This is a genomic window from Arthrobacter sp. Soil_C_60 (genome assembly GCF_057656375.1).
In genome coordinates, this window is record NZ_JBDGKM010000012.1 from 50,464 (window position 1) to 141,094 (window position 90,631).

A 90,631-nucleotide genomic window follows, 5' to 3' on the forward strand; every position below is an offset into this window, starting at 1 on the left:
GGCTGGACCGGTTATACGACCGCGCTGGCCGATGCTTACATCGGTTCGGGCCCGGTCTTCATCCGCCCCAACGGCTAAGAGTTTCAACAGGGTACCGCGTTACCCGAACCCGTTTCCCAGGTCATAGCAGTACCGCATCCCGGGCGTTCCGCCGTACGGAGGCCTGCCGGCATCTGCCAGCGGCCCCAGTTGCAAACGCCGGTCCGCTCATGGCGGAACTGGATCAGACCTGGATCAACGTTTTTGTCTGCAGGGCCGTCCTCCGACGAGGGCGGCCCTGCAGTAGTTAACGGATAGGTGCGCCTTGGCCCTGATTGGCATTGTTTTGGTCTGAGGAAGGCCGCAAACAACGTTTCATCAATGCCGCGGGGACCTCGTCCGAATTTCGATGGGCGAATAATTAGCGCAGCGGGCGTGATTCCGCTTACTCTAACTCTTGTCAGTGTCGAATCACCATGGCCGGGATGCAGCCGATCCCGCAGCCCCGGGCGTGGCCGGACGGACAGGAACGTGCATGCGCACACTCGTTCTGAACGCTGGATACGAACCGCTGGCGGTAGTGACCTTCCGCCGGGCGCTGCTTCTTGTGCTCACTGGAAAGGCGAGCATCATCGCTGAGGACGGCGAACCCGTCGTCGGGCCCAACGATATATTCGGCAGGCCATCGGTCATCCTGCTCAACCGTTACATCAAGATCCCCTATCCTCAGGACATGACAGTGACACGGCGGGGTGTGCTGCGCCGGGACAACTACGAGTGCGCCTACTGCGGAAAGACCGCCAACACCGTTGACCATGTGAAACCACGTTCGCGCGGCGGAATCGACAGTTGGGAGAACCTCGTCGCCTGTTGCCTGCGCTGCAACAATGCCAAGGGGGATCGGACACTGAAGCAGATGGGCTGGCATTTGCGCATTACCCCGCGCGCTCCCCGCGGCAGCCACTGGCGGATCCGTGAACTGGAGCGCCCGGCTCCGGCGTGGAGCGAGTTCCTCGACTCCAACCCGGCGGCTTGATGGGTCTGTCCGGATTCGACGCCGTCATCCTGGCCGGCGGCCGTTCCTCGCGCCTGGCCGGCGAGCCCAAAGCTCTGCTCCGCTACAACGGCCAATCGCTGCTGCGCCGCACCCTGAATAGCGTTAGAGCGGCCCGGCGCATCGCCGTCGTTGGTCCCGATGAGCTGCGCGTGGAACTGGAGGCCTTCATCGATGCCGAGCCCGAAGCCGCGGTGGTTCTGACGCGTGAAGATCCGCCTTTTTCGGGCCCCGCCGCAGGAATCGGTGCAGCAATCAACGTGCTGCGCAGGGGCATTGCCAAGGACGACGACGGCGGTGCCGCCTTCAGGGCGCCCCTCACCTTGATCTTCGCGTGCGACATGCCTGCACTGGGCACACTGCCGCAGCTGCTGCTTGATGCGGCAGAACGAAATCCGGCCGTGCAGCTGGTGCTGCCTGTGGACGCCGATGGCCGCACCCAACCCTTGGCCTCTTGCATCGACAGCGTGGCACTGGATGCAGCAGTGGCCGGATATGGCCCAGGCGGGCTGGTCGGAATGCCGGTACGGAAGTTACTCGAGGGGCTGGAATCGCTGAAGCTTCCGCTGGCGTCGACCGCGACCGCCGACGTGGATACCTGGGATGACGCGCAACGCTTTGGCATAGCACCGCCGGCACCGTAGCCTGAACTCATTATTGAGCTGTTCCTGCACGCGCTTTACGCCCGGCGCAGGGCGAAAAGAACATCGGAGGACCAGGTGGCCGGAGCCGAAGAAATGCTTGAACCTTTCGTCACAGAGCTGCTCGCAGCCCTGGAGATCGAGGACACGCCGGTAGACCTTGAGGCGGTTCTCGGGCTGGCCGGAGTAGCGGCCCACAGCGTGATCCGTCCGGCAGCGCCTGTCACCACGTTTATTGTCGGTTACGCCGCAGGGTTGGCCGCCGCAACCGGACAGGCAGCGCCGGCCGTGGCAATGCGTGCCGCCAGCCGAGTGGCGGATGAAGTCGCCCGTCGCCACGCTGCCGACGGAGCAACCGGAGCAACCGGAACAGCCGGAGCGGCAGGGGACGGAAGCGCTGGAAACGGAACTGGCGAGACCGGACAAGCGTGAGGCACCAGGAACCCTCCGTGAGATGGGACGCGGCGCGGGAACTGGCTTATAAGACGGGGCAAGACAACCGCGCACGCCCCGCGTCCGTGGACTTGGCGCGTTGCACCGGGCTGACGTTGGCGCACGATGTCGCGGCCGAGTTTGCCGTGCCGCATTATGCTTCCTCGGCGATGGACGGTTGGGCCATTGCCGGCGCCCCTCCGTGGGAGCTGGCCCTGCCCGGAACGACGCTCTCTCCGGGGCAGGCGACCCCCGTGGTCACCGGTGGGTTGATACCGGCCGGTACCGAAGCGGTACTCCGGAGCGAATACGGCGAGATGGAAAGCGTTGCGGAGCACACCCTGCTCCACCGCCTCCGTGATGTTCCGGCTACGGAGCCACCTCCCGGGCGGCACATTCGTCCGGCCGGCGAAGAAGCTGCTGCGGGGGAGCCGATCATCTCGGCCGGAACAAAGCTCACCCCCGCGCACGTCGCCATTGCCGCAGTCTGCGGCCACGACCAGCTCCCGGTTTACCCGAGGCCGTCGGCCGCGCTCTTGCTGACCGGGGACGAAGTCGTTACCTCCGGTGTTCCGGCGCCCGGGCAGGTCCGGGATACTTTCGGACCGACCTTGCCCTCGATCATCCATGTCCTTGGGGGCGAAGCTTCCACCTCCCGCCGCTTGCCGGATGACTTTGAGGCCACCCGCCGGGCCATCCTTGAGTGTGGAGGGGACGTTGTGGTCACGACCGGCGGAACCGGGCATTCACGGGCAGACCACCTGCGCCGCGTACTGGCCGAACTGCAGGCCGAGGTCCTGGCACCATCCATCCGCATGCGCCCCGGCCATCCCGCTCTGATGGCCCGCCTCTCCGACGGGCGGACGCTGATAGGCCTCCCCGGGAATCCGCTCGCCGCCATGATGGCACTCCTGACCCTCGGCGGCCCCCTGCTCGCCGGTATGACCGGCAGACAGCTTCCGGACACGGGCCGTGTTGCAGCCGGAACCAGGTTCGCCCCGCTGGATGGGAAAGACCGGCTGATCCCGTATGCGATGACCGGGGTGGGCGCTGTTCCCGCCGGCCATGTCGGTTCGGCGATGATGCGCGGGTTGGCCAACGCGGACGGCGTCATCGTGGTGCCTCCGGAAGGTGCCGCTGTTGGGCAGGAACTGCGTACCCTGCCGCTGCCTTGGTGAATTAAGCTGGCATCAATTAGCAAGGAGATTTTTATGGGACGCGTAACCCAGCGCCGCAAGGTGCTCAGACTCAGCCTCGACGGCCAGGCCAATCGCCGGATGGATACCCTCGCCGCGGAAGAGCCGTTGGAAATCAGGCTCGGCGGCAAAGCCTTCAGCATCACCATGCGCACCCCCGGGGACGATTTCGATCTAGTCGCCGGCTTCTTGGTTTCGGAAGGCGTGGTCTGGGAAGCCGCCCAGCTTGGCGCCATGCGGTTTTGCGCGGGCGAAGACGAACAGGGCCGCCAGACCTATAACGTCATCGAGGCCCAGCTGGCTCCCGGCGTCGCGCTTCCGGACACCTCGCTGGAGCGCCATGTTTATACCTCGAGTTCGTGCGGGATCTGCGGAACGGCATCGATCGATGCGGTCACCAAGAGCTCGCATTTTCCGATCTTGGGGGCGGACACGGCGGAGGCTGATCAGGACACAGAGAACGACGACGGCGCGCTGGCCGGCAACGCTTCGCGGCAATTGCCGTTGGCGACGCTGCTTTCCTTGCCCGATAAGCTACGTGAGCGCCAACAGGTCTTTGACCGGACGGGCGGTGTCCATGCGGCCGGACTATTCAGCTTCGACGGCGAGCTTCTCTGCCTGCGGGAAGACGTCGGCCGGCACAACGCCGTCGACAAGGTAGTGGGTTGGGCCTTGCGGGAAGGCCGGTTGCCGCTGAGCGACACAGTCCTGCAGGTTTCAGGCCGTGCTTCCTTTGAACTCGTGCAGAAGGCCTACCTAGCCGGAATCCCCGTATTGGCCGCCGTCAGCGCGCCGTCATCACTCGCCGTCGAACTCGCGGAGGAGTCGGGACTGACGCTGGCGGGCTTCAGCCGAGGTAACACTGTGAATATTTATGCTCATCCAGGACGAATTATCGGAGCGAAGGTCGAGATTCCCCTGTGACACGGGATACATTGGGGTCATGGCTCGCCGTGCACCTATTGATGACATAAATGAAGACTCTCTGGAAGTCCAGGATCCGAAGACAGCCGCTGCCGGCGTCAAAGCGGTCATGGTCTCCATGGAACGAGGACTGGCCCAAGCTGGCGTAACCCGGACCGTGCGCTCGATGCTCCGGGTTAACCAGCATGGCGGCTTTGACTGTCCAGGCTGCGCCTGGCCCGAATCGATCACCGGGAAGCGCAAGCCCGCCGAATTCTGCGAGAACGGCGCCAAGGCCATTGCAGAGGAAAACACCCTCCGGACCGTAGGCCCGGAGTTCTGGGCCGAGCATTCCATCAAGGACCTGGAAGAGAAGACCGAGTATTGGCTCGGCAACCAGGGGCGGATCACCCAGCCGGTTGTCATCCGGGAAGGCGACACGCATTATTCCCCGATCAGCTGGCCTGAAGCATTCGACCTCATCGGCGAACATGTCCGGGCGACGACGCCGGACCGCTGCGTTTTCTACACCTCGGGACGCACCGCGAACGAGACAGCGTTCATGTACCAGTTGTTCGCGCGGTCGCTGGGCACAAACAACCTTCCGGACTGCTCGAACATGTGCCATGAATCCTCAGGTTCGGCGTTGAACCCCACCATCGGCATCGGTAAGGGCACCGTTTCGCTGGAAGACCTGCATGAAGCCGAGCTGATTTTCGTCGTCGGACAGAACCCGGGTACCAACCATCCGCGTATGCTCTCCGCGCTCAGGGAATGCAGGGAGAACGGCGGAAAGGTCGTGTCCGTCAATCCGCTGCCCGAGGCCGGACTGATGAAGTTCAAGGACCCGCAGAGCGTTGAGGGGCTGGTCAAGGGCGGTAGCCAGATTTCCGATGAATTCCTGCAGATCAAGGTCGGCGGGGACCTCGCCCTGTTCCAAGCATTCGGCCATCTATTGCTGGAAGCGGAAGAACGCGTTCCCGGTTCAGTGGTGGACAAGGCTTTCATCGAGCAGCAGACCGAAGGCTTCGAAGCCTACCGCGAGGCACGCAAGTCCATTGACTGGGACGAAACCGAGAAGGCCACAGGGCTCTCGCGGATGGAAATCTCGAAGATTGCCGACCTGCTGGCCAAGTCCAAGGCGACCATCATTTGCTGGGCGCTGGGCCTGACCCAGCAGCCTCACTCGGTGGACACGCTGAAGGAAATCATTAACCTGCTCCTGCTGCAGGGCAACTTCGGCAAGCCCGGCGCAGGTGCTTGCCCGGTCCGTGGGCACTCCAATGTCCAGGGCGACCGGACCATGGGCATCTGGGAGAAGCCCAAGGAATGGCTCCTCGAAGCTCTGGACAAGGAGTTCGGCATCGAGTCGCCGCGCGAACACGGCTTTGACTCCACGGAAGCATTGCATGCCTTCGAGTTGGGTGACGTTGATGTTTTCGTGTCCTTGGGCGGGAACTTCGCGCTGGCCAACTCGGATACAGCGGCGCTTGAGGCAGGCATGAAGCGGGCCGGGTTGACCGTCCATATTTCCACCAAGCCCAACCGCTCGCACGTTGTCCATGGCAAGACCTCTCTTATCCTGCCCACCTTGGGACGGACCGATACGGATGATAAACACCCGAAGGGGCCGCAGTTCCTGTCCGTGGAAGACTCGATGTCTGTTGTCCACTCCACCCGTGGACGTCTTACACCTGTCTCGGAGCACCTGTTGGCAGAGCCGGTAATCATTGCCCGCATGGCGCAGGCCGTGTTGGGCGACGATCATGTTGTGGATTGGCGAACCATGGCCGAGGACTACGACGTCATCCGCGACCATATTTCCCGTGTACTGCCGGGCTTTGAAGACTTCAACCAGCGAATCCGCAACAAGAATGGGTTTGTGCTGCCCAATCCGCCGCGGGACTCACGCTCATTCGCCACGGACATCGGCCGTGCAAGGTTCACCGTGAGCCCGCTGGAATACCTGTCGGCCCCCGAAGGGCACCTGATTCTGCAGACCATGCGCAGTCACGATCAGTACAACACCACGTTCTACGGCTTGGACGACAGATACCGTGGCATCTCCAATGGCCGCCGGGTCATCCTCGTGCATCCTGACGATCTGAAGGAGTTGGGTTTCGAAGATCGCGAACTGGTGGATGTCATCAGCACCTTCCAAGGCACGGAACGCCGAGCGGACAGCTTCAGGCTTGTTTCCTATCCGACGGCACGTGGCTGCGCGGCTGCTTACTTCCCTGAGGCAAACGTCTTGGTCCATAGGGAATTGGTTGCACGTGAATCGAACACTCCCGGCTTCAAAGCGATCACCGTCCGGTTCGTCCCGGTCAAGGAAAGCGATACCGAGACTCTTGCCGCTGGGCAGGCTGAGCAGACGGATAGTGTTAGCGAGCTGATGCCGAGCTAACGGCCGCTGCACCATACGTCAGAATGGTGGTTCTTTTTCGTCGTCGGGTGGTTCCGGTGGTGGTGGTTTTTTGCGTTTGAGGCGGCGGCGGAAGTCGTCGGGCAGCGCGTCGAGGACCCGGTCGGTGAAGGAGGGCGGTCCGGCGCCGGTATCGCCGGGTCTGGTGGTGTAGGTCTGGTTCCCCGGCGTGGTGGTAGTGAATTCGCCGGGCCTGGTCTGGGTGACTTTCCAGCCGGCGAGGGATTTGAGCCGGTGGTCCGACCCGCAGCGCGGGCCGAGGTTGCCGAAATCCGTCCGGCCATGGTCCCCGTTGGCATGGTAATCGACCGTGTGGTCCAGGTCGCAGTCCTTCGCCGGGACATGGCAGCCCGGCGCCGTGCACGTCGTGTCGCGGTGCCGGACCGCGCGGGCCAGATCCGCCGGTGGCCGGTACACCGTTTTGCCGTAGGAGAGGATGGTCCCGGTCTCGGGATGCGTCAGGATCCGGTAGAACGACGTGGCGCCCTCGCAGAGTTTCCGGGCGGCGCCGGCGGGAATCGGCCCGTACCCGTCGAGGGTGGCCGGTTCCTCGTCCAGGCCCATCAGCGTGAACACCGGCACGGTCAGCGCGACCTCGGGCCGGATCCCGGCCGCCGGCCCGGACTCCATCCCCGCGTGCAGCAGGAGCTCGATAAAAACGTCCGCGCGCAGCTGCCCCACCGTGCGGTTCTCCGCCCCGGTCTGCAGGCCCCGCGCGGCCTGGGTGAGCCGGTCGTACGCGGCATAGGCTTCCTCGGCGGGCAGGTACGCGCCCAGGAACGCCATCCCGTCATCCGCCGGCTCCAGATACACGCTCCGGCACTTTTCCTGCCGTTCGCGGCGCACCTCGATGGTTTCCGGATTCAGTTTCTCGCGCTGCTTCCGCGCCGCGTACTGCAGCTCGCCCGGCGTTTTATCCGGCGCCTCGCCCAGCAGCGCCTGCTCGAAGCCGGGTTTCGCGCCGTCGGGGAGGGTGTCGCCCTGCCGGGTGATCACGCCCGCGTGTTCCAGGTCCAGCTCCCCGGCGGTGAGCGCGGCCAGCGTGCCCGGGTAATGTTCGCACAGCTCCTGCGCGGTCTCGTACCGGCCGCGGGCCTGCTTCTCCGTGATCCGGTACAGGCAGGCCAGTTCCCTGATCACGGACTGCCCGGCCAGCTCCTCCAGCCCGGCCCGGCTGGCCGGCGGCGTGCCCGGTTCCCGCGGCGGCAGCTCCTCGACGGCTGTCTGCCCGATCCGGTGGGTCAGGCGCACCAGGCCCGCGTCCAGCCAGGCCGTCAGCCGCCGCCCCGCGGCCAGCTGCTCCACCGCCGACCGGTAATCCAGCTCCGCAAACCCCCGCACCCCGGCGCCGGCTGCATCACCGCCGTCGGCAGCATCAACGGCATCACCGGGGTTGGTGGTGCTGGCGTTGGCGGTGGCGTGGAAGAGTTTGAACCAGTCGGAGGGGGTGCCGGCGGTGATCCGGCGCAGGCGTTCGGCGTAGTACTCCGCGTGGGTTTCGGTGAACAGGTCTCCGGGCAGCCCTTCGAGGTCCTCGGCGGGGCCCCAGCTGGCGGGGAACGGGCCGGACGGCGGCCAACTGGCCCAGGTTTCCTCGCGTTCCCAGGCGGCGAAGTCATCGAGGCCGGCGCTGGCACCCAGATGCTCCGGCTCCCCGACCCGGCCGGGGACGTCCTGTCCGGCCAGCGGGTCCTCGCCGTAGGACTCCAGCGTCGGCGGGTCCAGGACCGGGCCGCGGGCCTCTGCGTAGATCTCCTCCATGTAACCGGCCATCGTGGCATGCTTCGGGGGTTTGCCGGCCGCAATGTATTCGCGGGCGTGTGCCAGGCCGCGTTTGCGGTCCTGCGCAGCATGGACGTCCAGGCGCTCCAGGGCCTTGCGCAGCGCTTCCTGCCGCTGCGCGGCGGTCGTGGGCCGGCCCTCCTGAATGCAGCGCACCGTGAACCCGTGCTCCGTGAGCCCCTGCGCCCCGGACTCCTGCCCCGCGGACTCCTGTCCGGGGGCCGGGGAACCGGAAACCGGTGCAGACTGCTCTTCCGCTGCCATAACCTCAGTCCATCATCCGGCTGTGACAACCAAGAGGGATAAACACCACGTCTTCCGGCTTCGACGAAAGTTCTTCAAAAATCTTTTCCGCAACAGTTTTCCCCAGCCCGGCAGGAAGCACACAGAGGCGGGCCACACCGGGGCGGAGCGCGCCGGCGGAGACCGCGCGGCGAGTCTGTAGCCAGCCCGCGCGTATCCCGGGAAGCGATGACGAACACTTCTGCGTTGCCATGACACCAGTCCATCACCCGCCTCCGACAACCAGACCCGAATTCAGCACCGTCCACACGAACGGCCGAAGCTTTCTTGATCTGTTCGAATTCTGCCCTTGGAATCGAGCAGTTGCCCGAACCCTCAACGTCAGTGATGTGCGCGTCGTCGCCGTCGTAAAGGGAATAGGCGCCCGTGATTAGAGGTTGCGGCAGGTATGGAACTCGGCATCTATAGCTTCGGCGACATCCACCCGGATCCGCAGACGGGGGAGCGGACATCGCCGCAACAACGGATGGCGGATCTACTGGAGCGGGCCCGGCTGGCTGATGAAGTGGGCCTCCATTATTTCGGGATAGGGGAGCACCACCGCCCGGACTATGCAGTCTCTGCTCCGGTTCCCGTGCTGGCCGCGGCGGCTGCACAGACCAAGAACATCAAAGTTGGCTCCGCGGTCACGGTGTTGAGTACTGAGGACCCCGTCCGCGTCTACCAGCAGTTTGCAACGCTGGATCTGCTGTCCGGCGGCCGCGCCGAGCTGACCGCCGGTCGCGGTTCCTTCATTGAGTCCTACGCGCTCTTCGGTGCCGCTTTGGCCGACTACGACGAGCTGTACGAGGAGAAAATCGGTCTGCTGCTTCAGTTGGACGAGCAGGAAGTGGTCAGTTGGAGCGGAAAGTTCCGGCCCGCGCTCGACAACGTCAAAATCCTGCCCAGACCGGCCGGCAAACCAGGCGCGGACCATCTGGATATCTGGATCGCCACCGGCGGCACGCCCGCGTCGACCGTCCGGGCGGCGGCGCTGGGCAAGAACGTCATCTATGCGCTGCTCGGCGGCACCGTTCACAGCTTCGCACAGCACGCACAGCTCTACCGCACCGGAGCCGCAAAGGCGGGGCACGACGTCGGACGCCTGAAAGTGGGCGTCAGCAGCACCGGCCTGGTGTCGCGGGAGGACGCGGCGGATAAGTTCTATCCCCATTGGCTGGACTCGCTCACCCGGATTGCGGCCGAGCGCGGGTTTTCGAAGCCCAGCCGCGTCAGCTACAACATGCAGGCCGCGCGGTCCGGCGGCATTTACGTGGGCAACCCGGAGGAGGTGGCCGAGAAGCTGGTGCTGACCCACCATTACATGAAGCACGACCGGCATATCCTGCAGATGGACCTCTCCTCGGTGCCGCAGAAAACCGTCCTGGAATCCATTGAGCTGCTTGGAACCGAGGTGCTGCCGCTGGTGCAACGCGAGCTCTCGTCCGAATAAGACCTAGGCTGTATTAGTACATTCGTTCCCAGTTTCAAAGGAGTCAGCATGTCCATGGAAGGGGCGGCGTGGAGTTCGCTGTACCGACTCTCCATGTCGGACAAGGCCAAGCACGGGTTCTCCAAGAAGACCGTGAAACGTACCCTGGCGTTCGCAGCGCCCTACAAGGGCAAGCTGATCTTCTTTGTCATCGTGTCCATCATTTCGGCCGCTTTGGCGGTTGCGACGCCGGTCCTCGCCGGCCAGGTAATCGACGCGATTGTCGCGAAGACAAGTATTGAGACGATCGTCTGGCTGGCCGTCGTCATCGCCATCGTCGCCATCGCCGACGCGGCGCTGAGCATGGTCACCCGCTGGGTTTCCTCCGGTCTGGGCGAGGATGTCATCCTGGACCTGCGCACGGCGGTGTTCGATCATGTGCAGAAGATGCCGATTGCGTTCTTCACCCGCACGCGCACAGGAGCGCTGGTCAGCCGGCTGAACAATGACGTGATCGGTGCCCAGCGTGCCTTCGCCGGTACGCTTTCCGGCGTCGTCAGTAATTTTGTGGCTCTGGTGCTGACACTGATTGTCATGCTCAATACGTCCTGGCAAGTGACGCTGCTGGCGCTCGTTATGCTGCCCATTTTCCTGCTGCCGGCCAGGCAGATGGGGTCGCGGTTGGCGGAGATGCGCCGCGAGGCAGCCAACCACAACTCCGCCATGAGCACGCAGATGACGGAGCGTTTTTCCGCCCCCGGCGCCACGCTGGTCAAGCTTTTCGGCCGGCCCGAGGAAGAGTCCCGGGAGTTCAAGGTCCGGGCGGAGCGCGTGCGCAACATCGGTATCAAATCCGCGGTTCTGCAGTGGACCTTCGTCACCGCGCTGACCCTGGTCTCTGCGCTGGCGCTGGCACTGGTATACGGCCTGGGCGGGTTCTACGCCATCATCGGCCGGCTCGATCCGGGCGACGTGGTGGTGCTGGCGCTGCTGCTGACCCGGCTGTATGCGCCGTTGACCGCTTTGGCCAACGCGCGCGTGGAGATCGCCAGTGCCCTGGTCAGCTTTGAGCGCGTCTTCGAGGTGCTGGACCTGGATCCGCTGATCAAGGAAAAGCCCGACGCCGGTTCCGTCCCGCCGGGGCCGGTCACCGTTGAGTTCAAGGACGTCCGGTTTGCCTACCCTTCAGCCGACAAGGTTTCGCTGGCCTCGCTGGAAGAAGTTGCCACACTGGACACCCGCGGCGGCGAGGAAGTGCTGCACGGCATCAACTTCAAGGTGGAGCCCGGGCAGACCCTGGCGCTTGTCGGGTCTTCCGGTGCAGGCAAATCCACCATCGCCTCCCTGCTGGCAAGGTTGTACGACGTCGACTCCGGCTCCGTGGAACTCTCCGGCGTCGATCTTCGTGACCTGAGCTTCGATTCGATCCGTTCCACCATCGGCCTGGTAACCCAGGACGGGCACCTGTTCCACGACACCATCCGGGGCAACCTCACATTGGCCCGTCCGGAGGCTTCGGACGAGGAGATCTGGGACGTGCTGCGCCGGGCCAGGCTGGAGCCGATGGTCCGGTCCCTGCCGGACGGGCTGGAGACCATGGTGGGGGAGCGCGGCTACCGGCTGTCCGGCGGCGAACGCCAGCGGATGACCATCGCGCGGCTGCTGATCGCCCATCCGCAGGTGGTCATCCTGGATGAGGCAACCGCTGCACTGGATTCGACCAACGAAGCAGCGGTGCAGGCAGCCTTGACCGAGGCGCTCGAGGGGCGCACCGCCGTCGTTATTGCGCACCGGCTGTCCACCATCCGTTCCGCGGACCAGATCCTTGTGGTCGAGGGCGGCGAAATCGTGGAGCGGGGCACCCATCTTGAACTGCTGGCCCGCAGCGGACGTTATGCCGAGCTGTACCGGACGCAGTTCCGCACAGAAACGACTGAAACGCCTGCCGTGCCCTGAGGCAAAGCCCGCGTGCCCTGAACGGCGCGCGGTATTTTTTATCAGTGCTATCCGGTCCGTCATTCGTTACAGTGTCATAGGTTGCCTAAGTCACAGCAGAGTTTTGGGGAGCAGGGCTCATTAATGCAGCGCGGTAGTAATCTCGGCCGTCTTGGCGGCTACAACCAGGCGGTGATCCTGGATGCGATCCGCCGCGCCCCCGAAGGCATTGCACGGGTCGAGCTGGTGGAGCGCACGGGCCTGTCGCCGCAGACCATTTCCAACGTAGTCCGGCGCCTTGTCGACGACGGTCTGGTGCGGGAAGACCGCAAAACGGTTTCCGGGCCGGGCAAACCCCGGACGGTGCTGGAGCTGGAGGTGGCCAGCCGCATTGCCATCGGCATCCACCTGGATCCTGCCGTCATGACCGTGGTCGCCCTGAACCTGCACGGCGAGGTGGTGGCCAGTACCGACCACCGGATGCCGGGGGTGGGTGAACCTGACGGCATAGTGTCCCAGATGGCTGACGCCGTCGAGACCCTGATTGCCACCGCAGGGCTGGACCGCAGCCGAATCCTGGGCGTAGGCCTTGCCGCGCCGGGGCCCATCGACGGGATCGAGGGCATGATGGTTTCGCCGCCGATGCTGCCGGGCTGGGACCGGGTGCCGCTGCGCGAGCCGTTGGAGGAACTGATCGACCTGCCGGTGTGGCTGGACAAGGACGTGACTGCGGCCGCAGTGGCCGAGCTCTGGGCGAGCGACAGGGATGCGCCGTCCAGCTTTGCCTTCATTTATCTGGGGACCGGGCTTGGTGCCGGCGTGGTGCTGCAGAACGAGGTGCAGCACGGTTCCTCCGGAAACATCGGCGAGATCGGGCATTTCCCGGTGCCGGACGAAGTGCCTTTGTGCGAATGCGGCCGGCGGAACTGCGTCGGCATGAGCCTGAATTTCGTGACCCTCATCCGGCAGGGCATCGAAGCCGGGATCTTCCCCAAGAACCACGACGAGCAGGGACTGGACGGGACAACTGCGGCTATTTTCGAACTGACCAGCATGGCCGGAGCGGGCAACGCCGAGGCTCAGGCCATTGTGCACCGGGCGGCGCGGAACCTTGCGTTCGTCGTGGCGCAGGTGGCCAACGTGCTCGACGTCCAGCGGATCATCTTCGGCGGGCCGCTCTGGGACGGCCTTGCCGGTGTGGGCCTGCCGCTGCTGCGCGAGGAGATCCAAAAGCACTTTGTGGCGAAGGACATTCACCAGCTCGAAGTGGTTGGATCCAACCTCGGCGAGCAGGTGGGCGCCATCGGCGGAGCATGCCTGGTACTGGACCAGGCCTTCTCGCCCAAGACCCGGGGACTCCTGCTGGAGACGTAAAGAAACGTCACAAAGTGTATTTGAAGTCACATATGGCCGAATTTCTTCAGGTTAATCACTTGTTCACCTGTTGGGCTTGATTTAGTCCATCGTATGGATAAACATGGTTAGGGACGGCAGGCGTTCGTATGATCACGCCAACTCTTGAAATGAACGGTTCAAGAGCGGGTGCGGCCCTGGGGAGGGGCGCGTGCCGTCAACCAAGTAGGACAACAGCGATCGCGAGTAGTTCCGGCGAACGGGAAGAAGCCCGGGACTGCAACTTCTCTTTTGAAGTTCTCGCAGTTGAAATGCTTTGGGATGCACCAAATGCGGTAGCCGCCGGCTGCGCATCCGTGGGGGGATGCGCAGACGGCGGCTTTCCTGCTTAACAGCGGCACCAGCGGCGGTGTTGCGGGAGTGCCCCTGGCCGGAATCGAACCGACGGCCTACCCTTTAGGAGAGGGTCGCTCTATCCAACTGAGCTACAGAGGCGCGGACCTATCCAGCTTACCCTTTTGCCGCCGTCGTTGTTTCATTCTGTTTCCGGCGTGGTCCGCGGAAAACCGCGTAGAGAGCGGCCAGGATGCTCAGGCCGAACAGCACGGATTTCGCGACCGTGAGGAAGCTGGCCAGCGATGCGTCGCCCACCGGATCGGTACTCATAATCGAGTCCAGCACCCAGTTCTCGGCCAGATCGGCAATGACGTACAGCAGTACGGGCGCCCAGCAGAGCCAGCGGAGCAGCCCGCGTTTGAGCTGCTGGCCGATCAGCAGCAGCCAGGTGAAGCCGAACAGCAGCGGGAAGATCGTGTCGGCGGTTTTGTGCCAGTAGTTGTATTGGCCGGCGCCGTCCTCGCCGAAGGCGGTGCGCACGTCCTGCACGTACTCGGTGCTGTAACCGGTGACCAACGTATCCGGCATGGCCAGGCCGCCGCTCAGCTGCTGGAACTGCGGCATGATCAGGATGAACGAGTACCCGAACAGGAACGCCGAGGCCACCGCGCCGGCGATCACAATCATGTTGGCATTGCCTGCCGCCTTGGCCGGCGTGCGGCCGGTGCTCGGATTAACGACGCCGGATCCTGGCTTTGTGGAGGAAGGGTCACCAGTGCGGGCGTCGGCTGCTGCGGGACCGTGCTTGCGGAGGCGCTGCGCGCGGGACTTGGACATATCTCCATTATGGCCCCGGGCAGCGACGCGCCTCGGAAGGGCCGGAACGGGCGGGATGGGCTAGGCCGTGGGCGAATCCGGCACCGAGTGTCAGTGGTGGCTAATAGACTGATAGGACCATGGATTTTCTGACTGACCCTGCCTATGATGCTCCTGCCCCCGCCTTGCCTGATGCGCGGGAACTGCTGGCTGGGCTGAACCCGCAGCAGGAAGAGGCAGTCAAGCATGCCGGCTCGCCGCTGCTGATCATTGCCGGCGCCGGGTCCGGAAAGACCCGCGTCCTCAGCCACCGGATCGCCCACCTGCTGGCCACCAAGCGTGCGCGCCCGGGAGAGATTCTCGCCATCACCTTTACCAACAAGGCCGCCGCGGAGATGCGTGAGCGGATCGAGTCGCTGGTGGGGGACCGGGCAAAGAACATGTGGATTTCCACGTTCCACTCCTCCTGCGTGCGGATTCTGCGCCGGGAGGCCAAGAACGTTGGGCTCAATTCGAACTTCTCCATTTATGATTCGGCGGACACGCTGCGCCTGATCACCCTGGTGGCGAAGGGCCTGGACCTGGATCCGAAGCGCTTTTCGCCGAAGTCCATCCAACACAAGATCTCCGCGCTGAAGAACGAGCTGATCGACGACGAAGCCTACGCCGGGACGGCAAACTACTCCGACCCGTTCGAGCAGGCCGTGGCTGAGGTCTATAAGGGCTACACGCAGCGGATGCGCCAGGCGAATGCCATGGACTTCGATGACCTGATTGCCCAGGTGGTCTTCATCTTCCAGGCCTTCCCGGCGGTTGCCGATTCCTACCGGCGGCGCTTCCGGCACGTCCTGGTGGACGAGTACCAGGACACCAACCACGCCCAGTATGTATTGGTCCGCGAACTTACCGGCGGGACGGGCGAATCGGAGCAGGACTTCCCGCCCGGTGAACTGACCGTGGTGGGGGACTCGGACCAGTCCATCTACGCCTTCCGCGGTGCCGACGTGCGCAACATCGTGGAGTTCGAAAAGGATTACGCCAACGCGCGGACCATCTTGCTGGAGCAGAACTACCGCTCCACCCAGACCATTCTGACGGCTGCCAACGCTGTGATCTCCCGCAACCCGAACCGTCCGGCCAAGAGGCTCTGGACCGCGGAAGGGGACGGTGAGCGGATCATCGGCTACGTCGGCGAAAACGAGCACGACGAGGCCCGGTTCATCGCCAACGAGATCGACCGGCTGCAGGACGCCGAGAACCTGCGCCCGGGGGACGTGGCCATCTTCTACCGGACCAACGCGCAGTCCCGTTCCATCGAAGACCTGCTGATCCGGGTGGGCCTGCCGTACAAGGTAGTGGGCGGAACGCGCTTCTACGAGCGCAAGGAAATCAAGGACGCCCTGGCCTACCTGCGGGTGCTGGTGAACCCGGACGACGTGGTCAACCTGCGGCGGATCCTGAACGAGCCCAAACGCGGCATCGGGGACCGGGCCGAGTACGCGGTGGCCGCGCTCGCCGAGCGGGACCGGCTGTCCTTCATGGAAGCCCTGCGCAAAGCCGATGATGCGCCGGGTATGGCCACCCGCTCCGTCAATGCGGTTGCCGGTTTCGTGAAGCTCATCGATGACCTCACCGAAGTGGCCAACGGATCCGGGGCCTCGGCTGCACTGGAAGCGGTACTGGAACAGACCGGTTACCTGGCGGCGCTGCGGCAGAGCAATGACCCGCAGGATGAGTCCCGGGTGGAAAACCTGGCGGAACTGGTCGCCGTCGTGCGTGAATACGAACGGGACAACCCGGAAGGAACGCTCGGCAGCTTCCTGGAGCAGGTGGCCCTGGTGGCGGACGCGGACCAGATCCCGGATGCACCGGATGAGGAAAGCGCACAGCTGGCCAAGGATCAGGGCGTGGTTACGCTGATGACGCTGCACACGGCCAAGGGGCTGGAATTCCCGGTGGTGTTCCTGACCGGCATGGAGCATGGCGTGTTCCCGCACCAACGGTCCATGACGGATCCGAAGGAGCTGGCCGAAGAACGGCGGCTGGCCTATGTGGGGCTGACCCGTGCCCGCAAGCGGCTCTATTTGACCCGCTCGGAATCGCGGAGCATGTGGGGCCAGAGCCAGTACAATCCGGCAAGCCAGTTCATCGAGGAAGTCCCGCCGGAACTCATCGACTGGAAGCGTGAGGGCAGCAAGCGGCCGGCCTTCACCTCTGCCGGCAGCTTCGGCTCCAGCCGGTACAGCGGTTCCCACTGGGGCGCCGGCGCCGGCGGCAACCAGGATGTTTCCTCGCTGCCAGGTTCGGCGCGGTCCATGGCGCCTGCCGCCGTGCGGGCAGGCCGCGTCCAGCCGCAGAAGGAAGTCATCGCGCTGACCGTGGGCGACAAGGTCAACCACACCAGCTTCGGAAACGGGACAGTGCTCTCGCTTGAAGGCGCCGGGGACAAGACTGTGGCGAAGGTCAAGTTCGACATCGGCGAGAAGCGCCTGCTGCTGCGTTATGCACCGCTGACCAAGTCGGACTAGGGACGATGTGCCGCCGGCGCGGGAAGGCTCCCGCGCCACCACCCGGCGGCATGGCGCAGAAGACCGACGCGACGGCCATCCGCATTTGGTCACGCTGGCATAACAACATAGCGTTTTTCCTATGGATTTGAATGTGGCGGATGTGGATGTAGCCCAGCTGGGCACCCTGGGATTTTGGATGGACAAACCGCTGCGCGTCGCGGTGATTCTGATCGGCGGGTTCCTGCTGAACCTGCTGGTGCGGATTGTGATCCGGCGGATGTCGACGAAGATCGCCAACGGTGAGACGGCGAAGCTGGAGAAACTCGACGCCGACGCCATCGGCAAAAACATCAAGGATCCGCGCTACTGGCTGATGCAGGACTCGCCGATCGCAGCCGTGCGCCGGGCCCAGCGGGCACAAACCATTGGCTCGGTGCTGCGCTCCATCGCCACGGTGGTCATTGGTGTCATGACGATCCTGATGGTCATGACCGAACTCGGGTTCGACCTTGGGCCGCTGCTGGCCAGTGCCGGTATCGCCGGTGTCGCGATTGGTTTCGGTGCCCAGACTCTGGTGAAGGACTACCTCTCCGGGCTGTTCATGGTGGCCGAGGACCAGTACGGCATCGGCGACGTGGTGGACCTGGGCGAAGCCTCCGGAACGGTGGAATCGGTTGGATTGCGCGTCACTCAGGTGCGTGCGGTGGACGGCACGCTTTGGCACGTGCGCAACGGCGAAATCCTGCGCGTGGGCAACTCATCGCAGGGCTGGGCGCGCGCCGTGCTGGATATCCCGGTTCCCTATGATGCCGACGTCGAAAAGGTCAGCGACCTGATCCTGAACTCGGCCAAGGACCTGCGCGCGGACCCCGACTACCGGCGGCTTATCCTGGACGATCCGGAAATCTGGGGCGTCGAGGCGCTCACCGGCGAATCCGTGGTCATCCGCCTCGCCATCCGGACCAAGCCTCTGGAGCAGTGGGGCGTGGCGCGCGCCATGCGCGCACGCCTGAAGGGCGATCTGGACCGTGCCGGACTGCGCATTCCGCTGCTGAACCAGACCGTCATCAAGGACGGGAGCCCCGTGCTGGTACCGGCTGGCTCGGAAAGCCATGCCGACGCCTCCGCTGATACCTCCGCCAGCACCCCGGATGAAAGCCGCCAGGCCAAGCAGTAGCGCAAGAAAGGGCCCGCACACAGGGCCGTGAGCGACGCGTCACAAAGTACCGCAAAGGGTTACTTTTCTACAAACCATAGAACTGTGCCCTTGATCACGAAAGCGGTACTCTAGGACAGGCGTCGCACGCCAAGGGACTAAAGTTCCCCTTGGAGCGCGAACGGATTTGCACCCAAAAAATGTCCGCCTACGCAGGCACGAAGTGACGCAGATCCGCGCTCCGAGTCAGAAACGACTTCGACGTAGAAGGACACAACCCGTGGACCTGTATGAATACCAGGCGCGCGATCTCTTTGAGGCACATGCTGTACCCGTGCTTGCAGGAATCGTTGCCTACACTCCAGAAGAAGCCAAAGCAGCAGCCGAAAAGATTGGCGGCGTTGTTGTCGTCAAGGCTCAGGTAAAGGTTGGCGGCCGCGGTAAAGCCGGCGGCGTCAAGGTCGCAAAGACTCCGGACGAAGCGTTCGAATATGCCACCAACATCCTCGGCATGGATATCAAGGGCCACACGGTCAACAAGGTCATGATCGCCCAGGGTGCGGACATCGCCGAGGAGTACTACTTCTCCGTCCTGCTGGACCGGGCCAACCGCAACTACCTGGCCATGTGCTCGGTGGAAGGCGGCATGGAGATCGAGCAGCTGGCTGTCGAGCGCCCCGATGCTCTGGCCAAGATCGCCGTTGACCCCGCCGTCGGCATTGACCAGGCCAAGGCTGACGAAATCGTCGCTGCAGCCGGCTTCGCCGAGGAACTGCGCGGCAAGGTCGCCGAAACCATCATCAAGCTCTGGGATGTCTTCATCAAGGAAGACGCCACCCTGGTCGAGGTCAACCCGCTGGTCAAGACCGGCGCCGGCGACATCGTCGCCCTGGACGGCAAGGTCTCGATCGACGAGAACGCCGCCTTCCGCCACCCCGAGCACGCTGAGCTCGAGGACAAGGACGCCGCGGATCCGCTCGAGGCCAAGGCCAAGGAACTGGACCTGAACTACGTCAAGCTCGATGGCCAGGTCGGCATCATCGGCAACGGCGCCGGACTGGTTATGTCCACGCTGGACGTCGTCGCCTACGCAGGCGAAAACCACGGCAACGTCAAGCCCGCCAACTTCCTGGATATCGGCGGCGGCGCTTCGGCCGAGGTTATGGCCAACGGTCTGGACATCATCCTGAACGACGCACAGGTCAAGAGCGTGTTCGTCAACGTCTTCGGTGGCATCACCGCGTGTGACGCCGTCGCAAATGGCATCGTCAAGGCCCTGGAAATCCTGGGCGACAAGGCCACCAAGCCACTGGTTGTCCGTTTGGACGGCAACAGTGTCGAGGAAGGCCGCCGTATCCTCCGGGACGCGAACCACCCGCTGGTCACCCTGGCAGTCGGTATGGACGAAGGCGCCGACAAGGCCGCCGAACTGGCGAACGCCTGAGGATCGAGGAAAAAGAACATGTCTATCTTCATTAACAAGGACTCCAAGGTCATCGTCCAGGGCATCACCGGCGGCGAGGGCTCCAAGCACACCGCACGTATGCTCCACGCCGGCACCAACGTGGTCGGTGGCGTGAACGCCCGCAAGGCCGGCACCACCGTGACCCACGGCGAGAAGACCCTGCCCGTTTACGGCACGGTCAAGGAAGCCATCGCCGAGACCGGCGCTGACGTCTCGATCGTCTTCGTTCCGCCGGCCTTCACCAAGGACGCCGTGGTCGAGGCCATCGAAGCCGAAATCGGCCTCGTCGTCGTCATCACTGAGGGCGTTCCGGTCCAGGACTCCGCAGAGTTCTGGGCGCTGGCACAGTCCAAGAAGGACGCCGACGGCAACCAGGTCACCCGCATCATCGGCCCGAACTGCCCCGGCATCATCACTCCGGGCGAGTCTCTCGTGGGCATCACCCCGGCGAACATCACCGGCAAGGGCGGCGTGGGCCTGGTCTCCAAGTCCGGCACCCTGACCTACCAGATGATGTACGAACTGCGCGATCTGGGCTTCTCCACCGCCATCGGCATCGGCGGCGACCCGGTCATCGGCACCACGCACATCGACGCCCTGGCTGCGTTCGAGGCTGACCCCGACACCAAGGCGATCGTGATGATCGGCGAGATCGGTGGCGACGCTGAAGAGCGTGCGGCCGAGTTCATCAAGAACAACGTCACCAAGCCGGTTGTCGGCTACGTGGCAGGTTTCACCGCGCCCGAGGGCAAGACCATGGGCCACGCCGGCGCCATCGTTTCCGGTTCCGCCGGTACCGCCCAGGCTAAGAAGGAGGCACTCGAGGCCGCAGGCGTCAAGGTCGGCAAGACGCCGTCCGAGACCGCCCACCTGCTGCGCGAGGTCTACCCCGAGCACGAGGAACCCTCGAACCTCTAAGGGTTCGTCCGCGCAAGCGGGAAGTTCCAAGCTAACGACGGCGGCGCTGTCACCTTCATCGCGAAGATGACAGCGCCGCCGTCGTACTTTTGGTGCTGTTGCTTGGGGCGGACGCGTAGAAAACGCCGGCCGTTACGCAGGATGACTTTCTACGGTCCGGGGGCTGGCTAGGCTGGCAACAGCCGTTCCCGAAGCAAGGAGAGCACATGCGCGCCACCATCATCCACGGACCCCGCGATATCCGGGTGGAAGAGCGGCCCTATCCCACGGTGCAGCTTCCCACGGACGTGGTGGTCAAAGTGACCGCGTCTTGTGTCTGCGGCTCGGATCTCTGGCCCTATCGGGGCGTCCGCGAGACGGAGGAGCCGCGCGCCATCGGCCACGAATTCGTCGGTGTGATCGAGAGCGTCGGGGAGGCCGTGACGGCCCTGGTCCCGGGTGATTTCGTGGTCGCGCCGTGGGTGGGCAACTGCGGCGAGTGCCCGCAGTGCCGCAACGGCGTCACGGTGGCGTGTGACCACCGGGCCTCCTGGGGTAGCACCGACGAGCACGGCTTCCACGTCGACGGCGGCCAGGGCGAGGCGGTGCGCGTGCCACGGGCCGAGGCAACGCTGGTGAAGGTGCCCGGGGTTGACCGGCCGGATGCAGAGCTGACCGCCAACCTGCTGGCGCTCTCCGATGTCATGGGAACGGGGCACCACGCGGCGTTGAGTGCAGCGGTGGGGCCGGGCCGTTCCGTCGTCGTTGTTGGAGATGGGGCGGTGGGCCTCTGCGGCGTGCTGGCAGCGAAACGACTCGGTGCGGAGCGGATCATCATGATGTCCCGGCATGTCGACCGGCAGGCGCTGGCCAAGGAGTTCGGTGCCACCGACATCGTCGAGGAGCGCGGAAAGGCCGGAGCGGCAGCGGTGCGTTCGGTGCTGGGCGGTGTGTCCGCGGATTCGGTGCTCGAATGCGTGGGGACCAAGGAGTCGATGGACCAGGCGCTGCGGTCCACGCGCCCCGGCGGCAGCGTGGGCTTTGTCGGCGTTCCGGCAGGCGGAGCGGAACTGCCCATCGGCGTGCTGTTTGCCAAGAACATCTCGGTGGCAGGAGGGGCCGCGTCCACCCGGGTCTACCTGCCCGAGCTGCTGGCGGACGTGCTTGCCGGCAAGATCAACCCAGGCAAGGTTTTCGACGTCGAAATGCCTCTCGATGACGCGGCCGACGCCTACAAGGCCATGGACGAACGCCGCGCGATCAAGGTGCTGCTCAAGCCGTAAAGGGAGACCGTCCGACTCATTTGCGTCGGCATGGGACAATGGTGTAGATGTCTGTTTTGAATTCTTCCCCCACTGCCACGTCTTCCCGGCCACAGGTCCGTCCTGCCGTAGAAGGTGCCGAGCCCGCTGTCACCAGCGACGGCCGACCGCTGCTGCAGTTCAAGTCGCCGCGCGTGAAGCAGCCGCCGGTACACCTGGCCGATCTGACCCTCGCCGAGCGGCAGGCCAAGCTCAAGGAAATGGGCCTGCCCGCGTTCCGCGCCAAGCAGCTCTCCACGCACTACTTCCAGCACTTCACCACGGACCCGGACGCCATGAGCGACCTCCCCAAGGACGGCCGCGCAGAACTGGTCGCCGAAATGTTCCCGACGTTGCTGACCAAGGTTAAGCAGCTCAAAACGGACAACGGTGACACCATCAAGTTCCTGTGGCGGCTGTTCGACGGCTCGCTGGTCGAGTCGGTGCTGATGCGCTACCCGGGCCGGATCACGCTGTGCGTCTCCAGCCAGTGCGGCTGCGGCATGAACTGCCCGTTCTGCGCCACCGGCCAGGCCGGGCTGACGCGCAATATGTCTACCGCGGAGATCCTGGACCAGATTGTCCAGGCCAACCGGGTGATCGCAGAAGGCGCGCTGGGCGGCAAGCGCAAGGACGGCGGGCACGACGCCGAGCGCGTCACCAACATCGTCTTCATGGGCATGGGCGAGCCCTTGGCCAACTACAAGCGCGTGATGGCAGCGGTGCACCGCATGGCAGCCGAGGCCCCCGAAGGCCTGGGCATGTCCGCCCGCAACATCACCGTCTCCACCGTGGGCCTGGTGCCGGCGATCAACAAGCTCGCGGCCGAGGACATCCCGGTGACCTTCGCGCTGAGCCTGCACGCGCCGGACGACGAACTGCGCGACGAGCTGATCCCGGTCAACAGCCGGTGGAAGGTCGACGAGGCGCTGGATGCGGCCTACAATTACTACGCTGTGACGGGCCGGCGGGTCAGCATCGAGTACGCGCTGATCAAGGACATGAACGACCACGCGTGGCGCGCGGATCTGCTGGCTAAGAAGCTGAACAAGCGCGGCCGCGGCTGGGTGCATGTGAATCCGATCCCGCTGAACCCGACCCCCGGTTCCATCTGGACCTCGTCGGAGAAGGCGGTGGAGACCGAGTTCATCAACCGGTTGATCGCCGCCGGCATCCCGACGACGCTGCGCGACACCCGCGGCAAGGAGATCGACGGCGCCTGCGGGCAGCTGGCCGCCGCCGACGACGAAAACGTCGCAGACTAAACGCAACTAAGTGCAGCAAAGCACTAAGCACAAGGCAGCGGCCCCGCTCCTTCCAACTGGAGCGGGGCCGCTGCTGTCTGTCCGGCGCTAGCCGGCCACTAATCCGTCAGGTGCTACCCGCGCAGCCGTTCCATCTTCGGATCCACCAGCGGCTCGGCAGCGATGGTTGCGGCGACCTTCCGGCCGAAGTAACCGATCTCCACCGAATCGCCCTCCGCCAGGCCGGCCGGCAGCCATGCGTAGGCGATCGGGCGGCCAACGGTGTAGCCGTAGGCCGCACTGGTGACGTAACCCGCGGCCTCGCCGTTGACGAACACCGGTTCCTTGCCCAGCACTACGGACGTGCCGTCGTCGATCGTCAGGCACTTCAATTCCTTGGAGGCAGGCTCGGCCCGGCGGGCGGCCAACGCCTCGTAGCCCACGAAGTCCGTCTTGTCCTTGAAGACCGAGAACCCGAGTCCGGCTTCATACGGGCTGTGCTCGGGAGTGACATCGGTGCCCCAGAGCCTGTAGCCCTTTTCCAACCGGAGGCTATTGAAGGCACCGCGGCCGGCTGCGATGATGCCGTGCTCCTGGCCGGCTTCGAAGAGCAGATCCCATAGCTTCAACCCGTACTCCGCCGAGGTGTACAGCTCCCAGCCGAGCTCCCCGACATAGGACAGCCGCCAGGCCGTGACGGGGATGCCGCCGATATTGACCTCCTTGGCCCGGAAATAGCGCAGCGAGTCATTGGTGTAGTCGTCCTCGCTGACCTTGCCGATGACCTCGCGGGCGAGCGGCCCCCACAGCCCGATGCAGCAGGTGCCCCCGGTGATATCGGAGACATGGACCCACTGTGCCGGATCCGCCGCGGACTGCTTGCGGGCCTCGACCCGGAAGTAGTCGAAGTCGATGTTGCCGTTGACACCGAGCTGGAAAGTCTCCTCAGCAAGACGTGCGATGGTGACATCGCTGCGGACGCCGCCGTCGTCCGCCAACAGCAGGCAGTAGGTGACAGCCCCCGGCTTTTTGGCGATGTTGCCGGTGCTCAGCCGCTGCAACAGCGCCAGCGCACCCGGGCCGGTCACCTCAAGGCGCTTCAGCGGAGTCATGTCATAAAGCGCGACGGCGGTGCGCGTCTTCCATGCTTCGGCGGCGGAGATGGGGGAGTGGAACATGTTGGACCAGCTGTCCCGCTCCGGTGCCTGCCACTCTTCCGGCAGCTCCTGCAGCAGCGCGCTGTTGGCCTCGTACCAATGCGGACGCTCCCAGCCGGCCGACTCCAGGAAGAACGCGCCGAGTTCATGCTGGCGGACGTTGAACGGGCTGACGCGGAGGTCGCGCGGAGATTCCCGTGGCTGCAGCGGGTGCAGCACATCGTAGATCTCCACGAAGTTCTGCTGCGAGGTTTCGCTGACGTACTCCTTGCTGACCTGGATCTTCTCGAAGCGGGTCGCCTCGCACTCATGCAGGGGCGTGCGGGACTGGCCTTCCACAAGCAGTTCGGCGACGGCCTTGGCGACGCCGGCCGAGTGCGTGACCCAGACGGCCTCCGCGAGGTAGAAGCCCTCGACCTCGGGCGACTCGCCGATCAGCGGGCCGCCGTCCGGCGTAAAGGAGAAAATGCCGTTGAAGCCGTCCTCAATCTCAGCGCCGCGCAGGGCGGGCAGCAGCTCCTGGCTGTCCTGCCACGACGGCAGGAAGTCCGCCTCGGTGAACTCCAGCCGCGAGGGCATGCGGTGCTCGGACATCTGGTCTGCCCGTACCTGCGGCAGTTCATCCAGATCCACCGGCATGGGGCGGTGGGCGTAGGAGCCGATGCCGATCCGCTCACCGTGCTCGCGGTAGTACAGGTCCTTGTCTTGGTGGCGCAGGATGGGCAGGCGGGCGCCGTTGGGCAGTTCGTTCTGGCCCGCCAGTTCCGCCACCGCAGTGGTCTTGACGTACTGGTGTGCCAGCGGGAGCAGCGGCACCGGCATGCCGACCATGGCACCGATTTTGGGGCCCCAGAAGCCTGCGCAGGAAACCACAATGTCCGCAGGCACCACGCCATCGGGCGTTTCAACGCCGGTGACCTTGCCGCCGGCCTGCTCGATGCCCGTTACGGGGGTGGAGCCGATGAACTTTACGCCCGCTTCGCTGGCCTTTTCGATCAGCAGCTGCACCGCGCGCGCGGCGGACGCCAGGCCGTCGGAGGGCACATACAGTCCGCCCAGGACCATGTCCCGGTTGATCATCGGATAGCGCTTCTCGCACTCATCGGGGTCGATCAGCCGGCCCTCGAGACCCCAGGAGGTAGCGAAGCCCAGCCGGCGCTTCAGCTCTTGAAGGCGCGCCTCGGTGGTGGCGATCTCAAGCCCGCCGACCTGGTTGAAACAGGAGCGTCCGTCCGCACTGAGCGAGAGCAACTTCTCCACCGTGTAGCCAGCGAGCTCGGTCATCGTCTTGGACGGGTTGGTCTGGAACACCAGACCGGGTGCATGCGAGGTGGAACCACCGGCCAGATGCAGCGGTCCTTGCTCGATGACGGTGACGTTGTTCCAGCCGCGAGTGGCGAGCTCGTCGGCCAGATTGGCGCCGACAATGCCGGCCCCGATGATGACTACGCGGGGTGTGTGGCTCATAAGTATTCTCCTTGGATCGCGGTTAGCGGAAGACGACGGTGCGGGTGTTGTTGAGCAGGACGCGGTGCTGGCTATGCCACTTCACGGCGCGGGACAGGGCCTGGGCCTCGGCATCGCGGCCCACCGTGACCAAGGATGCAGGATCCAGGCTGTGGTCAACCCGGAACACCTCCTGCTCGATAATCGGGCCCTCGTCCAAGTCGGCGGTGACGTAGTGGGCGGTGGCCCCGACCAGCTTCACGCCGCGGTCGTAGGCCTGGTGGTACGGTTTTGCGCCCTTGAAGCCGGGCAGGAACGAGTGGTGGATATTGATCGCGCGTCCGCGCAAGGCCTCGCAAAGGCCGTCCGAGAGCACCTGCATGTAGCGTGCCAGCACCACTAGGTCGGCGTCGTGTTCTGCAACGAGGTCCAGAAGCCGCTGCTCTGCCTCGGCCTTAGTGGTGGCAGTGACCGGCACATGCACGAACGGCAGGCCCGCGGCCTCGGCCATCGGTCGGAGGTCCTCATGATTGGAAACAACGACAGCGATTTCGGCACCAAGGCTCCCGGCCTGCCACCGGAAGATCAGGTCGTTGAGGCAATGGCCGAATTTCGACACCATGACCAGCAGCCGCTTGGGGCTGCCATCATGGATTTCGAAGTTCATTCCGAACCGGTCCGCCACATCTACGAATTCCTTCGTCAAGACCGCGGCCATCGCCGGGCGATCCGCGTCGCTGCCCTTGCCCTCGACGGATCCAGTTGTTAGGTCCGCCGGTGCAAAAGCTGTCCGCAGGAACAGCGTGCCACTGACATGGTCGTCGAATTGCTGGTGCTCCGCGATGTCGAAGCCGCGCTCGGCCAGGAAGCTGGTCACAGCGTGGACAATGCCGGGACGTTCCGGACACGAGAGCGTCAGGACAAACGGGGCCGTGTGTTTTCCAGCGTACGCGTGAACACGGCCAGCCGGAAGGTCATCGTTGAGTAATTCAGTGGTGGCCAGAGCCGTCATAGTCATATACCTCGCAAGTTCGGTAGGAAAAATTAGGAGCCGGAGCTCTGGGTTGGGCATTTAGCGCTGGAAGCGCACTGCTCGTCGCATTCGTGCCTCGTGACGAGGTCGAAATGGACGCCGCCGTGCTGATCTACACCGGACCGAATAGCCCGTTCCACCACTGACGTTGCCAGCCGCCGCCTCAAGGAGAGCGGGTCCCGGCGCAGGTCCTTGGCCAATGCGAAGCACATCAGGAGCATGACCAGGACGAAGGGCAAGGCTGCCACAATGGTTATTCGCTGGAGCCCGGAGAGAGCCTCAGCGGGTTGATCGCCACCAGCCAGAAGCATGACCGCCGCAACTCCACCAGTCAGCACGCCCCAGAAGATCACGACGCCTCTGGAGGGCTCCTCGGCACCGTTGGAGCTCAACGAGCCCATGACCAGCGACGCAGAATCCGCGCCGGTAACGAAGAAGATACCCACCAGGACCATGGCCAGAATGGCCACCCCGCCCGCGATAATGTTCGGCAGCGGGAGGTTCTGCAGCAGATCGAAAAGAGCGCCGTCGAAGGAGATGGAGGGCTCGCCGTCGACCATATCGACCAGCCCGTCGCTGGTGTCCGGTGTTTCATTAGCCTTCTCCTGAACACCGAACGCAGCACCGCCGAAGATCGCGAACCAGATCACGCTGACGACGCTGGGAACAAGGAGCACCCCGGTGACAAACTGACGGATGGTTCGGCCCCGGCTGATGCGGGCAATAAACATGCCTACGAACGGCGTCCAGGAGACCCACCAGGCCCAGTAGAAGATTGTCCAACCGGACATCCAGGTACGCAGGGCCTCGTCGCCGACGGCTTCGGTGCGTGAAGACATTTCAGCTAAGTCACGGGCGTAGTCGCCAACGGCGGCGGGCACCAGATTGAGAATGAAGAGCGTGGGACCAGCTACGAAAACGATCAGCGCGAGGATAACGGCGAGGACCATATTAATGTTCGCCAGCCACTGGATGCCGCGGCGGATGCCGGAAATTGCGGAGGCGACGAAGCAGACAGTAAGCACGGCGACGATGGCCACCAGGATCGGGGTGGCTAGCTCGCCAACCCAACCGTTGAAGGCCATGCCGCTGCCGATCTGCAAGGCGCCGAGGCCCAGCGAGGCTGCCGTGCCGAAGAGCGTGGCAAAGATAGCCAGAATGTTGATGAACTTCCCGACCGGGCCCTCCACGGTCTTGTGGCCGAACAGCGATGTGAAGGTGGCGGAGATCAACTGCTTGCGACCCAGACGGTACGTCCCATAGGCCATGGCAACACCGACGACGGCGTACATCGCCCAAGGGTGCAAAGTCCAATGGAAGAGGGATGTAGCCATGGCGGTCTGGATAGCTTCGGGTGTTTGACCGTTCACGCTGCCGGGTGGCGGGGCGATGTAGTGGTACATCGGCTCGGCCACCCCGTAAAACATCAGGCCGATGCCCATGCCGGCGGCGAACATCATGGAGATCCATGAGACAGTCCTGAACTCCGGCTTCTCACCGTCCTTACCCAGCGGGATATTGCCGAAGCGGCCCAGCGCGAGCCAAAGTACGTAGACAACGAAGAGAGAGGCGAGCAGGATAAAGAGCCAGCCGGTGTTTTCCATGACCCAGTTGAGCGCGTTCTGGGAAGTGGCCGAGAGGTTGTCGGTGCCGAGAAAGCCCCACGCGACAAAACCTAGAGCGAGGACGCCCGCTACCACGAAGACCGTCTTGTCCAGACCACGGGGTACCAGGCTCCGACGGGCTGCGGCGTGCTCTGTTTCAGAATCGCGCAGTTCCTGCAGGATCTGCTGATCCAGTGAAGTGTCTTCCGCAGCCGGAGATTTGGCTCGCTGGTCATCGTCCAGCGGATCCTTGCGGACGAGTTCGGTGAGCTCATCGTCAGGATTGCCATCATCAACTGCAAGTTCTTTATTCGTTGTCATGAATTTCCTATGCTCGATGACCCATGTCCCAGCTAAATATGGCCGTCTACGGTCAAACCAGGTGGGAGATTTGGGGTGTCGCCTGATTCCCGGACCATAATGGTCCCGTCCACCACCTCGACTTCATGGACCCGGACCGGCAGCTTCGCCGGCGGGGCGTCGACGTTTCCCGTACGTAAATTGAATTTGGATGCATGCAGCGGACACTCCACTTCGCAGCCCTCGACCCACCCATCGGCTAGCGATGCGTCCTGATGCGTGCACGTATCATCGATGGCGAAGAGCTCGCCCTCTTCTGTGTGGAAAACAGCGATGGGAGGGGACGTATCCAGCCGGATCGCGTCTCCGGGTGCCAGCTCTTTCAATGGGCATGCCTTATGCATGGAGCGAACCTCTTTCATAGCCGGCCGCTCTTGGCGGCAGTTCCGTCATGAACAACTTCATTCACGATAGGCAACAGCCTGAACGGTGGAGGGGGTATCTGTCAAGAGCTTTTTGTGTCGCAGCCCACATGAACCGCAATAATCTGAAACTTGGCAATACGCGCTTGTGACTCTTGACACAGCATTGATCCGAGCATCATGCTGTTTCACATAGCGATGCGAGTTGCGACAGGCGCAATTGAGCAACGCTTCTTAGCCAGAAGGTGCAGGACTGCACCTCTCCAGTGTTGTGAAAGGCCAATCTATGCAGACTCTTGTAGTCGTGGGGGCGTCCTTGGCCGGACTCTCCGCCGCGCGGGCAGCACGGGCCCAAGGCTTTGCCGGCAGACTCGTCATCATCGGGGACGAAGCGCCCCGTCCTTACGATCGGCCGCCGCTGTCCAAGGACTTCCTGGCCGGCAAGATCGGTCTGGAGGACCTCGCGCTGGAGGAAGCCGGTGAGGACCTGAACGCGGAATGGCTGCTGGGAGTCCGTGCCGAGCGCTTCGACGCCCAGTCCTTGACCATCACGCTCAACGACGGGCGCAGCATCACCGCAGACAAGGTGATAATCGCCACGGGGGCTTCGGCCCGCGGACTGGCCGAGCTGCAAGGCCTGCAGAACGTCTTCACGCTGCGCACGCTTGCCGACGCGGAGGCTCTGCGGCCCCGGCTGGTCCCCGGACATCGCCTTGTGGTCATCGGTGCGGGATTCATCGGAGCGGAAACCGCCTCCACTGCGAAGGCAGCCGGCATGGATGTGACCGTAGTGGAAAAGTCGGTTGCACCGCTGGCAGGCCCGCTCGGAGCCCAAATGGGCGCCGCAGTGGCCGGCCTTCATGAAGCAGCCGGAGTGGAGCTGCTCTGTGGGACCGGTGCCTCCTCCTTCACCATGAGCGGAACTTCGGTGAGCGAAGTAGTCCTGGACAATGGCAGGCGGCTGCCTACCGACGTCGTACTCGTTGGTATTGGAGCGCAGCCTAACGTTGAATGGCTGGAAGGGTCGGGCATCGCGCTGGACAATGGCGTCCTGTGTGATGCCATGGGCCGGACCAACCGCCCCGGTGTATCCGCCGTCGGCGACTGTGCCGCCTGGTACGATCTGCGAACCCAAAGCCACCAGCGCGTAGAGCACTGGGCCGGGGCGAACGAACGCCCAGCTCTCGCCGTGGCCGCCCTGCTGGACGAAAACGCAGTGCAGCAGCCGGTCAATCCGCCGTACTTCTGGTCGGATCAGTACGGATCACGAATTCAGTTTGCCGGCCAGGCCGGGGGGCATGACCGGATCGAAATTGAGCACGGCAACGTTGCCGAGCGCTGTTTCCTGGCCGTGTACTACGCCGGTACCGAACCGGTCGCCGTACTGGGTGTGGACCAGACTCGGCAGTTCACCAAATGGCGCAAGTTCCTGAACAAGAATGCTCAGCAGTACGTGCTCCCGGTCGGGGAGTTCGCGGCCGCTTCTTGAGCCGGTCAGCGCTACTTGCGCCGCAACCATTCCAAAAATCTGATTGCACTGTCCCGCTTCTCGCACTTCCAAGGAGTATCCCTATGACCGCCGAAATCATCTCGGAAAGCCTTATCTCAACCCTGCCCGGCAACACCTATGTCGACGAGGACATTTTCAGGACGGAACAGGAACGCATCTTTGAACAGATGTGGTTCTGTGCCGTGCGCTCGGAGGACCTGGCGAAGCCGGGGGCTTACAAGACAGTCCAGATTGGCCGCGAGTCCGTCATCGTCACCCGCAACCGCAAGGGCGCAATTCGGGCGTACTACAACATTTGCCGGCACCGCGGGGTAAAGCTGTGCATGGAGGAATCCGGTGAGGCCGGCCGCTCTTTCCAGTGCCCCTACCACGCCTGGACCTACGACTTTGATGGCAAGCTGATCGCGGCCCCGAACCTTACGAAGATGCCGGATATCGACCGGGAAAAGTACGGGCTGGTCCACGTCGCTGTGCGCGAATACCTCGGCTATGTCTGGCTCTGCTTGGCCGACGAGCCGCCGTCGTTCGAGGACGACGTTGTCGGGGCCATCGAGGAGCGTCTCGGCGATGTCCAGGCTATCGAGAGCTACGACGTTGCCAACCTGAAGCTTGGCCGGCGTATCACCTACGACGTGAAGGCGAATTGGAAGCTCATCATCGAGAACTTCATGGAGTGCTACCACTGCGCTACCATCCACCCAGAGCTGACGGAGGTGCTGCCAGAATTCGCGGATGGACTGGCGGCGCAGTACTTTGTCGGCCACGGCGCGGAGTTCGGTGAAGACGTTAAGGGCTTCACCATCGACGGTTCAGAAGGCGTGGACCGGATTCCCGGCATCGGCGATGATCAGGATCGCCGCTACTACGCCATTACGATCAAACCGACGGTCTTCGTCAACCTGGTCCCGGACCACGTCATCATCCATCGGATGTTCCCGATGGCCGCGGACCACACGATCGTCGAATGCGACTGGCTCTATCTTCCCAGCGTTGTGGAGAGCGGCACCGATCTGACTTCCTCGGTAGAGCTGTTCCACCGGGTGAACCAGCAGGATTTCGATGCGTGCGAGCGCTGCCAGCCCGCCATGGGCTCAAAAATCTACGCCAAGGGCGGCGTCCTGGTTCCCAGTGAGCACCATATCGGTGCGTTCCACCACTGGGTACAGCAGATGCTCGACGGGACCGGTACGGTCTCCGGCCCCGTGGCCGACGCCGTACCCGACGCTCCTGAATCACTCGGGGCTGTAACCCATCCGTGAGCTGATATCTTGCCCGGCCTGTTTGAGATCCTCGATCAGGCCGGGCATTTCCTTGGGCTTGAAGCGGAACGAAGGACCGGACATACTGACCGCGCCGATGACCGTCCCGAGGTGGTCATATACGGGAACGGCGATCGCGCTGAGGCCTATCTCGAATTCTTCGGAGACGACGGCGTAGCCTGAACTGCCCACCTCGAGCAGCTCCTTCTCAAGTTCCTGTTTGGAGGTTATGGTCCGGGCGGTTTGGGCCGGGAGCCCGGTCTCCTTAAGGATCTTTTGCCGCTGTTCCGATGTCAGCGCCGCAAGCAGCACCTTGCCGCTGGAGGTGGCGTGGAGCGGCGTGAGACTGCCGATCCAGTCATGCGTGGACAAGGTGGAAGGGCCCATCGCCTGATCCACGTTGACTGCGTAGTTGGAGCGCAGGACGGCCAGATTCACGGTTTCCTTGTACTGTTCGGCCAAGGCTTCCAAGACGGGCCGTGCTTCGCGGACCAGGCTCAGCCGGCCTGGAATGGAATTGGCAAGACGGAGAATGCTAAAACCGAGCTGATACTTGCCGCGCTCGGAGTTCTGTTGGACCATCCCTCGCTGATCGAGCGATGCCAGGAGTCTGGATGCGGTGGATTTGTGCACGCCCATTTCTTCTGCAATCTCACTCACTCCGGCAGACCCGGTTCGCGCGAGAATTTCGAGAACCGTGATGGCGCGATCGACCGACTGAACACCGCGGCCGGCCTCCGGACTCTCGTCGTCGATATTGAAGTCAGTTATAGGCATATCAACATGCTCTCAGACATGGACAGGTTGCAAGCACCGGGCCGCACGAACTGGCCTTATCCCTCGCCGTTCAAACATGGGACCTCTTTCAAAGTGCGGCAGTCAAGCGGGATTTCCGCCGAGCCGGACGGTGACTTTGCGTGCGGCTGCGGTGCAGGCTTCCACCAGTGTCTGAAGCTGATCGGTGGACACCCGGTAACGGGGAGCTGCGAGCATGACACAGGCAGCGAGATCGCCGCGGTGGTCGAGGACAGGGGCGGCGACGCCCACTTCGTCCAGCGAGGTCTCCCCATAGTTGGTGGCATAGCCCTGCGACGAAACCTGCTTGAGCCGTGTCAGATACTCCTCCACGTTCTCCTGCGTAGGGGCGGCGAGGATAATCTGCCCGCTGGTCAGCCGTGTCCGTGCCCGTTCGGTCCCTTCGCCGGCCAGGAATACCTGGACCGAGGAACTGACCGCGGTGTTGTAGCGGGTGCCCAGAGGCGTGGTGTGCTTGACTTGCTGCCGGCTGGGCAGTTGCTCCACACAGACGGACTCACTGCCGTTCCAGACCATAAGCGCACTGGTTTCGCCGGTAAGCTCGGTCAATTCCTGCAGCACAGGGTAGGCCGCCCGGCGCTCATCCAGATCAGCCAGCAGCGGACCCGCGACGGCTATCAGCCCCAGGCCCAATTTGAACCGTCGCGACGCGGCGTCGCGTTCAACCAAGTCCTCCTGTTCCAAGGTAGCCAGGATGCGCGAGACTGTACTCTTGTGCAGGCCCACCTGCGCCGCAATCTCCGTGACTCCTTGCAGCGGTTGTTCTGCAGTAAAGCAGCGAAGGACCTCGATGGCATTGACCAGGACGGAAGCGCCGCGAACATCGGACGTGCCGCCGTCGTTTGCGGGTGCAGCTGAACCGGATGCAGTTGTATCACTCATGGTGGTGTCCATTCTGGCGTATGGAACGCATAAATGCGGCGCAGACGGGTGTCCGTCTGCGCCGCATTCACTCCACTTCCGCCTTCAAATGTGCCGTATTAGGCGTTGATGATGTTGTTTTCGGGGCCGAAGCCGAATTTGGTGATGTTTTCGACGGTGCCGTCTTCGCCGATGACGAGGATGTCGTGTTCGCGGTAGCCGCCGGCGCCGGGTTCGCCGTCTTGGACGGTGATCATGGGTTCCATGGAGACGACCATGCCGGGTTCGAGGACGGTGTCGATGTCTTCGCGCAGTTCCAGGCCTGCTTCGCGGCCGTAGTAGTGGGAGAGGACGCCGAAGGAGTGGCCGTAGCCGAAGGTGCGGTTCGGGAGCAGGCCGTGGCCGATGTAGATTTCGTTGAGTTCGGCGGCGATGTCCTTGCAGACGGCGCCGGGCTTGATCAGTTCCAGGCCGCGGCGGTGGACTTCGACGTTGACGTTCCACAGTTGCAGGGAGCGTTCGTCGGGTTGGCCGAGGAAGAGGGTGCGTTCGAGGGCGGTGTAGTAGCCGGAGGTCATCGGGAAGCAGTTCAGCGAGAGGATGTCTCCTTGCTGGAGTTTGCGGGTGGTGGCCCAGTTGTGGGCGCCGTCGGTGTTGATGCCGGATTGGAACCAGACCCAGGTGTCGCGGACTTCCTGTTCGGGGAAGGTGCGGGCGATTTCGTGGACCATGGCTTCGGTGCCGATGAGGGCGACTTCGTATTCGGTGATGCCTTCGCGGATGGCGGCTTTGATGGCTTCGCCGCCGAGGTCGCCGATGCGGGCGCCGTGTTTGATGACTTCGATTTCTTCGGCGGATTTGATCATGCGCTGGCGCATGGCGTCCTGGGAGACGTCGAGCAGTTGGGCGCCGTCGAACGCGGCCTGGATCTTTTCGCGGGTCAGTACGGGCAGGGCGTCGTCTTCGACGCCGAGGCGGCGGGCGGTGACGCCGCGCTGGCGCAGGGCTTCCTGGAGGCCGTAGTAGAAGTTGTCGCGGCGCCAGTCGGTGTAGACGATGTTTTCGCCGTAGCTGGTGCGCCAGGGCATGCCGGCGTCGATGTTGGCGGTGATGGTGACGGAGTCCTCGGCGGTGACGACGAGGGCGTAGTTGCGGCCGAAGGTGGTGTAGAGGAAGTCGGAGTAGTACTTGATGCCGTGGTAGCTGGTGAGGATGACGGCGTCGAGTTCCTTCGCGGCCATGATCTGGCGCAGCCCGGCCAGGCGGCGTTCGAACTCGGCGTCGGAGAACGTCAGCTTCTGCTTGGTGCCGTTGTGCAGGACCTTCAGGCGCTCGAGTCCGGCGACGGAATTGGCGGGAGCAGCTGCAATGGTCATTGAATCTCCTAAAGGATGTTGTGTTGTTTTGACGTGTGCGAGGGAAGCATTTATTCGTGCCGCAATGGCTGATTGCTGGTTTCGCGGGACAGCGCGACGGCGACCAGGGAAATGACGGCGGCGGCCACGAGATAGAACGCCGGCGCCAGATCGTTCGCGGTTGCGGCGATCAGCAGTGTCGCCATCATCGGTGCGGTTCCACCGAAGAGGGCGTTGGAGAGATTGAAGCTCACCGCGAAGCCGCTGTAGCGCACGCGGGTCGGGAACATCTCGGCCAGGAAGCTGGGCAGCGTGCCGTCATTGAGCGTCAGCATGGCGCCGAGCAGGATCTGGACCAGGACGATGACCAGGAAGTTGCCGGTACCCAGCAGGCTGAACGCGGGAATGGTCAGCAGAATGAACAGCACGGAGGCGGAGATGAGGACCTTCTTGCGGCCGAAGCGGTCCGAGAGCATGCCGGTCAGGAAGATGAAGCCGATGTAGGTCAGCAGGGCGATCGTCGTCGCGATGTAGGACTCGGTGGCGCCCAGGCCCAGCTCTTCCGACAGATAGGTCGGCATGTAGCTGAGGATGACGTAGAAGCCGACGGCGTTCAGCAGCACCGCGCCGACAGCCTGCAGCAGCTGGCGCCAGTGAGTGCGGAACATGTCCTTGACCGGTGCCTTGACGGCATGGTCTTCCTCTGCCAACGCCCGGAAGGCCGGGGTGTCCTCAAGCTTGGTCCGGATGTAGCGGCCGATCAGGCCCATGGGGGCGGCCAGCAGGAACGGCAGGCGCCATCCCCAGTCCTGCATCTGGCTGTCGTCGAGCAGACCGGTCAGCAGCGCCGCGAGGAGCGAACCGAGCAGCAGCCCGGTGGCGGTGCTGGCAGGAACGACGGCGGCATAGAGCCCGCGTCGGTTCGGCGGTGCGTACTCGACGAGGAAGGCGGATGCACCGGCATATTCGCCGGAGGCGGAAAAGCCCTGCACAACCCGGATGATCAGCAACAGGATGGGGGCCCAGATGCCGATGGTCGCGTAGCCGGGGATCAGCGCGATGCAGAAGGTGGCCGCGGACATGATCAGGATCGACCAGGACAGGGCGGTACGCCGGCCGATCCGGTCGCCGATATGCCCCCAGACAAAGCCGCCCAGAGGGCGCACCAGGAAGGAGATGGCGAAGAGGGCGAAAGTCAGCAGGAGTCCGGTCTGCGGATCGGATTCAGGGAAGAATACGGCGGTGATGGTGACGGCGAGGTAGCCGTAGACGGCGTAGTCGAACCATTCGACGAAGTTGCCGATAAAGCTGGCGGCGATGACTTTGCGGCGGGTATCCCGGCCGACCTTTGCCTCAAGCCGACGTTGGCCGCTGAGGGAGGGGCCGCCGTCGTTGGAGAAGGCCACTGCGGGTGCGTCTTTCGTTCCTGGAACGGGGGCGCCATTGCCTGCCCGAGTTTTGCTTAGTTTCATGGGGAAAACCATCCAGATTTGGTGAAGTTGCATTCACTGCAACAGTGTTGCGTCAACCATAGATGTGCTGTGTGTCACTGTCAACCGGGTCGGACATAGAAAAAGCGCCCTTCCCGGAGTTTCCGGGAAGGGCGCGCAACAGCGTTGCTTAACGGCAATCTATTTGAGGTGGTTCATCTGGTTGTCGGTGCGTTCGCCGATGTCTTCCGCCCACAGCTCCGGCTGGGCCCGCTGGAAGTCCTGCATAAGCTGTGCGCACCGCTCATCGTTGAGGACGATGACCTCAACACCCCGTGACCGCAGCAGGTCCAGTTCACCTGGGAAAGTGGCGGATTCGCCCACGACGACGGTTGGAATTTTGAACTGGATGATCGTTCCGGCGCACATCGCGCAGGGGGCCAGTGTGGTGTAGAGAACCGTGTCGGTATAGGTGTTCTGGCGGCCTGCTGCCCGAATGCAATCAATTTCTCCGTGGGCAGTAGGGTCCCCTTGCTGAAACCGCTGGTTGTGTCCCGTGGCGATCAACTGGCCGTTTCGCTCAAGGGCGGCACCGATGGGAATGCCGCCCGTTGACATGCTTTTGCGTGCAGCTTCCACGGCGGCTTCGAAATTGGGTCGTGACAAGGTAGGCATGATGCTCCGGTTCGTTAGTGGTCGAGGATCTTGTGTTGCGTCTTTAGCGCGGAAACGCTTGTACGGCCGGAGCTGAGTGTCAGCTCCGGCCGTACCGGGGGAGAGCGTCAAGTAACGGCAAGCAATAGCCCGCACTCCCAAGGATTACTCAGTGACTTGCTGATGGGAAGGCCGTCAGGATACGCCGCCATAGGTGGCGTCCAAGTGGCGGCCCCGCTCTTGGTCCTTCGCTGCGGCGGCGGGCTCCGGCGTGGAGATGCTGGAGATGCTGGCGGCGTAGCGGCGATGAATACGCGGGCCGAGAATTGAGTACACCGTGGCGCTCGTCAGTCCGCCGGCGAGCCAGGACAGGTCCAGTCCGCCCATTGCGACGGCGATGGGTCCCTGCGTGGCCGGGAGGATGCCGTACATGAACAGCCAGGTGGCGAAGATGCCCGCGAACAGGGCGGTAACGCCGGCCCAGTTCACGACGGGCAGCCGGTGGGTGCCGATGGGATCGAAGAGGCGAGTCGGGTCCTGCGGGTGGCGGCGCTCGATGCCGTAGTAGTGGACCAGCATGATGCCTCCCCATGATGCGACCCAGGCGACGAGGCCGATGAGCCAGGAGTCAAGCACGGCTGCGAAGTTGGTCTGGTAGATGAAGAAGATGACGGCGATCAGGGCGAAGACGCCCACAATCAGGTTCAGAACGCGCCGTTTGATACGGACATCGAGGGCCTGTGCTGCCACCGAGAACGTGTAAATGTTCAGGATGTTCGTGGCGATGGGGCCGTGCAGAACCATCAGCAGGACGGGGATGGCCAGAGCTCCGTAGTTTTCCACGATGAGCTGGCCGGGATCGATGCTTCCACTCTTCGTGGCGAGGCTGGCGCCAAGTACGCCGAGCCAAACGACGGGGATGAACTGGCCTAGCACCGAAGCCAGGTACAGGCGCTTCTTCGATGTCTTGGTGCTCACGAAGCGTGAGTAGTCCGCGGCGTAGGTGAACCAGGTGATTCCCCAGCCGATGCCGATGGCGGTCATGACGGCGCTCATGGCAGCGATACGTTCGGTGCCGGTGAGGATTTCTCCTGCCGGACCGGCGTAGCTCCAGTCGATATCCATGCCGAACCACGCGACAGCGGACATGGCGATGAGGACCAGGATCGTTGGCGGAACGGTCCAGCGTTCGAAGGCAGCGATGGCCTTATAGCCGAAGAACGCGATCAGGACCTGCAGCCCCATGATCAGTGCGGCAACGCCGATCTTCCAGCCGTAATTTTCCTGCGTCGGGTCAACCCAGCCGATGCTCCCGAACAGAGCCATGACCAGGTCGAGGATGATCCAGGTGTTGACTGCGCACCAGCCGATGCCCAGCGTTGCCTGGATGGCTGCCGGTATGTAGTTGCCGCGCCGGCCGAATGCTGCACGTGCGAGGACCATTCCAGTTGCCCCGGTTTTCTGTCCGAGCAGAACGAAGAAACCGAACAGCACCATGCCGATCAAGTTTCCGAGAACGAGGACAGTGATTGTGTCGGCGAAGCCGAGGCCAAGGTTAATTCCGAGTGCACCGAGGACCCAGTTGATGGGTGCGAGGTTCGCGCCTGCCCAGATCCAGAACTGGCCTGAGACTTTTCGCGTGCGGGAGGACTCGGGAATGCACTGCAGGTCTTGCTCCACATCGTCGTGGGATGAAGGGTCTGCTGCGGGGGAAGAAGGGGTGCCCTGTTGGTTCTGAATCATTGGATTCCTCCGGTGTGTTTTGGGACTGCGTCAATATTATGTGGGCTGAGTCACATGATCTATATTCGATATGTCGCATAAGCGCTAACGGAAATGGACAGATCGTCAATGAATATCGAGCTCGAAGAGGTGCTCAGCCACGAGGCGTTCCGAAGGGCTGGCCCCATTGTCCGTGCTGGCGCGGCATCTGTGCCTGGACGTCAGGTGCGGTGGGTCCATTCGAGTGAAGTTATGGATATCGCTCCGCTGCTCAGCGGCGGTGAGCTGCTCCTGACAGGCGGTGTGGAGCTCGCGGCTGCATCCGCGGAACAGCGGCGGCAATACATCCGTGACCTCGCTGCCCGCAGTATTGCGGCGCTCGGTATCGAATCCGGCGGGCCGTTGAAGACAATTCCCGCAGATCTTATCCAGACTGCCGAGGCACATGAACTGCCCCTGATTGAACTGAGGAAGGTTGCCCCCTTTGTGCAGATCGCCCAGTCCATTAACAGCCTCCTAGTCACCCGGTCGGTGGACCTGCTGCGGCAAGCGGATGTGCTGTCCCAAAACCTGGCAGCAGAACTGGCGAACGGCGGCGGTTTGAAGGAGCTCCTGCAACTCCTGGCCAGGCAGATCCCGGCCGATGTGGCTGTGATGGACGGCGTGGGAACGGTCATCGAAGAGGCGGCGGCGCCTGCTGCTGCCGAACCACAATCCGAGGTTGAGTTCCCACCGCTCGAATTCGATATCTCCCAGCGCGGTACGGTGACGGCTTCCTTGCGCCTCCGCCCCAAGACGGATGGCGACAGCTCCTGGGCGCAGGTTGTTGGTGAGCGGGCAGCGAGCATCCTGGCGCTGGCGCTGCATGGACGGCACGCACCGGATCTTGTGGACGTAGCGGGCAAGGAGCTGGTGCGATCAATTTTGAGCGGAGTCCAGGGCCAGCGGCTAAGGCAGCTTTGCCGAACCGCTGGCATGGATCCTGACTACCAGTTTGTGGTCGTTCTCGGCAGGCCGTTGGGTGCCGGCTGTCGCTGGGCCGGCGTCGAGAGGCTGGTCCGTAAATACCGGACAAAGGCCATTGTTTATGTCCAGCAGCAAGAAATGGTCGCTGTGGCTGCCCTTCCCGTCAAGGGGTCGCGTGCCCGTCGGGCAACGTTGTTGTCAGAGCTGAAAGCGGGTATCGTCGACCAACCCCAGGTGCTGGTGGTCGGTCCGGTCTCGGCGGGGATCGCCGATGCCGCACGGTCTCTTGCCGAGACGAGGCTGACTTTCGATCTGGCCCCCGCGGGGACGGGCCCTGGTTCCGTTATCGACGCCGATGCCTTCGTGATAGAACGCTTGGCGTCTCAAGCTTCCGGTGATGAAGCGATTCACCACGTGGTGGATGAACTCCTCGGCGGGCTCATTGCACACGATGACGCCCGACGTTCGCGCTTGCTCGAAACGTTTGACGAATGGTTGGCCTCCGGCTGCAATACGGCGGAGACTGCGCGGGCGATGCACCTCGAGCGCCAATCTTTGTACAACAGGCTGGAGAAGATCTTCGAGCTCATCGGCGGGGACCCGCGCGGTACCGACAGGCTTGCCGGGCTTCATTTGGCTGCACGGTTGGGGCGCTATCTCCGTTCGTCCTGAAACGGATAGGTGTGACCGCGGATGCCGGTCTTCCGTTGAAACTAGAGGACCTTGCGGATGGTCTCTTCGAAACTGGTGACGTGCTCCAGCGCCAAGGTGCTGGCTTTGTCTGCGTCGCCGGCAACAATCGCGTCCAGCAGTTCCACATGTTCGGTGATGTGTCCGGCGATCGATGGTACGCGGTCCAGCACCAGGCACCAGATCCGGGTGGCGAGGTTGTCCAGCCGGATGAGGGTTTCTTCCAGATGCTGGTTGCCCGCCGCTTTGTAAATTAGCCGGTGCACGCTCAGGTCGTAGCGCATCAGCGCGTGCTTCTCGGGCTTCTGGCCGTCGAGGCGTTCAATGTCCCGGGCCAGGTTGTGCAGTTCTTCCTTCACCTCGGGGCCGGCCATCCGGGCGGCCCGTCGGGCTGCCAGCGGTTCCAGCGCCTGCCGCAGTTCGGAAACGTCGGCCAAGGCGGTGATATCCACAATGGTGGCAAAGGTTCCTCGGCGCGGGTAGGAGGTGACCATGTGGTCGATCTCCAGACGCTTGAGCGCCTCGCGGACGGGCGTGCGGCCGATACCCATCTCAGCGGCCAGCTGCCCGTCATTGATCGGTTCCCCGGGGCGGATGTCCAGCATGATCAGTTTGTCCCGAAGTTCACGGTAGGCGCGCTCGGCCAGCGAGAGGGACAGGTCGGCGCTGTGCGCCGACTCAGCAATGATGCTCATGGGCTCGCTCCTTGGCTGGGCGGGTTAATTCGGGCTAAATCTTACTGCTGTTGACAGTGTGTGATCACCATCATACTATTACAACCAGTTCTGATATATCACATACACATTAGTTGTTTTTCAAAGGAGAGAACGAATGGTGTCTACCCTGACCACCCCGCTGGCAAGCGCTGACCCGGAGGTTGCCGCAGCCATTGGCCAGGAGTTGGATCGCCAGCAGTCCACGCTGGAAATGATCGCTTCCGAGAACTTCGCCCCGACCGCAGTGATGGAAGCCCAGGGCTCTGTCCTGACCAACAAGTACGCCGAGGGCTACCCCGGACGGCGCTATTACGGCGGCTGCGAGCACGTCGACGTGATCGAGCAGCTGGCCATCGACCGGGTCAAGGGACTCTTCGGCGCTGAGGCCGCCAACGTGCAGCCGCACTCCGGTGCACAGGCAAATGCGGCCGCGATGTTCGCGCTGCTTAATCCGGGCGACACCATCCTCGGCCTGGACCTGGCCCATGGTGGCCACCTGACCCACGGGATGAAGATCAACTTCTCCGGCAAGCTCTACAACGTTGTTTCCTACGGAGTGTCCGAGGAAGACCACAAGATCGACATGGCCGAAGTCGAGCGGCTCGCCGTCGAGAATAAGCCGAAGCTGATTGTGGCCGGCTGGTCCGCTTACTCCCGGCAGCTGGACTTCGCGGAGTTCCGGCGCATCGCCGATCTGGTCGGCGCCTACCTCATGGTCGACATGGCGCATTTCGCCGGGCTGGTCGCCGCCGGACTGCACCCGAACCCGGTGCCCTACGCCGACGTCGTTACTACCACCACCCACAAGACCCTCGGCGGTCCCCGCGGCGGCGTGATCCTGTCCAAGCAGGAGCTGGCCAAGAAGATCAACTCGGCCGTTTTCCCTGGCCAGCAGGGCGGCCCGCTGGAGCACGTCATCGCCGGCAAAGCCGTCGCCTTCAAGATGGCAGCGTCACCGGAGTTCAAGGAACGCCAGCAGCGGACGCTGCAGGGTGCGCGACTGCTGGCCGACCGCCTGCTGCAGGACGATGTGGCCGCGGCCGGCATCAGCCTGGTCAACGGCGGAACCGACGTCCACCTGGTGCTGGTGGACCTGCGCAACTCCGAGTTGGACGGCCAGCAGGCCGAAGACCGGCTGCACCGCGTGGGCATCACCGTCAACCGCAATGCCGTCCCGTTCGACCCGCGCCCGCCGATGGTTTCCTCCGGCCTGCGGATCGGTACGCCGGCGCTGGCTACGCGTGGCTTCGGGGATGCCGAATTCGCCGAGGTTGCCGACATCATCGCCACGGCTTTGACCCACGAACTGACCGATGAACTGACCTCGGAGCTGCAGAACCGCGTCACCGTCCTCGCCGAAAAATTCCCCCTCTACCCGAACCTGAATGCTGATACTTCGAACGGAGCACTGTAATGGCTGATCTGCTGCCAGAGCACCCGGATTTCCTGTGGCGGAATCCTGAGCCCAAATCTTCGTACGACGCCGTTATTGTCGGCGGCGGCGGACACGGCCTGGCTACCGCGTACTACCTGGCCAAGAACTTTGGCATGACCAACATCGCCGTGCTGGAGCGCGGCTGGCTGGCCGGCGGGAACATGGCCCGCAACACCACCATCATCCGCTCCAACTACCTGTGGGACGAGAGCGCGGGCATCTACGAGCACTCGCTGAAGCTGTGGGAGCAACTGCCCGAGGAACTGGAATACGACTTCCTGTTCAGCCAGCGCGGCGTCATGAACCTCGCACACACCCTGCAGGACGTGCGCGAGAGCGTGCGCCGGGTCAACGCCAACGTGCTCAATGGTGTGGATGCGGAGTGGATCACCCCGGAGCAGGTCAAGGAACTCTGCCCGATCATCAACACCGGGGACGACATCCGCTACCCGGTCATGGGCGCGACCTACCAGCCGCGCGCCGGCATCGCCAAGCACGACCACGTGGCCTGGGCCTTTGCACGCAAGTGCGACGAGATGGGCGTGGACATCATCCAGAACTGCGAGGTCACCGGTTTCATCAAGGACGGCAACCGCGTGGTCGGCGTCGAAACCAACCGCGGCCGGATCAACGCCGGCAAGGTGGCCCTGGCCGGTGCCGGACACAGCTCCGTGCTGGCCGAGCTGGCCGGTTTCGAACTGCCCATCCAGTCCCACCCGCTGCAGGCCCTGGTCTCCGAACTGCACGAACCCGTGCACCCCACGGTGGTCATGTCCAACCACGTGCACGTCTACGTCTCCCAGGCGCACAAGGGCGAACTGGTCATGGGCGCTGGCATCGACTCCTACAACGGCTACGGCCAGCGCGGCGCCTTCCACGTGATCGAGGAGCAGATGGCTGCCGCCGTCGAACTCTTCCCGATCTTTGCCCGTGCCCACGTGCTGCGCACCTGGGGCGGCATCGTGGACACCACCATGGACGCCTCCCCGATCATCTCCAAGACCCCCATCGACCAGCTCTACGTGAACTGCGGTTGGGGCACGGGCGGATTCAAGGGCACCCCTGGCGCCGGCTTCACCTTCGCCCACACCATCGCGATGGACGAGCCGCACCCGCTCAACGCCCCGTTCGCCCTGGACCGCTTCGAAACCGGGCACCTGATCGACGAACACGGCGCCGCAGCCGTAGCCCACTAGGAAGGAAAACCACGATGCTTCTGATCGAATGCCCCTGGTGCGGGCCGCGCGACGAAACCGAATACCACTACGGCGGCGAGGCCCACGTGGCCTACCCCGAAGACCCCAACCAGCTCAGCGACGAGGAGTGGGCAAAGTTCCTCTTCTACCGCGCCAATCCCAAGGGCCTCTTTGCCGAGCGTTGGGTGCACAGCACCGGCTGCCGGCGCTGGTTCAACGCGGTGCGCGACACCGTCAGCTATGACATCAAGGCCGTGTACAAGCCCGGCGAAAAGAAACCACAGATCGACGCCGGCAACGTAGCCGGCGCCAAGGTCCAGTCAGTTGAAGGAGGAGCGAAGTGACCGCCCCCAGTGCCAACCAGTCCCAGCGGCTCGCAGCCGCTGCCAGCGCCGCTGCGCGGATCGACCGCACCAAGCCCCTGGCCTTTACGCTCGACGGTGAGGCCTTCGGCGGCTTCGCCGGTGACACCCTGGCATCGGCCATGCTCGCTGCCGGCAAGGTCACGGTAGGAAACTCGCTCTACCTCGACCGTCCCCGCGGCATCCTCTCCGCCGGCGTGGAAGAAGCGAACGCCCTGGTCAAGATCAGCGCCCGTTTCGAAGGCCACGTGGACGAGTCCATGCTGCCGGCAACCACCGTTGAGCTGACGGACGGCTTGGAGGCCAAGCTGCTCCAGGGCCTGGGCCAGCTGGACCCGCGCACGGACAAGGCCGTGTACGACCGTAAGTACGTCCACACCGATGTCTTGGTTGTCGGCGCCGGCCCCGCCGGACTGGCCGCCGCCCGCGAAGCTGCCAAGAGCGGCGCCCGCGTCATCCTGATGGACGAGCAGCCCGAAGCCGGCGGATCGCTGCTGTCCGGCCGGGACGAGGTCATTGACGGCCTGCCCGCGCAGGACTGGATCGCCCGGACCACGGCCGAACTGGCTGCCGCCGAGGAAGTCACCTACCTCTCGCGGACCACCGCGTTCGGCAGCTACGACAGCAACTTCGTCGTCGCCGTGCAGCGCCGCACCGACCACCTGACCGGCGAACTTGGCGCCGGCGTCTCCCGCGAACGCATCTGGCATGTCCGCGCCAAGCAGGTGGTACTCGCCACCGGTGCGCACGAGCGCCCGATCGTCTTCGCGAACAATGACCGTCCCGGCATCATGCTGGCCTCCGCCGTGCGCAGCTACCTGAACCGCTACGCAGTTGCGGCCGGACACAATGTTGTTGTTGCCACCACCAATGACTCTGCCTACAAGCTGGTCGCCGACCTGCAGGCAGCCGGCATCGGAATCGCGGCCGTGGTCGACTCCCGGCCCGAGGTCACCGGCGACGCAGCCGAGGCCCTGGCCGCCGCGGGCATCCGCCTGATCACCGGCAGCGCCGTGGTGGACACCGACGGCAACAACGACGGCGGAAGGATCAGCGCCGTCGTCGTAAGCGCTTTGGACGCCGACGGGCAGCTGACCGGCGAACCGGAGAAGATCGAAACGGATCTGCTCGCCGTCTCCGGCGGCTGGACCCCCGTGGTCCACCTGCACAGCCAGCGTGAGCGCCAGCTGAAGTGGGACGAGGCGCTCGCCGCGTTCGTCCCCGGCCGCGAGGTCAAGGACCAGCAGACCGCCGGTGCCCTCAACGGCAACCTGGATCTGGCCGGCTGCCTTGAGGAAGGCGCCCAGGCCGGTACCGGGGCCGCTACCCGGGCCGGCTTCCGCGCCAACGCGCTGGTTCCCGCCGCCGCACCCGAGACCTTCGCCCCGATCCGCCCGCTGTGGCTGGTTCCGGGACTCGAGGGCGAGGCCGCCGGCTGGAAGGCCCACTTTGTGGACTTCCAGCGCGACCAGACCGTGGCCGACGTGCTGCGTTCCACCGGTGCCGGCATGCGCAGCGTGGAGCACGTGAAGCGCTACACCTCGATCAGCACCGCCAACGACCAGGGCAAGACCTCCGGCATCAACGCCATCGGCGTTATCGCGGCGGCGCTGAACAACACCGACATCGGCAGCATCGGCACCACCGCCTACCGCGCCCCTTACACGCCGGTGGCCTTCACGGCACTGGCCGGGCGCCAGCGCGGGGAGCTCTTCGACCCGGCACGGCTGACCTCGATCCACCCGTGGCATGTGGCCCACGGCGCCTTGTTCGAGGACGTCGGACAGTGGAAACGCCCCTGGTACTTCCCGCTGCCGGGCGAGGACATGGACACGGCCGTGCTGCGCGAATGCGCCGCCGTGCGTGAGAGCGTCGGCTTCATGGACGCCACCACGCTGGGCAAGATCGAGATCCGCGGCAAGGACGCCGGTGAGTTCCTCAACCGGATGTACACCAACGCGTTCAAGAAGCTCAAGCCGGGGCTGGGCCGCTACGGCCTGATGTGCACCCCTGACGGCATGATTTTCGACGACGGCGTGACCCTGCGCCTCGACGAGGACCGCTACTTCATGACCACCACCACCGGCGGCGCTGCCAAGGTGCTGGACTGGCTGGAGGAATGGCTGCAGACCGAATGGCCGGAGCTGGACGTGGTCTGCAACTCCGTCACGGAGCAGTACACCACCGTAGCCGTGGTGGGTCCGAAGTCCCGCGCCGTGATCGCCAAGCTGGCGCCGGAGCTGGACCTGGACAACGACGCGTTCCCGTTCATGGCGTTCAAGGAGACCACGCTCGCGTCCGGCATTCCGGCGCGCGTCTGCCGGATCTCGTTCTCCGGCGAGCTGGCGTTCGAGATCAACGTGTCCTCCTGGTACGGACTCAAGGTCTGGGAAGACGTGGCCGAGGCCGGCGCGGAGTTCAACATCACCCCGTACGGCACCGAAACCATGCACGTGCTCCGCGCCGAAAAGGGCTTCATCATCGTTGGCCAGGACACGGACGGCACCGTCACCCCGCAGGACGCGGGGATGGAATGGGTGGTCTCCAAGGCCAAGGACTTCGTGGGCAAGCGTTCCTACTCGCGGGCGGACAACGTGCGCGAGGACCGCAAGCAGCTGGTCGGCGTCCTGCCGGTGGACAAGTCGTTCCGCCTGCCGGAGGGTGCACAGCTGGTCAACCAGGGCACCCGCATCGCCCCGGCGGAAGCCCCGGTGCCGATGGAGGGCCACGTGACCTCCAGCTACCACAGCGCCGCGCTGGGCCGCAGCTTCGGCCTGGCCATGATTAAGAATGGCCGCAACCGGATCGGTGAGACGCTGCAGGCCCCGCTCGGCGGGCAGCTTGTGGACGTTGTCATCGCAGAACCCGTACTTTACGATCCCGAAGGGAGCCGTCGTGATGGCTGAACAGGTATTGACCGACATTGCAGCACTGCGCCGCAGTCCGCTGGCACATCTGGAAGACGCAATCCGCGAAGGCGCCGTGTCCGGCGAACGGGGCGTGAGCCTGCGCGAGATCCCGTTCCTGAACATGGTCGGCCTGCGGGCCGAGCCGGGTTCGGCCGGGGCCAAGGCTTTGGAGGCCGCCCTGGGCCTGCCGCTGCCGGGAGGCCACGGACAGGTGACGGGCGCCGTCGACGGGACCGCACTGTTGTGGCTGGGCCCGGACGAGTTCCTGCTGGTCGGCCCGGAAGGCTCCAACGCCACCGCGGCGCTGACCGAGGCCCTCGGTGCCGAGCCGGGCGCCGTCGTCGATGTGTCGGCGAACCGCACCACGCTGGAACTGACCGGCCCCTCGGCACGCGCTGTGCTGGAGAAGGGCTGCCACGTGGACCTGCACCCGCGGGCCTTCACACCGGGCGGCGCGGTCATGACCCAGCTCGGCCCGGTACCGGTGCTGCTGTGGCAGACGGCTGAGGAAGGCGGAGCGCAGACCTACCGGATCCTGCCGCGCGCCTCCTTCGCGGACTACACCGCACGCTGGCTGCTGGACGCTATGACGGAGTTCGCCTCACCCGAGGTACCGTAATGGCGCTCAGCGCACTGGATCTGTTTTCCGTTGGCATCGGCCCCTCCTCATCGCACACGGTGGGGCCGATGCGGGCAGCCAAGCGGTTCACCGACGGCTTGGTCCGGGACGGGCAGTTGAACGCAGTTGCCCGCGTCCGGGCCGAGCTGTTCGGCTCGCTGGGCGCCACCGGTTTCGGCCACGGCTCGGACAAGGCCGTGGTCCTGGGCCTGCAGGGCCAGGACCCGGAGACGGTGGATACGGACACGGCGGACGCGCAGGTCCGCGACGCCGTCGCCGCGCGCAAGCTGGCGCTGGCCGGTGAGCATCCGGTGTCCTTCGACTGGGACGCCGATGTGATCCTGCACCGGCGCAAGGCCTTGCCGGCGCACCCGAACGGCATGACCTTCTTCGCGTACGACGACGCCGGGGACCTGCTGCGCGAACGCACCTACTATTCAGTGGGCGGCGGCTTTGTGGTGGACGAGGATGCGGCCGGAGCGGACCGGATCGTCGAAGACTCCACCGTCCTGCCGTACCCGTTCACCACCGGCGCCCAACTGCTGGCGCACTGCCGGACCGAAGGCCTCTCCATCGCGCAGGTCATGCTCGCCAATGAGCTCACCTGGCGCAGCGAAGCCGAGCTGCGCTCGCAGCTGCTGCACATCTGGGCGGTCATGCAGGAGTGCGTGGAGAACGGCTGTACCCGCACGGAGGAGAGGTTGCCCGGGGGACTGAAGGTCCGCCGTCGTGCTCCTGAACTGCGCCGCAAGCTGCGCCAGATCGAGACGGCGGCCGCCACCAGCGGCAGCCCGCAGTCGGATCCGCTCTGGGCGATGGAGTGGGTCAATCTTTACGCGCTGGCGGTCAATGAAGAGAATGCCTCCGGCGGCAGGATTGTTACCGCGCCGACCAACGGGGCGGCCGGCATCATCCCGGCCGTGCTGCACTTCTATACCCGGTTCGTCCCGGGTGCAGATGACGACGGCGTGGTGGAGTTCCTGCTCACGGCGGCGGCAGTGGGTATCCTCTTTAAGGAGAACGCGTCCATCTCCGGTGCAGAAGTCGGTTGCCAGGGCGAAGTGGGCTCGGCCTGCTCCATGGCCGCCGGCGCGCTGTGCGCGGTGCTGGGCGGGACACCCGAACAGGTTGAAAACGCTGCCGAAGTGGGCATCGAGCACAACCTGGGGCTGACCTGTGATCCTGTAGGAGGGCTGGTGCAGATTCCCTGCATCGAGCGCAACGCGATCGCCAGCGTCAAGGCGATCAACGCCGCGCGGCTCTGCCTGCAGGGCGACGGTGAGCACAAGGTCTCCCTGGATCAGGCCATCAAAACGATGCGCGAGACCGGCAAAGATATGAAGATCAAGTACAAGGAGACCTCCCGTGGTGGCTTGGCCGTCAACGTCATTGAGTGCTGAACAACAGCCCGCACCGGGCGCCGAAGCGGCGTCCGAGCTTGTGCTGACCCTGGACTGCCGGGAGGCGCCGGGTATTGTGCACGCCGTCAGCGGCGTGCTGCTGGAACACGGCTGCAACATCGTCGAACTCAAGCAGTTCGACGACAGGCGCCTGGGCCACTTCTTCATGCGGGTCCATGTGGCCTCCTCGACCGGAGAGGCACTGGACGAGGAAGCCCTGCGCAAAGACTTGGGGCCGGTGGCCGAACGTTTCGGGATGAGCTGGGAGCTCGACCGGCACGGGGCCAAGCGGCGCGTGATGATCATGGTCTCCAAGTTCGGGCACTGCCTGAACGACCTGCTCTTCCGTGCACGCACGGGGGAGTTGCCGGTGGATATCGTCGCCGTGGTATCCAACCACCGCGACCACCAGCGGCTGGTGGAGTGGCACGGCATCCCGTTCTTCCACATCCCGGTCACCCCGGACACCAAGCCCGAGGCCGAGGCGAAGCTGCTGGAACTGGTGGACCGCTTCGAGGTGGATCTGGTGGTCCTGGCCCGCTACATGCAGGTGCTCAGTGACTCGCTGGCCACCCGGATGGCCGGCCGCGTGATCAACATCCACCACTCCTTCCTGCCCAGCTTCAAGGGTGCCAAGCCGTACCACCAGGCGTACGAGCGCGGCGTGAAAACCGTGGGCGCCACCGCGCACTACGTCAACAGCGAGCTGGACGAGGGCCCGATCATCGCCCAGCAGCTGGTGGACGTGGACCACACCTTCGGCCCCGAGGACCTGGTCGCGGCCGGGCGCGATACCGAATGCAAGGCGCTCTCCAACGCGGTGAAGTGGCACTGCGAAGGCCGCGTCATCCTGCACGGAAACCGGACGGTAGTGCTGCGCTAACACGATCTGACCTGACCTGACGTGTCCTGCCCGGATACGACAGCGGGTCTGCGGCACCGCTGGCAAACAACGACGGCGGCTCTCACCTTCTGAGGTGAGGGCCGCCGCTGCTGTTTAACCGCTGCCAACGTGATCTTTTGCACTCCTGAAACTTTGCAGTTGTGTATTTTTGCAGCGACTGCAACAATGGTTCGGTGAGTCAACTACTTTCCCTGCGGGACCGCAAGCGCGCCGAAACCTGGGCCGCACTGCACCTGTCCGCGTCCGGTACAGCCCTGGACAACGGCCTGGAATGCGTGACCGTGGACGCCGTGGCAGCGGACGCCGGCGTTTCCCCGCGCACCTTTTTCAACTACTTCGCTTCCAAAGAAGATGCCGTCCTTGGCCTGCAGGAGCCTTTCGTCGACGAGTCCATGCTGGCGGACTTCGACGTTGACGGGGACCTGCTGGCAAGCGTGAGCCATTTGATGCACGCCGTCACCCGGACCATCCACGGCGGCGCCGACGAGAGCGGCAACCGGTGCCGCGAGGTCATCTGCCGGTATCCGCAGCTGATGCACCGCCGGTTCCAGTACATCGTCAAGGTGGAGCAGCTCGTCACCGATGCCGTAGCCGAAAGGCTCGCCCAGTCGGGCAGATGGGCCACCGCCCCGGCCGGCTACAACGTAGAGGACGTCGCCAAGATGCTGGTCCTCGTCGCCGGTGCCGGGCTGCGCTTTGCCATCCAAAAAACCATTTCCCACCCCACCCGCGAATCGCAGTCCGAGGCCCTCGACCAGGGCATGGAACTGATGCGCAACATCCTGAAGGAACTTCTGTGAGCAAACCCGCAACTGTCGAAAGCGGCGCGCAGCACGGCAAACTGGCGCTGGTCTTTGTGGCCCTGGTGATGGCCATGCTGCTTGCCGCCCTGAACCAGACCATCCTTGGCACAGCGCTGCCAACCATCGTCGGCGAACTCAACGGCGCCAACCTGATGCTGTGGGTGATTACCGGCTACATCCTGGCCTCCACCATCATGATGCCGATCTACGGCAAGCTCGGCGATCTGATCGGCCGCAAGTCCCTGCTCATCGGGGCGATCCTCGTCTTCCTGGCCGGATCCATTATCGGTGCGCTGGCCCTCGACATGGCCTGGCTCATTGCCGCCCGCATCGTCCAGGGCCTGGGCGGCGGTGGTCTGATGATCCTCTCGCAGGCCATCATTGCCGACGTGGTACCCGCCCGCGAACGCGGCAAGTACATGGGCTGGATGGGCGGCGTCTTCGCCTTTTCCTCCGTGGTGGGCCCGCTGATCGGCGGCTGGCTGACCGAGGGACCGGGCTGGCGCTGGACCTTCTGGTTCAACGTGCCGGTTGCTGTGCTGGCCCTGCTGGGTGCGATCTTCTTCCTCAAGACACCGCCCAAGACCAGCCGGCCCAAACTCGATATCTGGGGCATCCTTCTCATGGCCGCCGCCACCACCGGACTGGTGCTGGTCAGCAGCTGGGGCGGCAGCACCTACGACTGGTCCGATCCGGTCATCATCTCCCTGATCGCCGGCACGGTGCTGGCCGCGTTCCTCTTTGTTCTGGTGGAGCGTCGCACCGCGGAACCGATCATCCCCATGGAGCTGTTCCGGGACCTCAACTTCAACCTGACCACCATTTCCGGCCTACTGGTTTCGGTGGCGATGTTCGGCGCCATCGGCTACATGCCTACGTATCTGCAGATGGCTACCGGGGCCACCGCCACCGAGGCCGGCCTGCTGATGATCCCGATGATGGGTGCGCTGCTGGCGGCCTCCGTGATCTCGGGCTCGCTGGTGTCCAAGACCGGCCGCTACAAGTGGATGCCCATTGTCGGTTCGGCCATCCTCGCGGTCGCACTGGTGCTCATGGGGCTGGTCCACGCCGATACCGCCGTCTGGCATATCTGCTTGAACCTTGGCCTGCTGGGCCTGGGGCTGGGCCTGAACATGCAGATCCTCGTGCTCATTGTGCAGAACACGTTCCCCGCGCGGCAGGTGGGAACGGCGACGGCGGCCAACAACTTTTTCCGCCAGATCGGCGCCACGCTCGGTTCCGCCGTCGTTGGTAGTCTCTTCGCCTCGCGGCTGGTGGGTTTCCTGACCGAACGGCTGCCGGCTGATGCCGTTGCCGCCACCGGTGGCGGCAACTCGCTGACCCCGGAAATGGTCCACGGCCTGCCCGAGGCCATCCAGACGCAGATCGTCGAGTCCTACAACGAGGCGCTGATGCCGCTGTTCGCCTTCATGTTCCCGCTGGCCCTGGCTGCCGCCGTGCTGTGCCTGTTCATCAAGGAGAAGCCGCTGGCCACCTCGCTGGAGCCGGACGTGATGCCGGAGGCGCTCGCGGAGGGCAACGTACTGATCACAGCCGACGACGACGGCGGGGCGGCCCGGCAGGCCGAGCCCAGCCGACGCTGAACCACGGCTGAAGCACGGCTGAACCGCGGCTGACTCACCGCTGACGGTCCGGCCGGCGGTCCGCAGCCGGGGCCCGATGGCTAAGCTTGCTCCATGGGCGCATCACCTGCACTGCATAAAGAGCCGCGGGTCCTCGAAATCGAGACCCTCGAGCAGTTCGACCGGCTCGTGGCGGAGGGCGCGAAGACGCTGCGGGCCGGGGCCGGGCAATCCATGAGCGGCTGGCACTTCCAGTCGGTGGACCTGCGGGAGCGGACCGGTGTGCTGCGGGACCTGGATCCCTCCGGCGCGATCTTCCTCGGCTGCGACTTCGAGCCTGGGGTCGAGGAGTTGCTGCGTGCCCGCGGCGCGCTGCTGTTCCCCGTTCTTCCCGGTATCCCGTTCGATGCCTACCGGGCCGCGGTGTATACGCCCTCCGAGCTGTTCGATGGCCTGGCCGCCGCAGAGTACGAGGCAACGCCTGACGCGCTCATCTACGCCTGGTCCACGCAGCCGGCTGCCCGGGTGAACCTCGACGCCACCCTCGCGGCCAGCCTGCATGACCACGCCGTCGGCGATGCCATGGATGCGTTGTTCGACGGCCCGGGCTTCAACGGCCGGAAAGTGGTCGGCGTGATGGGCGGGCACGCTGCGGAGCGCGGGAGTAAAACGTACGACGACGCCGCCCGCCTAGGTAGGCAGCTCGCGAATGCCGGGTGTGCAGTGGCGACCGGCGGCGGTCCGGGCGCGATGGAGGCCGCCAATCTCGGGGCGTACCTGTCATCGGCGGAGGACAGCGCTTTCGCCCAGGCGGTGGCTTCGCTGGCCGAAGTGCCTTCCTTCCGCCCCTCCGTAACGGCTTGGGCCAGGGCGGCGGCGCGGGTCCTCGAACAGCACCCCGACGGCGTCGTTAATCTTGGCATTCCGACTTGGCACTACGGGCACGAACCGCCGAATCTGTTCGCCACGCACATCGCCAAATACTTCGCCAATGCCATCCGGGAGGCCGTGCTGCTGGAGCGGTGCAATGGCGGGATCGTTTTCCTGCCCGGCGCCGGCGGAACAGTGCAGGAGATTTTCCAGGACGCGTGCGAAAACTATTACGCGACGCCGGAGCAGCTCTCGCCGATGATCCTGGTGGGCGCCTCGTACTGGACCGACGAGCTTCCCGTATGGCCGCTGCTGCAGTCGCTGGCACGCGGACGGGCGATGGAAGGGGCCATCCACCTAGTTGATTCGGTAGAAGCGGCGGTGCGGCTCACGCTTCCGTAGCACCCCTGGCGCAGTCCCGCCAGCAGTGGCGCAACAGCGTCAGGCGACCCCGGTGCCGAACAGCAGGCCCAGGAGGTAGGTTGCCAAGGCTGCCCCGAAGCCGATGCCCAACTGCCGCATCGCCCGTTTGAACGGCGAAGCCCCGGAGAGCAGGCCGACGATTCCTCCGGTCACGAGCAGCGCCAGGCCAACAAGAACCAGCGAGACCAGTATGGCCGGCAGGCCCTGCAGGCCGAAGATGTACGGCAGGATCGGTATGAGCGCGCCGCTGGAGAAGAACAGGAAGCTGGAGATGGCTGCATTCCAGCCGGTCCCGATCTCCTGGTACTCGACCTCCTCAACTCCGGGGTGCAGGGACAGGCTGGGATCGCAGTCGCAGTTCAGGTAGCCCATCCGTTCCGCGGCCCGGTGCTCGGCCGCTTCGAGGGTCATGCCGCGGGCCCGGTAGACCAGGACCAGTTCGTTGGATTTCAGATCCAGGTCCGGAGCCGCCGTCAGGGTGATCTGGGTGGGTTTTGTCGCACTGAGCAGTTCACGCTGGGAACGAACGGAAACGTACTCGCCGGCGCCCATGGAGAGCGCCCCGGCCAGCAGGCCGGCGATGCCGCTGAACAGGATGAAGCCGCTGGAGACGCCGGTGGCGCCGATGCCCATGATCAGGGCGAGGTTCGAGACCAGTCCGTCGTTGGCGCCGAAGACGGCGGCACGGAAGTTGCCGGACAGCCGTGCGCGGCCGCGGGTTGCGAGGCCCCGGATGACCTCTTCGTGGATCAATTCGTCGGCGGCCATCGCATTCGTGGCGGCCGGTTCGGAGCTGTAGGGGGAGCGGCCCTCGGCCCGCTGCGCCAGCGCCATGACAAAGACCGAGCCGAACCAACGCGCCATGGTGCGCAGCAGGCTGCGCCGGAAGGATGGGCGTGCAGGTTTGTCCGCGTGCTCGCCGAGCAGGTCGCGCCAGTGCTGTTCGTGCCTGCCCTCGGCTTCGGCCAGTTCCAGCAGGATGGCTCGTTCTTCGCCGTGGCGGCGGCGGGCCAAGTCCCGGTAGATGGCCGCTTCGGCTCGTTCGTCGGCCAGATACCGGCGCCAAAGTTTGATGTCCCGGCTTGACGGCGGGGCCTGGCTGGATTGGGCGGGTCCTTCGCGGGAAGGGCTCATGGTGGCGCTGCTCCTGATCATGGACCGGAGACGGGATGGCTCCGGTCAGTTATACGGCAAACTGACCGAAGGTCTCGCTCGCCCGAAGCCTGCCGGATTGATGCAGGATCAGGTGGACTGCCGGGCCAATCGTGCTGGCCAGTATGTCGACAGGCCTCCACGCCGTTCCATGACGGGGCTTCCCGATGAACCGGAAATCCTCGACAGGCGGTGGAGCTACTCCCCTTCGCAGCCTCCATCATACCTTGGTGGGTCCCGAAGGTCCCGGAGACAGGGGGTTAGCCAGCACACACAGGCGTTCATGAAGGATAGGTCGGGGAAGTGTCATGGGGGAGCCGCGATGCCGGGATGAACACGGGCCGCCGTTAGGATGGAGCCGTGGCTACCTCGGCATCTCCTACCCCGGATCCCGCACCCGGGCGCAACAAGTTCTCCACCCGGCTGCTGCGCGGCGGTACCGAACCGGATCCGCGTTTCACGCTGGCGAACGAGCGCACCTTCCTGGCCTGGATCCGCACCTCGCTGGCGCTGCTGGCCGGCGGCATCGCCGTTGAGGCGTTCACTACCGAACTGTTCGTCACCGAGGTCCGCAAGACCGTGGCCATCCTGCTGCTGGTCCTGGCCATGGTGATCGGCGCCGGCGCCTTCTTCCGGTGGCTGAACGTGGAGCGGGCCATGCGGCAAAAAACCCCGCTGCCCCTGCCACTGATCGCGCCCATCCTGGCTGTCGGCGGGGCAGTTGTCGCGGCGATCCTGGTGGTCTTCGTTGTCCTGCGGCCCCTCTGACCATGGCACTGCGCCGGGGTCCCGCACCCGAACATAACGACGCCGGACTCCAGCCCGAGCGAACGTCGCTCGCCTGGGGCCGGACTACTATGGCCATGGTGGTTACCGCCGCGATCTTCCTGCGCTGGATGCCGCACCATGGCTGGTTCGCCGGGATCCTCGTAGCCGTCACGCTGGTGACGGCCCTGGCCATCAACCTCACCCAGAAAATCCGGTATCACCGCGCTGTCCGCGGCATTGCCAGCGAAACGGTACATGCCGACGTCGTTGGTGTCCTTTTTACTTCCGCCAGCGTCTTCGTCCTGGGTGCACTGGGCATTTACACGGTGTTGTTCCTGCCCGTGGGCGGCTAGCCAGCGGGCAGGAACAACAGGCTCAGCAGGAGCAAGGCAGGTCAGCGGCTGTGGGCGTCTTCCGGGCCTTCCACCGGGACTTCTTCCGAGACGGCGCCGGCGACCCGCAGATCCCAGGCCTCGCGCACGGCCGGGTCGGTCGGCTTGGTCGCCAGGGATACCACTATGTAGGCGAACAACGAGGCGATCAGGCCATAGTAGATCGGCTCGTTGGCGTAGATGCCGTCGTACTGGTTTTCCGCGTTGACCTCGAGGATGATCATGGTGGTCAGGGTGACCACGCTGCCGGCGGCCATGGACGCCGCGGCGCCGAGACCGGTTCCGCGCTTCCACACCAGACCGCCGAGGATGGCAATGAGCAATCCGCCGACCAGGATGTCATAGGCGATGGTCAGCGCGGCGACCACATCCTGCACCAGGATGGCCAGCACGATCGCCAGGACGCCGAGACCGAGGACGTACCAGCGGCTGCCCTGCACATCGTGCTCCGGGTTTTCGCCGTGCTCGTGGTGGGCCGGCTTGCCGAACCAGGAGCGGACAAAGGGCACCACATCGGCCTTGGCCACGGTGGCGGCGGCAATCAGCGTGCCGGAGGCGGTGGACATCATTGCGGCCACGGCGGCGGCGAGCACAATGCCGCCGATGCCGATGGGCAGCAGGTTCATTGCGACGTCAGCATAGACGTCGTCCTGGTTCTCCAGACCCGGAATGACGACGGCGGCCGCCATGCCGATCAGGGCGCCGGCGGCACCGTAGAAGATGCAGTAAATGCCGGCGGTCGCGCCGCCCCAGCGGGCAACCCCCGGAGTCCGCGCGGTGAAAACGCGCTGCCAGATATCCTGCCCGATCAGCAGGCCCAGGGTGTAGACCACGAAGTAAGTGATGATGGTCTGCGCGCCGATGCCGCCGATGTCGAAGAAGGACGCGTCAACGCGCTCGCGGATCCCGCCCAGTCCGCCGGCGGCGTTCCAGGTGAACGGCAGCATGAGCAGGAAGACACCGATGGTCTTGATGACGAACTGCGCCATGTCCGCCAGCGTGATGGACCACATGCCGCCGACGGTGGAGTAGATGAGCACAATGGCGCCGCCCACGGTGATGGCCAGCCAGCGTTCCCAGCCGAAGAGCACCACCAGGATGGTCGCGTAGGCGCCAGTCGACGTGGCGCACAGCATCAGGGTGTACGCCAGCATGACGATGCCGGAGACCTTGGTGGCGCTGACGCCGTACCGCAGCGTCAGCATCTGGGCCACCGTGTAGATTTTCAGTTTCTGCAAGGTCGGCGCGAACAGCAGGCTCAGCAGCAGCACGCCGGTGCCGATGGCCACAACCAGCCACATGCCGGAAAGCCCGAACGTGTAGCCGAGACCCACGCCGCCGACGGTGGAGGCACCGCCGAGAACGACGGCGGCCATGGTGCCTGTGTAGAGCAGCCCGCCGAGTCGGCGGCCGGCCACGAGATAATCGCTATTGTTCTTGGTGCGGGACTTGCCCCACCAGCCGAAAAGCAGCATTGCGGCCAAGTAGGCGACCACAATAATGACGTTGATGAATTGTCCATCCATGGGAAGAAGCTCCTGGAAGCAGGAAATGAAGAAATTGCCTGTTAGGCAACAAGTGTTGAGTGTTAGGCTAATTGTGATGTGCCCGACACGTCAAGATATTTCGAAGATCCGGGGGAGTAGCCCTCTCCGGCCGCGAGAAAGAGTTGCTCAGTGAAAGCACTGCCTGTTGAGCCCAGCAATGCCCCGGTGGCGATCGGATCCCGGATCCGGGCGGCGCGGCAGGAACAGCGCATGACCATAGAGCAGGTCGCGGACTCCACCGGTTTGACCAAGGGCTTCCTGAGCCGGGTCGAGCGGGACCTCACCTCGCCGTCGGTAGCTTCGCTGGTGACGCTTTGCCAGGTGCTGGGCATTTCCATCGGCGACTTGTTCCTGATGCCGGAAACGCATTTGTCCCGGGCGGGGGAGGGTCCGCGGATCAGCCTCGGCGGCCAAGGCATCAGGGAAGAGCTGCTGACCGCGCGGCATGAGCGGCGCCTCCAGATCATCCGGGCGGTCATTGAGCCCCGCGGGCGGGGCGAATCCGAGCTGTACTCCGTGGACTGTGAAGTGGACGTCCTGCATGTCATCGCCGGACAGATCACGCTGATCTTCACGTCCGAACGCTACGAACTCAATGCGGGCGACACCATCTCCTTCTCCGGTCGCGAGCCGCATAGCTGGATCAACGAGACGGACGAGCAAGCCATCGTTACCTGGACTTTGGTCCCGGCTGCCGCGCGGTAATTCTGCCGGCCGAAGGCCTGCGGCTACTCCTGCTGCAGGTCGATGACCACCTTCACGTCATCGTCGCGTTGTTCGAAGGCCTGGGCGAAGTCTTCGAGCCGGGTCCGGCGGGTGATCAGGCGTCCGAGCCAGGCCTGGTCCGCCTGTGCCAGCGCTTCTGCGGCCTGGAGATAGTGGCGGCGGTTGGCGTTGACCGTGCCGAACACGACGTCGTTCTCCAGCACCGCGGTGCGGTTGAGCTGGCCCAGGTCGACCGGTGTCCGTCGTCCGGTTCCGGACACGCCGGTGAGGCAGGTGATGGCGTTGTTTGCGCTGCAGCTGATGGTGTCGAGCACCACGGAGGGAACCCCGGTGCATTCGAGAAGCACATCAGCTTCCACGCCGGAATCGGGGAGCGGGTCCGTGTGGAACACTGCGCCGAGTTCCTTCACCAGGCCCGGCTTGGGCCCTTCGTTGACCAGATCGTAGACGTGGACTTCCAGCCCGCGCTGCACTCCCAGTAGCGCGGCCAGAAGGCCCACGGGTCCCGCGCCGGTTACCGCGACGACCTTGGGGTCGAAATAGGCGCGTGCGCCAATGCGTTCGATCTGCTCCCAAGCCTTCGCCACAATGGTGGTGGGTTCCAGCAGCACGCCGACTTCGGTCAAGGAGGCGTCGAGCTTCACCATCGCGTCCGGCTCGGCCCGCCATTGCTGCCGAGCAAACCCGTCCAATGACTTAATGCCGTGCTCGGTGTATTGCCCGTTCAGGCACATGTCCCACTCGCCGGCAGCACAGGCGCCGCAAGCTTCCGGATCGGGGCGCCTGACGATGCCGACCACGAGATCGCCGGGCGCCAGGCCGGACCCCGGCGGCGCCTCGCGGACCCGGCCCAGATTCTCGTGCCCCAGAACCAGGTGCTCCCGGCCTTCCGGCGCCGAACCGTATTCGGCGGCGATGATCTCCCGGTCCGTGCCGCAGAGGCCGACGGACAGCGCATCGACAAGGACCGCGCCCTCGCCGGGGTGCGGTTCCGTCACGTCCCGCAGTGCGAGGGAATCTTTGACGCCGGGTGTAACGGTCAGTGCCTGCAATGCTGCCTCCTGAGCCGGTGCTGCAACTTCAGCTTCCTGTCAGGCTATACATGCCCCTTTCCTGTTGGCCAGAGGACCGTCGGCCTTGACTGAGACGCTGACCACAATTAGCCTATTTCAAAACACTTGATGCTTATTGGGCAACTTTTTCTCAGGAGAGACCACATGGAAGAACTCCGCGTCGAGGCCAACGGCAAGCTCGGCCCCATCGATTCATCACGGATTCCGCGCTTTGCCGGCGCTGCCACCTACGCCCGCCTCCCCCGTCTGGACCAGGTGGCCCACGCCGATGTCGCCGTCGTCGGTGTTCCCTTTGATTCCGGGGTTTCCTACCGCCCGGGGGCGCGCTTCGGCGCCAACCACGTCCGTGAAGCCTCGCGGCTGCTGCGGCCGTACAACCCGGCCTGGGACGTGAGTCCGTTCGAAAGCCTGCAGGCCGCCGACGCCGGGGATATGGCGGTCAACCCGTTCAACATCAACGAGGCGATCGAGACCATCCAGCAGAACGCGCTGGATCTGACCGAAAACGGCACCAAGCTCATCACCCTCGGCGGGGACCACACCATCGCCCTGCCACTGCTGCGCGCCGCCGCCGAGCGTGCCGGCCAGCCGGTGGCCATGCTCCACTTCGACGCACACCTGGACACCTGGGACACCTACTTCGGCGCCGAGTACACGCACGGTACCCCGTTCCGCCGCGCGGTGGAGGAGGGCATCCTGGACACCGAGGCCATCTCGCACGTGGGCACCCGCGGCCCGCTCTACGGCAAGAAGGACCTGGACGATGACCACCGTTTCGGCTTCGGCATCGTGACCAGTTCCGACGTCTACTACCAGGGCGTGAGCGAAGTGGTGGCCAAGCTGCGCGACAGGATCGGCGACCGCCCGCTCTACATTTCGGTCGATATCGACGTGCTGGATCCGGCGCACGCGCCCGGCACCGGAACGCCCGAGGCCGGCGGCATGACCAGCCGCGAACTGCTGGAGATCATCCGCGGCTTCCGCGGCATGAACCTCATCGGCGCCGACGTGGTGGAAGTGTCGCCGGCGTACGACCATGCGGAAATCACCGGCGTGGCCGCCAGCCATGTGGCCTACGATCTGTTGACGCTGATGGCAGCGAACGCCGCGGACAGCCAGAACAACGACGGCGGCACTTCCGTTGGGCGCGGTGCTTCCGTTGACCGCGGGGGAGCGGACCGGCGCGGGGCCCAGGCACAGGGCGAGACGCCGCCGCATGGGGATCCGCTGGCAGCCAACGCGCTGCGCGGCGGGGACGGCGCCTGATCATGACGGCACCCAGCACCGGCGGGACCAGCACCGGTGGAACAATCGTCGCGGCACGCAACGGCGGGGACCTCGTCGTCGAAACCCTGAGCGCCCTGGGTGCAACCACCGTGTTCGGCATTCCGGGCCAGCACGCGCTCGGGCTCTTCGATGCCTTGAGCCGGTCCAACCTGCACTTTGTTTCTTCCCGGGTGGAGAACAACTCGGCCTTCGCCGCGGACGGCTTTTCCCGCGCCACCGGCGACGTCGGCGTGCTCTTCCTCTCCACCGGACCGGGTGCGCTGACCTCGCTGGCCGGGCTGCAGGAAGCCTACGCCACCGGCGTGCCGATGGTGGTGGTAGCCAGCCAGATTCCGCTCGAAGGGCTCGGCGCCAGGCGCAAGGGCATGCTGCACCAGCTCGATGACCAGAAGGCCTCCGCCGCCAACGTCACCAAGAGCCAGCGGCTGATCCAGCACGCCTCCGGCATTCCGTCCGCCATCCAGGACGCCTGGACCGAGGCCATCTCCTCGCCGCAGGGCCCGGTCTGGGTGGAAGTGCCGCAGAATGTCCTGCTGGATCCGATCATGGTCCCGCCGGTCGAAGACGCGCTCGCCGAAGCGTTCGACAATCCGCCGCGGACCGAGCTGGTAAAGGAAGCGGTGAAGTGGCTCGCTTCTGCCGAACGCCCCGCCATCATCGCCGGCGGCGGGGTGCGCCGGGGCAGGGCCGAGCCGTGGCTGCGCTCCATCGCGGAAAAGCTGCGCGCTCCCGTGGTCTGTTCGCCGGGCGGCAACGGCGCGTTCCCCTGGCGGCATGAATTGTCGCTGCAGTCCTGGGTGGAGGACCGCTACGTCACCGATGTCCTGGAAGACGCCGACGTGTTGGTGGTGGTCGGGTCCTCGCTGGGCGAGGTGACCAGCAACTACTTCACCTTTGAACCGCGCGGCAGGATCATCCAGATCGATGCCGAACCCCGGGTACTCGAATCCAACCGGCCGGCTTTGGGGATCCGGGCCGATGCGGGCCAAGCCCTGCAGGCGCTGGATGAAGCGCTGGTCGCCTCGGCCGCTACGCAGCCAGAACCCTCGTTCTCGCCGGACTGGCACGGCAAGTCCCCGGAACAGCTGGTGAAGGAAACCCTGGCCAATGTGCAGGCCCGCCTTGATGCCCAGGACCTGGCCAAGGAGCGGCAGTTCATGGCCGACATCCGCGAGGCGGTTCCGGATGACATGCAGACCTTCTGGGACATGACAATTTCCGCGTACTGGGCATGGAGCTGCTGGGATTCGCGCGAGGGCCAGTTCCACTCCGCGCAGGGCGCGGGCGGCTTGGGCTTCGGCTTCCCGGGAGCCATCGGCGGCTCGGTCGGGCTGGCCAGCAAGGGACTGCCGGCGCGCGTGCTGGCCGTTTCGGGCGACGGTTCCGCGATGTACTCCATCAGCGAACTGGCCACCGCCAAGCAGCACAATCTCCCGGTCACCTGGCTGATTGTCGACGACGGCGGCTACGGCATCCTCCGCGAATACATGGAGGACGCCTTCGGGCAGGCTACCGCCACCGAGCTCGCTCGGCCGGACTTCGTGAAGCTGGCCGAAGCCTTCGGGGTTCCGGCCCGCCGGGTGGAGCCTGGGAACGTCCGCCAGGCCCTCGAGGAGAGCTTCGCGGCGGACGGTCCCAACGTCGTCGTTGTTGAGACGCTGCTCAAGATGTTCGCCCCGACGCACCTGGCAACCTGAGGGAGGCCGGATAGAACTCCCCATCGAGGACTTCCGTCGGTTCCGTTAGACTCGCCGAAGGGAGCGGTGGTCAATGCTGCTTCCGCATCACCCGCACCTAGCTCAGGGGAATCCTTGTCTAACCAGTCTCCCGAAAATCCGTCGAACCAGCCGCAGGAAGGCGCAAACCAGCCGGCCTCGAACTACCCGTCGAACCAGCCGTACGGCCAGGCGCCGCAGCAGAATTCACCGTATGGCCAGTACCCGGACCAGGGCGGCTACGGCTACCAGGCGCCGGTGCAGGAGAAGAAGGGCCTGGCGATTACGGCGCTGGTGCTGGGCATCGTGGCCCTTGTGCTTGGCGTGATCCCCGGTATCGGCTTCCTCAGCTTCATTCTTGGCCCGCTGGCGATCATTTTCGGCATCATCGCGCTGATCAAGAAGCAGAAGAAGGGAATGTCCATCACCGGCATTGTCCTGGGTGCGCTCGGCGTGATCGCAGCCATCGTCATCACCGCGATTATCGCCACAATTTTTGGCAATGCGGTGGGCGAGCACACCGTGCAGTACAAGGTGACCTCGGAAGGACCTGCAGCCGTGGTGTACTTCGACGGTGCCCAGCCGGTGGAGGAGCAAATCGACGGGGACTGGGAGGAAGAGATTTCCTACAACGGTCTCCCGATTGGCGCTGTCAGCGTCACATCCGACGGCGGCACCGTGACCTGCGAAATCATCATGGACGGCCAGAGCGTTGCCACGAACTCCGGCAGCGGCCAGGTTGAGTGCACCTCGGGTGACGGGGCCGCCCAGTAGCGTCAGCACCACCAGAACGAGCAGCCCTTCCCGCGCGGGAAGGGCTGCTTTTTTCGAGCGGGGGCCGGGTCGAGGGCCCCGGGCAACCGGCTGAGGCGCGGCACTCTTATCCGGCCGGCAGCGGCTCGCCGGGATGATCCTGTGCCCAGAGGCTGCTCATTTCCTCGATGGCCTGCTGCATGATGTGCAGCATGGCCGCATGTGCCTCATCCGGCCTGCGGCGCTGGATCGCGCTGGCGACGTCTGCATGCAGTTGCAGGGCCTCGTCGCTGGGATGGTGCGGCATGAGCCCGTACTGGGTGCGGCCGGAGAGTACTTCAGCGACCAATGAGTCGAGCTTGGCGAACATCTCGTTGCCCGAACTCTGCAGCACCAGCCGGTGGAACTCGATGTCCAGGGCCAGGAACTCTTCGGAGTCGCCGGCCTGACCCGCGGCCCACATTTTGGCGGCCAGACCCACCAGGTCCGAGGCGCCCGACAATGGAGCGCGTTGCGCGGCGAGCAGCGCGGCCTGGGGTTCGACGGCGCTGCGTAATTCGGTGAGCGAGCGCAACTGCTTCAGCCGTCCATTGGTGGCCAGGCGCCAGCGGATGACCAGCGGGTCGTAGAGGTTCCAGGCCGTGGCGGGCTGGATGGTCACGCCCACCCGGCGGCGCGATTCGACCAGGCCCATGGAACCAAGGATGCTCAGTGCCTCCCGGATCACCGACCGGGATACGTGGTAGCGCTCTTCCAGCGCGTCGCTGCGCAGGACCTCGCCCGGATGCAGGCTTCCCCCACAGATTGCCATACCGAGCTGTTCGAGCACCCGCCCCTGCAGGCCGGGCGCACCCGCTGCTGGCGATGACGCTGGCGACGCGGCCGGCGTCGAGCCCGCGCCCGGCCCTGCCGACGCGTCAGCCATCGCTGTGCGCTCGCTCATTGTGCCGCCTGCCTTTCGCCACTCATCTTTTAATTCAACCACGCCTCTTGAATAAATATGATCTAAGTCACTATTGTTCAAGTAATCGGCAGATGTAAAGAGGCATCTGCTGCGGGTCCGTCACAGTCGATCAGGGCCCCATCAAGAACGGAGTCAGCGTGAAACGACAGAATGTAATGCGCGCTACGGCGGTGGCAGCCCTGCTCTCCCTCGGGCTCACAGCTTGCGGCAGCGGCGGCGGGGGCAGTGAAGAAGCCTCCAGTACCCTGCGGGTGACCTTGGCCAACCACGTGTGGACAGACATCATCAAGGAAGCAATTCCGGAATTCGAAGCGGAGACCGGCCTCGACGTCGAGCTCACCCAGCTGGGCGAAGACCAGCTGTCCGACCAGTACAACGTGAAGCTCAACGCCGGTACGGACGAGATCGACGTGATGATGTACCGGCCGCTGCAGGAGGGCAAGCTCTTCGCGCAGAACGGCTACCTGGCCGATCTCACCGAGCGGGTCGAGGGCAACGCGGAATGGGACTGGTCGGACTTCCAGTCCGGTCCGGTCGAGGCCACCACCTTCGAGGACAAGGTGGTGGGCGTGCCTCTGATCACTGAGCGCGAGGTGCTCTACTACCGCAAGGACCTGCTGGAAAAGGCCGGCCTTGAGGTGCCCAAGACCCTCGAAGAGCTGGAAGCCGCAGCCAAGCAGATCAAGGAAGAGAACCCGGACACGGCGGGCTTCGTTGCGCGCACCGGCCGTTCGGCCGCGGTCACGCAGTTCTCCTCGTACCTGTATTCCTTCGGCGGGGACTTCATTGACGATTCCGGCAAGTCGGCGATCGGCACTCCCGAGGCCAAGGAGGCCTACGACTATTACGGCCGGATGATCCGCGAGTACGGGCCGGAGAACGTCAGCACGGACATGAGCTGGCCCGAGGCCATGGCCATCTTCACCCAGGGTGGGGCCGCGTTCTACACCGAGGCGGACAGCCTCTACAAGAACGCCACCGATCCCGCTGACTCCAAGGTGGCGGAGACGGTCGGCTTCGCACCGATGCCCGAGGGCCCGGCAGGATCCAAACCGTACAACGTTCCCTCCTGGGGCCTGGCGATCAACGAGGCCTCGGCCAACCAGGACAACGCCTGGAAGTTCATTGAGTGGGCCACCAGCAAGGAAAAGACGCTCGAGGTCCAGAAGGCCGGCGTGCCCGGACCGCGCTCGTCCGTCTGGGAAGACCCGGAAGGCATCTCCACCTACCCGAAGGACCTCGCGGAGGCCATTGCGGTCAGCGCCGAGAACGGGGTTGGCTATGACCGCCCGCTGGTGGTCTCGGTAGCCGAGGCCCGCGAAATCGTCGGCGATCCCATCGTTGCCGCCATCACCGGCGAGGATGCGGCTAAGGCCGCGGAAACCGCCAACACATCGTTCGAGGCCTTCCTCGAAGACGAAAAGTAGCCGAACCAAAGGCTGACGGAGAACGACGGCGGCAACGCACCGCCGTCGTTCTCCCACCACTCCAACCCAGGGTGAGAGATGACTGCACTATCCACTGACACCACGCAGCGCGGGCCCGCCGCCAAGGGGCCGAAAAAGACCGGCTGGCAGGCCTACTCGGACTGGGCCAACGACCACCGCAAATGGCTATTCGCCGCCCCGGCGATGGTCTTCGTGGGCATCCTGATTGTCTTCCCGCTGGCCTGGACCCTCTACCTGAGCCTGACGGATGCCTCCGGCTCCGTCCGTGCCGAATCCGACTTCATCGGGCTCGAGAACTACGCGGAAGTCCTGACCGATACGCAGCGGTTCTGGCCCGCCGTCGGACGCACCTTCTACTTCACCATCGGGGCGCTGGCCATCCAGATGGTGCTGGGCATGTGCATCGCGCTGCTGCTCTGGCGGCCGTTCAAGGGCGAAAGGTTTGTCCGCGTGGTGATCCTGCTGCCGCTGGTGGCAACCCCCGTGGCAGTGGGCATGATGTGGCGGCTGATCCTGGACCCGAACATCGGGTTCGCCAACCAGCTGCTGGGATTCTTCGGCCTGCCCGGCCAGCCCTGGCTCTCCAGCCCGGAGACGGCACTGACCACGCTGCTCTTTGTGGACGTGTGGCAGTGGACGCCGATGGTGGTGCTGATCCTGCTGGCCGGGCTGACGTCCCTGTCCGATGAACCGGACGAGGCCGCACGGATCGACGGCGCCACCGCCTGGCAGCGCTTCTGGTATGTGACGCTGCCGTTGATGATGCCCACGGTGATCGTGGCCGTGCTGCTGCGCGGGATCGACGCGCTGAAGACCTTCGACATCCTCTACGCCACTAAGGGCAAGGGCGGCGGTTCCTTCAACGAAGTGGAAACGCTGAACATCTACGCCTACGGCCTCAGCTTCGACTACATGGATTACGGTGTGGCCTCGGCCGTGCTGATCCTGTTCTTCATGATCATCGTGGCCTGCATGTGGTTCGTGACCTTCCGCCGGAAGGGGAACAAGTAATGAACGCCCTGACAGATACCCAGCGCAATGCCACCACGGCAGCCGATGGTTCCGGCAACGGAACCGGCGCCGCGAAGCCAGCCGCCCGCCGTCGTAAGCCCATCCGTACCCGCGCCTACAAGTGGTTCCGGGTGGTGGCGCTGGTGGCGATTGTGCTGACTTTCCTGGCGCCGCTGGTGTGGATGCTGCTGGCCTCGCTGAAGACCAATGTGGACATCTACGACGCGTCCAAGGCGGTCATCTTCAGCCCCACGTGGGAAAACTACGACAACGTCCTGGGCCGGAACAACTACTTCACCTTCATCTTCAACAGCTTCTGGGTGGCCTTCGTGTCCACCGCGCTGTCCCTGATCATCGGGATTCCGGCAGCCTACTCGATGAGCCGCTTCGCGATGCGCCGGTCCGCGCTGGTGGTGCTGATGGCGCGCATCATCCCGGGTGTCTCGCTGCTGGTGCCCTGGTACTACGTGTTCTCGAACCTGCGGATGGTCGGCGGGTACGAGGTGCTGATCCTCTCGCACATGTTCGTGGCCCTGCCGCTGATCGTTTACATCATGATGAGCTACTTCGACTCGATGCCGCTGGAACTGGAGGAGGCGGCGCAGGTGGACGGGCTGACGCCGATCGGCGCGTTCACCCGGATCACGCTGCCGCTGTCCGTGGCGGGCATTGCCACCGCCGGCATCCTGTCCTTCATCTTTTCGTGGAACAACTTCATGTTCGCCTTGGTGCTGTCCGGGGCCAACACCAAGACACTGCCCGTGGCCATCTTCAACTTCGTTTCCTACGCCTCCATCGACTGGGGTGGCTTGATGGCCGCGGCCACGGTGGTGACGATTCCGATCATGATCATCGCCCTGTTCACGCAGAAGTACATTGTCTCCGGCCTGACCGCCGGCGCCACCAAGGGATAGGCAAGGGGATGAGAGCGCGGCCGATGCGCATCGTCAAGGTCGAGACTTTCCTGGTGCCGCCGCGATGGCTCTTTGTCCGGATCGAGACGGACACCGGCATTGTGGGCTGGGGCGAGGCCACCTGCGAGGGCCACTCGGAGACCGTGCGGACCGCCGTCGCGCAGTTCGCGGAGGTGCTGCTGCAGTCGGATCCGCTGCGGATCGAAGACCACTGGCAGGTGATGACCAAGGCCGGTTTCTACCGTGGCGGCCCCATCCTGGCCAGTGCTGTCTCCGGGATCGACCAGGCGCTGTGGGACATTGCCGGCAAGCACTTCGACGTGCCGGTGCACCAGCTGCTGGGCGGCCACGTGCGGGACCGTATCCGCGTCTACGGTTGGGTGGGCGGCGATGACCCCAACGAGGTCAAGGACCACATCCTCGAGCAGCTCGACGCCGGACTGACTGCGGTCAAAATGAACGCCTCGGGCAAAATGGGCAGGCTGGGCACCGTGGCGGAGATCGACGGCGTGGTCGCGCGCGTGGCGGCGGCCCGGGAAGTCTTGGGGGAGCACCGGGACGTGGCGGTGGATTTCCACGGCCGCTTCACCCTGGCCAACACCCGCCGGGTGGCGCCGCTGCTGGAACCGCTGCGCCCGTTCTTCCTGGAAGAACCCGTGGTGCCGGAAAACTCTCATCTGATCGGCGAGCTGGCCCGCTCCACCTCCATCCCGGTCTCCACGGGGGAGCGGCTGTACTCCCGGCAGGAATTCCTGCCCGTGCTGCAGGCGGGCATCGCCGTCGCCCAGCCGGACCTCAGCCACGCCGGCGGCATTTCCGAAGTCCGCCGAATTGCCTCCTTGGCCGAGGTCTTCGATGTCCAGCTTGCCCCGCACTGCCCGCTCGGCCCGCTGGCGCTGGCCGCCTGCCTGCAGGTCGGTTTCGCCACGCCCAATTTCCTGATCCAGGAGCAGAGCATCGGCATCCACTACAACCAGGGCGCCGAGGTGCTGGACTACGTGCTGGACAAGTCGCCGCTGAAGTTCGTGGACGGGCATATTGAACGGCTGACCGGACCCGGCCTGGGTATCGAGATCGACGAAAATGCGGTGCGGGTGGCGGACAAGCTGGAGCACCAGTGGCGCTCGCCGCTGTGGCGCCACGCCGACGGCTCCCACGCGGAATGGTGATGATGATGCAACCGACCCCTCTGAAACCTGACGACCTGGTCGCCGGACTGCTCGACGCACGGCTGCTGGCCGTCATCCGCGGGAACGACGCCGATGCCTCCATTGCCGCGGCCCTCGCCTTGGTGGAGGAGGGCGTCAAATACCTGGAAATCGCGATCACCACCCCGGATGCCCAGCGGGTGATCGAGACCGTTTGCGAGCACGCCGGTCCGGATGCCGTCATTGGTGCCGGAACGGTCCTGACTGTTGACGACGTTGCGGCGGTCCTGGGCGCCGGGGCGCAGTTCATCCTGACCCCGTCGCTGGCCCCGTCCGTCACTGAAGCGGCCGAACGCGGCGTCCCAGTCATCGCCGGTGCCTTCACCCCGAGCGAGTGCTACCGCGGCATGGAACTCGGCGCTTCCGCCATCAAGCTCTTCCCTGCCTCGGCCGGCGGCCCGGAGTACCTCAAGGCGGTGCGCGACCCGTTCCCGGACATCCCGTTCATCGCCATCGGCGGCGTGGGACAAGCGGAAGCCGTGGAGTACTGGCGGCGGGGTGCACTTGCCGTCGGCGTCGGCGGCCCGCTGGTCGGCGATGCCGCGTCCGGCGGAGACCTGACGGAACTGCGCAGCCGGGCACGCGCCTACCTGCAGCTGGCCGCGGACTCCCGGGGCTGACGGTGGAGCCTGTCGACGTTCTGACTTTCGGCGAGTCCATGGGCTCCTTCCGCCATGCCGGCCTGTTGCGGATGGGCGGCAGCGCACAGCTGTGCCTGGCCGGTGCGGAATCCAATGTGGCCATCGGCTTGTCCCGTCTGGGACACACCACACGCTGGGTCGGGCGCTTGGGGCAGGACGAGATCGGTGCCTTCGCACTCCGGCAGCTGCGCGCCGAAGGCGTGCTGACGGATGCGGTCAGCCATGACGAGCACCGGCCCACGGGACTGATGCTGCTCGAGCAGCGGACGGCGGAGCTGGCCCGCGTGCAGTACTACCGGGCGGGCTCTGCCGGTTCCGCGTTGACCATCGACCTAATCCGTCCCGCCGTGGCAGCCGGCACCCGGATCCTCCACCTGACCGGGATCACACCTGCGCTGTCCGTCTCCGCCGCCGAGGCGGTGCTGTGGGCCGTCAAGGCTGCGCGGGATACCGGCAGCCTGGTCTCCTTCGATGTCAACTTCCGCGCCAAACTCTGGACGGCGGAGCAGGCGGCCGAAACGCTGCCCGCCATCGCTGCGTGCGCCGACGTCGTTATTGCCTCCGAGGACGAACTGGCGCTCGCGGTCCCCGAAGCTCACGACGGCGAGGCCGCCGCTGCCGCCGCGTTGGCTGCCGCGGGCGTGGATCAGGTCATCATCAAACGCGGGGCGGACGGCGCCACGGGCTGGATCGATGGGCAACCGCATCACGTGGCGGCCCACCAAGTCGTCGTACGGGACACTGTCGGAGCCGGGGATGCCTTCACCGCCGGCTACCTGTCGGGCCTGTTGGACGGGCTCGATGTGCAGGCGCGGCTGGAACGCGGAGCGATTCTGGGCGCGTTCGCCGTCGGCTATCCGGGGGACTGGGAGGCGCTGCCCACGCGTGCGGAACTGCGGCTGTGGGAACAGCAGGCCGGGACGACGGTGCGGTAGACGGCTGCCGGCCTACAGAGGTGGCAGAAGCGGGTGGTCTGTAGGAGCGCCGCGTCTAGCCCAGGAAACCGACGAGCCGTTCTTCCAGGCTGCCCAGGTCGCTGGACTTCTTGAACTCGCACTCCCACACGGTCAGCACGTCCCAGCCTGCCGCGGACAGTTCCTGACGCTGCGCCGCGTCCCGGGCCGCGGTCCGGGACCGCTTGGCCTGCCAGAACTCCGTATTGGACTTGGGCTCATGCTGGCCTACCTTGCAGTTGTGCGCATGCCAGAAGCAGCCATTGACGAAAATGACCTTGCGGCGGCCCGAAAAGACCAGGTCCGGCCGCCCGGGAAGCTTGGCCCCAGCGGCGGAGCCGTGCAGCCGGTACCGATAACCCCTGGCATGCAGCAACCGGCGGACAATGAGTTCCGGTTTGGTGTTCTTGCCGCGGATCCTGGACATGTTGGCGCTGCGCTGCTCGGGGGTGAGCGAATCGGCCATGCACCCATTTTAAGCTGCGGGACAATGGCGGCCCAATGGAGTCCACAAACCCCTATGCAGATAGTTATTGAGCGATAGAATCGAAGCACTGTCGCCGGCACCCGCGGTCTTCGGCGAGATCCGACGGAAGAAGGAACACTATGGCCCACTCCAGTCCCACAAATCCCGACGCCGTGCGCTCGCTGCTTGAGGACTTCTCCCTGGAGATGACGGGCAAGGATGTGCCGGCGCTGGAAGAGGCTGCCGCTTTCATCCCGCCGGGCACCCGGATCTCGGTGACCTTCCTGGGCAACGAGGACCTGCCGATGCGGGTCGCTGCGGCGGCCGCCGTCAAGCGGCTGGGCTTCGTCCCGGTTCCCCACATCTCTGCGCGCAGGCTTGCCTCGCAGGCGGAGCTGGAAGGGTTCCTCGAGGAGCTGGCGACGGAGGCGGCCCCCGAGGACGTGTTTGTGGTGGGCGGTGACCCCGCCCAGCCCGAAGGACCCTATGAGGACTCCCTCGCCCTCATCCGGACCGGGCTGCTGGGCCAGTACGGTTTCAAGCACGTGAGCATCAGCGGCTACCCGGAAGGGCATCCCGACATCAGCGACGAGGTGCTGTGGCAGGCACTCGCGGACAAGTATGCGGCGCTGCAGGAACTGGGTCTGGATTGCTCGATCATCACGCAGTTCGGGTTCGACGCCGACCCGGTTTTCGCCTGGCTGTCGGAACTTCGAAGGCGCGGTGTGCAGGCCCCGGTGGAGATCGGCGTGCCCGGACCTGCCGGCGTCAAGCGGCTGCTCAACTATGCGCGCCGTTTCGGAGTCGCTTCCTCCGCGGGGATCGTGCACAAGTACGGATTCTCGCTGACAAACCTGCTCGGCACGGCGGGCCCGGACAAGATCATTAAGGAATTCGCGCAGCGTCACAACGAGGCCGAGCACGGCCGGATCCTGCTGCACTTCTACACCTTCGGGGGGCTGAAGACTACGGCGGAGTGGGTCCGCGAGTTCCGCGCCGGCGGATGAACGCGCCGAGGGATGAACGCAACGGGTTGGCGGGCACCTGGCCCGCCACCCGTCGTCGTACTTCGGAGTATGAACCGGCGGAGCCAGGATGACGTTCCAGGCCCCGCCGGTTCCGGTTAGCTCTTCTGCCCGGAGCGCCAGCCGCCTTGGTAGTCCTTCCGGACCGTCTCGGAGTATGGCACCGGGCTGACCACGGCGCGCACCTCGAGCTGCTGGTGCGGCTCCACCGTGGTCTTGCGGGTGCCGCCGTCCGGCTCGCCCCAGATGACCTTCAGTTCCGTTCCCTCCGGCACGGACGGATCCACGGTGGCCAGCGAGAGCGCACGCCGCTCGTTGGCGCTGTAGCCGGTGAACATGGACAGGCCCACGTTGGTGCCGTCCGCATCGACCACGGCGTCGTAGTTCGAGGAGCCGTAGTTAGCCAGCGGCAGGTCGAAGTACTTGTACGGCGTGCCCTCCGTATCGAACAAGGACGCGAAGATCTTCGCCATGTCCTCCGGGTTCCACGCCAGCGTGACCTTCTTGCGCTGGGTGGCCGGATCGATCTTCTCCAGCGACTCGCGGCCGATGAAGTCATGGTCGAACTTCACGAACGAGCCGTAACCCAGCTCCCACGGCGTCAGGTAATAGTCCTCGATCTTGTCCGCAACGAAGCTGCCGGCCACCGCGTTGGTCGCCTCGTAGCTGTCCGCGCTGAGCCATTCACGGTAGGGCCGCATTTCTTCGCCGGTGTAGATCGCCGGCAGCGGGGACGGGATCCAGCCCGACTCCAGCGTGTTGGACGGGTAGGCGCGCGAGCCGACGGCCAGCATGCCGAACTCCTGGCCGATCTGCAGGATCGTGTCGCGGGCCTTGTCATAGGTCTCGTACGGCCCCCACAGCTCCAGTCCGGGCGCACCGGCCATCCCGTGGCGAAGGGTGCGGACCTGCGCGCCGGCCACGTTCATGTGGTCCATGTTGAAGAACTTCAGCTGCTCCACCGGGCCGCCGTTGACCTTCTCGATGATCTGCCAGGCGTTGGGCCCCTGGATCTGGAAGCGCCAGTACTTGCGCTTGACCGGCTGGCCCATCGGGCGCGACGGCGAGCGGCGGTCGACGACGATCTCGGCCTCGTAGCCGCCGGTCTCGCCATGGTAGAGCAGCCAGTTGGCCGCCGGGGCACGGCCCACGTAGATGTACTCGTCCTCGGCCTCGTGGAAGAGGATGCCATCGCCGATCACGTGCCCGGCCGGCGTCGTCGGTACATACTGCTTGGCCTTGTTGACCGGGAAGTTGGCCACGCTGTTAATGGCCGTGTCGGAAATCAGCTTCAGCGCGTCCGGACCCTTGATGAACAGATTGTCCATATGGTGGGACTGATCATAGAGCACCGCCGTCTCGCGCCAGGCCCGCTGCTCGCTGCGCCAGTTGGTGAATTCCGGGGCGACCACTGGGTAGATGTAGGCGCCGAGCTGGGAATTGCGCAGCAGTTCAACGGTGTTGCCGGAGGCGTCCAGGACTTCCTGCAGATTCTTCGCATTCATCGTTGCTGTTCCTCTCCTCGATCAGTTCTTGACGTAGCCGTTCGGGTTCAGGACGTACTTGGTGGCGGCGCCGGCGTCGAATTCGGCGTAGCCCTTGGGTGCGTCTTCGAGCGGGATGGCCTTGGCATTGACGGCCTTGGCGATCTGGACCTTGTCGTGCAGGATCGCCATCATCAGCTGGCGGTTGTATTTCATGACCGGGCACTGGCCGGTGGTGAAGGACAGCGATTTGGCCCAGCCGGTGCCGAGGCTGATGGAGAGCGAGCCGTGCTGCGCGGCTTCATCCGCCGCCCCGGGATCGCCGGTGACGTAGAGTCCGGGGATGCCCAGCGCGCCGCCGGCGGCGGTGATGTCCATCAGCGAGTTCAGCACGGTGGCCGGCGCCTCGTGCGAGGCGTCCTTGCCGTGGCCGCGGGCTTCGAAGCCCACGGCGTCGATGCCGCAGTCCACTTCGGGCACACCGAGGAGCTGCTCGATCTGGTCCTTCGGGTCGCCCTGGGACACGTCCACGGTTTCGCAGCCGAAGCTGCGTGCCTGCGCGAGGCGCTGCTCGTTGAGGTCGCCCACGATTACGACGGCGGCGCCGAGTAGTTGTGCGCCGGCTGCGGCAGCGAGGCCGACCGGGCCGGCACCGGCCACGTACACGGTGGAGCCGACTTCGACGCCGGCGGTGACGGCGCCGTGGAAGCCGGTGGGCAGGATGTCGGAGAGCATGGTCAGGTCCATGATTTTCTCCAGGGCCTGGTCGCGGTCCGGGAACTTCAGCAGGTTCCAGTCCGCGTAGGGCACCATGACGTATTCGGCCTGGCCGCCGACCCAGCCGCCCATGTCCACGTAGCCGTAGGCGCTGCCGGGGCGGTCGGGGTTTACGTTGAGGCAGATGCCGGTTTTGCGTTCCTTGCAGTTGCGGCAGCGGCCGCAGGAAATGTTGAACGGGACCGAGACGATGTCGCCGGTCTTGATGAATTCGACGTCGGGTCCGCATTCGATGACTTCGCCGGTGATTTCGTGTCCGAGTACCAGGTCGGTCGGGGCGGTGGTGCGGCCGCGGACCATGTGCTGGTCCGAGCCGCAGATGTTGGTGGTGACTGTTCGCAGAATGACGCCGTGGGGGACCTTGCGGCCGATGTTGGCCGGGTTGATCCCCGGGGCGTCCTTAAGATCGAAGGTGGGGTAGTCGGTGTCGATGACCTCGACTTTCCCTGGTCCTTTATAGGCAACGGCTCTGTTTCCTGACACGGGGCATGACTCCTTATTCTGGACCGCACGGTGATAGTCATCACGCTAGCGGACTTCACTCACTATGGCTATAGGTACTTCGGACGTAGTCGTCAGAGTGCTCCGGCGCCTGCTTCCGCGACGGTCTGATCCTGCTCACCGCTGCCGCCGCTGACGCCAATCGCGCCGACTACCTGGCCGTCTCGGCTGAGCGGCACGCCGCCAGCGAAAATCATGATCCGGCCGTTGTTGCTGGCATGGATGCCGTAGAACTGGTTGCCCGGCTGCGAGTTGTCGCCCAGGTCCTTGGTCTGGATGTCGAAGGCGCGGGAGGTGAAGGCCTTGTTGATGGAGATGTCGATGCTGCCCAGCCAGGCGCCGTCCATCCGCACGTGGGAGATGAGGTTGCCACCGGCGTCGACCACGGCGATGTTCATCGGCTGGCCAATTTCTTCTGCGCGGGCTTCGGCGGCCGCGATGATGCTCCGGGCATCTGCAAGGGTAAGGGTGTTCATTCTTGTCTCCTAGCGCTGGTTCCGCCGGCATGGCACGGCTCGACTCGGCACCGGCGCGGCTCTGCGCCAGTGTATGGATGCGGCGGGTACGCCCCACGCTAGTCCTCTTGCCCAGTGGTGACTAGGGACAAAAAACGGGGCCGCGCGGCTCATGCCGCACAGCCCCGTTCGGGTCTGGCCGTAAATCCGCCGAGGCGGATGGTGGGGCTAGAGGTATTTGGCCGGGTCTACTTCCTCGCCGTTGACGACGACCTCGAAGTGCAGGTGGCAGCCGGTGGAATTGCCGGTGGTGCCCAGATCGGCGATCGAATCGCCGCTCGAGACCTTCTGGCCCTGGCTGACGCCGATGCTCTGCAGGTGGTTGTAAGTGGTCTTCATGCCATCGCCGTGCTCAATGACGATGCGGTTGCCGTAGCCCACGGCGCTGGAGGAAGCTTCGACGACCTTGCCGGCTCCGGCAGCCTTGACGTCGGTACCGCAGGCGAGGGCGTAATCGGAGCCGTTATGGAACTCGCCGGCTGCCCCTGTGACAGGGTTGATCCGGTAGCCGAAGCCCGAGGACTGATTCAGGTCGGCTACGGGGGAAGCCAGACCGCTGGCGGCGGTCTCCTTGGGAGCAGGCTTGGACTCCTTTTTCGGCTCGGCCTTCGGCTTGTCCTTGGCATCATCGGCCTTCTCGACGGAGGCGGCCTTAACCTCGGTCTTCGGCTCAGCCTTCTGCTCTGGAGCGGCCTTGCTGGTCACTTCGATCCGCTCGAACTTCATCTCGCTGTCCTGTGCTGCAGTCACCGGGGCCGAAGACGTGCTGGCGGCGCTGACGGTGCTCAGGTCTTCGTGACCGGAGACCGCCTGGGCAGTGGGAACAGCGGCCAAGGCAATGATGCCGGTGGCAGCCAAGGCCAAGCCGGCCTTCTGGGAGGTGCTGGAAAAGCGGCGCTTCGAGGCGCGGCGACGGCCTTCGCCGTCTTGGTTCCGCACGGCGGTCAGCAGGGAAGTATCTTCGGCGCGACGGCGGCCGCGCACAGGCTTATTGGTCTGCAAAGGGGAAGTCCTCTCATATGCGCCTGCGAAGTTAGCTGTCGGATTCGAGAGAGAGTTCACTCGGTTCGGTCAGCGGCAAACAATGTGCCTTCGATGTTGCTGACAGAACTTCACCCCAAGGCGCCCCCAAGCGCCGTGTGTGGTTCCTCCGCCCCTGTCTGGGAAGAATTGAATTGACTGATCCGCTGACAGGGCTAGGCGTACGGATCAGGCTCTTACCATTGGTTGCGTAAGAATGCCTTTAAAAAGTATCGTGTCGGCGTGTCTTGTTACAAATCCGTTATGTGTGTTTGTAGACACACGAAGCTCCGGTGGTGTAAAAGATGGGTCGATTGCACGGCGTCCAGCACGAGCAGCGCTGAAGCTTCAGCCGGGTTGAAGGTGTTGTTCCTCCTGTTACGGCCGTGGTGTCTAGCCGGGCGCGTGGCGTCGCTGCACTGTCTTGCGGACGCACGTTGCCGCTCGCTGGAAGGAGCGCTCCGTGAATTAGGCAGCCTGGTGCTGCTTGGCCCAGGCGTTATAGCCGCCCGCAACATCGGCGACATCGGTATAGCCGAGCGCCTTCAGTGCGCTCGCGGCAACGCTGGAGCGCCAGCCGCTGGCGCAGTGCACCACGATGCGCTTGTCTGCCGGCAGCTCGTCGTAGCGTAGCGGCAGTTCGGCCAGCGGAATGTGCTGGGTTCCGGCAATGGCGCCGTCCTCCCGCTCCCCGGCATTGCGGACATCGAGCACCACCGTTTCCGGGTCGGCCAGGGCGCTGTCCAGTGCATCCGCCTGGACCCGGTCCGTGCTGCCTGCCAGCTGAGGCTGCGCCGCGAGCAGGTCGGGAAGATTCGGGATGAAACCGACCACTCTGTCGCAACCAATTCGGGCAAGACCTAGTTGGACTTCGGTTTCCTTGCCCGGCTCGGCCACAATGACGATCACGTCGCGGTGATCGAAGAACATGCCCGCCGTTTCCTCAAAGCGCCCGTCAATGCCCACGTTGATGGAGCCAGCCAGATGGCCTGCGGCGAACAGTTTCGGCGGCCGCGCATCAAGAATCCGTGCCCCTGAAGATAATGCCCGTTCCAACGCATCCTTCGGGAGTGCCGCGGGATGCAGTCTGCTTGCCATCACCGGATGCCTGCTGCGGTTCAGTCTGGCATCGGTGGCAAAGTATGTCGGAGCGGACGGTTGGCCGCTGGTGATCAGGTCCACGAACTCGTCCTCGCTCATCGGCTGGACGGAAGGGTTCGCGGCCTGCTGCTGCCCGATCGTCGATTCGCGCTCGGCCGAGAGGTTCTTCCCGCATGCGCTTCCTGCGGTGTGCGCGGGAAGCAGTCGCACGCTGCCATCAAGCTTCATCAGGTCATTGTGCACCGAGTGATAGAGCGCGCGGGCCAATTCCACGGGATCAGCGCCGACGGATGCGGCAAGGTCAGGCCGGCCCACATCGCCGATGAAGAGGGTGTCTCCGGTCAGGGCCGCATGCGGCGTTTCATCCGTTGCGCGCTCGCGGACCAGCACAGTGATGGACTCCCAGGTGTGGCCGGGGGTCTCGTGGATCTCCAGTTCGACCTCACCCAGCGAAATCTTTTCCCCATGGTGCAGTTTGCGGAAGTCGTAGGCGGCTTCCGCCCGGGCTCCGAGCCCGATCCACGCTCCGGTGGCGGCGGCCAGTTCGAGGTGTCCGGCCACAAAATCGGCATGGAAGTGGGTGTCGATCACACCCACGATGGTGAGGTTGTTTCGGGAGGCGTCGTCCAGGTACTGGTCGATGTCCCGCTGCGGGTCCACGACAACGGCACTTCCGGTGGTCTCGTCCCCGATCAAATAGGAACTCAGCGATAGTGAACTGAGGTGGTATTGCTTCAGGATCACCGGTCCTCCTGGCGGGAGAAGGCCCTTGCCGGGGGTCTTGTCGGATGATGGTCATCCCAGTGTGGCACCGTTTCTGTGCGCGCAACAGGAATAGCGTCCCTCCGGCAGGAATAATCCGGCAGCGCTCTCAGTTGTGAAGATAGATGCAATCGCATGAACAAAGAGACATGAAGGAGAAACCGGTGTCAGAGCGAAAAATCGTGGTGTTGTCCGCAGGGCTGGGCGTACCGTCTTCCAGCCGGCTGCTGGCGGATCAGCTGGCAAAATCCACCGTTGACCGGTTCCGGCAAGAGGGTGCCGATACCTCGGTGAAGACCTTCGAGTTGCGTGAGTACGCCGTGGATATCGCCAACAACATGGTGGCAGGCTATGCCGCGCCCAGACTCCAGGAGCTGATCGATGCGGTCACCGCGGCGGATGCGCTGATCGCTGTCACACCGGTCTTCAGCGCCTCCTATAGCGGCCTCTTCAAGTCCTTCTTCGATGTGATTGACAATGATGCACTGGCCGGAAAGCCGGTACTCGTTGGCGCGACCGGCGGCACCGCGCGCCATTCGCTCGCCCTCGACTATGCCATCCGTCCGCTCTTCAGCTACCTGCGCGCCCGCACGACGCAGACCGTGGTGTTCGCTGCACCCGAAGACTGGGGTGGTGCGGACGAGGCTGGCGGCGGCATTGTGCGCCGGGCAGGCCGTGCAGCAGCGGAACTGGTTGCACTGGTCCAGGATGTACCTGCCGAGGAGCAAGGCCGCGGCGGCATCGAGTCAATGAGCTTTGAAGAAATCCTCGCCAACGTCGGCCGCTGACCTCGGCTAGCCGATATAGGCCGTCGATGTGCGGCACGTTGACGACGGCGGCAGGTTGCCCGGGCGAATCACGCCTGGGCGCCCTGTCTGTCAGTAGCGCTCCGGCTGGTCACCTAGATTGAAGTGGCGGCCGCTGAGCTGCACTGGCTTGAGGTCAATGTAGAAATCCTTGAGCGTGGGAATCCAGGACTTGAGCCCGAGCTTTTCGGCAGCCTCGATTTCATCCCCGGACTGCAATACCCGTGCTGTTCCTTTGATCACGACGCTCCATGCCTCATCGCTGGTGATTCCATCCGTTTCGAATACGACGTTCTTGTTGATCGTGACTTCAGCCAGCTTGGTGCCTGGTGCGCTGCGCATCAGCAGCTTGCCGTCGTGGGCGAGGTAGTTGATGGGGAAGATATCCGTCTCCCCGGCAGCGGTCAGGACAATGCGGCCGTGTTGGGTCTTTTCCAGCAGTTTCCAAGATTGCTCGTCGGTGAGTTCTAGGACCGGTTCATCGTGTTGGAACATCATGCATCCATTCTTCTACGCTGCGTCCGCAATCACTGTCCCCAAGTGGGGCTCAGTCCGGCAGGCACAGTCCAATGAAGGCGCCCAGTTCTTCAAGTCCCTCCGGCTTACTGGGGAGGTAGCTGGTCAACTCCCGGGAACGGACGACGACCGCCCGCCACTGGCCGCGGGAAACAGCTACGTTGGTTCGGTTGCGGTTGAGTACGAATTCCATTCCGCGCGGGGCTTCGGACGGTGCCGATACTGCCGTCGACACGATCACCACCGGAGCCTCCTGGCCCTGGAACTTGTCCACGGTTCCCACCCGGACACCGCCCAGCCCGGCTGACTCAAGCTGGTGCCGGATCAGCTGGACGTGGGCGTTATAGGGCGCCACCACCAGAATGTCCGGCGCACCCAGCGGTCGGGTTGTGCCGCCGTCCGTCCAGTGCAGATCGAGGTGCCGCTGGACCTGCCGTAGAACTTCAGCGGCTTCCTCGGCCGACGAGGTCGAATTTCCCTGATGCTCCAGAAGGATGCATTCCACTCCCGCTGGCACGCCCTGCAGCTGGCGCCGGTCCGCCGCAGGTGCGCTGTGCAGGCGGCCTTCATAGGCGAGCCGCGAGACTGCGGCACATAAAGCCGGGTGCATCCGCCACGTGAGCGCGAGGAAATAGCCCAGCTCCGGCGGCAGTGTGGCGTGCCCGGCCGACAGCCAGCCCAATGCGGACGTGTCTACCGGTTCCGGATGGGTGGCCTGGGTGACCTGTGGCAACTGCTGCGGATCCCCCAGCAGGAGCAGGCGCCGCGTCGCGCGGGAAACGGCCAGGGTGTTGGCCAGCGAAAATTGTCCGGCTTCGTCGATAACCAGCAGGTCCAGCGACCCTGGCGGAACTTTGCTGCCGGTCATCGTCCAGGCTGTGCCGCCGACCAGTGCCCCGCCCGGTTCGGTGAGCAACCGTTCCACCTCCGCGTCCGTGCGGTTCCGCCACGGGACGTTCTCCGCATTGAGCTTCTTGGCCACCCGCTCCAGCGGGACGCGGCCCTTCTCCACCGCGGCCTTCATCATGTTTTCCACGACGGCGTGGGACTGTCCGACCACGCCCACCTTCCAGCCCTGCGCAACCAGCCGACCGATGACATGGGCGCCAATATGCGTTTTGCCGGAGCCGGGCGGCCCTTGGACGGCCAGGTAGGAACGGTCCAATGCCTGGACGGCGGTGGTGATCGCGTCGATGTAGCCGTCCGGCTCCTGTTCAACGACCGGTAGCGACGCTAGGTTGCGCAGTCGTGGCGGAACCCGGCGGAGCAGATCGAGTGCCGGATGCGGCGGCAGCTGAGGCAATCCGCTGCTCACCAGTCCGGCAAGGTCCGCCAGCGCCTGCTTCAGCGACGTGGTGGCCGGCGGCTGGTTCGGCGACAGTGCCATCGGCAGCTGGTCATACGGATCCGCCTTGGACGGCAGCCGCTCCTGGACCAGCAGGACGTCCTTGTCGCCGGCCGCATCCAACTCGATGACCTGCGTTTCGAAGCAGTAGCTGCGCTGGTCGACGCCGGTGTCCCTGGCCTGCAGGAAGTCCGGAAACGGCCGGTCGTAGAGCCGGCACAACGAGGTGCCTTCCTTGATGGTCGAGCCGGGGGCCAGCGTTCCGGTCAGCCGGAGCACGCGGACAGGATTCCGCTTCCCCGGCGGCACGGCCCACTCCTCAACAACCTCCGCGTCCTGCACGACGAACACGTCCCTCGTGTCTGCCCAGTCCGGCACCGGCGCGTTCAGCCGGTCGAAGTGGCTCCACCAGAACTGCTTGTCCTCGCGCCGGTGGTAACCGACCGCCGCGGCAACCATGGCGATGGCCTGGTCTTCATCGGACAACAACTCGCCGGTATGCGCGGCCTTGTCCGCTGCGGCCGCCACATGGTCCAGCAGCCGCTGCTCGTCCTGGGATGGCTCGTCCGGAACCTCAGGTGCTTTCCCGCCGTCGACTGCGGCAGCGCCATCGGCGGTCGAGCCAGGCTGGATGCCTCGTTCGGCCGCCAGCTTGAGCAGCCAGTTACGCAGCTCGAGTGTGGAGACGCAGTCGTACTCGTTGTAGTCGCTGATTCCGGCGAGGATCTTCGCCGCCTCATCGGCCCGGCCGGCATCACGTGCCTCGCAGTAGTGGGCATAAGCCACCACCGAGGCCCCGGCATCCGTCACATCACCGCTGCGCAGGTTATCGCCCATGTACAGCGGCTCGAGCTTCTTGATGCTGTAGGAGTTCTCCGAGATCCGCAGGCTGTTGCGCACCGTGTCGTAGAGGTCAACCAGCACGCCTTCGCGCAGCAGCCCGTCCACGGCGTCCTCGCCCAGGACATGCTGTAGCGACAGTCGGCGCAGGGCTGCCTTTTCGTAGTTGGCGTAGTGGTAAATGTGCAGGTCTGGATACCGTTCGCGCCGTTGTGCGACGTAGTCCAGGAAGTTGGCCAGGGCTTGGCCTTCCTCCGCACGGTTGTGCGCCCAGAACGGCAGGAACGGCGGCTTGTCCCGCGGGGAGACCGGGTTCTCCACCACGCCAAAAAGGTACTCGAGGCCCCACGTGCCGGCGGCATCCTGCCAGAGCGGATCCCCCTCGAAGTCGAAGAAAATGTCCCCCTGACTGGGGCGGGGGAGCGCTGCCAGCGCGTTTTGCTCCAGCACCCGGTAGGAGACCTTATGGGATTCACCGTCTTTGGCCGTGAACTCGACCGATCCGTCCGGCTCCTGGACGCCGGTCTGCATGCGCGCCTGATCCCGCAGCCTGGCCAACGTCCCGCCGGAGCCTTCGCCCGCCGGCAGCGGCATGGAGGCGAAGTCATCGATGGTGTGGATCCCATCTGCCATCAGCTGGCGCCGGCGCGTGGTGCTCATGTGTGAAACCAGCAGCAGGTCCCGGTGCAGTTTGACCTGCTCGGAGCAGTAATCGCAGCGGCCGCAGGCGGTGTAGCGTTCGTCATTCCAGGCCACGGGATCCGGCTGCCCGCGGTGCTGGCCGGTGATGGCCAGGAACCGGGTCCGGCGCTCCTTGAAGGCGGGCAGGATGTCCGTCAGGCTGTGGTTGCTGTGCACGCCGTTACCCAGCACCAGCGTGACCGTGGGGGAGGGCGTGATTCCGGCTTTGGCGAGTTGGTCGCCGTAGGCGGCAAGCTGCAGCAGGGCCGTCACCTTGGCATGGCGGGCCAGCTTGGTGTCATACACCGCGTAACGCAACGTCCCGCCGTCGTTCTCCTTGACGAGGAAATCCGAGCGGCCGTGGAAGCTGCCGTCAAAAAACGCTGCCTGGAACACGACATCCGCCCCGGCCTCCAAGGCGGCAATGGATTCGGCATGCTTGGCAGTGAGCTCCGGGCGGGTGTATCCGGTGGTTTCGGCAATTTCCACGACGCCGGCCCCGAACCGGTCCTTGAACTCCTGCAGCACCCGGTGCTCATGGACATCCCCGAGCACCGCCGTCCGCTCCAGCATCTCGTCCGGAGCGAATACGGCCTTGGGTGTGCGGCCCAGCTTCTCGTCCAGCTTCCGCAGCAGCTGGTACTCGCAGCCGGCAGCGATCACCAAGTCGCTGGCAGTGAAGACCAGTTCCGGTGCGGCGCCGGCTGATTCGGATTCAAGCAGGAACACGAGGCCTCCCGGGCTGACGGTTCCGCCGGCGTCGGAATCCCTGAGCTGATTCCGGCGTCCGCGGCTGTTGATAGACGTAATTAACTTCTACCAGCCCGGTCTGACAATTTATGACGATGCTGCGGCGGTCACCTGTCCGCGGGGTCCATTTCCATCCGCACCAGCGAAAAGAATCGGTTGCCAGCGCCGCTGTGGGTGCTGGGAATGAGCAGTTTCGCGTACTTCTCGCACCACTGGGCGGTGCCGTCGGAGTCCAGCGCGGCCTTTTGTACAGCGTCGATGTCCTCTGAGAAGAACATCTTCTGTACGCCCTGCTGGCAGAACTGCACCAGGCTGAGCTCGGCTTCAATGTGGATCCGGACATCCACCCATTCGTCAAAGATGCTTTCGTCCGGAAGGCTCGCGGCCCGGTCGGTGTGCTTGCGGTCATGTTCTGTTGAGTATGTATTCATCATTTCGTTCTCTCGATAGTTCTTGCCCGCACGGGTCCCCCTTAGAACCTCGTCGTTCTGCGAATATGCAGGCCGCTTCGTCATCCGAACCACCCACGAACATGGGGTTGGTGCGTGACCGGTCGGAGCCTTGGCAACACCACCGGCTAGCCGACTGTGTTGTCCGTCACATCTCGTGAAGCACTCCTACTATATGGTCATGGACGCAGATAGCCAAACGATTGCCCACAGGTAAACATCCGGATTGGGCTAAATGTCGCTTCGAGTCGCTGGTTCTCGTCCTGTTACACAGCATGAACAACAGTGCGTGACGCGACGCCAAACCCGTGGCATACTCTCAACAGCTTCAGGAACTGCGGTCGCTAAGCTCCGACTTGGCCGCATACCAACCCCACGCTCTATGGGTGGTTCGGATGACGAAGCGGCCTGCATTCGCCGTTGGCAGATGGTGCGGGCAAGAGCACGCGAAAGGACCGGTGCCCGGCACCGTTTTTCATGACCAGTATTTCCCCTGCGCGCCAGGATCTGCGCGTAATGAGCCTCAATGACTACGAGCAAGTCGCAGCCGCCCGGGAGGATTTTGTCGATTTCCTCCTCCGCACCGGCCGCGCTGCCGCCGCTCGGTCTGCCGCCGCCAACCCGATCAACACGGGCTCGTGAGGGAGCAAGCCGGCCTGCTGCTCGATACGGATGTGGTGACGGAGGTGCGTAGCGCGGAGCCGCACGCCGCCGTCGTCGATTTCCTGCAGCAGCGCCGACACCTGCGCATCTTCATCTCCGCGCTGACCGTTGGGGAACTGCGCGCCGCGCATGCCCAGCAGGAAACTGCGTCAAACAACGACGGCCGCTGGCTTGCGGAGCTGACCAAGCGTTTTGAAGGCTTCATCCTGCCGGTGGACCTGAAGGTCGCGGCGGTCTGGGGGCCGATGTCCAGCCGCCCGGATGTTCCGGCCGTGGAGTCGCTCATCGCGGCTACGGCGGTCCGGTACTGCCTGACGGTCGTGTCCCGCAACGTCGCCGGCTACAGCAAACTTGCCGTGCCGGCCATCGATCCGTGGCAAGTGGGCCGGTACGCCGTGGCGCAGACCTCGGCCCCGGACCATAAGCCCGGGTGACGCACGCCGGGGGAACTGTGGAAGCGGGTGGAACTGGATAGGCTTTCCTTATGTTCCGGTACACCTTGCGCCAGATCCAGTACTACGTGGCCGTCGCTGAATCCGGCTCCATCAGCGGCGCTGCACAGGTTTGCCATGTGTCGCAGGCAGGAATGTCGCTGGCCATCAATGAGCTGGAAAAGGCCGTCGGGACCCAGCTCATCGTCCGGCGGAAGGCGAAAGGTATTACCCTGACCACTGCGGGGCGGGGCTTCCTCAAGGACGCCCAGGTGCTCCTGCGCGAAGCCGAGGAGATCCAGGCCCGGATCGAGGAGCGGCATGGGGAACTGGCCGGGCCGCTGGCGATCGGCTGCTACACCACGCTGTCGGCGTTCTGGGTCCCATTGATGACGGCGGGTTTCGCGGCACCGAATCCCAAACTGGAGCTCACCATCACCGAAGGTGCGGCCGATGAGCTGCAGCTGCAGATGCTGGAGGGCAGGCTGGACGCAGTGCTGACGCACACGCGGCATGTCACCGGCGGCGCGGAAATGCGCGTGATCAAGGAAGGCCGGCCCTACATCCTGCTCGGCGCGGAGCACCGGTTGGCCGGCCGCGAGAAGATCGCGCTCCCGGAACTCGCCGAGGACGACATGGTGCTGCTGGACATCCCCTCGGTGCGCGACAACCAGTTGCCGAACCTGCGCGACGCCGGGCTGGACCCGAAAATCGCCTGGCGGTCGACCAGTTTTGAAGCGGTGCGCGGCATGGTGGCCCGCGGGCTGGGCTATACGGTCCTGGTCCAGCGGCCTCCGCTGGATGTCAGCTACGAAGGATTGCCGCTGGTCTGCGTTCCCATCGACGGGCATATCGGCCACAGCGACATCTGTTTCGCCTACCCCGGGCGCCAACGGTTAAGCCGGCGCTTGACCGCGCTGATGGATTATTGCGCCCAAAGCGTCGACGCCGGCGACAGGGCAGCTGGGCGGCAGAGCAGCGGCGAGGCAGGGCTGATCGGGCAGCCGCACCGGAACACCGCTTAACCAGGCGGTGCCGGCTCCCGCAGGAACCGGCACCGCCGTCGTCGTACTTTTATTTCATTTCACTGCTCAGGTCCATGTTCTTGCCTTCCTTGGTGGCCAGCACACAGACGGCCGCCACGACGAAGGACAGCAGCCAGACCAGGCCGACCAGCCACAGCCCCCCGCCGGCGATGATGACCAGGCCGGAGGCGATCATCGGCGTGAAGCCGGCGCCGAGGGTCGAAGAAGACTGGTAGGTCAGCGAGGCGCCCGTGTACCGCATGCGGGTGGGGAAGAGCTCGGCCACGAAGGCGCCGAACGGCCCGAAGATCACACCCTGGATGATGCCGTTGGCCAGGAACAAGCCGATGGCGAAGCCCCACAGCGTGTCGGTCTGCAGCAGCCACAGGATGGGGTAGGCCAGGACGGCTCCGGCGATCATGCCGGCCAGCATGACCGGCTTGCGGCCGTACTTATCGCTCAGGCGGGCCGCGAACCAGATGGCCACGATGGTCAGGGTGGCGCCGACGGCCTTGATGTTGAGGACCGAGGTGGTGTCCACGCCGGCCTCGATGATGTAGGAGACCGCCCACACCGTCATCAGGCCCTGCACGGTGTAGGAGCTCATGCCGGCCAGCACACCCAGCACCAGGTTCTTCGGGTACTTGGTGACAACCTCGACGAACGGGATCTTCTTCTTTTCCGCAGTTGCTTCGAGTTCCAGGAACAGCGGCGTTTCGGCAACCTTGAGCCGGATGACCAGGCCCACGGCGATCAGCACCAGGCTCAGCAGGAACGGGATCCGCCACCCCCAGCTCATGAACGCTTCCTCGGGCAGGGTGGAGAAGGCCGAAACGGTCAGCGTGGCCAGCACGGCACCGGCGGGACCGCCCATGTTGGCGAAGCTGGCGGCGAAACCGCGGCGCTTGGCCGGGGCGTGCTCGAGGGCAACCAGCATGGCTCCGCCCCATTCACCGCCGACGGCGAGTCCCTGGACAAGCCGCAGCACCACCAGCAGGATGGGCGCCGCCATGCCGATCTGCGCCGTGGTGGGCAGCAGGCCGATCAGCGTAGTGCCCGCACCCATCAGGGTCATGGACACGATCAGTACGGTCTTGCGGCCGATCCGGTCGCCGAAGTGGCCGAAGATCGCCCCGCCCAGCGGACGGGCGACGTAACCGACGGCGAGCGTGCCGAAGGACATGAACAGCCCGACGGCGGGGGAGACGTTCGCGAAGAACACCTGGTTGAAGACGATGGACGCGGCCATCGCATACAGGATGAAGTCATAGAACTCGATGGCGCTGCCGATGAAGCTGGAGGCCAGGATACGGCGCATCTGCTTCGTGTTCAGGCTCTCCGAGATGGAGGATGCCTGGGGCTGCGGGGGAGTCATGGTGTTAGCACTCATTGGACAGTAGCCATTTCTTCCAGAATACGGTCAGTGGAGTCAGTACCGAAGGGAATAACGTCCAGATCGTTCGGGACGTAGAAGCGGCCGTCGAAGTCGGCGCCGGCGCTTTCCCACACGGACACGGGGGTGGTGCCTGGTACTAGATGGTGCAGGGCCAAGGCTTTTGCCCCTGCGCGGTTGGCCAGTGCGACTGCTTCAGCGGCACTGGTGTGCGATTTTTTATGGTGGTCGATGGAGGCCTGGCCGGTGGAATTCGCGGCCGAACCATAGGCACGCTGCACCCAGTCGAAATCGATGGCCTCGTGGAGCAGCAGGTCGGTGTCCGCTGCGAGGCGGACCAGGTTCTCGCACGGTGCGGTGTCGCCGGAGATGGTGACGGAGCCGTGCTCGGTGTCGAACCGGAAGGCGAAGGCGGGGGCGATCGGCGGATGCTTCACCAGCGTGGCCGTCACCGTGACGTTTTCGTCCCGGTAGATCTCGAAGCCCTCCATGGCGGGAGTCGGATTATCGTTCGGGTGGTAACCACTCGCCGTCGGGATTTGGATGTCCTCGGGCACGAAGTAGTCGAAGGGCGAAGGCCGCAGCGCGTCCAGAATGCGGTCGTTCAGGTCCGTGGCGTAGGCAGCCATCAGATGGGTGAACATTGCCTTCGTGCCGGGCGTCGGGTTCTCCGGAAAAACCGGCGAAGGCGCGACGGCGGCACGGGCGGAAACCGGGGGAAGCTCGCCGCGGTCGCCGGGGCCCATGATCCTGATCTGGTGCTGGTTGTCCTTCAGCGTGAACATGCCGAAGATCGCCAGGCTGCCCAGATCGATCGTGTGGTCCGAATGCAGGTGCGTGATGAAGATGCCACGCAGCGAGTTGACCGGAAGCCCGGCGAGCATGAGCTGGCGTCCCACGCCGTGCCCGGCGTCCACCAGGTAAGTGCTGTCGCCAACAACGACGGCGGTGGCGATCCCCGAGCGCTTCCCGGCATTCTCGCCGGTCCACCAGCGTGGACCGCCGGCGGTGCCAAGGGTGACGACGCGTGGCGTCAGATCCGTACCGGTCATGTTGCAGAACTCCTTGTGTTGCTTATCACTTCCTATCGATAATCCGGTATCTGCAATGACCTGTAAAACTGTTTAAACCGGAGATCTAAACTGGTTTTGCTTATGTGTGGCGCGAGGCTAGCCCATGGTGATGAGGCCGACGGCCGCGCCGGCACTGACCAGCCCGACCAACTGCCGGGAGGTCAGCCGCTCTCTGAGTACGGTGATGCCGAGGACCACGGGGAGCACCGGATAGAGGGACGAGAGCACCACCGCGATGCTCATCAACTGCAACTGGGCCGCGAGCATGTAAAGCGTCAGGGCCAGCGCGGCCATGCCTCCGGTCAGCGCGGCAGCTAGGACGGTTCGCGCCCCGATGCCGCGCAGCTTGGCGGCGGACGGCCGGGCGAGCGGCAGGATGGCCAGCGCAGCGGCGACCCGGCCGGCAACAATCGGCCACAGTCCTGCTTCTGCCCCCGCCTGCGCCAGGGCGATGTACTGCAGGGCGATGCCGATGCTCGAGAACAGGGCGTCGAGCGTGCCGGCCGCGCGTGGACCTTGCGGACCGTTCTTGGTGACCGAAATCAGCCACAGTGCCGGGATGGCCAAAGAGATTCCCAGCCAGGCCGGAACGGTGGGGCGGTCACCTAGGACCGTTACGCCGACAAGGACGGGAAGTGCGGTGCCCCCAACGGCTACGAAAGGAACGACGACGCTCATGCTGCCGTGGCTGAGGCCGCGGTAGAGGAACACCATGCCCATGCCTGTCCCGATGCCGGACACCGCACCCCAGGCCAGGTCCGCCAACTCAACGGACCGTGCCGGGAAGAATGGCGCGGCACCCAGGCTGAGCAGCAGCGCGCCCAGCTGGCCGACGAGGGCGATGGTTGTTGGATCTGCCCGTCGCGACAACAAACCGCCGACGAAGTCCGCGACGCCGTAAAAGAACGCCGAGCCCAGGGCGAACAGAATTGCCACGGCTCAGGCTGTCCATGCCGAATACTGCATGCCTCATGCAACCATCAGCAGCTGCCCATAGCAACGGCCGCGGCTGACTCCAGCTTGTTGTTGCTGATCGGGTCAGACCAGCTGGGCTTGGCCCTGACGATTCTGGGCCTGCTGCTGACCTTCTGGTCCGGGTACCAAACCGGACGGCGCCGTCGTCGTTCTTGAGAAGTTCTTGGAATTGGGCCGGTTCCGTTCCTCTATCGCGGATCCGTCATTGTTCCTACACTGCAGTATGGGCATAGATGTTGAGCAGCTGTACCAGGACCTGCATGCACACCCCGAGCTTTCCTTTCAGGAACACCGGACCGCCGGGATTGTGGCTGAGCATCTTCATGCCTTGGGCTTCACCGTGCACCCCGGCATCGGCGTCACCGGTGTTGTCGGCATCCTCACGAACGGGCCGGGCGGGACAGTCCTGCTGCGGGCGGACATGGACGGCCTGCCCGTAGAAGAGGCGACAGGACTGGACTACGCCAGCACTGCCCGCGGTGTTGATCAGGACGGCAAGGACGTACCGGTCATGCATGCCTGCGGCCACGACGTCCACGTCGCCTGCCTCCTCGGGGCATTGGAGAGGCTCGTGGACGAGCGCGCAAACTGGCAAGGAACGGTCGTCGCGGTTTTCCAGCCCGCGGAAGAGTCGGGCGGTGGGGCCCAAGCCATGGTCGACGCCGGCCTCTTTGACCTTGTTCCCCGCCCGGATGTGGTTCTCGGCCAGCACGTAGCACCATTTCCCGCGGGTTGGATCGGCATCAGACCCGGCGTCGCCATGGCGTCGGCGGATTCGATCAACATCACGATGTTCGGTGCGGGCGGCCACGGTTCCAGGCCGGAGACAACCGTCGATCCGGTGGTCATGGCGGCTGCGACAACCATGCGGCTCCAAGGGATTGTTTCGCGGGAGCTGGCCGTCGGTGATTCGGCGGTTCTGACCGTTGGGCAGCTGCATGCCGGAACCAAGAACAACATCATTCCCGCGGAAGCCACCTTGGGGATCAGCCTGCGCACCTTTGATGAGCCGGTCCGGACGAAGATGGTCAATGCCATTGAGCGGATCGTCCGCGGCGAAGCATCGGTATCGGGTGCCCTGAAAGACCCGTTGATCAGCTACGACGAACACTTCCCGCTGACCCGCAACGACGAACAGGCAACCCTTCGAACGACGGCGGCACTGGGCAACGTTTTCGGCCAGCAGATTATTGATCCCGGCCCGATCTCCGGGAGCGAAGACGTCGGAGTGCTAGCCACCGCTGCCGGGGTGCCGCTTGTTTTCTGGTTTCTCGGCGGTGCCGACCCGTCCCTGGCCGAGGCCTTGGCATCTAGCGGGAGACTGCCTGAGGACATTCCGTCGAATCACTCGCCGCATTTCGCGCCGCTCATCCGGCCGACGCTCGGCTTGGGGATTGACGCGCTGGTTGCAGCGGCACGCGAATGGCTGAATTAGCGAGCCAATCCAAGCTGGCACGGGCAGACCGGAAAATTCGCTCAGAGGAACGCCGATCCGGCTGGAGGCGGTACTGCTTCGGGGCGCGGAAAGAATTTTGAAGAAATTTCGTGGAAGCCGTCGGACGCTGTGAATAAGCGTCCGTATTGTCACAGCCGGATGATGGACTGAGGTTATGGCAACGGATGAGCTTTCGTCACTGGTTTGCGGGATTCCTGCGGCCGGGCTGCAGCATCGCCGCGCGGTCCGCGCTGACGCCGTCCGCCCCGGCCTGGCCCGCGCCGGTGTGGTTCCTGCCGGGCTCGGGAAAACCGGTGCAGGAAAGAATTTTGAAGAACTTTCGTGGAAGCCGTCAGACGCTGTGAATAAGCGTCTGTATTGTCATAGCCGGATGATGGACTGAGGTTATGGCAGCGGAAGAGCAGTCTGCACCGGTTTCCGGTTCCCCGGCCCCCGGACAGG

The 90,631-nt window shown here is 64.6% G+C and carries 77 protein-coding genes, 1 tRNA gene and 2 riboswitches; of the genes, 47 read left to right on the top strand and 31 right to left on the bottom strand.

The window, feature by feature from the left end; translation table 11 throughout:
• Positions 1 to 514: 514 nt before the first annotated feature.
• From AC3A4M_RS19620 to AC3A4M_RS19645, 6 genes are all read left to right on the top strand, one after another.
• A complete protein-coding gene (locus AC3A4M_RS19620) occupies positions 515 to 1,015 on the top strand; it encodes an HNH endonuclease (protein ID WP_074699732.1) in 501 nt (166 codons plus the stop codon).
• On the top strand, positions 1,015 to 1,677 hold the full coding sequence (gene mobA, locus AC3A4M_RS19625) for a molybdenum cofactor guanylyltransferase (RefSeq protein WP_498737891.1): 663 nt from the start codon (positions 1,015 to 1,017) through the stop codon (positions 1,675 to 1,677). The genes AC3A4M_RS19620 and mobA overlap by 1 nt, the downstream gene beginning before the upstream one ends.
• A gap of 93 nt (positions 1,678 to 1,770) precedes the next feature.
• Positions 1,771 to 2,106: a DUF6457 domain-containing protein gene (locus AC3A4M_RS19630; protein WP_498737893.1), complete on the top strand. Its 336-nt coding sequence runs from the start codon at positions 1,771 to 1,773 to the stop codon at positions 2,104 to 2,106.
• Positions 2,107 to 2,123: 17 nt separating this feature from the next.
• Positions 2,124 to 3,284: a molybdopterin molybdotransferase MoeA gene (locus AC3A4M_RS19635; RefSeq protein WP_498737895.1), complete on the top strand. Its 1,161-nt coding sequence runs from the start codon at positions 2,124 to 2,126 to the stop codon at positions 3,282 to 3,284.
• A 33-nt stretch (positions 3,285 to 3,317) separates the two neighbouring features.
• Complete coding sequence (gene fdhD / locus AC3A4M_RS19640; protein WP_498737897.1) at positions 3,318 to 4,226, top strand: formate dehydrogenase accessory sulfurtransferase FdhD; 909 nt, start codon at positions 3,318 to 3,320, stop codon at positions 4,224 to 4,226.
• Positions 4,227 to 4,245: 19 nt separating this feature from the next.
• Positions 4,246 to 6,612, top strand: a complete 2,367-nt coding sequence (locus AC3A4M_RS19645) for an FdhF/YdeP family oxidoreductase (RefSeq protein ID WP_498737898.1) — start codon at positions 4,246 to 4,248, stop codon at positions 6,610 to 6,612.
• An 18-nt stretch (positions 6,613 to 6,630) separates the two neighbouring features.
• Here AC3A4M_RS19645 and AC3A4M_RS19650 read toward each other — a convergent pair whose 3' ends face one another.
• Together AC3A4M_RS19650 and AC3A4M_RS19655 are read right to left on the bottom strand one after the other, a co-directional pair.
• The gene (locus tag AC3A4M_RS19650; RefSeq protein ID WP_498737900.1) at positions 6,631 to 8,676 is read right to left on the bottom strand and encodes an HNH endonuclease signature motif containing protein; all 2,046 of its coding nucleotides are present in this window, start codon (positions 8,674 to 8,676) and stop codon (positions 6,631 to 6,633) included.
• Between the two features lie 4 nt (positions 8,677 to 8,680).
• Entirely contained in the window at positions 8,681 to 8,908 is a 228-nt protein-coding gene (locus tag AC3A4M_RS19655; RefSeq protein WP_498737902.1) for a hypothetical protein, read from the bottom strand.
• Between the two features lie 195 nt (positions 8,909 to 9,103).
• On the opposite strand from AC3A4M_RS19655, the gene AC3A4M_RS19660 reads away from it, so the two are divergent.
• The 3 genes from AC3A4M_RS19660 (at position 9,104) to AC3A4M_RS19670 (ending at position 13,435) form a co-directional block, all read left to right on the top strand.
• Positions 9,104 to 10,147 (top strand): LLM class flavin-dependent oxidoreductase, encoded by a 1,044-nt coding sequence (locus tag AC3A4M_RS19660; RefSeq protein WP_498737903.1) that lies wholly within the window; start codon positions 9,104 to 9,106, stop codon positions 10,145 to 10,147.
• 48 nt (positions 10,148 to 10,195) lie between these two features.
• Positions 10,196 to 12,082: an ABC transporter ATP-binding protein gene (locus AC3A4M_RS19665; protein ID WP_498737905.1), complete on the top strand. Its 1,887-nt coding sequence runs from the start codon at positions 10,196 to 10,198 to the stop codon at positions 12,080 to 12,082.
• Positions 12,083 to 12,205: 123 nt separating this feature from the next.
• The gene (locus AC3A4M_RS19670) at positions 12,206 to 13,435 is read left to right on the top strand and encodes an ROK family transcriptional regulator (protein ID WP_498737906.1); all 1,230 of its coding nucleotides are present in this window, start codon (positions 12,206 to 12,208) and stop codon (positions 13,433 to 13,435) included.
• Between the two features lie 400 nt (positions 13,436 to 13,835).
• On the opposite strand, the gene AC3A4M_RS19675 is transcribed toward AC3A4M_RS19670, so the two are convergent.
• Both AC3A4M_RS19675 and AC3A4M_RS19680 read right to left on the bottom strand, forming a co-directional pair.
• Positions 13,836 to 13,909 (bottom strand) — tRNA-Arg (locus AC3A4M_RS19675).
• Between the two features lie 15 nt (positions 13,910 to 13,924).
• Positions 13,925 to 14,587 carry a hypothetical protein gene (locus tag AC3A4M_RS19680; RefSeq protein WP_498737908.1) on the bottom strand — a complete coding sequence of 221 codons (663 nt, stop codon included), beginning with the start codon at positions 14,585 to 14,587 and terminating at the stop codon, positions 13,925 to 13,927.
• Between the two features lie 119 nt (positions 14,588 to 14,706).
• Here AC3A4M_RS19680 and pcrA point away from each other — a divergent pair, with 119 nt between their 5' ends.
• The 6 genes from pcrA (at position 14,707) to rlmN (ending at position 23,160) form a co-directional block, all read left to right on the top strand.
• A complete protein-coding gene (gene pcrA / locus AC3A4M_RS19685) occupies positions 14,707 to 17,094 on the top strand; it encodes a DNA helicase PcrA (RefSeq protein WP_498737910.1) in 2,388 nt (795 codons plus the stop codon).
• 121 nt (positions 17,095 to 17,215) lie between these two features.
• Positions 17,216 to 18,253, top strand: coding sequence for a mechanosensitive ion channel family protein (locus tag AC3A4M_RS19690; protein ID WP_498737912.1), 1,038 nt, complete (start codon positions 17,216 to 17,218; stop codon positions 18,251 to 18,253).
• A 259-nt stretch (positions 18,254 to 18,512) separates the two neighbouring features.
• Positions 18,513 to 19,676 (top strand): ADP-forming succinate--CoA ligase subunit beta, encoded by a 1,164-nt coding sequence (gene sucC / locus AC3A4M_RS19695; protein ID WP_498737914.1) that lies wholly within the window; start codon positions 18,513 to 18,515, stop codon positions 19,674 to 19,676.
• An 18-nt stretch (positions 19,677 to 19,694) separates the two neighbouring features.
• Positions 19,695 to 20,615, top strand: a complete 921-nt coding sequence (gene sucD, locus AC3A4M_RS19700; protein WP_498737916.1) for a succinate--CoA ligase subunit alpha — start codon at positions 19,695 to 19,697, stop codon at positions 20,613 to 20,615.
• Between the two features lie 206 nt (positions 20,616 to 20,821).
• A complete protein-coding gene (locus AC3A4M_RS19705; RefSeq protein ID WP_498737918.1) occupies positions 20,822 to 21,877 on the top strand; it encodes a zinc-dependent alcohol dehydrogenase family protein in 1,056 nt (351 codons plus the stop codon).
• 47 nt (positions 21,878 to 21,924) lie between these two features.
• Complete coding sequence (rlmN, locus tag AC3A4M_RS19710; protein ID WP_498737920.1) at positions 21,925 to 23,160, top strand: dual-specificity RNA methyltransferase RlmN; 1,236 nt, start codon at positions 21,925 to 21,927, stop codon at positions 23,158 to 23,160.
• 113 nt (positions 23,161 to 23,273) lie between these two features.
• Here the strand turns inward: rlmN and AC3A4M_RS19715 are convergent, their stop codons facing one another.
• From AC3A4M_RS19715 to AC3A4M_RS19730, 4 genes are read right to left on the bottom strand one after another with little or no spacing between them, the layout of a single operon-like run.
• Positions 23,274 to 25,763, bottom strand: a complete 2,490-nt coding sequence (locus tag AC3A4M_RS19715; protein WP_498737922.1) for a GcvT family protein — start codon at positions 25,761 to 25,763, stop codon at positions 23,274 to 23,276.
• Positions 25,764 to 25,785: 22 nt separating this feature from the next.
• Positions 25,786 to 26,754, bottom strand: coding sequence for a formyltetrahydrofolate deformylase (gene purU, locus AC3A4M_RS19720; RefSeq protein WP_498737924.1), 969 nt, complete (start codon positions 26,752 to 26,754; stop codon positions 25,786 to 25,788).
• A gap of 32 nt (positions 26,755 to 26,786) precedes the next feature.
• The gene (locus tag AC3A4M_RS19725) at positions 26,787 to 28,700 is read right to left on the bottom strand and encodes a BCCT family transporter (RefSeq protein ID WP_498737926.1); all 1,914 of its coding nucleotides are present in this window, start codon (positions 28,698 to 28,700) and stop codon (positions 26,787 to 26,789) included.
• Between the two features lie 32 nt (positions 28,701 to 28,732).
• On the bottom strand, positions 28,733 to 29,083 hold the full coding sequence (locus AC3A4M_RS19730; RefSeq protein WP_498737928.1) for a bifunctional 3-phenylpropionate/cinnamic acid dioxygenase ferredoxin subunit: 351 nt from the start codon (positions 29,081 to 29,083) through the stop codon (positions 28,733 to 28,735).
• A 304-nt stretch (positions 29,084 to 29,387) separates the two neighbouring features.
• Here AC3A4M_RS19730 and AC3A4M_RS19735 point away from each other — a divergent pair, with 304 nt between their 5' ends.
• Together AC3A4M_RS19735 and AC3A4M_RS19740 are read left to right on the top strand one after the other, a co-directional pair.
• Positions 29,388 to 30,590 carry an NAD(P)/FAD-dependent oxidoreductase gene (locus tag AC3A4M_RS19735; protein WP_498737930.1) on the top strand — a complete coding sequence of 401 codons (1,203 nt, stop codon included), beginning with the start codon at positions 29,388 to 29,390 and terminating at the stop codon, positions 30,588 to 30,590.
• Positions 30,591 to 30,673: 83 nt separating this feature from the next.
• Entirely contained in the window at positions 30,674 to 31,870 is a 1,197-nt protein-coding gene (locus tag AC3A4M_RS19740; RefSeq protein WP_498737931.1) for an aromatic ring-hydroxylating oxygenase subunit alpha, read from the top strand.
• Here AC3A4M_RS19740 and AC3A4M_RS19745 read toward each other — a convergent pair.
• The 6 genes from AC3A4M_RS19745 to AC3A4M_RS19770 form a co-directional block, all read right to left on the bottom strand.
• The gene (locus AC3A4M_RS19745; protein ID WP_498737933.1) at positions 31,844 to 32,647 is read right to left on the bottom strand and encodes an IclR family transcriptional regulator; all 804 of its coding nucleotides are present in this window, start codon (positions 32,645 to 32,647) and stop codon (positions 31,844 to 31,846) included. The genes AC3A4M_RS19740 and AC3A4M_RS19745 overlap by 27 nt on opposite strands.
• A gap of 102 nt (positions 32,648 to 32,749) precedes the next feature.
• Entirely contained in the window at positions 32,750 to 33,568 is an 819-nt protein-coding gene (locus AC3A4M_RS19750; protein ID WP_498737935.1) for an IclR family transcriptional regulator, read from the bottom strand.
• A gap of 98 nt (positions 33,569 to 33,666) precedes the next feature.
• Complete coding sequence (locus tag AC3A4M_RS19755; protein WP_498737936.1) at positions 33,667 to 34,923, bottom strand: aminopeptidase P family protein; 1,257 nt, start codon at positions 34,921 to 34,923, stop codon at positions 33,667 to 33,669.
• 50 nt (positions 34,924 to 34,973) lie between these two features.
• Positions 34,974 to 36,374 carry an MFS transporter gene (locus AC3A4M_RS19760; RefSeq protein ID WP_498737938.1) on the bottom strand — a complete coding sequence of 467 codons (1,401 nt, stop codon included), beginning with the start codon at positions 36,372 to 36,374 and terminating at the stop codon, positions 34,974 to 34,976.
• A gap of 159 nt (positions 36,375 to 36,533) precedes the next feature.
• Positions 36,534 to 37,007, bottom strand: coding sequence for a nucleoside deaminase (locus tag AC3A4M_RS19765; RefSeq protein ID WP_498738014.1), 474 nt, complete (start codon positions 37,005 to 37,007; stop codon positions 36,534 to 36,536).
• A 174-nt stretch (positions 37,008 to 37,181) separates the two neighbouring features.
• Entirely contained in the window at positions 37,182 to 38,729 is a 1,548-nt protein-coding gene (locus AC3A4M_RS19770; RefSeq protein ID WP_498737939.1) for a purine-cytosine permease family protein, read from the bottom strand.
• Between the two features lie 108 nt (positions 38,730 to 38,837).
• On the opposite strand from AC3A4M_RS19770, the gene AC3A4M_RS19775 reads away from it, so the two are divergent.
• A complete protein-coding gene (locus tag AC3A4M_RS19775; protein WP_498737940.1) occupies positions 38,838 to 40,346 on the top strand; it encodes a PucR family transcriptional regulator in 1,509 nt (502 codons plus the stop codon).
• Between the two features lie 41 nt (positions 40,347 to 40,387).
• On the opposite strand, the gene AC3A4M_RS19780 is transcribed toward AC3A4M_RS19775, so the two are convergent.
• Positions 40,388 to 41,059: a GntR family transcriptional regulator gene (locus AC3A4M_RS19780; RefSeq protein WP_498730839.1), complete on the bottom strand. Its 672-nt coding sequence runs from the start codon at positions 41,057 to 41,059 to the stop codon at positions 40,388 to 40,390.
• A gap of 136 nt (positions 41,060 to 41,195) precedes the next feature.
• Between AC3A4M_RS19780 and glyA the strand changes: the two genes are divergently transcribed.
• From glyA to AC3A4M_RS19830, 10 genes are all read left to right on the top strand, one after another.
• Positions 41,196 to 42,494, top strand: coding sequence for a serine hydroxymethyltransferase (glyA, locus tag AC3A4M_RS19785; RefSeq protein WP_498737942.1), 1,299 nt, complete (start codon positions 41,196 to 41,198; stop codon positions 42,492 to 42,494).
• Complete coding sequence (locus AC3A4M_RS19790; protein WP_498737944.1) at positions 42,494 to 43,711, top strand: sarcosine oxidase subunit beta family protein; 1,218 nt, start codon at positions 42,494 to 42,496, stop codon at positions 43,709 to 43,711. Before glyA ends, AC3A4M_RS19790 begins: the two co-directional genes overlap by 1 nt.
• Before the next feature lie 14 nt (positions 43,712 to 43,725).
• On the top strand, positions 43,726 to 44,055 hold the full coding sequence (locus AC3A4M_RS19795; protein ID WP_498737946.1) for a sarcosine oxidase subunit delta: 330 nt from the start codon (positions 43,726 to 43,728) through the stop codon (positions 44,053 to 44,055).
• Positions 44,052 to 46,979: a sarcosine oxidase subunit alpha family protein gene (locus AC3A4M_RS19800; RefSeq protein ID WP_498737947.1), complete on the top strand. Its 2,928-nt coding sequence runs from the start codon at positions 44,052 to 44,054 to the stop codon at positions 46,977 to 46,979. The genes AC3A4M_RS19795 and AC3A4M_RS19800 overlap by 4 nt, the downstream gene beginning before the upstream one ends.
• Entirely contained in the window at positions 46,972 to 47,601 is a 630-nt protein-coding gene (locus AC3A4M_RS19805) for a sarcosine oxidase subunit gamma (protein WP_498737948.1), read from the top strand. The genes AC3A4M_RS19800 and AC3A4M_RS19805 overlap by 8 nt, the downstream gene beginning before the upstream one ends.
• Positions 47,601 to 49,001 (top strand): L-serine ammonia-lyase, encoded by a 1,401-nt coding sequence (locus AC3A4M_RS19810; protein ID WP_498737950.1) that lies wholly within the window; start codon positions 47,601 to 47,603, stop codon positions 48,999 to 49,001. Before AC3A4M_RS19805 ends, AC3A4M_RS19810 begins: the two co-directional genes overlap by 1 nt.
• Positions 48,991 to 49,884, top strand: a complete 894-nt coding sequence (purU, locus tag AC3A4M_RS19815; RefSeq protein WP_498737952.1) for a formyltetrahydrofolate deformylase — start codon at positions 48,991 to 48,993, stop codon at positions 49,882 to 49,884. The genes AC3A4M_RS19810 and purU (AC3A4M_RS19815) overlap by 11 nt, the downstream gene beginning before the upstream one ends.
• A 194-nt stretch (positions 49,885 to 50,078) precedes the next feature.
• The gene (locus AC3A4M_RS19820) at positions 50,079 to 50,705 is read left to right on the top strand and encodes a TetR/AcrR family transcriptional regulator (RefSeq protein WP_498737954.1); all 627 of its coding nucleotides are present in this window, start codon (positions 50,079 to 50,081) and stop codon (positions 50,703 to 50,705) included.
• Positions 50,702 to 52,312: an MDR family MFS transporter gene (locus tag AC3A4M_RS19825; RefSeq protein WP_498737956.1), complete on the top strand. Its 1,611-nt coding sequence runs from the start codon at positions 50,702 to 50,704 to the stop codon at positions 52,310 to 52,312. Before AC3A4M_RS19820 ends, AC3A4M_RS19825 begins: the two co-directional genes overlap by 4 nt.
• Positions 52,313 to 52,405: 93 nt before the next feature.
• A complete protein-coding gene (locus AC3A4M_RS19830; protein WP_498737957.1) occupies positions 52,406 to 53,563 on the top strand; it encodes an LOG family protein in 1,158 nt (385 codons plus the stop codon).
• Between the two features lie 39 nt (positions 53,564 to 53,602).
• Here AC3A4M_RS19830 and AC3A4M_RS19835 read toward each other — a convergent pair whose 3' ends face one another.
• Positions 53,603 to 54,718, bottom strand: a complete 1,116-nt coding sequence (locus AC3A4M_RS19835; RefSeq protein ID WP_498737959.1) for a VIT1/CCC1 transporter family protein — start codon at positions 54,716 to 54,718, stop codon at positions 53,603 to 53,605.
• Positions 54,719 to 55,096: 378 nt separating this feature from the next.
• Between AC3A4M_RS19835 and AC3A4M_RS19840 the strand changes: the two genes are divergently transcribed.
• Positions 55,097 to 55,504 carry a YidH family protein gene (locus AC3A4M_RS19840; protein ID WP_498737961.1) on the top strand — a complete coding sequence of 136 codons (408 nt, stop codon included), beginning with the start codon at positions 55,097 to 55,099 and terminating at the stop codon, positions 55,502 to 55,504.
• Between the two features lie 2 nt (positions 55,505 to 55,506).
• Positions 55,507 to 55,857, top strand: coding sequence for a DUF202 domain-containing protein (locus tag AC3A4M_RS19845; RefSeq protein ID WP_498737963.1), 351 nt, complete (start codon positions 55,507 to 55,509; stop codon positions 55,855 to 55,857).
• A gap of 41 nt (positions 55,858 to 55,898) precedes the next feature.
• Here the strand turns inward: AC3A4M_RS19845 and AC3A4M_RS19850 are convergent, their stop codons facing one another.
• Positions 55,899 to 57,422 (bottom strand): sodium:solute symporter family protein, encoded by a 1,524-nt coding sequence (locus AC3A4M_RS19850; RefSeq protein WP_498737965.1) that lies wholly within the window; start codon positions 57,420 to 57,422, stop codon positions 55,899 to 55,901.
• Positions 57,423 to 57,572: 150 nt separating this feature from the next.
• On the opposite strand from AC3A4M_RS19850, the gene AC3A4M_RS19855 reads away from it, so the two are divergent.
• On the top strand, positions 57,573 to 58,148 hold the full coding sequence (locus tag AC3A4M_RS19855; protein WP_498730821.1) for a helix-turn-helix domain-containing protein: 576 nt from the start codon (positions 57,573 to 57,575) through the stop codon (positions 58,146 to 58,148).
• 23 nt (positions 58,149 to 58,171) lie between these two features.
• Here AC3A4M_RS19855 and AC3A4M_RS19860 read toward each other — a convergent pair whose 3' ends face one another.
• Positions 58,172 to 59,221 (bottom strand): glucose 1-dehydrogenase, encoded by a 1,050-nt coding sequence (locus AC3A4M_RS19860; protein WP_498737966.1) that lies wholly within the window; start codon positions 59,219 to 59,221, stop codon positions 58,172 to 58,174.
• A 165-nt stretch (positions 59,222 to 59,386) separates the two neighbouring features.
• On the opposite strand from AC3A4M_RS19860, the gene speB reads away from it, so the two are divergent.
• The 3 genes from speB to AC3A4M_RS19875 all read left to right on the top strand — a co-directional run bounded on the left by speB (position 59,387) and on the right by AC3A4M_RS19875 (position 63,018).
• Positions 59,387 to 60,508, top strand: a complete 1,122-nt coding sequence (gene speB, locus AC3A4M_RS19865) for an agmatinase (protein ID WP_498737967.1) — start codon at positions 59,387 to 59,389, stop codon at positions 60,506 to 60,508.
• Positions 60,509 to 60,510: 2 nt separating this feature from the next.
• Positions 60,511 to 62,226 (top strand): thiamine pyrophosphate-binding protein, encoded by a 1,716-nt coding sequence (locus AC3A4M_RS19870; protein ID WP_498737968.1) that lies wholly within the window; start codon positions 60,511 to 60,513, stop codon positions 62,224 to 62,226.
• 114 nt (positions 62,227 to 62,340) lie between these two features.
• On the top strand, positions 62,341 to 63,018 hold the full coding sequence (locus AC3A4M_RS19875; protein WP_498737970.1) for a hypothetical protein: 678 nt from the start codon (positions 62,341 to 62,343) through the stop codon (positions 63,016 to 63,018).
• A gap of 106 nt (positions 63,019 to 63,124) precedes the next feature.
• Here the strand turns inward: AC3A4M_RS19875 and AC3A4M_RS19880 are convergent, their stop codons facing one another.
• On the bottom strand, positions 63,125 to 63,940 hold the full coding sequence (locus tag AC3A4M_RS19880) for a FadR/GntR family transcriptional regulator (protein WP_498737971.1): 816 nt from the start codon (positions 63,938 to 63,940) through the stop codon (positions 63,125 to 63,127).
• A 158-nt stretch (positions 63,941 to 64,098) separates the two neighbouring features.
• Between AC3A4M_RS19880 and AC3A4M_RS19885 the strand changes: the two genes are divergently transcribed.
• The 6 genes from AC3A4M_RS19885 (at position 64,099) to AC3A4M_RS19910 (ending at position 70,118) form a co-directional block, all read left to right on the top strand.
• Positions 64,099 to 65,388 carry an ABC transporter substrate-binding protein gene (locus AC3A4M_RS19885; RefSeq protein ID WP_498737973.1) on the top strand — a complete coding sequence of 430 codons (1,290 nt, stop codon included), beginning with the start codon at positions 64,099 to 64,101 and terminating at the stop codon, positions 65,386 to 65,388.
• 78 nt (positions 65,389 to 65,466) lie between these two features.
• Positions 65,467 to 66,420, top strand: a complete 954-nt coding sequence (locus AC3A4M_RS19890) for a carbohydrate ABC transporter permease (RefSeq protein WP_498737975.1) — start codon at positions 65,467 to 65,469, stop codon at positions 66,418 to 66,420.
• Positions 66,420 to 67,334, top strand: a complete 915-nt coding sequence (locus AC3A4M_RS19895; protein WP_498637464.1) for a carbohydrate ABC transporter permease — start codon at positions 66,420 to 66,422, stop codon at positions 67,332 to 67,334. Before AC3A4M_RS19890 ends, AC3A4M_RS19895 begins: the two co-directional genes overlap by 1 nt.
• A 23-nt stretch (positions 67,335 to 67,357) precedes the next feature.
• Complete coding sequence (gene dgoD, locus AC3A4M_RS19900) at positions 67,358 to 68,503, top strand: galactonate dehydratase (RefSeq protein ID WP_498738016.1); 1,146 nt, start codon at positions 67,358 to 67,360, stop codon at positions 68,501 to 68,503.
• A gap of 5 nt (positions 68,504 to 68,508) precedes the next feature.
• Positions 68,509 to 69,162, top strand: a complete 654-nt coding sequence (locus AC3A4M_RS19905) for a bifunctional 4-hydroxy-2-oxoglutarate aldolase/2-dehydro-3-deoxy-phosphogluconate aldolase (protein ID WP_498737977.1) — start codon at positions 68,509 to 68,511, stop codon at positions 69,160 to 69,162.
• Positions 69,163 to 69,164: 2 nt separating this feature from the next.
• Positions 69,165 to 70,118 carry a sugar kinase gene (locus AC3A4M_RS19910; RefSeq protein WP_498737979.1) on the top strand — a complete coding sequence of 318 codons (954 nt, stop codon included), beginning with the start codon at positions 69,165 to 69,167 and terminating at the stop codon, positions 70,116 to 70,118.
• A 55-nt stretch (positions 70,119 to 70,173) separates the two neighbouring features.
• On the opposite strand, the gene AC3A4M_RS19915 is transcribed toward AC3A4M_RS19910, so the two are convergent.
• Positions 70,174 to 70,602: a very short patch repair endonuclease gene (locus AC3A4M_RS19915; protein WP_498737981.1), complete on the bottom strand. Its 429-nt coding sequence runs from the start codon at positions 70,600 to 70,602 to the stop codon at positions 70,174 to 70,176.
• Between the two features lie 140 nt (positions 70,603 to 70,742).
• On the opposite strand from AC3A4M_RS19915, the gene AC3A4M_RS19920 reads away from it, so the two are divergent.
• Positions 70,743 to 71,609 (top strand): methylenetetrahydrofolate reductase, encoded by an 867-nt coding sequence (locus AC3A4M_RS19920; RefSeq protein ID WP_498737982.1) that lies wholly within the window; start codon positions 70,743 to 70,745, stop codon positions 71,607 to 71,609.
• A 116-nt stretch (positions 71,610 to 71,725) separates the two neighbouring features.
• On the opposite strand, the gene ligM is transcribed toward AC3A4M_RS19920, so the two are convergent.
• The 5 genes from ligM to AC3A4M_RS19945 form a co-directional block, all read right to left on the bottom strand.
• A complete protein-coding gene (gene ligM / locus AC3A4M_RS19925; RefSeq protein WP_498737983.1) occupies positions 71,726 to 73,132 on the bottom strand; it encodes a vanillate/3-O-methylgallate O-demethylase in 1,407 nt (468 codons plus the stop codon).
• A 21-nt stretch (positions 73,133 to 73,153) separates the two neighbouring features.
• Entirely contained in the window at positions 73,154 to 74,371 is a 1,218-nt protein-coding gene (gene fdhA / locus AC3A4M_RS19930) for a formaldehyde dehydrogenase, glutathione-independent (RefSeq protein WP_498737985.1), read from the bottom strand.
• Between the two features lie 92 nt (positions 74,372 to 74,463).
• Entirely contained in the window at positions 74,464 to 74,865 is a 402-nt protein-coding gene (locus AC3A4M_RS19935) for a GlcG/HbpS family heme-binding protein (RefSeq protein WP_498730797.1), read from the bottom strand.
• A 207-nt stretch (positions 74,866 to 75,072) separates the two neighbouring features.
• Entirely contained in the window at positions 75,073 to 75,906 is an 834-nt protein-coding gene (locus AC3A4M_RS19940) for a peptidoglycan DD-metalloendopeptidase family protein (RefSeq protein WP_498737987.1), read from the bottom strand.
• 5 nt (positions 75,907 to 75,911) lie between these two features.
• Positions 75,912 to 76,084: riboswitch (cyclic di-AMP (ydaO/yuaA leader) on the bottom strand.
• Between the two features lie 308 nt (positions 76,085 to 76,392).
• Positions 76,393 to 77,769, bottom strand: a complete 1,377-nt coding sequence (locus AC3A4M_RS19945; protein ID WP_498737988.1) for an MBL fold metallo-hydrolase — start codon at positions 77,767 to 77,769, stop codon at positions 76,393 to 76,395.
• A 182-nt stretch (positions 77,770 to 77,951) separates the two neighbouring features.
• Here AC3A4M_RS19945 and AC3A4M_RS19950 point away from each other — a divergent pair, with 182 nt between their 5' ends.
• Complete coding sequence (locus AC3A4M_RS19950) at positions 77,952 to 78,575, top strand: FMN reductase (protein WP_498737989.1); 624 nt, start codon at positions 77,952 to 77,954, stop codon at positions 78,573 to 78,575.
• A gap of 90 nt (positions 78,576 to 78,665) precedes the next feature.
• On the opposite strand, the gene AC3A4M_RS19955 is transcribed toward AC3A4M_RS19950, so the two are convergent.
• The 3 genes from AC3A4M_RS19955 to AC3A4M_RS19965 all read right to left on the bottom strand — a co-directional run bounded on the left by AC3A4M_RS19955 (position 78,666) and on the right by AC3A4M_RS19965 (position 83,240).
• Complete coding sequence (locus AC3A4M_RS19955; protein ID WP_498737991.1) at positions 78,666 to 79,091, bottom strand: pyridoxamine 5'-phosphate oxidase family protein; 426 nt, start codon at positions 79,089 to 79,091, stop codon at positions 78,666 to 78,668.
• Positions 79,092 to 79,140: 49 nt separating this feature from the next.
• A complete protein-coding gene (locus tag AC3A4M_RS19960; RefSeq protein ID WP_498737993.1) occupies positions 79,141 to 82,704 on the bottom strand; it encodes a TM0106 family RecB-like putative nuclease in 3,564 nt (1,187 codons plus the stop codon).
• Between the two features lie 128 nt (positions 82,705 to 82,832).
• The gene (locus tag AC3A4M_RS19965) at positions 82,833 to 83,240 is read right to left on the bottom strand and encodes a hypothetical protein (protein ID WP_498737994.1); all 408 of its coding nucleotides are present in this window, start codon (positions 83,238 to 83,240) and stop codon (positions 82,833 to 82,835) included.
• Positions 83,241 to 83,500: 260 nt separating this feature from the next.
• Positions 83,501 to 83,623, top strand: a riboswitch (SAM riboswitch).
• A 67-nt stretch (positions 83,624 to 83,690) separates the two neighbouring features.
• Here AC3A4M_RS19965 and AC3A4M_RS19970 point away from each other — a divergent pair.
• The 3 genes from AC3A4M_RS19970 to AC3A4M_RS19980 are packed head-to-tail and all read left to right on the top strand — an operon-like array spanning position 83,691 to position 85,293.
• The gene (locus AC3A4M_RS19970; protein ID WP_498737996.1) at positions 83,691 to 83,816 is read left to right on the top strand and encodes a hypothetical protein; all 126 of its coding nucleotides are present in this window, start codon (positions 83,691 to 83,693) and stop codon (positions 83,814 to 83,816) included.
• Positions 83,813 to 84,271 (top strand): PIN domain-containing protein, encoded by a 459-nt coding sequence (locus AC3A4M_RS19975; protein WP_498737997.1) that lies wholly within the window; start codon positions 83,813 to 83,815, stop codon positions 84,269 to 84,271. Before AC3A4M_RS19970 ends, AC3A4M_RS19975 begins: the two co-directional genes overlap by 4 nt.
• A gap of 50 nt (positions 84,272 to 84,321) precedes the next feature.
• Complete coding sequence (locus tag AC3A4M_RS19980; RefSeq protein WP_498737999.1) at positions 84,322 to 85,293, top strand: LysR substrate-binding domain-containing protein; 972 nt, start codon at positions 84,322 to 84,324, stop codon at positions 85,291 to 85,293.
• A 49-nt stretch (positions 85,294 to 85,342) separates the two neighbouring features.
• Here the strand turns inward: AC3A4M_RS19980 and AC3A4M_RS19985 are convergent, their stop codons facing one another.
• From AC3A4M_RS19985 to AC3A4M_RS19995, 3 genes are all read right to left on the bottom strand, one after another.
• Positions 85,343 to 86,668 carry an MFS transporter gene (locus tag AC3A4M_RS19985; RefSeq protein WP_498738000.1) on the bottom strand — a complete coding sequence of 442 codons (1,326 nt, stop codon included), beginning with the start codon at positions 86,666 to 86,668 and terminating at the stop codon, positions 85,343 to 85,345.
• An 11-nt stretch (positions 86,669 to 86,679) separates the two neighbouring features.
• Positions 86,680 to 87,738 (bottom strand): MBL fold metallo-hydrolase, encoded by a 1,059-nt coding sequence (locus AC3A4M_RS19990; RefSeq protein WP_498738002.1) that lies wholly within the window; start codon positions 87,736 to 87,738, stop codon positions 86,680 to 86,682.
• 117 nt (positions 87,739 to 87,855) lie between these two features.
• Positions 87,856 to 88,695 (bottom strand): EamA family transporter, encoded by an 840-nt coding sequence (locus AC3A4M_RS19995; protein WP_498738004.1) that lies wholly within the window; start codon positions 88,693 to 88,695, stop codon positions 87,856 to 87,858.
• A gap of 262 nt (positions 88,696 to 88,957) precedes the next feature.
• Here AC3A4M_RS19995 and AC3A4M_RS20000 point away from each other — a divergent pair, with 262 nt between their 5' ends.
• On the top strand, positions 88,958 to 90,169 hold the full coding sequence (locus AC3A4M_RS20000) for an amidohydrolase (RefSeq protein WP_498738006.1): 1,212 nt from the start codon (positions 88,958 to 88,960) through the stop codon (positions 90,167 to 90,169).
• Between the two features lie 175 nt (positions 90,170 to 90,344).
• Positions 90,345 to 90,572 (top strand): hypothetical protein, encoded by a 228-nt coding sequence (locus AC3A4M_RS20005; RefSeq protein WP_498738008.1) that lies wholly within the window; start codon positions 90,345 to 90,347, stop codon positions 90,570 to 90,572.
• Positions 90,573 to 90,631 lie beyond the last annotated feature (59 nt).

Excerpts from the sequence above, each read along its gene's own strand:
- speB (WP_498737967.1), top strand. The coding sequence starts at position 59,387 with ATGGAAGAACTCCGCGTCGAGGCCAACGGCAAGCTCGGCCCCATCGAT.
- AC3A4M_RS19795 (WP_498737946.1), top strand. The coding sequence starts at position 43,726 with ATGCTTCTGATCGAATGCCCCTGGTGCGGGCCGCGCGACGAAACCGAA.
- AC3A4M_RS19660 (WP_498737903.1), top strand. The coding sequence starts at position 9,104 with ATGGAACTCGGCATCTATAGCTTCGGCGACATCCACCCGGATCCGCAG.
- rlmN (WP_498737920.1), top strand. The coding sequence starts at position 21,925 with ATGTCTGTTTTGAATTCTTCCCCCACTGCCACGTCTTCCCGGCCACAG.
- AC3A4M_RS19830 (WP_498737957.1), top strand. The coding sequence starts at position 52,406 with ATGGGCGCATCACCTGCACTGCATAAAGAGCCGCGGGTCCTCGAAATC.
- AC3A4M_RS19655 (WP_498737902.1), bottom strand. The coding sequence starts at position 8,908 with ATGGCAACGCAGAAGTGTTCGTCATCGCTTCCCGGGATACGCGCGGGC.
- pcrA (WP_498737910.1), top strand. The coding sequence starts at position 14,707 with ATGGATTTTCTGACTGACCCTGCCTATGATGCTCCTGCCCCCGCCTTG.
- AC3A4M_RS19775 (WP_498737940.1), top strand. The coding sequence starts at position 38,838 with ATGAATATCGAGCTCGAAGAGGTGCTCAGCCACGAGGCGTTCCGAAGG.
- AC3A4M_RS19845 (WP_498737963.1), top strand. The coding sequence starts at position 55,507 with ATGGCACTGCGCCGGGGTCCCGCACCCGAACATAACGACGCCGGACTC.
- dgoD (WP_498738016.1), top strand. The coding sequence starts at position 67,358 with ATGCGCATCGTCAAGGTCGAGACTTTCCTGGTGCCGCCGCGATGGCTC.
- mobA (WP_498737891.1), top strand. The coding sequence starts at position 1,015 with ATGGGTCTGTCCGGATTCGACGCCGTCATCCTGGCCGGCGGCCGTTCC.
- AC3A4M_RS19810 (WP_498737950.1), top strand. The coding sequence starts at position 47,601 with ATGGCGCTCAGCGCACTGGATCTGTTTTCCGTTGGCATCGGCCCCTCC.
- AC3A4M_RS19765 (WP_498738014.1), bottom strand. The coding sequence starts at position 37,007 with ATGCCTACCTTGTCACGACCCAATTTCGAAGCCGCCGTGGAAGCTGCA.
- AC3A4M_RS19905 (WP_498737977.1), top strand. The coding sequence starts at position 68,509 with ATGCAACCGACCCCTCTGAAACCTGACGACCTGGTCGCCGGACTGCTC.
- AC3A4M_RS19730 (WP_498737928.1), bottom strand. The coding sequence starts at position 29,083 with ATGCATAAGGCATGCCCATTGAAAGAGCTGGCACCCGGAGACGCGATC.
- AC3A4M_RS19835 (WP_498737959.1), bottom strand. The coding sequence starts at position 54,718 with ATGAGCCCTTCCCGCGAAGGACCCGCCCAATCCAGCCAGGCCCCGCCG.
- AC3A4M_RS19690 (WP_498737912.1), top strand. The coding sequence starts at position 17,216 with ATGGATTTGAATGTGGCGGATGTGGATGTAGCCCAGCTGGGCACCCTG.
- AC3A4M_RS19965 (WP_498737994.1), bottom strand. The coding sequence starts at position 83,240 with ATGACGAAGCGGCCTGCATATTCGCAGAACGACGAGGTTCTAAGGGGG.
- AC3A4M_RS19990 (WP_498738002.1), bottom strand. The coding sequence starts at position 87,738 with ATGACCGGTACGGATCTGACGCCACGCGTCGTCACCCTTGGCACCGCC.
- AC3A4M_RS19755 (WP_498737936.1), bottom strand. The coding sequence starts at position 34,923 with ATGACCATTGCAGCTGCTCCCGCCAATTCCGTCGCCGGACTCGAGCGC.
- AC3A4M_RS19650 (WP_498737900.1), bottom strand. The coding sequence starts at position 8,676 with ATGGCAGCGGAAGAGCAGTCTGCACCGGTTTCCGGTTCCCCGGCCCCC.
- AC3A4M_RS19890 (WP_498737975.1), top strand. The coding sequence starts at position 65,467 with ATGACTGCACTATCCACTGACACCACGCAGCGCGGGCCCGCCGCCAAG.
- AC3A4M_RS19735 (WP_498737930.1), top strand. The coding sequence starts at position 29,388 with ATGCAGACTCTTGTAGTCGTGGGGGCGTCCTTGGCCGGACTCTCCGCC.
- AC3A4M_RS19955 (WP_498737991.1), bottom strand. The coding sequence starts at position 79,091 with ATGATGTTCCAACACGATGAACCGGTCCTAGAACTCACCGACGAGCAA.
- AC3A4M_RS19770 (WP_498737939.1), bottom strand. The coding sequence starts at position 38,729 with ATGATTCAGAACCAACAGGGCACCCCTTCTTCCCCCGCAGCAGACCCT.
- AC3A4M_RS19850 (WP_498737965.1), bottom strand. The coding sequence starts at position 57,422 with ATGGATGGACAATTCATCAACGTCATTATTGTGGTCGCCTACTTGGCC.
- purU (WP_498737924.1), bottom strand. The coding sequence starts at position 26,754 with ATGACGGCTCTGGCCACCACTGAATTACTCAACGATGACCTTCCGGCT.
- AC3A4M_RS19970 (WP_498737996.1), top strand. The coding sequence starts at position 83,691 with ATGAGCCTCAATGACTACGAGCAAGTCGCAGCCGCCCGGGAGGATTTT.
- AC3A4M_RS19750 (WP_498737935.1), bottom strand. The coding sequence starts at position 33,568 with ATGAGTGATACAACTGCATCCGGTTCAGCTGCACCCGCAAACGACGGC.
- AC3A4M_RS19780 (WP_498730839.1), bottom strand. The coding sequence starts at position 41,059 with ATGAGCATCATTGCTGAGTCGGCGCACAGCGCCGACCTGTCCCTCTCG.
- AC3A4M_RS19760 (WP_498737938.1), bottom strand. The coding sequence starts at position 36,374 with ATGAAACTAAGCAAAACTCGGGCAGGCAATGGCGCCCCCGTTCCAGGA.
- glyA (WP_498737942.1), top strand. The coding sequence starts at position 41,196 with ATGGTGTCTACCCTGACCACCCCGCTGGCAAGCGCTGACCCGGAGGTT.
- AC3A4M_RS19705 (WP_498737918.1), top strand. The coding sequence starts at position 20,822 with ATGCGCGCCACCATCATCCACGGACCCCGCGATATCCGGGTGGAAGAG.
- AC3A4M_RS19985 (WP_498738000.1), bottom strand. The coding sequence starts at position 86,668 with ATGACTCCCCCGCAGCCCCAGGCATCCTCCATCTCGGAGAGCCTGAAC.
- AC3A4M_RS19630 (WP_498737893.1), top strand. The coding sequence starts at position 1,771 with ATGCTTGAACCTTTCGTCACAGAGCTGCTCGCAGCCCTGGAGATCGAG.
- AC3A4M_RS19920 (WP_498737982.1), top strand. The coding sequence starts at position 70,743 with ATGGCCCACTCCAGTCCCACAAATCCCGACGCCGTGCGCTCGCTGCTT.
- AC3A4M_RS19670 (WP_498737906.1), top strand. The coding sequence starts at position 12,206 with ATGCAGCGCGGTAGTAATCTCGGCCGTCTTGGCGGCTACAACCAGGCG.
- AC3A4M_RS20000 (WP_498738006.1), top strand. The coding sequence starts at position 88,958 with ATGGGCATAGATGTTGAGCAGCTGTACCAGGACCTGCATGCACACCCC.
- AC3A4M_RS19870 (WP_498737968.1), top strand. The coding sequence starts at position 60,511 with ATGACGGCACCCAGCACCGGCGGGACCAGCACCGGTGGAACAATCGTC.
- AC3A4M_RS19980 (WP_498737999.1), top strand. The coding sequence starts at position 84,322 with ATGTTCCGGTACACCTTGCGCCAGATCCAGTACTACGTGGCCGTCGCT.
- AC3A4M_RS20005 (WP_498738008.1), top strand. The coding sequence starts at position 90,345 with ATGGCAACGGATGAGCTTTCGTCACTGGTTTGCGGGATTCCTGCGGCC.
- AC3A4M_RS19680 (WP_498737908.1), bottom strand. The coding sequence starts at position 14,587 with ATGTCCAAGTCCCGCGCGCAGCGCCTCCGCAAGCACGGTCCCGCAGCA.
- ligM (WP_498737983.1), bottom strand. The coding sequence starts at position 73,132 with ATGAATGCGAAGAATCTGCAGGAAGTCCTGGACGCCTCCGGCAACACC.
- AC3A4M_RS19805 (WP_498737948.1), top strand. The coding sequence starts at position 46,972 with ATGGCTGAACAGGTATTGACCGACATTGCAGCACTGCGCCGCAGTCCG.
- AC3A4M_RS19725 (WP_498737926.1), bottom strand. The coding sequence starts at position 28,700 with ATGACAACGAATAAAGAACTTGCAGTTGATGATGGCAATCCTGACGAT.
- fdhD (WP_498737897.1), top strand. The coding sequence starts at position 3,318 with ATGGGACGCGTAACCCAGCGCCGCAAGGTGCTCAGACTCAGCCTCGAC.
- AC3A4M_RS19790 (WP_498737944.1), top strand. The coding sequence starts at position 42,494 with ATGGCTGATCTGCTGCCAGAGCACCCGGATTTCCTGTGGCGGAATCCT.
- AC3A4M_RS19740 (WP_498737931.1), top strand. The coding sequence starts at position 30,674 with ATGACCGCCGAAATCATCTCGGAAAGCCTTATCTCAACCCTGCCCGGC.
- AC3A4M_RS19935 (WP_498730797.1), bottom strand. The coding sequence starts at position 74,865 with ATGAACACCCTTACCCTTGCAGATGCCCGGAGCATCATCGCGGCCGCC.
- AC3A4M_RS19665 (WP_498737905.1), top strand. The coding sequence starts at position 10,196 with ATGTCCATGGAAGGGGCGGCGTGGAGTTCGCTGTACCGACTCTCCATG.
- sucD (WP_498737916.1), top strand. The coding sequence starts at position 19,695 with ATGTCTATCTTCATTAACAAGGACTCCAAGGTCATCGTCCAGGGCATC.
- AC3A4M_RS19620 (WP_074699732.1), top strand. The coding sequence starts at position 515 with ATGCGCACACTCGTTCTGAACGCTGGATACGAACCGCTGGCGGTAGTG.
- AC3A4M_RS19745 (WP_498737933.1), bottom strand. The coding sequence starts at position 32,647 with ATGCCTATAACTGACTTCAATATCGACGACGAGAGTCCGGAGGCCGGC.
- AC3A4M_RS19895 (WP_498637464.1), top strand. The coding sequence starts at position 66,420 with ATGAACGCCCTGACAGATACCCAGCGCAATGCCACCACGGCAGCCGAT.
- AC3A4M_RS19915 (WP_498737981.1), bottom strand. The coding sequence starts at position 70,602 with ATGGCCGATTCGCTCACCCCCGAGCAGCGCAGCGCCAACATGTCCAGG.
- AC3A4M_RS19715 (WP_498737922.1), bottom strand. The coding sequence starts at position 25,763 with ATGAGCCACACACCCCGCGTAGTCATCATCGGGGCCGGCATTGTCGGC.
- AC3A4M_RS19880 (WP_498737971.1), bottom strand. The coding sequence starts at position 63,940 with ATGAGCGAGCGCACAGCGATGGCTGACGCGTCGGCAGGGCCGGGCGCG.
- AC3A4M_RS19645 (WP_498737898.1), top strand. The coding sequence starts at position 4,246 with ATGGCTCGCCGTGCACCTATTGATGACATAAATGAAGACTCTCTGGAA.